The following is a 96,191-nucleotide window of genomic DNA, read 5'->3' on the forward strand; positions in this document are numbered from 1 at the left end:
CCTAGCAGCAATGCTGATACCATCAATTCATGCCCGAGGAAGAGTGAGATATCTCCAGCGCCGTTTGGATTTCGATTAGCCAACTGGCCCCGCAAACTCAAACTCCACCAGCGCATCATCCGGCCAGCTCTCATCGTGCAGCGGCACCACATACGTCCTCCCGCCGCCTCCCACGGCCGTGGCCGGCGCAGTCTCGCTGCGCTCCCCCGCAACCATGCGATACCCGGCAATCGCCCTTGGCGCCAGCTGCACCAGATACACCCGCTTGCTTGTGCACGGCCCGCCGAGCGCCATGAACAGCGTGCGCCTGGCGAACGACAGGTCCTTGCGCTCCACTGCCCAGCGTACTGCGCATTCGAGCCGTAAATCCCCGAGCCGGCGCGCATTGGCGGGCACGTCCGGCGTGCGTATGCTCGGGCGCCAGCGGAAGCTGCCTTTCTTGCGATTGAGGATGATTTCAGCATCCTCATCCAAGGCAGCCTGATCGCGCGGCATCGCGAAGGTGCCATCGGCCGCCAGCGGCACGCCGATGTTGGTGTCGTTGCCCGCAACCCGGATCGTCACGCCTTCGATGCTGATGTCTGGCGTACTCGGGCGCAGCAGGAAGCGCAACGCCGCTGCCGGAGCTAGCGATTGCTTAGCCTCGAACGCATCGAGCCCGGCAACAAACGCCCGGTAGGTCTTGAAATCAGGATCGCGCAACGCGTTGATCTGCACCGTCTCGACTTCCTTGACGGCCTCGGCTTCCTGGGCGGGAGCGTTGCCAGCCGCCAGCATCATGGCAATCAGTAATGTGAACTTCATCAAATTTATTCGTAACGCAAACAATCGACCGGCAGCAGCCTGGACGCGCGCCGTGCCGGGTAAAAACCGAAGAACACGCCTACCAGGCTGGAGAAGCCGCAGGCAACAATCACCGCGGACACGGTGATCACGACGTCGAACTTGCCGGTGGCGGTAATTGCCGCAGCCAATCCCATGGCGATGGCGATGCCCACCACGCCGCCAGCGAGGCAAATCACCACCGCTTCAGTCAAAAATTGCAACAGCACATCGCGCGGCTTGGCGCCGATAGCCATGCGGATACCGATCTCGCGCGTGCGCTCGGTCACCGACACCAGCATGATGTTCATGATGCCGATGCCGCCCACCACCAGCGAAATGGCGCCGATCACGCCCAGCATGGCGGCAATCCCGGCGCTGATCTTGCCGGCCGTCTCCGCGAACGAGGCCAGGTTGTCGATGCGGAAGTCGTCCGGTTCCTCGAACTTGATGTGATGGCGGTCGCGTAAGGTTTCGTTGATGTCTTCGATGGCGTCCTGCAAGTTGCCGTCCGATTTACCCTGCGCCACGACGTAATGCACATTGTCGGGGAAGGGATTGCGGATCAGGTGGGCGCGGGCGGCGGTGATCGGCACCAGCACCAGTTCGGATAAATCCGGCCCGTCGACCTGCTTGCCTTCGCCGTGCAGGACCCCAACGACCTGGAAGGCGACATTTTCGATGCGGATATATTTGCCGAGCGGGTCCATCTTGTAGAAAAACTGGTCGGCGACCTTGTGGCCGATGATCACGCTGCGCGAGGCGGCGCGCACGTCGGCCTCGCTGAACACGCTGCCCAGTTCGATCTTCCAGTTGCGGATCTTGAACATGGCGGGCGTCACCCCGTGCACGATGCTCGACGAGGTTTCGTTGCCGACTGCCAGCTTGAAGCCGCCTTGCAGCGCCGGCGCCGCGCCGGACAGGCTGGACAGGGAATTCAAGGCGGCCGCGTCGGCCAATGTCAGTGCCGGCGCGGCGCCTGCGCGCATGCGCTGGGCCGCGGCGCGGTTGCCGCCCGGCGAAATGAACAGCATATTCGTGCCCAGCGCTTCGAGTTCCTTGCCGATGAAGCGCTGCATGCTGTCGCCCAGGGCCAGCAGCAGCACCACCGAGGTGATGCCGATGATGATGCCGAGCATGGTCAATGCGGTGCGCAGGCGGTTCGCGCTCATCGAGCGGAATGCTTCGATCACAACCTGGAAGAAATTCATGGCGCGCCTCCGTGCGCCAGCGCCTGCTGTTCGTGGCTGAGCGCCAGTTCGCGCAAGCCGTCGGCGGCCGGGCCATCGTACAGCACGCGTCCGTCTTTCAGGCGCATCAGGCGCTTGCTGTAGGCGGCGATGTCGGGCTCGTGCGTGACCAGCAGGATCGTGATGCCGCGTTCCTCATTCAATTGCTGGAAGGAGCGCATGATGTCGACGCTGGTCTGGGTGTCGAGGTTGCCGGTCGGCTCGTCGGCCAGGATCAGCGGCGGATCGCCCACCAGCGCGCGGGCGATCGCTACCCGTTGCTGCTGTCCTCCGGACAATTGATTGGGCGTGCGCTTGGCGTACTCGGCCAGGCCGACCCGCTCCAGCTCGACCAGCGCCTTGGCGTGCGCCTTCGCGCGCGACACGCCGGCGTAGATCAGCGGCAAGGCCACGTTCTCGGCCACGCTCATGCGCTTGATCAGATTGAAGCTCTGGAACACGAAGCCGATGGTCCGGTTGCGCACGGTTGCCAGTTCGGCGCGCGAGAGCGTCAAGGTATCGATCCCGTTGAGCAGGTAAGTGCCGCCGGTGGCCTGGTCCAGGCAGCCGAAGATATTCATCAGGGTCGACTTGCCCGAGCCGGATTGCCCCATCACAGCCAGAAAGTCGCCGCGCGGCACCATCAGGTCGATGCCGAACAGCACTTGCGTCTCCATGCTGCCCGAAAAATAGCTTTTCGTGACCTGACGGATATCGATCAGCGGCGTGTCCTGCGCCGGCATCAGAACTCGCTCTTGGCGCTGGCGTTGGCGCGCGTGATGACTTTATCGCCCTTTTTCAGCTCGCCCGACAGCACTTCGGTGTAGCGGAAGTTGGACAGGCCAATTTTGATGTCGACCGGTTTGGCATCGTTCTTCTCGTCGAGCTTGTAGATCTTGAAGATGCGCGCCGTTTCGTTCTTGCTGCGGAAGGTGATGTCCTCATCCTCGGCCGGCGGCGGCACGGCCGGGGCGGCTTTGCCGTCGGCCGCATTTTCCTTTTGTCGTTTCTTCTGCTCCTTTTCCAGCTCTTCATCGCTGAGGCGGAAACGCAGGGCGGCCGTGGGAATGCGCAGCACGTTGGGGCGGTTGCCGACCACCAGGCGCACCTGGGCCGTCATGCCGGGTTTCAGCAACTCTTCCTTGTTTTCCACGTCGAGCACGACGTTGTAGGTGACCACATTTTGCACCACGTTCGCCGCCAGGCGGAACTGGCGCATGGTGGCCGCAAATTCGCGGTCGGGATAGGCGTCGACCACGAAGTGGGCCGGCTGGCCATCTTTCAGGGCGCCAACGTCGGCTTCCGAAACGCTGGTGTCGATCTGCATCTTGGTCAGATCCTTGGCGATCTGAAACAGGTTCGGCGTGGTGAAGGAGGCCGCCACCGTCTGGCCCAGGTCGATCGTGCGCTTGATGACGACGCCATCGATGGGGGCGCGGATGACGCTGTTGTCGAGGTCGGCCTGGGCGCGCGCCAGTTGCGCTTCGGACAGCTTGATATTGGCCTTGGCCACGTCCAGCTCGCGGCGCGCCTGGTCGAGGGTCAGACTGGAGACGTAGTTCTGGGCCACCAGCCGTTCATTGCGCTCGAAGTTCGCTTGCGCCAGGCGCATCGAAGCCTGGGCCGAGGCCAGTCCGGCTTCGACCTGGCGGATCTGGGCGTTGAAGATGGTCGGGTCGAGTTTGAGCAGCACCTGGCCCTTTTTCACGTGGTCGTTGAAGTCGGCCTTGAGCTCGACCACCGTGCCCGACACTTGCGAGCCGACATTGATCAGCGCCACCGGATTGATGGTGCCGGTGGCCGTGACGGTTTGGGTGATGGTGCCGGTGTCGACCTGCGCGGCGCGGTAGCGCGACTCGGGGATGACCGGCGGTTTTTTCGATTGCAGGTAGGCAGCGCCGGCGGCGCCGGCAGCGAGCACGGCGATCAGGATGGCTACGCGTTTCCGGGTGAATAATGTCATTGGCTTCAACAAGGCTGGCGCGGCAGCGCGACGTCGTAGTGTCCGCCATTTGTGCTAGTTAGGCAACATGCATACGTGAAACTTTTTGGTGCATGGGGCAAATGTCGGCGATGCCGATCACGTTGTGCAGGCGCGCCATGAACAGGTCGAGCAGGTCGGGGTCCGGGGCGCGCAGGTTCAGGAAAATGGTGTCCTTGCTGGTGCGGCTGTCGAGCTCCAGCGCGGCCAGTTGCAGGCCGCCGCGGCGCGCGATGGCTAGCACGGCTTCGAGGGTGTCCAGGGTGGCCGTCTTGGGCACGGAAAAACTCAGGGGGAGGTGGCTATCGTTCATGTCGAAAGGATATCTGGAGGGGTGCGGAATAGGCTTTTGAAGTGACGACTGGTTTGCAGATTGGTGGAAGATTCTTCTGCTATGGATGTAGTATTGTGATAATTCTTCTTTAGAGGTGCCAAAAGCCATGAATGCTGCCGAACTTGATGAAATTGACCGCAAGATCTTGCGCGAGCTGCGCCGTGACGGGCGGATTTCAAATACACAGCTTGCCGAGAAGATCGGCTTGTCGGCGTCGCCCTGCTGGAATCGGGTGCGGCAGATGGAGGAGGCGGGGGTGATCGAAGGCTATACCGTGCTGCTGAGCCAAAAGGCGCTGGGCGTACCCGATACGGTGATGATCGAGGTGACCCTGGACCGGCATGATGACGATACCTTCGAGCGCTTCGGACAGGCGCTGGCCGATATGCCGGAAGTGCTGGAGGCGTATTTGTTGACCGGGGAGTACGATTACCTGATCAAGGTGGCGGTGGCGGGGACGGCGGGGTACGAGGAGTTTTTGCGGCGCAGGTTGTACAAGCTGCCGGGACTGCGGCACAGCAGGTCGACGTTTGTGCTGAGGGTGATGAAGCGGAGTTATTCGCCGGAGCCTTAGTCCCGTCGTTCCCGCCTTCGCGGGAACGACGGGGGGAGCGGGAACGACGTGGGGGGAGCGGGAAGTCGTTTCTGGCAATGCCAGGAACGGCGGGTACGCTTACGACGAACTAAACCTCACCACCCGGTTCCGTCCCGCACCCTTGGCCATGTACAGCGCCCGGTCCGCTTCGCCCAGCAGCACGGCAATATCGCCCGAATTTTCCAGCGCGTGCGTCGCTAGGCCGATGCTCACGGTCACATACCCGGTCAGCTCGGTCTTGGCATGCGGAATCGCCAAAGCGGCAATGCGCTCGCGCATCTTCTCGGCCAGTACCTGGCTGTGTTCAGCCGTCATCTCCGGCAGAATCACGGCGAATTCCTCACCGCCATAACGCGCAATCAGGTCCGCCGGCCGCTGCAGCATGGCCGCCAGCGCGTGCGCCACCTTGATCAAAGTGTCATCCCCCTGCTGGTGCCCGTAATGGTCGTTGTACGGCTTGAAGAAATCGATATCGATCATCAGCAGCGACAGCGGCGTGCCGGAGCGCTTGGCGCGCCGCATTTCCTTTTCCATCGCCACATCGAAATGGCGCCGGTTGGCAATCCCGGTCAGGCCGTCCGAAAACGTCTGCGAGCGCAGTTCGAGTGCCTGGTCGCGCAGCAGCCGTTCGCGGTGGACGGCCACGCTCACGTCCGTAATCTGGATCAGGCAATGGCGCTCCAGATCCGGTACGTCGAGCGGCGTCACGGCCACCGCCTGCTGCATGCGTTCGCCCGCCTCGCGCGCCGCGGCGTTGACGAACAGCGCAAACGGCGCCTTGTGCAAGGTTTGCGATAACACCGATGGAAAATTGTCGCGCAGCGCCTGGCGCACGGCGCCGTCGATGCGCTTGCCGCCCAGCTCAGGGAACAGGACGAAAAAATCCTGCCCCACCACGCTCTCGGCCGGCAAGTCCGAATACTGGCTCATCCAGCGGTTCCATACCACCACGCGCCGTGCATGGTCGAGCACGATCGTGCCCAGATTGATCGCGCCGAGCACGCTTTCAAGCATGCCCTGGCCGGGTGCCGCGGCGTCTGCCATGTCAGGCCGGACCCATGATCTTGGCAAGGTAGCGGTCGACCTGGACTTGCAGGTCCTGGAGCGCGGTCAGGTCGAGGATGAAGGCCACATAGCCGTGGATCTGGTGTTTTTCGAGGATGAAGTCGATATGCAGCATCAGCACCACGGTATCGCCCAGGCCGCCGGTGGCACTGAGGATTTCTTCGCTGGTGCCCACGTGGTACTCGGGCAGGGACCCGCTCAGTTCTTGCGCGAAAATATTGGCCAGGGTGCCGACGCAGGAGTTGAGAATGATGTTGCCGATCTCGCTCAGCGCTTCCTGCTCCATCTCCGTCAATTCCTTGAGCGGCACCGACTCGCCCACCATCAGGCGCACGATGTCGAGGCTCTTGTCCTCGGGGAACATCAAAATGGCTTCGGTCTTGAACGCACCTTCGTAGTGCTGGCTGACGCCGCACACACGCGCACTGTCCTTGTTGCCCAGCATCTCAGCGGCTTCTGCACGGTTGAGGAAGCTGATCGACGGTACCGACATCGTCACTTCCTCATTGACGATCTCGCTCATCGACTTGGCCGCGTGGCCCACGCCGATGTTGAAGATCTCGACCAGCGCATCGTGCTGCAGTTCGCTGAGATTGAACATGGTCACTCCAGGGCGCCGATCAGGGCATGGATGCGCGTTTCGGTGATGGGTTTTTCCATGAAGCCGATGCCCAGTTCGGTGGCGCGGCTACGGGTGGCGTTCTGGACGTTGGCGGTGACGAGCGAAATGTGGGCGTCCGGGCAGGCGGCGCGCAGGTGCTCGGCAGCGGCCAGGCCGCCCATGCCAGGCATGTTGACGTCGATGAGAATGAGAACGGGGGACAGGGTTTTCACCTTCTCGATCGCTTCTTCGCCGGTGCCGGCTTCTTCCACCTTCCAGTCGGGTTGCCGGCTGAGGATGAATTGGCGCGCCATCAGCCGCGATACCCGGCTGTCATCGACGACAAGGACCGTTTTCGTTTCGTTCATGTCACTTTCCCAGAGAATCTATGCATCGAGGCATTTTCGCATAGATTCCCACCCCGTATAGGTAAAACGGGCCAGCCGTATCCGCGACTTGGTTACGTTCATGCGACATGGCAACAAAATTGGGCAGGAAAGGTGTATTGGCGAGGTGCGATCCGTTAAAATAAGAGCATTCCTCCTTTTTCTCCCCTTATTTTCTGACATGACTCAAGACGAATTGAAACAAGCCGTGGCCCGCGCCGCCATCGCCTACGTGGTTGACGGCGAGATCATCGGCGTTGGCACGGGCTCCACCGCCAATTTCTTCATCGATGAGCTGGCCACCATCAAGGACCGCATCAAGGGTACGGTGGCCTCGTCCGAAGCGACCGCGGCGCGCCTGCGCGGCCACGGCATTGCCGTGTACGACCTGAACGACGTAACCGAGATCGCCGTCTACATCGATGGCGCCGACGAAATTACCGCCAGCGGCGCCATGATCAAGGGCGGCGGGGCAGCCCTGACGCGCGAGAAAATCGTCGCTTCCGTGTCGCGCCAGTTCGTCTGCATCGCCGATGGCTCCAAGCTGGTGCAGACCATGGGCGCTTTTGCGCTGCCGGTCGAAGTGCTGCCGATGGCGCGCGCGGCCGTGATGCGGCGCCTTGCGGCCCTGGGCGGCCAGCCGCGCCTGCGTCTCAAACCCGGCACCGAACAAGCCTTCATTACCGATAACGGTGGCGAGATCATCGACGTGGCAGGCCTGTCGATCACCGATCCGGTCGGGCTGGAGCAACAGATCAACCAGATCGTCGGCGTCATCGCCGTCGGCCTGTTTGCCCAGCGCGGGGCCGATGTGTGCCTGCTGGGAACAAGCGAAGGCGTCAAGACGCTGACGTTTTAAGCCATCCAAGACATCGATTCGGCAAGAAATCGATCAAACATGAAGTTAAAGAAGTAGTTCAACGACGGGGATAACATGAAGCGATTGCTTTTGGCGGTGATGTGTGTGGCGGTGCTGGGCGGCTGTTCGTCGGCCAGGAAACAAAAAGTCGCGGCGCGGCAAGCGCCGGTGAAGGTGGCCGTCGCGCCAGTGCAAGCACCAGCGCTCGACGCCAAGGGCCAGCCGATCGCGCACGTGCCGTTCCGCCCCGGCATTTCGTCGGTGACGGTGGAAAACATGGCCAAGAAGCAGGGTTGTAAGGGCGGCGTGGGTGCCGGCCTGATGACGCCGCCGGGCCCGGTCGAGGTGTATCGCATGGTGTGCGATAACCGTACCATTTTCCAGGCCAAGTGCGAATTGCGTCAGTGCAAGGCGATTTGAAGCAGATCTGATGAAAGCTGGCGCGGCCCGGAGAGGGCGCGCGCCAGTTTGCTGAAGGCTTGCTCAGTCCGCTGGTGGGACGTAGCCTTGGGCAGCGTCGGCGCCATCGCCGAAGAAATGCTTTTCCATCTGCGTGGCCAGGTATTTGCGTGCGCGCTGGTCGGCCAGGTTCAGGCGGTTTTCATTGACCAGCATGGTCTGGTGCTTGAGCCATGCGGCCCAGGCTTCCTTCGACACCGATTCCCAGATTTTCTTGCCCAGCTCGCCCGGGTAAGGCGGGAAGTCGAGTCCTTCGGCTTCCTTGTTCAGTTTGATGCAATGTACGGTGCGAGCCATGTGTACTCCTCAAGCGGATAAGTGTAAAGGCGTGATTATAAAGACTTAATCAGCACTTGGGATTTGCGCTGCCAGTTATACATATGCTGGCGGTCCTTGGGCAAGGCGTCGACCGTGGCCGGCTTGAAGCCGCGCTTCTGGAACCAGTGCGAGGTGCGCGTGGTGAGCACGAACAGCTGCTTGAGGCCGGCCGCGCGGGCGCGGTTTTCCACGTGCTTGAGGATACGCTCGCCGTCGCCCTGGGCCTGCACTTCGGGGTTCACCGTCAGGCAGGCCATTTCGCCCATTTTCGATTCCGGGAACGGATACAGGGCGGCGCAGCCGAAGATCACGCCATCGTGCTCGATCACGGAGAACTGGTCGATCTCGCGTTCGATCAGTTCGCGCCCGCGCTTGACTAGGGTGCCGTCGGCTTCGAGCGGCTCGATCAGCTTGATGATGCCGCCCACGTCTTCAATGGTGGCGCGGCGCAGGCTTTCCAGGTTTTCGTGGCTGATCATGGTGCCCACGCCATCGTGGGTGAACAGTTCGAGCAGGGCCGAACCGTCCATCTCGAACGGCACGATGTGGGCGCGCGGCACGCCGCTGTTGCAGGCCTTGATGGCGTGCTGCAGGTAGAACGCGGCGTCGGGCGGCAAAAAGCCCGCCTGCAGCACGGCTTCGGCCTGGTGCGAGGACAGTTCGCGGATTTCGGCGCCGCCTTCGTCAACCATCATCGGCGTTTCGGTGATGAATACGAGTTTGTCGGCGTGCAGGGCAATCGCGGCCGACACGGCCACGTCTTCCATGGTCAGGTTGAACGCTTCGCCGGTCGGCGAGAAACCGAGCGGCGAGAGCAGCACCGGGCTGTCGGTGGCCAGGATCGCGTGGATGGTTTCGGCGGCGATCTTGCGCGGCATGCCGGTCAGTTCCAGGTCGACGCCATCGATCACGCCAAGCGGGCGCGCGGTGACGAAGTTACCTGAGATGATGCGGATGGCGGCGTGCGCCATCGGCGTGTTGGGCAAACCCTGGCTGAAGGCGGCCTCGATGTCGAGGCGCAGTTCGCCGGCCGCTTCTTTCGCGCATTCGAGGGCGGCGGTGTCGGTGATGCGGATGCCGTTGTGAAAACGGCCTTCGACGTTGCGCAGCGCGAGCTGCTCGGCGACCTGGGGCCGCGAGCCGTGCACGATCACCACCCGGATATCGAGGGCGACGAGCAGCGACAAATCCTGGGCCAGCACCGGCAGCGCGCCGGCGGTGACGAGTTCACCCGGAAAGGCGACCACGAAGGTCTTGCCACGGAACGCGTGGATGTACGGCGCGACTGAGCGCAGCCATTGGACGAATTGGTTAGGGGTTTCCATTTGGCGCATTATAATTCGCTGCGCGACTTGCGCGCTAAATTCATGTAAAAACAATGTCAGAACAGAGTAACAAGCCTTCCGCACCGCCGTCGCCACCCGTCGCCACGCCCCGCAATGCCAGCGAGGCGGGTCAACCCGCGCCGCGCGGGTCTCAATCCCGCCAGCCGGGGGAGGGCGAGCGCCAGGGGGCGGGAGCGCGTCCGCCAAGGGAAGGGCAGCCAGCCGGTGAAGGTCCGGCGCGCACTCCGCGCCCACCCCGCGAAGTCCAGCCGGCCGGTGAACGTGCGCCGCGTGAAGGGCAGCCAGCCGGTGAACGTCCGGCGCGCACGCCGCGCCCACCACGCGAAGGCCAGGCAGCCGGTGAGCGTGCGCCGCGTGCAGGGCAGCCAGCCGGCGAACGTCCGGCGCGCGCCCCGCGCCCACCACGCGAAGGCCAGGCGGCCGGTGAGCGTCCACCGCGCGAAGGTCAGGCAGCCGGTGAACGTGCGCCACGCGAAGGCCAGCCAGCGGGCGAACGTCCGGCGCGTGCGCCGCGCGAGTTGTTTCGCACGCCGCTGCCGCCGATTACCTTTCCCGAAGACCTGCCGGTCTCCGGGCGCCGCCAGGACATCGCCAAGGCGCTGCTGGAGAATCAGGTCATCATCGTGTCCGGCGAAACCGGTTCCGGCAAAACCACCCAGCTGCCCAAGATTTGCCTGGAGCTGGGACGCGGCCAGAAGGGTCTGATCGGCCACACCCAGCCGCGCCGGATCGCCGCGTCGTCCACCGCCAAGCGCATCGCGCAGGAACTGGGCACGCCGCTGGGCGTGCACGTGGGCTTCAAGGTGCGCTTTACCGACACCTTGCAGCCGGGCGCCTCGGTCAAGCTGATGACGGACGGGATCCTGCTGGCCGAAACCCAGACCGACCCGCTGCTCAAAAACTACGACACCATCATCATCGATGAAGCGCACGAGCGCAGCCTGAACATCGATTTCCTGCTTGGTTACCTCAAGCAGCTGCTGCCGCGCCGTCCCGACCTGAAAGTGATCATCACCTCGGCGACGATCGATGCCGACCGCTTCGCGCGCCACTTCGCCAACGGCGACAAGCTCGCGCCCGTGATCGAAGTGTCGGGCCGCCTGTACAAGGTGGAAGTGCGCTATCGCCCGGTGGACCGCGACCCGGTGGCGGTGGCGCCGCCAGTGGCGTCGGGCAAACCGATGCCGAAGGCGCAGGCCGCGCGCGACAAGCGCGACCTGATGGACGCCGTGGTCGATGGCGTCGACGAATTGTGCCGCCTCGGTTCGGGCGATGTGCTGGTGTTCCTGCCGGGCGAGCGCGAGATCCGCGATTGCGCCGAAGCCCTGCGCAAGCACCATCCGCCGCACGTCGAGATCCTGCCGCTGTTCGCCCGCCTGTCGGTGGAAGAGCAGGAGAAGGTCTTCAAGATCACCAATGCGCGCCGCATCGTGTTGGCCACCAACGTGGCCGAGACCTCGCTGACGGTGCCGGGCATCCGCTACGTGGTCGACGCCGGCCTTGCGCGCGTGAAGCGCTACAGCTTCCGCAACAAGGTCGAGCAATTGCAGGTGGAACCGATCGCGCAGTCGGCCGCCAACCAGCGTGCCGGCCGTTGCGGCCGGGTAGCCGACGGCGTCTGCATCCGCCTCTACGAAGAAAACGATTATCTGCAGCGCCCCAAATTTACCGAGCCGGAAATCCTGCGCTCGTCGCTGGCGGCGGTCATCCTGCGCATGAAGTCCCTGCACCTGACGGATGTGGAGACGTTCCCGTTCATCGAGCCGCCGCAGGGCCGCGCGATCGCCGACGGCTACCAGCTGCTGCAGGAAGTGGGCGCGGTCGACGAATCGAACGACCTGACCCCGCTCGGCCACAAGCTGGCCAAGCTGCCGCTCGATCCAAGGGTCGGGCGCATGATTCTGGCCGCGCTGGAAAACGCCTGCCTGACCGAGATGCTGATTATCGCCTCGGCGCTGTCGGTGCAGGACCCGCGCGACCGGCCGATGGAGCACCAGCAGGCTGCCGACGAGGCGCACAAGAAGTTCGCCGACGAGAAGTCCGAGTTCCTCACCTATATCAAGATCTGGAAGTGGTTCGAGGCGGCCATCGAGCACAAGAAAACCAACCGCCAGCTGATGGAAACCTGCCGCACCAACTTCCTCTCGCAGGTGCGCCTGCGCGAATGGCGCGACGTGCATTCGCAGCTGCTCACCATCGTCAAGGAGCAGGGCTGGCGCATGAACGAGCTGGCGGCCACGTACGAGAACCTGCATACGGCCCTGCTCACTGGCCTGCTGGGCAATATCGGCTTCAAGTCCGAGGATGAACCGGGCGCCGGCTACCTGGGCGCGCGCGGCATCAAGTACCACGTGTGGCCCGGTTCCTCGCTCATTAAAAAACCGGGCAAGTGGATCATGGCGGCCGAACTGGTGGAAACCACGCGCCTGTACGCGCGCTGCGTGGCCAACATCGCGCCCGAATGGATCGAGCGGGTGGGCAGCCACCTGCTGAAAAAATCGTGGGGCGAGCCGCGCTGGGAAAAGCGCGCCGCGCAGGTCACCGCGTCCGAACGCGCGACGTTGCACGGGCTGGTGATCTACAGCCAGCGCCGCATCAACTACGGCCAGTTCAATCCGGCCGAAGCGCGCGAGATCTTCATTCGCGATGCGCTGGTGGCGGGCGACTACGATACGCGCGCGCCGTTCTTCGCGCATAACCACAAGCTGATCAAAGAGATCGAAAACCTCGAGCACAAGTCGCGCCGTCTCGACGTGCTGGTCGACGACCATCTGATCGCCGCCTTCTACGACAAGCTCATTCCGACCGATGTGGTCAACGGTGCGGGCTTCGAGAAGTGGCACAAGGACGCCACTTTCAAGGAACCCAAGCTGCTGTTCCTGAACCGCGACGAATTGATGCGGCACGAGGCGGCCGGGGTGACCACCGAGCTGTTCCCGAAGGTGATGTCGGTGACCGGCATCGAAATGCAGCTCACCTACCACTTCGAGCCGGGCAGCCTGCGCGACGGCGTTACCCTGGCGGTGCCGCTGTTTGCGCTGAACCAGCTGCCACGCGAGCGCGCGGACTGGCTGGTGCCGGGCATGCTGAAGGAGAAGGTGCATCTGCTTTTAAAATCGCTGCCGCAGAAGCTGCGCCGCCATTGCGTGCCGCTGCCCGATTACGCGGCGCGCTTTTGCGAACGCGTGCACGAGTCGGGCAAGTTCGGGCGCGGTGACCTGGTCGATGCCATCATCGCCGACATCCGCTCGCAAACGAGCCTGATGGTGATGACGACCGACTTCAAGCCCGAAACGCTGCCGGCGCACCATTTCATGAACTTCAAGGTGATCGACGAACACGGACGCCAGCTCGACATGGGACGCAACCTGGCGACCTTGCAGGCCGAATTCGGCGGGCAGGCGCGCCAGAGTTTCCAGAAGCTGGCGGAGGTGTCGATTCCGGCGGCGCCGGGCAAGGTGCAAGCGACGGCCACGACCTCGGCCTCGGCCGCTGCGCCGGCGGCAGCATCGTCGGCGGCCACGGCGTCGCAGCCGAATGCGCCCAAGGTCAGCCAGCACACCGGCCTGACCTCGTGGACCTTCGGCGAATTGCCGGAGCTGCTGGAAATCGTGCAAGGCAAGCTGACCCTGATCGGCTTTCCGGCGCTGGTCGACAAGCAGACCCACTGCGACCTGGAAGTGTTCGACGATCCGACCGTCGCTGCCGCCACGCATCGCGTCGGCCTGCGCCGCCTGTTCGCGCTGCAGTTCAAGGAGCAGATCAAGTTTGTCGAGAAGAACATTCCGGGTCTGCAGCAGATGGGCATGCAGTTCATGGCGATGGGCTCGCAGGAAGAGTTGCGCGACCAGATCATCCAGAAAGCCATCGACATCGCCTGCCTGCAAGACCCGCTGCCGACCGATGCGGTCTCGTTCAACAAACGCAAGGAGGAAGGCAAGTCGCGCCTGACCTTGCTGGTGAACGAGATCGCGCGCCTGGTGTCGCAGGTGCTCACCGAGTTCCATGGCTTGCCCAAGAAGCTGCAGGGCGTGCAGGCGCAGGCCGCGGCCGACATGCAGTCGCAGTTGCAGGGACTGGTGCACAAGCGCTTCCTGATCGATAACGATTACGCGCAGCTGGCGCATTTCCCGCGCTATCTGAAGGCGATCAACGTGCGGCTGGAAAAGCTGCGTGCCGATCCCGCGCGCGACGCCAAGCTGATGGCCGAGTGGACCCAGTCCGCCAGCCATTTCATGCGCGCCGCGCGCGACCGCCTTGCGGGGAAGAACACCGATCCGAAGATGGTGGAATTTCGCTGGATGCTCGAAGAGCTGCGCGTGTCGCTGTATGCGCAGGAATTGCGCACGCCAATGCCGGTGTCGGCCAAGCGCCTGCAGAAGGTGTGGGAGTCGATGCAGCGCTGATCGAGTCGTCGGCATGCGGATAGCCACAAGGTGTCATCCGTAGGCCTTCGGCCTGTCCGCGTAGGCCTTCGGCCCGTCCGTGCACGCCTTCGGCACTCCGTGCGCGTCATACGGGCGCACGCGGGCACGCCGCACCAGCGCCCCCGCCAGTGCTATTCGTCAAGCACGCTTCATAGTCCGGCGCCCATGCCGCTCGTTCCGGAGCTGCCGCCCATGCTGCTGGTCCCCGGGCTGCCGCTCGTGGTGCCCGTGCCTGCGCCGCCCATGCCGGACTGCGTGCCCGCGCCCATGCCGCCGGTGGTGGCCTCGGTTCCGTAAAAGCCATGCACCTGGTTGGCCCAGCTGATGTCGCTCATGTCGGGCCAGGCGTGCGGGTCGAAGCCGGGCGCGTTTTTCAGGCGCTCTTTCTCCACATTGAGCACGAAGCGCTTGTTGACGGTGTCCAGGTGCAGCGCCTGCCACGGCACCGCAAACAGTTTTTCGCCCAGCCCCAGCATGCCGCCGAAGGCCAGCACCGCATAGGCGACTTGCCCGCTGCGCATGTCGAGCATGATTTCCTTGATCTCGCCCAGATCGTCTTCCTGGGCATTGACGACGTTGTCGCCAATCAGGGTGTCTGCGCCCATCAGGGCAGGGCCCGGACCGGCGCTGCCTCTGTACATGCCATATTTGTCGCGCTCTGTGTAATTCATCTCGTTCTCCTGGTGTTTTTGGGTGTGCGGACCTCGCCGCTCGCGGCCCTTATGCAAACAGACTAGGTTTTTGCGCAAGCGGTTCTTTGATGTGCCTCAATGGTGTCGGCGCGCACGCGTCGCCCGCCGATGTTGCTTTTTTATTCATCGGACCGGCTAAGCGGCGCAACGCACGGAGCGGCGCCGTGCGTGCACGCTATGCTGGCTGAAAGGAGGCCATCACCATGATCGTCAATGCACGCTGCACCCACGCCGGCCCGCTCGGCAAACCGATGTCGACCCGCTCGTTCGCGGCCATCCTGTGGGCGCGCCTGCACCAGCGCGTGATGGTGCGTTTGCGATGGTAAAGTCGAGCGCCCCCTTGCTGCGCAGCCTGATGCGCGTGGGTAAAAAGCAGCAACGCTCGGCGGCGCGCCTGCTCACGGCGCTGTTCGCGCCGCCCAAACCGGCACCCAAGGCACGCGCCAAACCGGCACCGAAACTGGCCTCAACAACCGCTCCCAGGCCGGTCCCGAAACCCAGAGCCGCCTCCACCGCTGCACCCACGCCGAAACCCAAACCAGCGCCGCGCGCCGCGCCGGCGGCATTGCTCAAAGACGCGCCAGCGCCGGGCAAGTGGCTCACCGCGCGCTACGCCGGCCAGAGCGGACAGGCGCTGCGCACGATGAGTTACTGGCTGTATCTGCCCGATGGCGCGGCGCCGCCCTCGGGCTGGCCGCTGATCGTCATGCTGCACGGCTGCGAGCAGAGCGCCACCCAGTTTGCCCAGGGCACGCGCATGAACCAGATGGCGCAAAAGGCCGGCTATGCCGTGCTGTATCCCCAGCAATCGCTCAGCGCCCATCCGCACCGCTGCTGGAAATGGTATGACCGCGCCACCCAGCAGGGCGGGGGCGACGTGCCGGTGATTGTCGGCATGATCGGCCAGGTGCTGGCCGCATACGGCCTGGACCGCTCGCGGGTGTTTATCTGCGGGATGTCGGCGGGAGCGGGCATGGCCAATATCGTCGCGCTCAACCATCCGGAGCTGTTCGCCGGGCTGGGGCTGCATTCGGGGCCCCTGTATGGCGCGGGGCACAGCACGGTCGGGGCGCTTGGGGTCATGCAACATGGCAACGGCGCGCGGGTCGACAGCGCCATCGCCGAGGTGCTCGAACGGCGCCCGGGGTTTCCGTCCATGCCGACCATCCTGATCCAGGGCGACGACGACCGGGTGGTGCGGCCGGTCAACCAGGTGCACTTGCGGCGCCAGGCGATGCTGATCAATGATCTGCCGGCGGCGACGCCGGTGCGGGTGGCGCACAAGGCGGGTGGGCGCAGCGGCTTGCCGCATCAGCTGCACGATGTGTATCGCGGGCGCAAGCTGATCTTGCGCGTGGCCCAGATCGCCCAGTTGCAGCACGCCTGGAGCGGGGGCGACGCGCGCCTGTCGTTCAATTCGGCGGCGGGGCCGGATGCCAGCAAGATGCTGGTCGATTTCTTTGGCAAGCACCGGCGTTGACCTTGGTTTGTTTCTGGGCAATGATGCGCACCTGTTCATCCCTGCCGGAATCCGACCATGCGCCACTGGTATGCAAATCTAGACAAGAAAAATGTTTTCGCGACCGGCGTCGGATTGGTGATGCTCTGCGGGCTGATTGTTGCCTTGATTTTTACGTTCCTGCCCGAGTCCTACCATACGGTGGGGATGTCGGTATTCTGTTGCGCCGTGACGGTGCCGATGGCGCTGTATTACTGGATTGGAAAAGGTGCCGTCGAGCTGGGTGGCGATAGCTGGATTGGCTGGTTGGGAGTGTTTTTTTTCGGCTCGCTGACGTCCATCCTGTTTATCGCGATTGATTGCGACTGGCGCAATCCTTTTGGAGAGGAAACAGTATCGTGCCAGCCCGGTCTCAGCGCAGTATTTACGCTCGGCGCATTGGCCCTGACCGTCATCGCCTTGCCCAGCGCCCTGCGGGCGTGGCTGCTGAATGGATGATCCCTCCCGAGAAAAATTTCTAATTAGAGCTCTGACCCCGGTTGTAGGAACTCTGACCCCGTTTGTAGGAAGGCGGGGCGCGCGCGATAGGCCTTGCCAAATTGGCAGCCACGGAGTACTGTATAAACATACAGTACTTTGTTGATCCGACCATGAGCTCCCCTGATTTCCTTGCCGCGCCCGAGACCTTGCATCCCGCCCTGTGGCGCGCTTCCCAGCTGGCTCACGCCGGCACGCGCTGTGTCGACAGCGGCCATCCCACCCTGTCGCCCCAGTTGCCCGGCGGCGGCTGGCCCAGCGGCTGCCTGGTCGAGCTGCTGCTGCAGCAGAGCGGCATCGGCGAATTGCGCCTGCTGCGCCCGGCCTTGGCCAAGGTCGCCGAGCGCCGCATCGTGCTGCTGCAGCCACCCCATCCACCCCAGGCGCTGGCGCTGGCCGCGCTCGGGCTGGCGCCCTCCCAGATGATCTGGGTGCGCAGCGCGCGCAATGCCGATGCGCTGTGGGCGGCCGAGCAGGTGTTGCGCAGCGGCAGTTGCGGCGCGCTGCTGTTCTGGGCCAGCCATGCGCGTCCCGATGCGCTGCGCCGCCTGCATCTGGCGGCCCAGTGCGGCGAGGCCCTGTTCTTCCTGCTGCGCCCGCTCGCGGCGGCCCAGGATGCCTCGCCCGCGCCGCTGCGCCTGAGCCTGCGACCGGCCCTTGGCGGGCTCGACATCGGTTTCGTCAAACGCCGGGGACCGCAGCGCGACGCGCCCCTGTTCCTGCCCCTGACTCCTTCTTTACTGCAGCGCCATGCGACTCTGGATCGGCCTCTACCTGCCCCGGCTCCCGCTCGACGTATTCAGCCCGCACTGGTCGGCTGAGGCCGCCAGCGTCGTGCTGGAACACGAGCGCGTGCTGGCCGCCTCGCCACTGGCACAGGCGGGCGGGGTGCGCGAGGGCATGCGCCGCGGCGGCGTGCTGATGCTGCTGCCCGCAGCGCGCCTGCACGAGCGCGAGCCCGCGCGCGAGGCCGCGGCCCTGCAGGCGGTGGCCATGGCGCTGCTGCAGTACACGCCCCAGGTCACCCTGGCCGAGGAAGCGACCTTGCTGATGGACGTGGGGGCCAGCCTGCGCCTGTTCGGCGGCGTGCGCGCGCTGTGCCGGCGCATCCGCGCCAGCGTGCGCGCGCTCGGCTTCAGCGCCCGCCTCAGTTGCGCGCCGACGGCGCGCGGGGCCTGGCTGCTGGCGCGCGGCGGCAGCGGCCACGCGCTCGGCATGGCTTCGCTCAAACGCCGCCTGGACCGGCTGCCGGCCGCCTTGCCGCTGCCGGCGCGCCCGTTTGCCGCCTGGCTCGATGGCATCGGCTGCCTGTCGCTGGGCCAGCTGCGGCGACTGCCGCGTCCGGGCTTGCAGCGCCGTTGCGGCGGCGCCTTGCTGGGCGTGCTCGACGCCGCCTACGGTATGACGGCCGAGCTGTTCGACTGGATCGCCGCGCCCACCACCTTCCAGGCCCGGCTCGAACTGTTCGACCGGGTCGAGCAGGCCGACGCCCTGCTGGCCGGCGCCCACAGCCTGCTGCTGCAAATGACGGGCTGGCTGTGCGCGCACCAGCTGGCGGTGGGGCGCATCGTGCTGCTGCTCGAACACGAACGCGGCCGGGTGGCGCGGCCGCCGACCGTGCTCGACATCATCCTGGCCGAGCCGACCTGGCGCGACGAGCATCTGGTGCGCCTGCTGCGCGAGCGCCTGGGCAGCCTGACCCTGGAAGCGCACGTGATCGGCCTGGTGCTCGAAGCGCCCGAGGTGCAGGCCATGGCGGTGCCGAGCGAGTCGCTGTTTCCCGAGCCCGGCGGCAGCGAGCAGGACCAGTGGCGCATGCTCGAACTGCTGGTGGCGCGCCTCGGCCCCGAGAATGTGCTGCAGGCGGCCCCGCGCGCCGATTACCGGCCCGAACTGGCCAACCGCTGGGTACCGGTGCAGCAGACGCGACGCACGGCGCAGCAGCCGCACTTGCCGCCGGACGTGCTCAGCCTGCCGCGCCCGGCCTGGCTGCTGGCCAAGCCGGTGGCGCTGCTGATGCGCGATCACCGGCCGTTTTACGGCTCGCCCCTGCGCATGGCCTCGACCCCCGAGCGGATCGAGGCGGGCTGGTGGAGCCAGTCGCAGACGCGCGATTATTTCATCGCGCAAGGGCAGGATCATGCCCATTACTGGGTCTACCGCGAACGCATCGCCGGCGCCGATGGCGATACCGCGCCGCGCTGGTTCCTGCATGGCTTGTTCGGCTGAGGGCGCCCATGCGCACGGGCGCTATCCGGTGCTGACGATCTTGCCGACTGATGACGCACAAGGAGCAGGCGGCAAGTCATCGGCGTTCATGGCAGCCGCCCGTCACGCGACGGCGCCGTTACATCGCTAACTCGCGGCCGCATGCCTTCAAGCCGCGACATGGCCGCTTGCCCTCGAGCGCCGCCCGATGCGCCAAGGGGCCCGGCAGCGCGCAACGCAAGCGCCCGGTATCCGGACGATTCGCCATTGACGCTGTCATGCCGTTGCCAGGCCGACGGCGCTACAGCGTGCCGTGCCGGCTGATTGCCGCCCCCCGGTGGCACAGGCGGTCCACGTTTACTTTGATCGGTATCAACACCGCGCATTTGCAAGCGACCCTCAGCTCACCCAGTGCCGCTGCGTTGGGCCGAAGGCACGCAAGCGCCCGCAGTCGTTGTGCACGGCCAGGCGTTCCTATGGCGCGCCGGGAATGCGTGGCAAGCGTTTCAGTACTAGCACAATCGATAGCATTGATGCGGCCCCGTTCCGGCGTAGGATCGATTCTGCTGTCTTCGAAACATCACTTCACCACAGGAGGACGTTATGGCAGAAGAGAACGAATCAGGGGAAGAGCGCGTTGTGCTGGACGCGCGCACCCTTCAAAATATCAGCCCCGAAACCCTGGCACGCCTTCGCAGCGAGTTCGGCATGTCGGTGGAGCTGAAATCGACGAAGCCGGGCTTGTCCGGACTGCTCGACAGCCTGACCAGGGGCGGCACCATTACGACGCCCCAGGGGATGGTGGCCGCCTATGACCGCGGCTTCGACCGCACCAGCCCCGGCTACGACAAGTACTACGACCGCGACCGGGCCCTGGCCAATCCTGCCCAGGATCTGCTCGACCCTGTGATCAACCCCGGCCCGCTCATCCCCGGCGTGGCCAACCCGGCCCAGCCCGGACTTGCCCCCGTGGTGAGCCCCGGCATCGACGCCGGGATGCTGAACCGTTTAACCCCTCGCCGATGACGCAAGGCGGGCTTGCCCGACGTAGAGGGTCATGGCGTTAAGTTAAGCCGTTTTGTGACCACCAATTTTAAAACTGTCATTTCTGCCAATGGCACAGATGACTTCCCGCGCAGGGCTAGGCGCTCCCACGGCAATCCAAGGGTCTGTCGCTTAGCAAAGATGCCTTGGATTCCCGCCTGCGCGGGAATGACGGAGCTTGATTTGGCGGCATTATTTAGCGGCATTCGCTATAGAGGGAGACATCGCTATGTTCGTGACCCACGCGCCCCAGCAGCGCTTCAAGGCATTCTACGACTGCCTGTCCAACAACGATACGGCGACATCGTCGGTCGTCTCAAGCTACATTCTCGTCAAGCTCGCCGCCAGGTGCAATCTGGCCTGCACTTACTGCTACTGGTTTCGCGATAAAAGCGTGCTCGACGCGCCAAAACGGCTGACCCTGGAAGCCGAGGATGCTTTTCTCATGCGGCTTGGCGAGCATATCCGCCAGCATCAGCTGAAGACATTCTTCATCCTGTTCCACGGCGGCGAGCCCTTGCTGTTCGGTGCGGCACGCTTCGAAGCGCTGTGCGCCAAGCTGCGCGAGCTGGAAGCGGCGCACGGTTGCCAGCTCAAGCTGGCGGTGACCACCAATGGCGTGCTGGTCGATGCGCACTGGGCGTCGCTCTTGCACCGCTGGAATGTCGGGGTCACCGTCAGCCTGGACGGGCCGCGCGCCGTCAACGACAGCCGCCGCATCGGCTTTCGTGGCCAGGGCAGCTTCGACGCCATTCTCGCGGGCGTGAGGCAACTGCGCGCGGCCGGCGTCGAACCCGGCTTTCTCAGCGTGTGCGAACCATCGTCCGACCCGCGCGAACTGGTCCGCTTCTTCGCCGAGGATCTCGGCGCTTGCGATTTCGATGTCCTGGTGCCGGATGCGACCCATGAAGACACGCCGGCATCGATCGCCGCCTTTTACATCGGCCTGTTCGATGCCTGGTGGGACACCTGGCTCGACCGCGGCGTGCGCATCCGGCTGCTGGACACCCTGGTGCGCGGCCTGCTGGGCGAAGAAAGCCGGATCGAGTCGATCGGCTTCGGGCCGAACACAACGAGCACGCTGGCGACCGACGGCGCCATCGAGCCGCTGGACGTGCTGCGCACGGCCGGCGACAGTTTCACGCGCACCCGCATCGATGTCTTTCACAACGGCTTGCAGGACATCCAGAGCGATCCGCTGTGGCGCGAGGTGTTGCAGGCGTCGCTGACGCTGCCGAAGACGTGCCAGAGTTGCCAGCATCGGATGACGTGCGGCGGCGGGCATGTGGGCCAGCGCTGGTCGGCCGCGCGGCGCTTCGACAACCCGACCGTCTATTGCGAGGATATCAAGGCGATTCTTGCGCACATGTCGGCGCGGCTGTTTGCCGACATGACGATCGTCGCGCCGGCCGGCGCGCTGGAAGCCGTCAGAGAAGCAGCATGAACCCGGCGCAACTTGCCGAACGGCTGGTCCCGGGCGAGACCGCGCGCGCTCCGTTCCCCCACTTTTTCCGCGACGGCACGCTGCCCGACCGGTTGGCGGAGAACCTGCTGGCATGGATGGAAACAGGCGCGCGCTGGCGCCTGCATACCGCCTCCTTTTTTGAGCAGTACGAGCTGGACTTGACGGCCACGTCGATGCCGGAAGAGTGCCGCATCCTGTTCGCTCCGGAAACGCTGGCGGCGATCACGACGCGCTACGCCAGCGCGTTCAAGCGCAAGATGAGCGGCCGGGCCAGCGTGACGGCGCATAAGCTGGTGAGCGGCCAAACCATCGGCATTCACACCGACGAGCCGCTCGGCGAGCGCGAAACCCATCGTTTGCTGGTCCAGCTCAACCGCGGCTGGACACCGGAGCGCGGCGGCGAATTGTTGCTTCTTGCGGGAAACGATATCGGGGCGCTGCATTCGGTGATCGAACCGGCCCACAACCGGGCCGTCGGCTTCGAGATGTCGGAGCGCTCGTTTCACGCCGTCGCCCGGGTCAATGACTGGGCACGCTACACCGTGATCTTCTCGTTCTGGGCCGACGACCGTGCGAGCCCGGCGATGACGCGGCACGTCGCCATGCCGCAACGCGAACAGGTGCTCGCCTTCCTGCGGCAGCAGGGCGCGGCGACGCTTCCCCACTCCGACGGCAGCTTTCTCGATCACCTCAAGGGCGTCGAGCGCATCCTCGACCGCTGGGGCGCGCCGCTCGAGGTGCGCCTGGCGGGCTTGCTGCACAGCGTGTATGGAACGGAAGGGTTTGCCGCCACGGCCACGATCGAACCCGCACAAGTGGAGGCCCTGGCGGGCCCGGCGGCGGCGCAGCTGGTGGCGCTGTTTTGCGGCATGACTCCGGCCTCGCTGGTGGACAGCGTGGTGGCACACCATCCCGCCCTGCGCAAGCGCGACGGCAGCGCGCTTGGCGCCGGGCAGGACCAGGTCGACGCGCTGCTGCTCATGTACCTGGCCAACATGGCCGAGCAGCTTCCGCGGCTGCGGCATCTGCAAGAGGTGGTCGACGACGACCGTGCCATCTATCGGCGCATCCGTGCGTATGTTCCGACGCCGGTACGCGCCGAGCTCGACGCCCTGTTCGAACGCCTGGGCGCCGATCGCCGCGAGGCGCATGCCGACAGTGCCATCGAGGCATTGCGGCTGTACATCGGCGACGGCGGGGGCGATGAGATGTTGCGCGGCCCCACGACCTTGCTCGGCCACTTGTCCGGCATGGATGGCTGGCTGGCGGCACAGGGTGCGCAAGCCGAGCTGCGGGTTGCCGCCTTCGCCCAGGGATTGTACGGTTGGAAAGCGGATCTTTCCGAGCAAAACCGGGCCATCGTCCGGGTCGTCGCCGGCGAGGAAGCCGAGAGGCTGGCGTGGCTGTTTGCCGCGTGCGACGATGCCGCCCTGGCCAACGCCGAGGGCGCCTGCGGCCTGGCGGACGATACGGACCAGGGCATCCTTGAACTTGCTGGCGTGAATGGACGGCGCGAGCCGGTCACGCGGCGCGAACTGGCTTGCCTTGCGCTGCTGGCGCGCGCCGACAGGGAGGCAATATGAACGCGTCCACACCGGTGATTGCCGTGCCGCGTGCGGCGGGCGCCGATGCCAGCGCGGTCATGGCCGATCTGGCGCGCATGTTTCACGACCGCGCACCGCAATTGCTTGGGGAAACGGCGCGCACGTTCTTCGTCGAGATGGTGTCGGTGCACGTGGCACGGGCCCCGGCCGACGCCGACCTGACGCGGGCGGCGCTCGACCAGCTCGGCATCGCAGCGGGCGAGATGGCGAACTGGCGCCAGATCGAGGATGACCCGGTCTGCGGCCGGCGCTTCGCCCTCATGCTCGAGCATACGCATGCGCTCGAAGCCTGGTGCTGCGCTCCCTTGCTCAAGGATGACGGGCGGCCAACGCTGCTGCTCCACATCGATGCGCACGACGACTTGAACGGCCCGAGTCTCTTGCCGGATCCGGATCGAAGGAAGTACCTGGCACCGCTCGGATCGGATGTCATGACACTGGACGACCCGAAAACCGTGCGCCGTTTCGCCACGCGCGGCTATATCGGCATCGGCGGCTTCATCGCGCCCATGATCGGCAGCGCCGCCATCGACGCGATGCTGCACGTTCCGGGGCCAGCCCAGGCGGGCGGGCGCGGCGCGGCATCGCTGGCGATCGGCCTCGCACCCGACAGCGGCTTCATCCGCGTCGAGAAACAGAACTGCGCCAGGCCGGGCATCCCCTACCATCGCATGAACCTGGCGGCGGCGCTCGAGGTGGCGCACGCCTTCGACGGCCATATCTTGCTGGACATTGATCTCGACGCATTTTGCAATCGCTACGATACACATGGCGATTCCGAGGTCGCGGACGCCGATGCACTCATCGCCATGGCGGAGGCGGCGCAGCTGCTGACGGGGAGCGGCTTGCCCAGGCGCGCCGCCGTGACAACAGTGGCCTTGTCGCCCGGATTTTTTCCGGGCAGCCTGTGGCCGGAAGCGCTGCGCTTCGCCAATGCCATGCGTGCCCAATCTATCGGATGAGCGCTCTCTGACCTACAGCCGCTCCCCCTGCGCTTGCATGCGCCCTTGTCGTACAGGCCTGCATCACGCCCGGTCGTGGTCCCAGCCTCGCGCGCCTGCCATCCGCGGAGTAAGATGCTCGCTGGATTAATTACAAGGAGCATGGATGCACAGCGAACGACAGGAGTTTCCCGGGGCCGATGGCCAGAAGCTGGCGGCCAGACTCGACGCGCCCGACGGCCCGGCGCGCGCGTACGCGCTGTTTGCCCACTGTTTTACCTGCGGCAAGGACGTGTTTGCGGCCAGCCGCATCGCCCAGGCCCTGACCGAGCATGGCATCGCCGTGCTGCGCTTCGATTTCACGGGGTTGGGCGCGAGCGAAGGCGATTTTGCGAATACCAATTTTTCATCGAATGTGCAGGATCTGGTGGCTGCCGCCGCTTTCATGCGCGGCGCGCTCAAGGCGCCCGAGATCCTCATCGGACACAGCCTCGGTGGCGCCGCCGTGCTGGCGGCCGCCGCCAGCATTGACGAAGTGCGCGCCGTGGTGACCGTGGGCGCACCCAGCGATCCGGCGCATGTCAGCGGCTTGTTCGGGGAACAGCTCGGGGTGATCGAAGCCGAGGGCGAGGCGCAGGTACAGCTGGCCGGGCGGCCGTTTACCATCAAGCGCCAGTTCTTGCTCGATGCCGCCGAGCAGAATCTGAACGTCAGCACGGGCCAGCTCAAGCGTCCCCTGATGGTCATGCATTCGCCGCACGACCGTACCGTGGGGATCGATAATGCGCTGCATATTTTCCAGGCGGCCAAGCATCCGAAGAGTTTCGTGTCGCTCGACGATGCCGATCATTTGCTCACGCGCAGGGAAGATGCGGTATGGGTCGCCGGCATGATTGCGGCGTGGAGTGCGCGCTATGTGAGCGCTTGAAAAGGCCTTAAAAGGCCTTAAAGGGCAGGTGGGCTGCCGCTGTTAACAGTTAACAGTCAGCAGTTAACAGCGAGCGGCAGCAAAGCATTGACGTGTCAGGAACGACGGCGTTTATTCGTCGTCGAATTCTTCGGCCAGGTTCTTCCAGCCCTTGAGCTTGGCGAAGGCGCTGAATTCTTCGGGGGCTTCGAGCACGATCAGCTTGCGGTCCTGCAGGCCCGGGTCGCTGTGCGAAAAGTTCGGTCCCACGTAGCCCAGCGCGCGCAGGCGGTCGATGATGTTGCCGACGAGGACCTTGTCCTTGTACAGCCCACCGTCAATCGGCGCCGCGAAGTCAACGTACACGTCAATAATCCCGTAGCCTTCGTCGAAAATGCGGATCGCCTTGACGTCGTGGGAACGGCTGGTGCTGTCACTGGCCTTGAACGGGCCGCTCAGCTGGATGTCGGTATCGGTAGTCATAGGGCGCAGCATAGCACCATCAGCGCGAAACGGTATTGCGTCCCTTGTGCTTGGCCCGGTACAGCGCCTGGTCGCCCCGTTCGTACGCCGCACCTTGCGCAAGCGCATCCTCGGCATCGTGTGGATACAGGAAGGCCAGCCCGATCGACAAGGTCACCGTGCCATACGGATCGTTGGCCAGGTGGGGGATGGCCTCGGCGGCCAGCGCCGCGCGGATGCGCTCGGCCATCTCCACGCTTTCCTCTTCGCTGTGGGCGGTAAACAGGCAGGCGAATTCATCGCCGCCGAGGCGGAAACCCAGGTCGCCGGGCCGGTTCAGGGTGCGCCGGATCGCCTGCGCCACGGAGCCCAGCACCACGTCGCCCTGCGGATGGCCGTGCGTGTCGTTGTAACCCTTGAAACGGTCGACGTCGGCCAGCAGCAAGGTCAGCAGGCGTTGGTCGCGCTGTGCGCGCCGCTGCTCTTCCACAAAACGCATATTGAAATAACGCCGGTTCTTGAGCCCTGTCAATTCGTCGGTCAGGCTGTCGGCCTGGGCCGTCCGCACATCCGTGATGTCGGTCGACACCGCGCAGGTGGCAATCACGGCGCCGTCGTCGTCGAACAAGGGAAACTTGACCGTGGCGTAGGTGTGCAGGGTCTGGTCGCGGTGGTACACGGTTTCTTCTTCGTGGATGGCGCGCCGTTCGGCGGCGGCGCGCTGGTCGTTGCGCCACAGCTGCTCGGCAATGTCGGGCGGGAACAGGTCGAATACCTTGCGGCCCACGAAGGCGGCCGCATCGTAGCCGTCCAGGATCTCGAAGTGGCGGCTGGCCATGAGAACCGTGCCGTCGAGCCCCTTGGCCGAGATCAGCACCGGCGCATTGTCGAGCAGCGCGCCCAAGGTGCGCTCCGCTTCGCGCACGCGCCGCAGCTCCTCGCGCAGCAAGGCGTTTTCCTCCGACAGCTGCGCGATTGCCTGCGCCTAGCCCTGCGCTACCTCGATGCTCGTGCTCATTGGGACGGCTTCAGGAAGCCGTGCTCGACGGCAATGCTTCAGAATATACCAGTGTCGGCCGGCATTGACAGCAATGCCGCAAACAATCTCGCGCCGGCCCGCCGGAGTGTGGTTTTCGCGTGCTCCGGCGCCAGCTCAGCGCCGCGGCTGCAGGATGGCATCGAGCCGGTCCTTGCTGCCAGGAATGCGTTCCAGGCGCGGATAGCGCAAACCGCCCTGATAATCGAGCGCCACGGTGCGGAAATTGCTGCCTTTCCTGACAAGCAAGTTGAGCGCAGACTTGCCGTCGCGCGCGGCCTTCACGGCCGCTTTCAGCACTTCCGGCTTGTAGGCGCGGTTGTTGACGGCCACGATGGTGCTGTTGCCCGACAGCCCGGCGCGGAAACCGACCCCATCCCATTCGATCCCATCGATCGCGCCATCGTGTTTGACGGAAAAGCCAAGCGAATAGCTGAAGTCAGTCATCTTGTTGCGCTCTTCCTGGCCCTTGATGATCTCGGTGGGGGTGTCGGTGTAGACCAGCTTCCAGCCGGCGCGGGCCAGGCCGTCGAGCGGGGCGCCAGCGGCATTGCTGTCGAGCTTGGCGCGCAGGAAGGGCGCCCAGTCGAACGCCTGCACCGATGCCAGGGTGCGCACCACGTCGTCGAACTGGTAATAGGCGGGGCCGACGCTGCCATTGTCGACGCCGTAAAAGACGCGCGCGAAATCGTCCAGCGAACGCTGCTCGCCGGACAGTTCGCGGATGCGGGTATCGACGTCGAGCCAGATCAGCATGCCTTCGACGTAATAATCTTCGCTGCGCTGCCAGTTGCTCCAGCCCAGCGCGCGGCGCGCCTGCACGATCGGGTCGTTGACGGTGTCCTGCAAGGTGCGCCAGGCGCGTCCCTGCACGCGGTCGTAGCGCGCGGCGTAGGCGGCGATGGTATCGCGGATGCCGGCCGCCGACACCAGTCCCGAGCGCGCCGCGAGCACATTGCCCCAGTACTGGGTCTGGCCTTCGTACACCCACAGCAGGCTGTTCTGCAATGGCACGTTGAAGTTGGGCACATCTTGATCGGCCGGACGGCGGAACTTGCCGTTCCAGGAGTGGGTGTACTCGTGCGGCAGCAGGTCGCGTCCCGCTTCGCTCTTGGCCCAGTCGGTGAAGTAGCCGGGCTTGACCCCGTTTTCGCTGGACTGGTGGTGCTCGCGTCCGATGCCGCCGAATTCGTCCGACAGCGCAAACAGGAAATCGTAATGCTTGTAATGGTGGGAAGCGAACAGCTTGGCGGCCTCCTTCACCAGCGCGCGGTGCGCGGCGATCTGTTCCGGCTTGGCCTCCAGGCTCTCCGGATTGTCGGCCACGATGTTCAGGTGCACCGGCACGGCCGCGCCGGGATCGAGGTCGATGCGGCGGAAATGGCGGCCCGCGAACACGGGCGAATCGATCAGCGTTTCCAGGTCCAGCGGCTTGAAGCTGATGTCGTTGCCGCGGCGCGCGGCGGTGTCGAGCGCGGTGCCGTACTGCCAGCCATCGGGCAGCTTGAGCGAGGCTTGCACGGGAATGCGGCGGCTGAAGTAGCCGGCCGGATACAGGGTCATGGCTTGCCATTGCACGCCGAGAATCTCGCTGGTCATCGTGATGCGGCCCTGCGCCGGCTCGACCGGCGACAGGAACTGGTATTCAGCCTCGACCGCGGTGGCGCCTTCCGGTACGGTCAGATGGAAGGCATGCACCTGGACCGGATCGCGCGTCCATGCCAGTGGCTTGCCGCCGGCCGACAGGCGCAGGCCCGCAAGCTGGTTCAGCGGTCCGCTGGGGCCGTGATTGCCCGGGACCCATTGCGGATACAGCAGGGTCAGCGGACCCGGCGCCGCCGGAATGGTGGCGCGGATGCGGAAAATCTGCTGTCCGACATTGGTGGCGTCGACCTTGAGCACGATGGTGCCGGGGTAGGGCAGGTCGCGCGGGGCGGGCACGGCGGCGTGCGCAGCCATGGCCAGCGTGGCCAGCGTGGCCAGCAGGGTCAGCGCGCAGGCGGCAGGAATGGCGGACGGCAGAAAGCGGCGAAACGGAAGAGGCATGGGAGCGTCAATACGATAAAGATCAGCAATTTCTGCGGGTATTCGCAGGCGAACCTGATTTTACCGAAAGCATTGCATCGACGGTACTTGCCGCGTTCGCCGGTAAAACAAATGACATTCCCACCGCGGCATTCCGGTGCCGCGCGGGGGCGCTGCGAGTTGCAAATCGTTATGAATACGGCGGGGAGTTGCCCCTATTCATGGCGCTCCCCCTGCGGCAAACCGTCTCGTTTCGCTGTCTGGTTTTGTCTTATTTTGTCTTATTTTGTCTGGTTTGAACGAACACACCCCGGCGCTGTCCAAATAAGACAAAATAAGACAAAACGAGACAGAAATAGACAGTCAAACGAGAACATTTGCCGCAGGGGGCGCGCCGGTAAAAGACACAACGCTGGCACGTTTGGTTGCCTATTTGCATGCCACCGGCAGCAACGTTTCCGTCGATGAGGCCCTGGGCATGGCCATCGATGCCTGGCTGGCGGCCGAGACGGCGCGCGCGTCGCGCGCCATGGCCGACGGTACCGCAAAAGGGTATCAGTGGAAGTGCTTGTTCCTGCCGGATACAACCAAGATCCGCATGAGTTTTGAAGGGCGGACCGAATACGCCGAGGTGGTTGGTGACACCATCATGCACCGCGGCCGCAGCGTCTCGCCGCGCGGCTTGACGCTTGCCATTGCCGGGGATGGGCGCAATGCGTGGCGCGAACTGGTCGTGCGCCGCCCGGGCGATGCGGGCTGGCTGCGCGCGTCGATGTTGCGGGCCCGCATCGAGCGCGCAGCGCGCCAGGGACAGCCGCAACCGGCCACGCCCGCCGACAGCATGGCCGCCGCAGCGCGCTGCATGTCGGACGCATTGCGCAGCGCGCTGGCGGTGGTGGAGCACGTGAACGTCCAGGCGGCGCAGCAGTACGAACGGCGCGCCGAGCGCCACCGCCGCGCGGCCGACAAGATGGGCGAAGACTGCGCCTTCGACTGACGCGGCCTGGTGCCCACTGCCGCGCTGCCTGATGCGCCGGACCATCCTCGCACGGGCGATGGCGATTCCGGTGCGCTTCCTCTTGCCGTAACCTTGCCGCATCCGCATCCGCATCCGCATCCGCAGCCGCAGCCGCCACATTCCATCCGCCCCATCCGCCGCATTCCATCCGCCCCATCCGCCGCACCGTTTGCACCATCAAGCGCTGTCGCCGTGGCGCTTGCCGCTTCCTGCCAGCGTTGCCCACGGTCAGCGCCTGGACACTGAATCGTTTTTGCCGCAAGCCCACATTTTCAAAATATTTTTTGGTGCATTGGGCAAAAAATCGTATTTTTCAAGGCCTTGAAAACCCTTGCCGGCGCCATTAGATTGGATTCAACGGATGCTCCACGGAGGTCCGTCAACTTATCGCTTAACTTCTAAAAGGATATTTATCATGCGTACATTCGACCTGACTCCTCTCTATCGTTCCGCTATCGGCTTCGACCGTCTGGCCAACATGCTGGAATCGCAGCGCGCCGACGCGCAGCCCAGCTATCCGCCATACAACATCGAACTGGTGAGCGAAGACAAGTACCGGATTGTGATGGCACTGGCTGGCTTCGACCGCTCGGAAGTCGAGATCATCACCGAGCGCGAAAGCCTGCAGATCACCGGCCGCAAGCAGAAAGAGGACACGCAGCGCACCTACCTGCACCGCGGCATCGCGGCACGTGATTTCGAGCAGCGCTTCCAGCTGGCAAATCACGTCAAGGTCACCACCGCATCGTTCGACAACGGCATGCTGACGATCGAGCTGGTGCGCGAAGTGCCCGAGGCCCTCAAGCCGCGCAAGATCGTCATCGACGGTGGCGACAATGTGCAGGTGCTGGAGCAGCGCCAGGCGGCCTGACCAGGCTCAGCCCGGCTTGTAGCGAGCTGAGCTAAGTGACACCGGGGCGCCCGCAGCAAGGGGCGCCCCGTTCCACGTGCGGTCCGGCCATCCCCACTATCTGAAACGACGTGCCGCACGGGAGGTGAAATTAAGACAACCCTAAGTCTGCTGCCGCATCATTACATCATCGGCCAGGCATCAGGTGGTCACAAAAAGAGTATTTGGTACGAAGCAGCAAACGAAGCAGAAAACGAATCAGTAAACAACAACAAGCCTCATTGACCACACAGTCACTGAGCATATCCTTTCAAACCAGGAGTACGTCCATGCATAACGAAGGTGCCATCACTGTCATCACCGCTAAGCGTCTCACGCTTGCCCTTGCCGCCGCCGGCGCGATTGGGGGAGCGGTTGGTGCGATCGCGGTCAACCATAACAATGCAGTCGCCTCGGCCGCCGCCGCCGCGCCTGCCGCGCCCGTCAATGCAGGCGCTCCCGCGCCGGTCGCGGCCGGCGTCGTGCTGCCCGATTTCACCGCGCTGGTCTCGCGCAACGGCCCGGCCGTTGTCAACATCCGCGTGATGGGCAGCACCAAGACGGCCATGGGCCAGCAGCGCGGCCGCGTTCCTCCGCAGTTTGACGAGAACGACCCGTTTTTCGAATTTTTCCGTCGCTTCCAGGGGCCGCAGATGCCTCGTGGACAACAACGCGACACGCCCGTTTTTGGCGCCGGTTCCGGGTTCATTATCAGCCCGGACGGTGTCATCCTGACCAACGCGCACGTGGTGCGCGACGCCAAGGAAGTCACGGTCAAGCTGCAGGACCGGCGCGAATACCGCGCCAAGGTGCTCGGCTCGGACCCCAAGACCGATGTGGCGGTGCTCAAGATTGACGCCAAGAACCTGCCGGTCGTGCCAATCGGTAAATCAAGCGATCTCAAGGTTGGTGAGTGGGTGCTGGCGATCGGTTCGCCGTTCGGCCTGGACAGCTCGGTCACGGCCGGCGTGGTCAGCGCCAAGGGCCGCTCGTTGCCCGACGACAGCTATGTGCCTTTCATCCAGACCGACGTGGCGGTCAACCCCGGCAACTCGGGCGGCCCCCTGTTCAACACCAAGGGTGAAGTGGTCGGCATCAATTCGCAGATCTACAGCCAGACCGGCGGCTACATGGGCTTGTCGTTCGCCATCCCGATCGATGTGGCGTACCGTATCAAGGACCAGATTGTTTCCACCGGCAAGGTGCAGCATGCCAAGCTCGGCATAGCAATCCAGGAAGTGAACCAGGGCTTCGCCGATTCCTTCAAGCTCGACTCGCCCGAAGGCGCGCTGGTGTCGAACGTGGAAAAAGGCGGCGCGGCCGACAAGGCGGGCCTCAAGTCGGGCGATATCATCCGCAAGCTGAACGGCCAGCCGATCATTGCTTCTGGCGACTTGCCGGCCATGCTCAGCGTGGCCCAGCCGGGCGACAAGGTCAGCCTCGACGTCTGGCGCGACGGCAAGATCGTGCGCATCGATGCGCGCCTGGCCAATGCCAGCGACAAGATTGCGCAGGACGAGCGCGAACCGGCCGCCGGCGCCGACCAGAGCGCGAAACTGGGCCTGGCCCTGCGTCCGCTCGACCCCAACGAGAAGCGCCAGTCCGGCATCGCCTCGGGCCTGGTGATCGAGGATGCGGGCGGCGCCGCCTCCAATGCCGGGGTGCAGCCGGGCGATGTTTTACTGTCCGTCAATGGCCGTACCGTCAATTCGGTCGAACAGGTGCGCGATGTGGTGGGCAAGGCCAGCAAGTCGGTGGCCTTGCTGATTCAGCGCGGTAATGACAGAATCTTCATTCCGGTGCGGATCGGGTAATCGTGCCCTGTTCCGCCCGCCGGTTCGAGAAAGAAGGAAGTGATGCGGCTGCTGCTGGTGGAAGACGATACGATGATCGGCGAAGTGGTGCTCGACCTGCTCAGGGCCGAGCACTACGCGGTGGACTGGGTCAAGGATGGCGAAATGGCCGACACGGCCTTGCGCCAGTCGCAAAGCTACGACCTGGTCCTGCTCGATCTGGGACTGCCGCGCAAGGATGGCCTGGAAGTGCTGCGCTCCATGCGCTCGCGCAAGGACCGCACCCCGGTGCTGGTGGCGACCGCGCGCGACGCGGTTGAACAGCGCATTGCCGGCCTCGACGCCGGGGCCGACGACTACGTGCTCAAACCCTACGACCTCGACGAGCTGCTGGCGCGCATCCGCGCCTTGCTGCGGCGTGCCGCCGGGCGCGGCGAACCGATCTTTGAATACAATGCCATCAGCATCAACCCCGCCACCCGCGAAGTGATGGTCGACGGCGCCGCCGTAACCCTGTCAGCGCGTGAATGGGCGGTGCTCGAAGCGCTGATCGCCCGTCCCGGGGTGGTGCTCTCGCGCGCCCAGCTGGAAGAAAAGCTGTACAGCTGGCGCGATGAAGTGAGCAGCAATGCCGTGGAAGTGTACATCCACGGCTTGCGCAAGAAGCTCGGCAGCGAACTGATCCAGAACGTGCGCGGGGTCGGCTACATGGTGCCCAAGCTATGACCCTGGCGCACTCGCTGCGCGGCCGCCTGTTGTGGTTTTTGCTTGCGGCCATCAGTATTGCCGCCGTTGCCCAAGCCTCGATCGCGTACCGCACGGCCCTGTCCGACGCCGACCAGATTTTCGATTACCACATGCAGCAGATGGCGCTATCGCTGCGTTCCAGCACGCCGCTGGCCAATACCGAAGCGGCCGCCAATGTCGAAGCGGATGCCGAAAACAATGATCTGATGGTGCAGGTCTGGACGCCGGACGGGGTGCAGGTGTTCCGCACGGTATCGCGCGCGCGCCTGCCGCAGCACGCCGTGCTGGGCTTTTCCAACATCAAGGCCAACAACACCACCTACCGCGTGTTTTCGGTGCAAACCAGTACCCAGACCCTGCAGATCGCCCAGGACATGGCGGTGCGGCGCAACATGGCCGGCAACCTGGCGCTGCGCACGGTCGGGCCGATCGCGGTGATGATGCCGATCCTGATGCTGGTCGTGTGGTGGGTGGTGAGCGGCTCGCTGCAACCGGTGGCGCGCGTGCGCGCCCAGGTGGCGGCGCGCCAGGCCGACGATCTCTCGCCCGTGTCGGAAGCCGATCTGCCGGACGAAGTGTTGCCGCTGGTGCAGGAATTGAACCTCTTGTTCGGGCGCGTGAAAACCGCGTTCGACGCCCAGCAGCATTTCGTGGCCGACGCCGCCCACGAACTGCGCACGCCGCTGCAGGCGCTGAAACTGCAGGCGCTGAGCCTGGAGCGGGCCGACAGCCCGGAAGCGCGCGGGGTGGCCATCGGACGCCTGACGGCCGGCATCGAGCGCGCCACCCGGCTGGTCGAGCAATTGCTGGTGCTGGCGCGCCAGGAAGCGAGCGCGGCCAGCGGGGTCAAGACGCAGCCGGTCGACCTGGCCGAGCTGGCCCGGCGCGCGCTGTCGGACCTGGCGGGCGCGGCGCAGACGCGCGGCATCGACCTGGGACTCACGCGTGCCGATGCGGTGCAGGTGGCGGGCCAGCCGGACGCGCTCATGATCATGCTGCGCAACCTGGTCGATAACGCCTTGAAATATACGCCGGCCGGCGGCACGGTCGATATCAGCGTGAGCGGCGAGGGCAAGCTCGCCAGCCTGGTGGTGGAGGACAGCGGACCGGGCATTCCGGCCGAGGAAAGGGAGCGGGTGTTCAACCGTTTCTACCGCATCGCCGGCAGCGAGGCCAGCGGCAGCGGGCTGGGGCTGGCGATCATCAAGGCGATTGCCGAGCGTCACGGGGCCAGGCTGAGCCTGGGCGAATCGGCCAAACTGGGCGGCCTGAGCGTGCGCATCGACTTCCCCGCGGGGAGCAAGGCCGACGCCGGCTAACCGGGACAAACCGGGGGCAGACCTCCAACCTTGAAACCGTCGTTCCCGCGCAGGCGGGAACCCAATTTTGCCGAGCCGCCTGCTACTGAACGAACTTGGGGGGAACGCATGCGTTCCCGCCTGCGCGGGAACGACGGGGTTAAGGCAACGCTAGAGTTAAGCAACGCCGGAGCGAAGGTAGCCGTCCAACCAAGAAACGAGGACCCTGCGCGCCAGCTTACTTTTTAATAATCGCCTGCAACAACACAAACGCCTCATGCCGGATGGTCGCATCGGCACCGGCCAGCTCCTTGCGTGCCTGCACCAGCGCGGGCCGCTTGAGCATTTTCTTCTCGGCCGCATTCGGCACCGGAGGTTCCGGCGGGAACATGCTGGCCCGGCTGTTATAGGTCTGCTGCAACAAGCGCTTGCCGTAATCCGACGCATAAAATGCCGTCAATTCATTGGCCGTCTCCACCCCGATCACGCGCGCCACGGGCGTCGCCAGACGCTGATAAATCTGCTGCGGCGGCACCTTGTCGAGCTTGGCGAACACGCTGGCGCGCTGCTCTTCATTCGCATAGCGGCTCGCACCGGCCACCGAGCGCATCATCTTTTCCGACTGCATGGCAGCGAGCATGGCTTGCACGGCCTGCACCCGGGCCGCATCGGGCGCCGTCACCGGTACCGAGGCGGCCGGAGCGGCAGGAGCGGCGGGAGCGGCTGCGCCTGCACGCGTCAGCGGCACGCAGGCGAGCAGCGTGGCCAATGCCAGCGCGTAAGTTGGTTTCATTCTTCATCCTTTTCAACAATCACAGGGCTGCCCACCAAGGGGCCAGCCGACACAATAATGCAAAAGGGCAGACCATGTCTGCCCCTTGCCACGCAGCTACCTGAGTAGCTGCCTGCCTAGATGCCGCTTCGCTTAAAACTTATGCCACAGGCGGGCAAAGTACGAGGCGCCATTCATGCCGAACTGGACCGACTCATACTTGAAGCCATTGTCGGTCTCGTCCGGATTCTGCTCGGTCGGCTTGACACTGAAAATGTTCGCGCCGCCCAGGGTCAGCTTGGTCTTGTCGCTGAAATTATACGTAAAACTCAGGTCGGCCGAGGTCTTGGCCTTGTACACCTGGTTCGGGGTCGGAGGGCCGGACCAGGTACCGAGGGTTTGCTTGCCGAAGTGGATCACCTTGAAATCGGTGCCGACCTTGCCCAGCAAATACTCGAAGCCCAAAGTCGCCTTGCGCCGCGGTCCGCCCTGTTCCAGGAACAGGCGCTCGCGCTCGGACAGCAGCACCTCTTCATAGCCCTTGAACGCGGCCGGCGCATTCACGCCCGTCACTTCGGTCTTGCTGATGTTCATGGCCAGGAAGGTATTGAGCTTGCCGCCCGCCACTTCGCTGCGGTTCGACACGGTCAGGTCCAGGCCTTGCGTCTTGGTATCGATCGAATTGACGAAGAACTGGGCCGCGCCCACGCCCAGGGTGCTCAGCAGCGGCACGATCGGGGCGTAGTTATCGGCGTCGAAGCGGCCCGAAAACACGATGCGGTCATCGATGGCGATGCGGTACAGGTCGGCCGTGACCGAGGTGGTCGGGGTTGGGGTCCAGGTGCCGCCCAGGGTGAAGCTGACCGATTTTTCTTCCTTCAGCTTCGGAATTCCGATCGCATTGGCCACGTTGCCGCCATTCGGCGCGAACACCGAATCGACCGGATTGCCGTTGACGAACTCGGTAAACGTCGACGAGAAGTAGCCTTGCTGCAGCGATGGCGCACGGAAACCCGTGCTGGCCGAACCGCGCACCAGCACGCCGTCGCTGACCTTGAAGGCGGCGGCCAGCTTGCCGGTCACGCTGTTGCCGAAGTCGCTGAACTTTTCGTAGCGCACGGCCGACAGCACTTTCAGGCGCTCGGTGATATCGGTCTCGACATCGACGTAGGCGGCCACGCTGTGGCGGCTGCGGTCGGTCGCGTCGGCCGGACGGAAGCCCGGGAAGCCCTGGCTGCCCGGATCGCCCCCGAAGCCGGCACCGTCGACATCGTTGTAGGAACCGGCTTCGCCGGCGAAGATTTCGTAGTTTTCCTTGCGGAACTCGGCGCCGAACGCCAGGTTCATGCCGCTCAGGATGTTCGGATAGAAGCGGCTGGCATCGGCATTGGTGGTCAGCTGCGTGGCCGCGAAACCGCCGGCGTCGAACTGCGAGGCCGACACGCCCTTGCCGCCCTTGATCAGGTCGAGGTTGGCGATCGAGGCATTGAGCGTATTGCTGATGTTGTAATGCATCTTGTTGTAGCCGTAGGTCTGCGAAAAGTCCGCATTCCACTCGCCCAGCTTGGCGCGATAGCCGATGGTGCCGTAATGGTCGTCGATGTCGGCATTGATGAATGGCGCGAAGCCGTTTGGGTACATGGCTTGCGCATTGCGGGTCGGAATCTGGTCCGCACCGCGGCCGAAGGCGGCCGAGGAAGCGTCGCGCTTCTGGGTGCCGGCCGTGAAGTACAGCTTGCCGTCGACCAGGGGAATGTCGCCGTTCAGGTACAGGGTCTGGTTCTGGACCTTGCTGTCGCCGATGGTGCGCAGGCTGCCTGCTTCGGCCCGGTTCGAGCGGTCGCGGTCGAGATACTCGCCCGTGATGCCGACCACGCCGCCAGCCACGGCCACGCCGCAGTAGGCCGACGCCAGGATATTCTCGCCATCGCCAGCCGAATACTGGCCCGCGCCGAACACGGTTTCGCAGCCGAGCGAGCGTTTCAGTTCGATATTGATGACCCCGGCGATCGCGTCGGAGCCGTACTGGGCGGCGGCGCCATCGCGCAGCACCTGGATGTTTTTCACCGCCAAGAGCGGAATCGCATTCATGTCGGTGCCGGTATTGCCGCGGTTGCGGGCGCCGAAGATGTTCACCAGCGAGGTGCTGTGCCGGCGTTTGCCGTTCATCAACACCAACGTCTGGTCGGAACCCAAGCCGCGCAGGGCGGCCGAATCGACCAGATCGGCGCCGTCGGCTCCGCTCTGGCGCGTGGAATTGAACGATGGCGAGATATAGGTCAGGGTCTGGGCCAGGTCGAACTGGCCGCCTTGCTCGGCCATGCGGGTCATCGGAATCAGATCGACCGGCACCGCCGTATCGGTGGCGGAGGTGGCCGAGACGCGGCGCGAACCGACCACGCTGACGCTGGGGATGACTTCTTCCTTGGTGGCTTGCTGGCCCGACTGGGCGAAGCTGGCGGGGGCGTACACGGCAAGAGCAGCACTGCCGTACAAAGCGAGCAAGACGGACCTACGTAAAGTGGTGGGGGTGAACACGCGACAGTCTCCGGGTTTTATTATCGAAAGGTGAATGATTCTAATGCAATTTTCGCCGCACCAGTCCAGCGCGGTGTGGTGCAATGACAACGTTGTCAATTGGCGGGCACGGCCTCGGCCCGTCCGCCCACCAGAATCGCGCCATCCTCCACCTGGGTGCGGATCAGGCAGGGCGCACCCAGTGCACCACCCTGGTGCAGCGTGATGGCGCGGCCGAGGTGGGCCGTCAGGGCGCCGGCCGCCACCCCGGTGGCGCGGTCTTCCATGGCAGGATCGAGGTGGTTGAAGTTGCGTCCTTCATAGGTGTCGTCCCCGCTGCGGCACACCACGTAACAGCCGCTCACGCCATGCGCGCGGCCCCAGTCCAGGATGCGATCGAGCGGGGGGCGGAGCGCGTGCAGGGTGGCGCGGTCCAGCACTTCGAGCAGCAGCTTGGGACTGCCGACCGAGGCCAGCACGGGCGCTGCCGCCAGCCTCAATGCAGGCTGGTCCAGCAGCCAGGCGGCCAGCGCGCCATCGACAGCGACCTCGGGCACGCCCTGGGGCTGCAGCGCGACAAAAAAATCGTCCCCCTGCCGGCACAGGCGCAAGGGTTGCCCGCGCATTGCCGTGGCCAGCACGATGTCCTGCTCCGCCTGCCCGGCGCGTGCGAACAGCACCTGCGCCGCGCCCAGGGTGGCGTGCAGGCACAGGGGACTCCTGGCGTGCGGATAGTAATAATCGGCGAACCAGTATCGCTGTAATCCAGGGTCGAGAAACACGCAGGCCGGATGCGGCTGGGCCCGCGCAAACGCCTGGCGCGCCTCGGGCGTGGCCGGACCGTCTTCAATCACCAGCGCCACATTGCCGTGGCCCGCCGCCGCACCAAAACAGCGCACCGTATGCACCTGCATAGTTATTCCCAATTGGTAAGAAAATGGTCAAAGGTGATACTGTGTTTCCATACAGTAGTTTCCTCAATACATTTGATTGTAATCTTTTCACATGAGTACCGCCGCCCCCGCCCCCAGCCTGCCCGACTACGCCGAGTTGTATTGTTTGAGCAACTTTACCTTCCTGCACGGCGCCTCGCACGCCGAGGAACTGGTGGCCCGCGCTGTCCAGCTCGGCTACGCGGCGCTGGCCCTCACCGACGAATGCTCGCTGGCGGGGGTGGTGCGGGCCCATGCCGAAGCCAAAAAAGCGGCGCTGCCCCTGATCATCGGCGCCCACTTCCACCTGCGCCATGAGGACGGCAGCGCGGCCCTGTCGCTGATCTTACTGGCCAGCAACCGCAATGGCTACGGCAACCTGGCCGAACTGATCACCCTGGCGCGCACGCGCACGGCCAAAGGCACCTATCTGCTCACGCCCGCCGACCTGGCATCGCCCGCCGCGGCGCAAGCCCACCTGGCCGGCATGCCCGACTGCCTGGCGATTTTGCTGCCCGCCTATCCCGGCCACGACGCGGCCGACCTCGACCGCCTGCACACCCAGGCCGCCTGGATGGCCGCCACCTTTCCCGGACGCGCCTGGCTGGGATTGACCTTGCTGCACCGCGCCTTCGACGAAGCGCACCGCGCCACGGTCGAGGAAGTCGCCTGGCAGCACGGCCTGGCCGTGGTGGCGCTGGGCCATGTCTGCATGCACGTGCGCTCGCGCAAACCCCTGCACGACACCCTGTGCGCGATCCGTCTCAACACTCCCGTGGCCGAGTGCGGCTACGCGCTGGCCCAAAATGCCGAACAGCACCTGCGCGCGCGCCTGCGCCTGGCTAATCTGTACAGCCCCGACGCCCTGGCCGAAACGCTGCGCATCGCCCGCCTGTGCACCTTTTCGCTCGACCAGCTGCGCTACGAATACCCGGACGAACTGGTGCCGCCCGGGCAGACGGCGTCCGGCTACCTGCGCGCCGAAACCTATATCGGCGCGCACCATCGCTTTGCGCTCGGCATACCGGCGAAAGTGCAGGAACAGCTCGAAATCGAACTCCAGCTGATCGGCGAACTGCGCTACGAACCCTACTTTCTGACCGTGTACGACATCGTGCGCCATGCGCGCTCGATCGGCATCTTGTGCCAGGGGCGCGGCTCGGCCGCCAATTCGGCCGTGTGCTACTGCCTCGGCATCACCGAAGTCGACCCCGCGCGCGGCAACCTGCTGTTCGGGCGCTTCATTTCCAAGGAGCGCGACGAACCGCCCGACATCGATGTCGACTTCGAGCACCAGCGGCGCGAAGAAGTCATCCAGTACATCTACAACAAATACGGACGCGCGCGCGCCGCCCTGGCCGCCGTGGTGATCAGCTACCGGCCCAAGAGCGCCCTGCGCGACAGCGGCAAGGCGCTCGGGGTCGACCTGGCCATCGTCGAAAAGGTCGCCAAGACCCACCACTGGTTCGACAGCAAGGACGACCTGGTCAAGCGCCTGGCCGAATGCGGGCTCGACCCCGATTCCCCGCTGGCCCAGCAATGGGCTACCCTGGCCCAGCGCCTGCTTGGCTTTCCGCGCCATTTGTCGCAGCACCCGGGTGGCTTCGTGATCGCCGCCGGCAAGCTCTCGCGCCTGGTGCCGATCGAAAACGCCACCATGCTTGAGCGCAGCGTGATCCAGTGGGACAAGGACGACCTCGAAGAACTGGGCTTGCTGAAGGTCGATGTGCTGGCGCTCGGCATGCTCTCGGTGCTGCGGCGCGCGTTCGACCTGGTGGGCGAGCTGCGCGGCACGGTGTTTTCGATGCAGGACATCCCGGCCGAAGACAGCGCCACCTACGACATGATTTGCGCGGCCGACACGGTGGGCGTCTTCCAGATCGAATCGCGCGCGCAGATGAGCATGCTCCCGCGCATGCTGCCGCGCACCTTTTACGATTTGGTGGTCGAAGTGGCGGTGGTGCGGCCGGGGCCGATCCAGGGCGGCATGGTCCATCCCTACCTGCGCCGGCGCCAGGGGCTCGAACAAGCCGTGTACCCGAAGGAAGAACTGAAGCAAGCGCTGGAACGCACCCTGGGCGTGCCGATCTTCCAGGAACAGGTGATGCAGGTGGCGATGATCGGCGCCGGCTTTAGCGCCGGCGAGGCCGACCAGCTGCGGCGCGCCATGGCTGCCTGGAAGCGCAAGGGCGGGCTGGAAAAATACTACGACAAAATCATCAACGGCATGCTGGGGCGCGGCTACAGCCGCGATTTTGCCGAATCGATCTTCAACCAGATCAAGGGCTTTGGCGAATACGGCTTTCCCGAATCGCACGCCGCCAGTTTTGCCTTGCTGGCCTACGCCAGTTCCTGGCTCAAGTGCCACGAACCGGCCGCCTTCCTGTGCGCCTTGCTCAACAGCCAGCCGATGGGTTTCTACAGCCCCTCGCAACTGGTGCAGGACGCGCGCCGCCACGGCATCGAGGTGCGCGCGGTGGACGTGGCCATCAGCGGCTGGGATTGCAGCCTGGAAGCGGGGGAGGGCGCGCAGCCGGCGGTGCGGCTGGGGCTGTCGCTGCAGCGCGGCATGCGACCCGAGTCGGCGGCGCGCATCGAAGAAGCGCGCGCCGTACGCGCTTTCGAGAGCGTGGCCGACCTCGCGCGCCGGGCCGCTCTGGACCGGCACGACCTGCAGGTGCTGGCCGGCGCCAACGCCTTGCATGGGCTGGCCGGCAACCGGCGCCAGGCGCTGTGGCAAGCGGTGGGTGCGGTGCCCGACAAGGACTTGCTGCGTCCGACGACGCCCGAGGAAGACGTGCCGCTGCTGCATGCCCCGAGCGAAGGCGAAGAGATTGTGGGCGACTACCGCGCGCAGGGATTGACCCTGGGCCGGCACCCGCTGGCGCTGCTGCGCGCGCGCCTGCTCGACCAGCGTTTTTTACCGGCAGCGCAACTCAACGAGTTCAAGCAAGGGCAACTGGCGCGGGCCTGCGGCATCGTCACGGTACGGCAGCGACCGGCGACGGCCAAGGGCGTGCTGTTCGTCACCATCGAAGACGAGACCGGGAATGTGAACGTGATCGTCTGGCCGACCCTGGTGGAACAACAGCGGCGCGAAGTGCTGGGAGCGAGCTTGCTGGGGGTGTACGGCGTGTGGCAGCGGGAAGGGGAAGTGCGGCATCTGGTGGCCAAGCGCCTGGTCGACATGAGCCACTTGATGGGCCGGCTCGACACCAGCAGCCGCGATTTCTGCTAGTCCTACAACTAAAGCAGCAAAGTCCCACAACCGGGGTCAGAGCTCTAATTCGAAATGTTTCGTAACCGGGGTCAGCACCTCCGATTCGAAAGATTTCCTAACCAGGGTCAGAGCTCTGACTCGCAAGACCTTTAGCGCCCGTGGCGGATCACTGCAAACCGACCGCCGCCACCCGTCCGCTCCTGTTCACGATATACAGCATGCCCCGATCCGAGATCGACAGCTTGCCCCCCAGCGCATAGCGCCACACTGTCTTGCCGCTGGCCAGGTCGATCGCCAGGGTGCTGGCCTCGGAACTGATGAAGGCCAGGTTATCGGTCACGACAAGCTGGTCGAACCAGGTGGCGTCGGCCGGGTCGCTCAGCTTCGCCGCCGTCCACAGCAGCTTGCCGGAGTCCGGCGCATACGCTTCCAGCGCATTGCCGGTATTGTTGAACAGGTACAGCACGCCCTTGGCATAGGCCGGCGTGGACACCCGTTTCCCGTGGAGCGTCCAGGCATGCGTGCGCCTGGCCAGGTTGAACGCGACCAGACGGCCGCTATCCGAGATAAACCCGAATTGATTATCCGACAGTACCGGCGTGCCGCCGCTATAGCTGGGCCACAGGTGATCCGGATCGTCCACCTGGTAGGCGAGCCGGCCGTCAGCCACGCCCATGGCGTACAGGCGCCCGTCCAGATAGACATACGCATGGCTGGCATCGACGGCCGGGGTCCAGTCGGCAAAAGCGGGCAGGGCGCTGCTCCAGGCGGGCTGCTGGCCGCCGGCGCGGAACTGGCTCAAGCCACCGGCGCTGCCGTTCGGCGCATACAGCGTGTCGCCGACCACGGTCGGCGCCAGCGCATAGCGGCCCTGCGTGTCCATTTTCTGGCGGCTCAGCAGCTTGCCGGTTTTCTGCTCGAAGACCCACAGCGAGGCCTCGTCGCTGCTGGTCGAGGTCAGGTAGACCTTGCCGTTGGCGGCGGCCGGCGGATTCAGGTGGCTTGTCAGGACCGGGCTGGGCAGGCCCAGGCTGGTGCGCCAGACTTCGGTGCCGCTCTCCTCGCTGATGGCGACCAGCGCGGCGCGATCGCCGCGATACGTGACCACGCCCTGGAATACCAGGCCGTTATCGTGGGCCGGCGCGGTCGCCCAGCCATCCTCCTTCGCCAACAGGCGCTGCCAGCGCAGCGCAAAGCTGGCCGGATCGAAGCTGGCCGGCACATAGCCGGTGTGCGCCGGATTGCCCCGGTACGTGCTCCATGGCCCCAGTTGCGGCAGCACCGGCAAGGGTTTCACGCTGTCGGCGGGCAGGACGGTCACCTTGAGCGCCAGCGTCCAGGGCGAACCGGCGTAGGGCAGATGGCACACGGCCGCATCGTCGGCGCAGGCGCGCATTTCCAGCTTGCTGGTGTAGACGCCGGGCGCCAGGCCCTTGGCGGGCACCAGGGTTGCCGCGAACTGCCTGTCGGACAGCGTGCGCACGGCGAGCGGCGTGGCGAGGATGCCGGCCGGGTCGATCAGCGCCACATGGACCTTCTCGCCCAGCACGGTACTGGTGCTGGCCTCGACCGTCAGGCTGGCCGCCTGGCCAGCCTGCATGGTGATCTCGGCCATGGCCGGCGCGAAGCTCATGCGCCCGCTGGTATCGGTCTTCGGCTTGACGTTGATGGTCAGCGGCAAGCGCCAGGGCGAACCCTCGAGCGGCTTGGCGCAGACCCGGGGATCATCTTCGCAGGCGCGCAGTTCCAGCGTGCTGCGGTGGGTGCCGGGCTGGAGGTCGCTCGAACTGCGCATGGTGGCCGAGTACTGGCGCGCCGTGCCGGCCAGCACCTCGGACGAGGCGATCAGCCCGCCGCCATCGACGAGGCCCAGATTGAATGGCTTGGACGGGGTGCGGGAAAGCGAGATATCCATCCCGAAAGCGCTCGTCTGGCCTTCGGCCATGCCGATCTCCAGCGCCGCGCTATGGATGGTCAGCCAGTCGCCACCGGGGGCGACAGTGACGGGTGGTTTGTCGCCAGGCACGACGGTGACCGGCGGCTTGTCGCTGGCGCCGCCATTGCCACCGCCGCCGCAGGCGGCCAGCACGGCCGGTGCCAGCAGGCAGGTGAGTAAACGTGTGAATCGATGCATCGTATTCCTTGTTTTGCCAGGTTGGCAAAGTTGATAAATGGAAATTATATATCGCAGGCAAGCGCGCGGGGTGCTTCGACGAGGGAAAAGGTGCGGAAAACAGTGCGGGAAGGCAGGCGGCAAGCGCGGCAAGCGAGCTCGGAAAGGGGCGCGACGGGGGGAGGCGGCACGCGCGGCAAACGAGGTCGGAAAGGGGCGGCGACGGGGGCGGAGCGGCAAGCGCTACCGCACCCCGCGCGCAACGCCCCCGCTCCTGGCAGGAAGGCGGGCGCGCGCGATGGAAGCGGAGGCGCTTAGTGCGCGCTGGTGCCGTAATAGCTGTGAATCTGGCTCGACCATTGCTGGTTGGCCATATCGGGCCAGTGATCGGTATCGAAACCTGGCGCGTTGTCGATGCGCTCTTTCTCGATGTTGAGCGTAAAGCGCTTGTTGGCGGTGTCGAGGGTCAATGCTTCCCAAGGCACGGCGAACAGTTTTTCGCCAATGGTCAGCACGCCGCCACTCGACATGACTGCATACGCAATCTTACCGGTGCGCATGTCGAGCATGATTTCCTTGATTTCACCCAGATGCTCATTCTTGAGATTGTGCACGTGGTCACCGATCAGGGTATCCGCACCCATCAGTTCTGGACCCGGGCCTTTCGAACCCTTGTCGACATACATGCCATAAGCATCGCGTTCTTCGTAGGACATTTTGACCTCCTGTGGTAAAAGTTCAATCCTGAGGCTTGAGCAAGATCATGTCTGTTCGCTGGCGCACACGGAATAGACAATTTGCAATCTTTCAAATTGGTCAATACACCATCCCCGACGTAGCCGCCCGGTCCGCCGTTGTTGCTGTTTTTTACCTTGTTTTGCGGAAGCATTGGCCGGTTTAAGGTATAATTTCAATTTCCCGCACGTGCCGTTCGGCACCATCTGCAATGACCAAATTTGTCTTCGTCACCGGTGGCGTTGTGTCTTCCCTTGGAAAAGGGATTGCCGCCGCCTCTCTCGCCGCGATCCTCGAATCGCGCGGCCTTAAAGTCACCATGCTCAAGCTCGACCCGTACATCAACGTCGATCCCGGTACGATGAGCCCGATGCAGCATGGCGAAGTCTTCGTCACCGACGACGGCGCCGAAACCGATCTCGATCTGGGTCACTACGAGCGCTTCATCAGCACCCGCATGCGCAAGGTGAACAACTTCACCACCGGCCAGATCTACGAATCGGTGATCCGCAAGGAACGGCGCGGCGAATACCTCGGCAAGACCGTGCAGGTGATCCCGCACATCACCAACGAGATCCAGGATTACATCTATCGCGGCGCCGAAGGCGTGGACGTGGCGCTGGTGGAAATCGGCGGCACCGTGGGCGACATCGAATCGCTGCCGTTCCTGGAAGCGGCGCGCCAGCTGTCGCTGCGCGCCGGCCGCAAATCGGCCGCTTTCGTGCACCTGACCCTGGTGCCGTACATCGCCTCGGCGGGCGAACTGAAAACCAAACCGACCCAGCACAGCGTGCAAAAGCTGCGTGAAATCGGCATCACCCCGACCGCGCTGCTGTGCCGCGCCGACCGCCCGATTCCGGACGACGAACGCGCCAAGATCTCGCTGTTCTCGAACGTCGAAGAGCAGGCCGTGATCTCGGTGTGGGACGCCGACACCATCTACAAGGTGCCGCAGATGCTGCACGACCAGGGCCTCGACGCCATCATCCTCGAAGCGCTCGGCCTGGAAGCGCCGCCGGCCGACCTGTCGATGTGGACCAAGCTGATCTACGCGCTGGAAAACCCGAAAGCGTCGGTCACCATCGGCATGGTCGGCAAATACGTCGACCTGACCGAATCGTACAAGTCGCTCACCGAAGCGTTGCGCCACGCCGGCATCCACACCGAAAGCCGGGTCAACATCGAATACCTGGACTCGGAAGACATCGAAACCAAGGGTTGCGAACACCTGGCCAAGTACGATGCGATCCTGGTGCCGGGCGGCTTCGGCAAGCGCGGCGTGGAAGGCAAGATCATGGCGGCGCGCTACGCCCGCGAAAAGCAGATCCCTTACCTCGGCATTTGCCTGGGCATGCAAGTGGCCCTGATCGAATACGCGCGCCACATGGCGGGCCTGACCAACGCCAACTCGACCGAATTCGACACCGACACCGACCAGCCGGTCGTGGCCCTCATCAACGAGTGGCAAAACCATGACGGCAAGGTCGAAAAGCGCGACGAAAAATCCGACCTGGGCGGCACCATGCGCCTGGGCGCGCAAACCTGCGCGGTCAATCCGGGCACCCTGGCCTTTGACATCTACGGCAGCGTGGTCACCGAACGCCATCGTCACCGCTACGAAGCGAACAATCACTACCTGGCGCGGGTCGAAGCGGCCGGCATGATCGTGTCGGCGCGCACCCCGACCGAAGACTTGTGCGAGATCATGGAACTGCCGCGCACCGGAGCGAACGCGCACCCGTGGTACATGGGCGTGCAGTACCATCCCGAGTTCAAGTCGACCCCGCGCACCGGTCATCCGTTGTTTACGTCGTTCATCAAGGCCGCGCTGGCGCACAAGGCGGCCAACGGCCAGGCCGCGGCGGACGCACCCACAGGAGATGCAGCATGAAGCTTTGCGGTTTTGACGTCGGCCTCGAGCACCCGATCTTTCTCATCGCCGGCACCTGCGTGATCGAATCGCGCCAGATGGCGATGGACACTGCCGGCACGCTCAAGGAAATCACCTCGGCGCTGGGTATCCCGTTCATCTACAAGTCGTCCTTCGACAAGGCCAACCGCTCCTCGGGCACCTCGTTTCGCGGTCCCGGCATGGACAAGGGCCTCGAGATCCTGGCCGACGTGCGCCGCGAAATCGGCGTGCCGGTCCTGACCGACATCCACACGATCGAAGAAATCGCCGCCGTCTCGAGCGTGGTCGACGTGCTGCAAACGCCCGCCTTCCTGTGCCGCCAGACCGACTTCATCATCGCCTGCGCCCAGTCGGGCAAACCGGTCAACATCAAGAAGGGCCAGTTCCTCGCGCCCGGCGACATGAAGAACGTGATCGACAAGGCGCGCCAGGCCGCGCGCGACGCCGGCCTCGATGAAGACAATTTCATGGCCTGCGAGCGCGGTGCCTCGTTTGGCTACAACAACCTCGTTTCCGACATGCGCTCGCTGGCGATCATGCGCGAATCGAACTGCCCGGTCGTGTTCGACGCGACCCACTCGGTACAACTGCCGGGCGGACAGGGCACCTCATCCGGTGGCCAGCGCGAGCACATTCCCGTGCTCTCGCGCGCAGCCGTGGCAGCCGGTATCGCCGGCCTGTTCATGGAAACGCACCCGAACCCCGCCCAGGCGCTCTCGGACGGCCCGAACGCCGTGCCGCTCGGACGCATGAAGGAACTGCTCACGACCCTCGTCGAACTCGACCGCGTGGTCAAGAAAGCGGGCTTTCTCGAATCGAGCTTTGCGTAAGTTTGTGTAGTGCGGCACTTGCCGCCGTCCCGATCGCCCTGACAGATGCAGGCGGACCGCCAGCGGTCCGCCCACCTTTTTCTTACCCTTTGGAGATTGAAATATGAGTGCTATCGTTGACATTATCGGCCGCGAAATTATCGATTCGCGCGGCAATCCGACCGTCGAATGCGACGTGCTTCTGGAGTCGGGCGTGATGGGCCGCGCTGCGGTACCGTCGGGCGCCTCGACCGGTTCGCGCGAAGCGATCGAACTGCGCGACGGCGACAAGAACCGTTACTTCGGCAAGGGCGTGCTGCAAGCCTGCGAAAACATCAATACCGAAATCTCCGAAGCCATCATGGGCCTGGACGCGAACGAGCAAGCGTTCCTCGACCGTACCCTGATCGACCTCGACGGCACCGAAAACAAGAGCCGCCTGGGCGCCAACGCCATGCTGGCCGTCTCGATGGCCGTGGCCAAGGCTGCCGCTGAAGAAGCCGGCCTGCCGCTGTACCGTTATTTTGGCGGTTCGGGCGCGATGCAAATGCCGGTGCCGATGATGAACGTCATCAACGGCGGCGCGCACGCCGACAACAACCTGGACATCCAGGAATTCATGATCATCCCGGTCGGCGCACCGAGCTTCAAGGAAGCGATCCGCTACGGCGCCGAGATCTTCCACACGCTGAAAAAGATCCTGCACGAGAAAAAGCTGGCCACCTCGGTCGGCGACGAAGGCGGTTTCGCGCCGAACGTGGCCAACCACGAAGAAGCCATCAAGCTGATCATGCAAGCGATCGAGCAGGCTGGCTACGAGCCGGGCACGCAGATCTGCCTGGGCCTCGATTGCGCCGCGTCCGAATTCTACAAGGATGGCAAATACCACCTTGAAGGCGAAGGCATGCAGCTGACCGCGACCGAATTCACCAACATGCTCGCGACCTGGTGCGACAAGTACCCGATCATCTCGATCGAAGACGCGATGGCGGAAAACGACTGGGATGGCTGGAAGATCCTGACCGAAGCGCTGGGCAAGAAGGTGCAGCTGGTGGGCGACGACCTGTACGTCACCAACACCAAGATCCTGAAAGAGGGCATCGAGAAAGGCATCGCCAACTCGATCCTGATCAAGATCAACCAGATCGGCACTCTGACCGAAACGTTCGCCGCCATCGAAATGGCCAAGCGCGCAGGTTATACTGCCGTCATCTCGCACCGTTCCGGCGAGACCGAAGACTCGACGATCGCCGACATCGCCGTTGGTACCAATGCCCTGCAGATCAAGACCGGCTCGATGTCGCGTTCGGACCGCATGGCCAAGTACAACCAGCTGCTGCGCATCGAAGAAGACCTGGGCGACATCGCCAGCTACCCTGGCCGTAGCGCCTTCTACAACCTGAAGTAAGCCGAACCGCACCGGCTGGCCGCGTGGCGGCCGGTGCCATCGTCCCAGTCATGCGCCTCATTACGCTCGTTCTCGCGACCCTCCTGCTCCTGATCCAACTGCCGCTCTGGCTGGGCAAGGGTGGGTGGCTGCGCGTGGGCGAACTTGAAAACCAGGTGCTCCTGGCGCAGCGCAAGACAGTGGAACTGAAGGCGCGCAACGCCAAGCTCGACTCCGAAGTCCACGACCTGACCAACGGCACGGGCGCGGTGGAAGAGCGCGCGCGTTTCGAGCTGGGCATGATCAAGAAAAACGAGATCTTCATCCAGATCCTCGACGCCAACGGCCACCCCAAGGAATCGGCCACCCCGCTGCCGCCTCCCAAGCCCGACGCCAAGACTACCCCCTGAAGCACCTTCCTAACACCGGGGTCAGACCTCTGATTCGAAATTAGTTGTCTTCTGGCATCGTTACGCCACACCGGGGTCAGAGCTCTGACTTGAAACAGTTTGTTCCGGGATAAATCCGCCGATCAAATTTTCGCCTCACCAAGCGACAAATGCCGCGCTGTTGACCGACCAGCCGTCGCTCCCGCTATGGGAAACGGATTGCGCGTCCGCCGACGGCACCCTGGCTCGCCCAGTAAGCGGCAAATCGCGTTGCTGCCTGTACAAAAATTGCTAATCAGAGGTCTGACCCCGGTTGTAGGGAGGTCACTCGTCAGCTTATAGGGAATTTCGCTCGATTCTGTCCAAATTCCTAGGCAGTAGTTTCGTGTATTTTCTCTGATTAACGTTGACAAGCGGCGCCAATCGGTATTTAATTTCTGTAACGACAGAAATGAATGAAATTGGAGAAATGATGGCACTGGGACCGACCGAACAGAAATTCGTCCTGCACTGGGGCGAGATGGGCACGCGCTGGGGCGTCAACCGCACCGTTGCGCAGATTCATGCGCTGCTGTTCCTGGCCAACCGTCCGCTGGCGGCCGAGGAGATCGCCGAGGCGCTGACGGTGGCGCGCTCGAACGTGAGCAACAGCCTCAAGGAGCTGCAAAGCTGGAACCTGATCCGCGTCACCCATCTGATGGGCGACCGGCGCGATCACTTCGTCGCCCTTCAGGATGTGTGGGAGATCTTCCGCGTCATCGTCGAGGAGCGCAAACGGCGCGAGATCGATCCGACCCTGACCGTGCTGCGCGAATGCGCCATCGAGGGCGATACCGATAGCGCGCTCGAACCAGCGTCGCTGGCGCGCATGAACGAAGTGCTGACCTTCCTCGACATGCTCGGCACGACCTACGACGATTACAAGCACCTGCCGCCCGCGACCCTGCAGCGTTTCCTGAAAATGGGCGGCAAGGTGGCGCGCTTTCTCGGCCCCGACGACAAGGACGCATCATGAGCAGCGCCGAACTGACCCTCTACTTCGACGGCAAATGCCCGTTCTGCCGGGCCGGCATGGCCAGGCTGGCGCAATGGGACAAAGCCGGGCATCTGGCCTTTGTCGATATCGCCGCTCCCGGCTTCGATCCGGCCCATCTCGGCGTCGACATGGCCGCCCTGAACCGCGAACTGCACAGCCGGACGCGCGACGGCCGCGTGCTGGCGGGGATCGACAGCATGCTGCGCGCCTACACCCTGGCCGGCCAGGCCTGGCGCGTGCTGCCGCTGCGCGTGCCCGGTTTGCGCACCTTGTGCAGCTGGTCGTACCGGCTGTTCGCGCGTCACCGCTACCTGATGTCGCGCGTGCTCGGTTATCGCGCTCCGGCTTGCACAGAGGGTGTGTGCGAGCGTCCCAATCCCTTCTTCAAACGATGAAAGCACCTATGCACTCTCCATTTCTGCGCCGCTGGGCCATCCGCTGGATGTACGCGGCCATCGCCACCCACCTGGTGGTCGGCATGCTGCTGCCATGGTTCGCCGACGCCGCCATCTTCAGCGGCTACCACCGCGGCATCGAAACGGCGTTCTGGGGCGCGACCGTGCCGGCGCCGGCCCATGCGCAGCAAATCTGGTGGATCTCGCTGTTCGGCCCCACCGTGCAAAGCGCGGCCCTCTGGATGGGCGCCCTGGCGTGGATCGGCGACCGCCAGCGCAGCGCATTCGCCTGGGGCGCGCTGATCGCCGGCATGCTGCTGTGGGCGCCGCAGGACATGATGGTGTCGCTGCGCGCGGGCTGCTGGGATAACATCTGGATCGATACCTTCGCGCTGGCCACCATGCTGCCGCCGCTGGTGTACCTTTACTGCGTCGACCGCACGCAAGCGGTGCGCACATGATCGCGTCCGAAGGCGAGTTATTCAAGAAGATCCTCGGTCCCGCATGGCGCGGCCTTCATCCCGACATCCAGGCGCGTTTCGACCATAACCCCATGCCCGGCAAACCCTTGCACTACACGGGCCGGATGACGGAACTGACCTGCTCAGGCGTCGGCCGCGTGCTGGGCTACCTGACCATGCCGCTGATCCAGGGCGCGCTGATGCCGTTTAACGATGCCGACTTCCCGGTCGATATCGAGGTGTACTCGAAACAGGGCAGCGCGGCCATTTTCAAGCAGCGTATCTATCGCCTCAACGGGCGCAAGCCGGTGCAGTTCACGTCCTACATGATGGAGAGCGCGCGCGGCGAGGTGCTCGAATACGTCGGCATGGGCATGGGCATGAAGCTGGTGCTGGCGGTGCGCGACGGGAACCTGCACTTCGAGAGCGATGGCTACTTCTGGCAGGTGCTGGGCGTGCGCATTCCCATCCCGGCCTGGTTCACGCCGGGTAAAACCTATCTGTGTCACCGCAATAACGACAGCGCGCAGTTCGATATCCGTATCGAGATCCGCCACGCGCTGTTTGGTACAACCTTCACGCAGGCGGGCGTGTTTCGCGAGGTGCGTGTATGAATACCCATTTGCTGGCGCTGCAGTTGATGGCCGTCCAGGGCTGTCTGGGTGCCTTCGACACCCTGTATCACCATGAACTGACCGAGGCCCTGCCCGGCCGCGCGAGCGCGCGCCTGGAACTGCGGATCCATGCGCTGCGCTCCCTGATTTACTGCGCCATGTATATCGGCCTGGCGTGCTGGCGCTTCAATGGTTTGTGGGCGGTGGCACTGCTGCTGGTGTTCGCGGTCGAGATCGCTCTGACCTTGTGGGATTTCGTGGTCGAGGACCAGACCCGCCTGCTGCCGGCCACCGAACGGGTCACGCATACCGTGCTGACGCTCAATGGCGGCGCTTTCATCGCGCTACTGGCCCTGAACGCTGGCGAGAGCATGACGCTGCCGACCGCGCTGGTATGGGAGCCGCATGGCGTCCTGAGCGCGTTCCTGCTGCTGTGCGGCGCCGGGGTCGGGCTGTCCGGCGTGCGCGATGCGTTCGCGGCGCGCGCCATCGCCCGCCAGGAGGCCCGGCCGCAGCGGCCCGCACTGCGCTTCGGCGCGACCGAATGCGCGGTGCTGGTGACCGGCGCCACGGGCTTCATCGGCCAGAAGCTGGTGCGCGCATTGGTGGCCGATGGCCATCGCGTCACGGTGCTGTCACGCCAGCCGCGCACGGCGGCCTGGCTGTTCGACGGCCGGGTGGAGTGCGTCAGCGACCTGGCGCAGCTGCCGCCGGCGCGCCGCATCGATGTGGTCATCAATCTGGCGGGCGCGCGCATTCTCGGCTGGCGCTGGAGCGAAGCACGTCAGGCGGCTTTGCGCGTCAGCCGCATCGGCCTCACGCGCAAGGTGGTGTCCTGGATCGCGGCCGCCGACCACAAGCCGGCGCTGATGCTGTCGGCGTCCGCCATCGGTTACTACGGCATCCAGGCGCGCGGTGACGATACCGTACTGACAGAAAGCGATGCGCCGCAGCCGATGTTCATGTCGGACCTGTGCCGCGAGTGGGAAGAAGCGGCCGGCACCGCCGCGGCCTATGGCGTGCGCGTGGCATGCATGCGTTTCGGCCTGGTGCTCGGTACCCAGGGCGCGCTGCCGATGATGCTGCTGCCGGTCAAACTGGGCATGGGCGGCCCGCTCGGCGACGGGCGCCAGTGGCTGTCGTGGATTCATGTGGACGATGTCATCGCCGGCATCGCCCATCTGTGGACCAGCGGGGAGGGCGGAGCCTACAACTTCACCGCGCCCGAGAGCCTGCCGCAGGCGGGCTTCAACCGGGCGGCGGCCAAGGTATTGAAGCGCCCTTACTGGCTGCCTACGCCCGGCTGGCCGATGCGCCTGGCGCTGGGCGAACAGGCCGACCTGCTGCTCGAAGGCCAGCGCGTGGCGCCCGCCAGGCTGCAGGCGAGCGGTTTCGCCTTCAACCATCCGACCCTGGCCGGTGCGCTGGCGAGTCTGTCGTGACGCTTAGTCGATCAGGGTCTTGACCAGGACCTTGCCCTCGCCGGCGGGGCTGTCCTGGCGCACCATCAGCTGGCTGCCTTTGGCGAACCAGAAGGTCGCTACGTAGCCAGGGCGGTTGTAGTCGGTCGTGACGACCCAGCATTCGATCATCCCGCCCGGGCCCGGGATGCTGGCCGATCCGGTGACCTTGAAGAGGTAGCGCGCCGGCCCCTGCTGACCGCCCGGGTGGTAAAAGTTGATGCTCGCTTCGTAGCCTTCGGCCAGCGGCAACGCCCGCAGCGTTTCGATATCGGTCTCGAAGTTGAAGCTTGGCTCGGGCGAGTTGAGCACCAGGTCCTTGTGGATGCTGTCGGCGAGTTCTTTCATGCCGGTGATTTTATCGGGTGCGAAAATGAACCCCCGACCACGCGCTTGCCGTCCTTTTCCACAATGCGCTCGTGCGTGCGCGGCCGCAGCGAGCCCGCATCGAACCAGGAGCTGACGGTCTTGAGCGACGCCGCCGATGGCGCCGTGTCGTAGCGCTGCCGGATCTGCATGCGCTTCTGGCCATCTTCGGTGGTAAAGCGGATTTCGCGTGTGATGATGTCGGCCGGTATCCGGCTCTCGCCGCTGCGCAGGTAGCGCAGGTAGTGGTGCACGCCTTCCTTGAGCAGCGCGGCGCGCGGCAGGACGGCGCCGACGTCGACCTTGGAGACGGCGGCGTGGCTGGAAGGGGCAAGGACAGCCGCCACGATCACGGCAGGCGATGCCAGTCGGGGTATGCGCATATCGCACATCTCCTGTACGTTAAAAACTCAAAAGGTCCTTCAATTCCTGGGCATTGCGGCGCGAGATTTCGAGCACTTTGCCGTCGCTCATCGTCACTTCGTAGCCGAGCGAGATCGATTCTTCGATGGCGCGGATTTCCTGCAGGTTGATGATGCACTGGCGGTTGGCGCGGAAGAAAAATTTGACCGGCAACCGCTCCTCGATGCTGTTCAGCGATTTTTTGACGTAGGCTTTTTCGCCGCCGAAGAAGATGCGCACGTAGTTCTTGCAGCTTTCGATATACCGGATCGTCTCCAGGCTCACCAGGTGGCAGCGTTCGCCGTCCTTCACGAAAATCTTGCTGTTGATGTCCAGCGGCGGCCGTGGCGCCGCTGCCGGCGCGGCGTCGGCGGCGGCCAGCTTGGCAATCGCGGTGGCCAGCCGTTCGTGGCTGACTGGCTTGAGCAGGTAGTCGACGGTGTTGTAGTCGAACGAGCGGATGGCGTATTCGGAATAGGCGGTCGTGAAGACAATGCGCGGCAGGTAGTCGAGCATTTCGAGCAGGTCGAATCCGCTGGCGCCGGGCATGTGGATGTCGAGGAACAGCACGTCCGGCCGCAGTTCGGCGATCAGCGGTGCCGCCGTCGCCGGATGGTCGGCCTGGCCGATGACCTCGACCCCGTCGAACTGGCCGAGCATGCGCACCAGCCCTTCGCGCGCCAGGCGCGAGTCTTCAATCACCATCACCCTCATGCCGCACGCTCCAGCGGCACCGTGATGCCGACCTTGAAGACGCCATCCGCGTGGGTGGTGTTCAGCGCGGCCAGGTCGCCGTACAGGAGATGCAGGCGCTGCCCGATATTGAGCAGGCCGATGCCGGTACCGCCGGCAGCCGGCACCGGCTTGTCGGGAGCGTCGTTGTGCACTTCCAGCAGCAGGCACTGGCCTTGCCGGGATGCGCTCACGGTCAACGTGCCGCCGCCCTGAAGCTGGTCGAGGCCATGCTTGACCGCGTTCTCGACCAGCATCTGCAAGACCATCGGCGGCATCAGCGCGTCGTCCAGGCCGGGCGCGATGTGAAGGGAAAAAGCCAGGCGTTCTTCCAGCTGCGTCTTGACGATGGCGAGGTACTTGGTGATGATGCCCACTTCATGGTGCAGGCTGACTTTTTCGTGCTGGCTGCTTTCGAGCGAATAGCGCAGGATGTCGGAGAACGAGGTAATCATCGCGTCGGCGCGCTGCGCATCTTCGTGGATCATGAAGCGAATGTTATTGAGTGAGTTGAACAGGAAGTGCGGGTTGAGCTGGTTCGACAGGCTGCTCAACTGCGCTTCCTTCAGATTGTTTTGCAGGCGCAGGTTGAACACTTCGGCCGTCTTGATGCGGCGGCTGCTGCTCACGCTGATGTAGATGAAGCCCCACACCGCCACGAACAGCTGGCTCTTGGGCGCTTCGTCGATGAATTTGTTCAGTAGGAGTTCGGACGGAATGATCGGGATGTTGAGTTTTTTATATTTGGCGCTGATGGTTTTCAAGAACATCGGCGCGACCGCGGCTGTGACGCAGGCGCCGATCACCATGCCGGCCACCGCGCTGTACAGCACCACGATGGCAATGAGCCTGGCGATCGGCACGGCGTCGCCGCCGCGCCGCTTGTACAGCCAGCGCAATACCAGTACCGCCAGCGTGTAGAACGGAATCCACGCCAGGCTGGAGTAGAACTGCATCCGGACCATGAAACCCCACGCGACGGCGATGGCGGTACTGGCCATGACACCCACCGCGACGGCGCTGCAGTGGTAAATCCAGAAGTCGCGGTCGCGCGGGAAGAAGTGCAGCTGCATGCGGTCGGGTTATCCAGTGAATGATCGGAGAGCGCATTCTAGCAAGGCGGCGCGCCCGGCTTTATTTGGCTGTCTTGCGCCGCTCCCGTTCGGCGGCGCGGGCTGTGGCCAACTCCGCTTCGAAACGCGCCACCGCAGGCACCTGCGGCCGCACCGGCCCACCCAGCGCAAGGCGGAAGCCTTCGCCGATGCTGCTTGGGTTTTCATCTCCCGCATGCCCGCGCACCACCGTGCGGGCGTCGCGCGCCCCGTAGCTACCGCCCCGGTGCATCTTCATGGGCGAATCACGCTTGTGGCAGTTGGTGGTCCATGCGGAACCGTCCGCCGGTGCGCCTTCGTAGTTCAGGTGCTCGCAATCGGCCACGAACTCGCCCACGTTGCCGATCATGTCGTACAGGCCGAAGGCGTTGGGCTCGTACATGCCGACCACCGTGGTGAATGCGGCGCCGTCTTCGCAGATGGCGCTCTTTCCGGTGCGGCCGATGAGCGCGGCGATCGCCTTGTTGCCCGAGAAATCGCGGATGTTCGCATGGCGGCACACCTGGCTGGCGTCGTCGCCGAACGGGTAGTCGGTCTTGCTGCCGGCGCGCGCGGCGTATTCCCATTCCGCTTCCGACGGCAGGCGGTACGGCTTGCCGGTTTGGGCCGACAGCCATTCGGCGTAGGCGGTGGCGTCCTTCCAGGTGACGCACATGACCGGATGGTAGTCGCTCGGTGCGTAGGCCGGCGTATTCCAGGCGCCCGGTGCCATTTCGATGCCCCATTCGGTGCTGCCGAACTTCCAGCATTCTTTCGGGGTCTTGTGGCCGGTCGCTTCGACGAACTGGCGGAACTGGCCGACGGTGACTTCGTACTTCGCCATCTGGAAGCTGGCCACGCGCACGTCGTGGACCGGCTGATCGGTCGGATAGTCCTTGCTCGTACCCGGGATGGTGCCGCCCATCGCAAACGTGCCGCCCTTGATGGCGACCATCGGGGGTTCGGTCACGCTGCCGGCGGCTGCCGCCGCGCTGGTGGATGCCATCAGGGCCAGTGAGAACAGGAGGGTGCTTTGCATGTCGTGCCTTCGTCAGGTGGGGTGGTGAGAATGACCACATTCTGTGCGAAACGGCCGCCATTGTCGGGAAAAGGTGCCGACCGGCGCTATGCGGGGATGAGCGGCGCGATCGGCCCAATCGGCACCCGCAGACACGTCCGGTAACACTTCTTACCGGACCATGCTGGTTGTAGGAGCCAAAGCGGGGTGTAATGGGTACATGGACGACACGCAGTAGTCGCCCTGGTCCCCGGAGAGGCGGCATTTCTCGCACGGTCCATATTGCTGCAGGCAGTATTTACGACAGGAGTTCATATGCACAAGAAAGCCCTCATCATCGCCCTCATGGCTGTTTGCATGGGCACCGGCAGCGCAGCCTTCGCTCAATCGCGCGACTACCGCGGCGAGCATGGCCAGCGCAGCGAGCACAATGAACGCAATGACCGTTATGAACGCAGCGACCGCCATGACCGCCATGACCGCCATGACCGCGACCGTCACCATGACCGCCGCGGCGACCGTTACGACAGCCCGCGCGGCGGCTACCAGGCTTACGATCATGGCCCATCGCGGCGTCACCACTTCCGCCGCGGCGCGTATCTGGATCACCAGTATCGCGGCAGCAGTTACGTGGTCAGCGACTGGCGCAGCCGCCGCCTGAGCGCGCCGCCGCGTGGCGCCCACTGGGTACATGCCAATGGCGACTATGCGCTGGTGGCCATCGCCACGGGCCTGATCACGCAGGTGCTGTTGAACCAGTGATCGTGGCGCCAGGCGCGCAGCCCGGGTGGGCGGCTACAATGCCGCTTTCTCCACGGCTGCGCCGCCTGATCCCATGACAATAAAAGAAAACCCCTTCCATCCCGACCTGCACGTGCTCCAGCGCGCGTACGACACGCACGGCATGGCCTGGACCGCGCCGCTGCACGAGGCGGAAAGCGCCGAGTATGCGGCCAGCAGTTTCGCGGTCGAGGGCATGCAGGTGCGCTTTCGCGTCGCCAAAATCACCCCGACCAAGGTTGGCCAGTTCGTCACGCTGTGGAAGCGCATCGGCACCTGCCCGATCCAGCCGTTCGACGAGACCGACCCGGTGGACCTGTTCGTGGTCAGTACCCGCGACGGGGACCAGTTCGGGCAATTTGTCTTTCCCAAGGCGGTGCTGGCGAGACGCGATATCGTGGCGCGCGCGGGGCAGGGTGGCAAGCGCGCGATCCGCGTGTATCCGCCATGGGTGCTCACGACCAGCAAACAGGCGCAGGCCACGCAGCGCTGGCAACTGCAGTATTTTCTCCCCGACGGTGCCGATGCGGCTGCCGTGCGCAGGCTTTATGGACCGCTCTGACGCTGCTGCTGTCACGACTTCTGCTGCGACTTCCAGTATTCCAGCGGCGACGTGCCCACCAGCTTGGTGAAGTCGCGCGTGAAATGGGCCTGGTCGAAAAAGCCGAGGTCACTGGCCAGTGCCGCCAGGTCCACCGGCGCCGGCCTGGCCAGGCGCCAGCTCGCTTCCTGCAGCCGGTAGCGCTGGATCACCCACTTGGGCGACACGCCCACATAATTACTGAACAGCCTTTGCAGCGCGCGTTCTTCGATTCCCACGTGTGCGCACAGGGCGGCCACGCTGGCCGGTCCGTCGATGGCTGCTGCGGCGTTGACGGCTTGTTCGGCGAGCAGCGCGCGCGCATCGGGCGCCGGCAGCACGGCGAGCAGCATCGCTTCGGCCGCGCCGACCATGTCGGCATCGCTGCCGCCATCGAGCACGCGCTGTTCGGCAGCGGCGGTGGGCACGCGCAGGACCTCGTCGAACGGCATGGTGCGGTCGGCCAGGCGCGAAACGGGATGCGCGATGAATGGACGCAGCCCGCCCGGCTTGAAGCGCACGCCGAGCACGCGGCCGGCACCCGCGACGGTGCGCTCGAACGCGCCGCGCACCACGCCGTGAATGGCGCTCTGGCCGCGGTCGAACACCAGGTGCGCATTCGGATATGGCAGCACGCGCTGGATTTCGGGCGCGCGTTCGCCCATGTGCCATTCGACGACCCAGAAGTAGTCGACAAAGTGCGCCAGCGCCGCCGATGGCGGGTAGGTGGCCAGGCGGATGCGGCGCGCCATGCCGAGCGGATCGACGACGCCTTTCGGCGTGGCTGGCGTGGTGTCGGGTTTATCCAAGATGTTTTTCGTCCTTGCGCTTAGTGTGGAGCTTCCCGTCAGCGAGCGCCATTGTGCCGTCGCCGCCCACTCTTGAATCGAAAGCCTGCCATGTCCTTGTTCCGCTTTAGCGCCGTCGCGCTCTCCCTGCTCGCCTTCCTGCAACCGGCTGCCGCTCAAACGTCGCCGGCCGCGCCGCCGATGCTGCGCGCCAGCGGGCCGTTCGAGATAGCGATCATACCCGCTGGCGCTCCCGAGAAGGAAGGCCGTACCGCCATCGCCCGCATGGCGCTCGACAAGCAGTATGGCGGCGCGCTGGCGGCCACCGGCAAGGGCACCATGCTCACGGCGGTGAGCGACACCAAAGGTTCGGCCGCCTACGTCGCCATTGAACGGGTCAGCGGCACGCTGGCGGGCAGGAAGGGCAGCTTCGTGCTCCAGCATGCGGGCACGATGCAGGGCGGAACGAGCCGGGCGCTCATCACGATCGTTCCCGATTCGGGCACGGAGGAGTTAAGCGGGATCACCGGCAGCCTCGCGCTCACGGTGGTCGACGGCAAGCACTTTTATGCGCTCGATTACGCGTTGGGGCACTAAGACGGCGGGTGCGCGAAGGCCGCTCATGATTTGATGAATTTTGCTCAGTAGTGCGTGCAGAGTAAGGCATCTTATCCACTCAATCGAAACCGCCCATACTGGCCGCTCGATTGAATACAGGAGGAATTTGCTGTGATGAAAACGCGTACGTTGGGATCGGCCGGCTTGTCGGTGTCCGCCATTGGGCTGGGCTGCATGGGGATGAGCTTTGCCTACGGCGGCGCCGACGACGCCGAATCGATCCGCACGCTGCACCGCGCCGTCGAGCTGGGCGTGACGATGTTCGATACGGCCGAGGTCTACGGCCCCTACGCCAACGAGGAGTTGCTGGCGCGGGCCTTGCGTGGCCTGCGCGGCAAGGTGTGCATCGCCACCAAGTTTGGTTTTCGCATCGGCGCGCAGGGGCGGGGCATGCAGCGGGTGACCGGAGTGGACAGCCGCCCCGCGCAGTTGCGTGCGGCGGTCGAGGGCTCGCTGGCCCGGCTGGGCGTGGAGGCGATCGGTCTGCTGTACCAGCGCCGGGTCGATCCGGCGGTGCCGATCGAGGAAGTGGTTGGCGTCATGGCCGATCTGGTCCGCGAGGGCAAGGTGCTGCATCTGGGCTTGTCGGAGGCGTCGGCCGGCACGCTGCGGCGCGCCTGCGCGGTGCACCCGATCGCCGCGCTGCAGTCGGAGTATTCGCTGTGGAGCCGCGAGGTGGAGGACGAGGTGCTGCCGGCGTGCCGCGAGTTGGGCGTGGGCTTCGTGCCTTACAGCCCGCTGGGCCGGGGTTTCCTCACCGGGCAGCTGGGTTCAACCGATGGGTTGGCGGCGGACGACTATCGGCGCGGTCTGCCGCGCTTCCAGGACGAGGCGCTGCGCGCCAACGCGCCGCTGGTGGCGCGGCTGGAGCAGCTGGCCAGCGCACGCGGGGTCAGCGCGGCCCAGCTGGCGCTGGCCTGGCTGCTGGCGCAGGGTGAGCAGATCGTGCCGATTCCGGGCGTGCGCCGGCTGGCACACCTGGAGCAGAATGTGGCCGCTGCGCAGCTGGAGTTGAGCGCGGCCGAACTGGCGGCGATCGCCGCCGCCGTGCCACGCGGCGCGGTGCGCGGCGCGCGCTACAGCGAGCAGGAGATGCCGATGGTGGGGCTGTGAGGTGCGGCGGCGTGGTCGAAGCGTGGGCCTATGTGCAGGTGATAGCGAAGCGCAGCTTCAGGCCGGCGTCAGGTCCAGCAGGTACCGGGCGCCGTCGACCCAGGCATCCTCGATCATGGCCAGGCGCGGCAGGTCGCCCGCATGGACGAAGCCGCATTTGCGCAGCACCGCCGCCGAACCCTGATTGGCGAGGGTGATCTCGGCCCGCAGCTCGCGCAGTTGCCAGGTCGAGCGGGCCAGAGCGATCAGGTGTTGCAGGGCGAACGTGGCCAGGCCCTTGCCTGTCTGGTCTTGCGCGATGCGGTAGCCCACTTCGGCGGAACCTTTGACGCGGTCGATATCCTTCAGATTGGCGCGTCCGACGATCCGGCCTTCCCCGTCGAGAAGCACGCACGGATGCCAGGTGCCGGCCGCATGGCCTTCCAGGTATTGCGCGATGTGGCGCGCCACGCCGTGCGGCGAATAGAACGCCGGGTCGCGCGCTTCGACGTGGCGCTCGAACCAGGCGCGGTTGGCCAGTTCGAATGCCAGCAAGGCGCCGGCGTCGTCATGGGCCAGCGTGCGCATGGTGTGGGTGGATGCCGCCCGCATGCCAGCTTATGCCGGCGGCGCGCTGGCGATGGTGGCCAGCACGGCGCGCACGGCGTCGGGTACGGGTACCGAACGGTTGCTCGCGCGCTCGACGTACACGTGAACGAAATGCCCGGCCGCCGCAGGCAGCGCTTCATCGTTGCGATACAGCGCCAGCTCGTAGCGCACGCTGGAGTTGCCCAGTTTGGCCACGCGCACGCCCACGTGCACCGTGTCCGGAAAGGCGATCGAGCTAAAGTACGAGCAGCCCGTGTCGACCACCAGCCCGACCACGGTGTCGGCGTGGATATCGAGCACGCCGCGCGCGATCAGGAACTGATTCACGGCGGTGTCGAAAAAGCTGTAGTAGACGACGTTGTTGACGTGCTGGTAGGCGTCGTTGTCCATCCAGCGCGTCGGAATCGCCAGAAAATGCGGGAAGGCGCAGCGTGGCGTGTCGCGCATGTCAGTGCTTTACGTCGCTGGCGGGAAGCAGCACTTCGACCGGCGTGTCGCCGCCCACGAACAGCTGCGCGCAGTCGACCTTGTCGAACGAATAGTGCTTGCCGCAGAAGTCGCAGTCGATCGCCAGCTGGCCCAGTTCATCGAGGGCGCCGTCGACTTCCTCGCGGCCCAGCATCTTGAGCATGTTGCCGACTTTTTCGCGCGTGCAGCTGCAGTGGAACTGGGGATGGGCCGGCTCGAACACGCGGATCGTCTCTTCCCAGAACAGGCGGTTCATCAGGGTCTGGATATCGGTCGAGAGCAGCTCTTCCTGCTTCAGGGTCGAGGCCAGCATCACGGCGCGGTTCCAGGTTTCCAGTTCGTCGGCTTCGCTGCTTTGCTTGATCTGGTCATCCTTGCCGCTGTGGCGCGGCAGCTTTTGCAGCAGCAGGCCGCGCGCGACGCTGTCGTCGGCCGCCAGCCACAGGCGCGTGTCGAGCTGCTCGGAACGCAGCATGTAGTTTTCGATGACGGTTGCCATGTCGTCGCCGTCGAGCGGCACGATGCCCTGGTAGGGCTGCTGGCCGGGCATCTTGTCGGTCGGGTCGAGCGTGATGACGAAGCGCCCCTTGCCGCCGGCGTTGAGCAGCTCGGTCAGGCTGGCGTCGTCGGCCACGCTCGCACCCTCGGCCAGCTTGGCGGTGGCGCGCATGCGCAGGTCGGAATCGCATTCGACCACCAGCAGGCGCACCGGCCCGTCGCCATGGATCTGCATGATGATGGCGCCGTTGAACTTGAGGTTGGCCGACAGCAGGGCCGCCGCCGCCACCATTTCGCCGAGCACCGTCTTGACGGCCGGCGGGTAGCTGTGGCGCTGCTGGATCTCGCGCCAGGTGCTGGAGATTTCGACGAACTCGCCGCGCACGGCGGCATTGTCGAAGATGAATTTTTGCAGGGTGTCGTTGGTATTGTCTGTAGTCATTGTTTATCCGATCTTTTTCAGTTGCGTCTTGAATAGCTGGCCGCGTGCAACATAGCTGGCGGCGCTGCCTTCGAGACGCGCGATGTCTTCCGCGCTCAGCGTGCGCACGGCCTTGGCCGGGGCGCCGATGATGAGCGAGTGGTCAGGGAATTCTTTTCCTTCGGTCACCAGCGCACCGGCGCCGACCAAGCAACCCTTGCCGATTTTTGCGCCATTGAGGATCACGGCCTGGATGCCGATCAGCGAGCCATCGCCCACCGTGCAGCCGTGCAGCATGGCTTGGTGGCCGACCGTCACATTGCTGCCGATGGTGAGCGGATAGCCCATGTCGGTGTGCATGACCGTGCCTTCCTGTACGTTACTGTTGGCGCCAATCGTGATGCGCTCGTTGTCGCCGCGAATGGTCACGCCGGACCAGACCGAGGTATTGGCCTCCAGCGTCACTTTGCCGATCAGGCTGGCCGAATCGGCGACGTAGGCGGACGCGTGAATCTCGGGCGCATGCTCGCCCAGTTGGTAGATAGCCATTTTGAATGTCGGGAAGCGTTGGAATGGCGCTATTTTACGCCGCCCCGGCGCTTTCGACGCGGCATGGCGGTTTACCACCGCGTCAAGGGAAGGTTGGGGGTTTTCTTCTAATCACAAGGCGGGGCGGCGCAAGACTATTTGTTTCGCGTAGGATAGCTTTCTTTTATGACACATTTATAGCGGAGGCTTCATGCGACTTTCCCCTGTTTCGCGCCTGGCCGGTGCGCTGGCCCTGGCCACCGCCCTGGCGGCTCCGGCGGCGCGCGCTGCCGATTTCACCACCACCGACGGCTACCACGCCGCCTGCCGCGAGGTGGCCAAGGGCGCCGTGCCCAAGGATGACGATGCGCGCATTGCCGCCGTCATCTGCCGCGATACGGCCCTGGTGCGCCAGATCGTCACCTGGGGCACGCGTGGCTTCGAGCGGATACATAAAGACCGTACGTCGAATGACGCCATCGTGGTCGAGGTGACCAAGGAAATCGACTACGTGATCGCCGAACTGGGCGCCACGCGCAAGCTGTTGGCCCAAATCAAGCTCGGCAAACGCAAGTCGCTGCGCCTGGCACCGGCGCAGTGGGAGCTCGATCTCGACAGCGATGGCCAGGTCAAGCTGTGGGAAAAATACCTGTTCGCCCTGCCCAAGCGCGGGCACCAGGAGTTCCGCATGAGCGGCCCGAGTAACGATCAGGAATATTACGACCGCGAATACAATCTCGGCGCCGTGATCCGGGTCGACCAGAGCGATATTTTATGGTCGCTGGCATACCATCATTTCATCGAGGGCTTGCTGACCAATGTGCGCGCGTTCGACCTGGCCAAGGACCATAACGGTGTGATCCTGGCGCGGCCGGCCTTGCTCAAGGCGGCGCACCAGTTGATCGGCAACGGCTTCCTGGTCTCGGGCAAGATGCGCCAGGAAGTGCTGGCCGAGACCGATGACGACGAAGAGTGGATCGGCAACCCCAAGCAGGCCAACACCGTCTTCCCGGTGCCGCTCGACACGGCCGATTTCGCCAGTTGGAACATGATGATCAAGGAAATGTCGGCGCTGTGGCAAGGCCGCAGCTTGTTGCCCGCCGCGCAGGGCGGAAACGGGATGCTGGCGGCGATGGCGCCCTTGTGTCCGGAGGGGACCGGCTTGAATGTGGCCAGGGTGTATCTGCAGCCGGCGGCGGCCGGTACCCTGTACGCTTTCCGCCACACCAAGCTGCCGACCAACCATTGCCAGCGCATCGACAAGACCCATCCGGTCTCGCCGCTGCCCGAGATGGCCGAACAGGCCAGCAAAACGAATACCGGCATGGGATTCCTGCGGTATTTGTACTGGACCAATTAAGCGGGTCGCCCTTTTTCCGCTGCGACTCAACCTGGAGGAATATCGGCCATGAAAGCACAGTTGATCAGCGTCGAAGACGACGAAACGGGCACTGCGGTGATGCTGATCGACGGCGTTGACATAGCGGCCATGAACTGCTTGGGGTACGGGAACGCTGGCGCCGCCTGTCCTGCGGTTCCTGGCCGGGTCCGGTTGATTTCCGCGTGACACGTGACATACTTTGAAATGACATGTGTCGTGGGAAAGGGAGGCAACAATGAAGGCAGCATCAGCGCGAGACACGCCGGCGCGCGCCGTCGCTGAATCATCGATCGCTACCGGCGAGCTGGCGAAGTTCCCAAAAACCGTCATGTTTCTGGGCGGCGAAGCGGCGATGAAGCGGAAAATCGAAACCAAGCTCGACGTTCATGTACTCATCATGGAGGGGTTTCCCAACGCTGTCATGACCTTTCTGATCGAAAGTCTTCCTGAATTGAAGAATCCCGAGTTTCTTCAAAAAACTGTCGGCATGAGCAAAAGGACGTCGCAGCGCAAGCACGCTGCGGACAAGCTCCTTACCAGCGAACAAAGCAGTAAAGCGTGGAACTTTGCCGAGGTGATGACCCAGGCTAGCGCGGTGTTCGGATCGAAGGAAGAGGGTGTTCGGTGGCTTGGTGAACCTGCGCTGGCGCTTGAAGGGCGGCGTCCACTTGATTTGCTGTCGACGAGTGCGGGTTAATCTGGTGAAGGACCTGCTCACCAGACTGGAATACGGCGTTTACGCGTGACACCTTTACCGGACATCTCGGGTCATGCAAGCCTGGTTGCCTGGCGCCTGGATCAAGCCGTGCACGCGCCCGCATGGGACAGCGGCGAAGGTGCCTTCCGCGTCGGCGGCCGCTGGAATGTCACGGGTTCCAAATACGTTGTTTACTGCTCGCTCGACCCCGCGACAGCGATACTCGAGGTGGCGGTTCACAAAGGATTTAAAACCTTGGACACGGTTGCGCACGTACTGACGTCGCTGCGGATCGATCCGACCGTCGGTCCGCGTGTACACGTTGTCAATCCATTGGATCTGCCAAACGCGAACTGGCTTACCCCAGGCGTGCCGAGTATTGGTCAGCAGCAGTTTGGGGACGCGTTGCTGGACAAACATGAGTTTGTACTCTTGCCGAGTGTCGTTTCAAAACATAGCTGGAACCTCATCTTCGATAGCAAACGAGGCCGCAAGATGGTCGCCAAGGCGTTCCAAGAGGCGTTTGCAGTTGACACCCGCTTGCATCCACCCGCTACCTGAACCTGCTCGTGCTAGTTGGCCGCAGCCCCGGCCGAGGCCAGCGGCAACGCGAAAAAGGTTCTCCGGTATAATTCGAACGGTCGTTCTTTTTTATTGCCGAGTGTCCCATGAAACCATCCCGTTCCGAATTTCTGACCGTACGCGGCTTGCGTACCCACGTGCGCCACTGGGGCAGGGAGGGTGCGCCCAAGCTGTTCATGGTGCATGGCTGGATGGATGTGTCCGCCTCGTTCCAGTTCGTGGTCGATTGCCTCAAGAATGATTGGCACGTCATTTCGCCCGACTGGCGCGGCTTCGGGCTGACCGAGCGCAGCCATTCGGACACCTACTGGTTCCCCGACTACGTGGCCGATCTCGATGCCATCGTCGACCATTACGCGCCGGGCGAGGCAATCAACCTGCTCGGCCACAGCATGGGCGGCAACGTGGTCGGCATTTACGCCGGGGCGCGCCCGGCCCGGGTGCGCCGCCTGATCAATCTGGAAGGCTTCGGCATGCCCGCGTCGAACCCGGAAAAGGCGCCGCGGCGCTATGCCAAGTGGCTCGATGAAATGCGCGAGCCGCCTTCGCTGCGCACCTATCCGAGCCAGGCGGCGGTGGCGGCAAGGCTGCAAAAGACCAATCCGCGCCTGTCGGACGCACGCGCGCAGTTTTTGTCGCAGCACTGGTCGGCCCGGAACAATGCCGGCGAGTGGGAAATCCTGGGCGACCCGAATCACAAGAAGCCGACGCCGCTCGGCTACCAAGTGGAAGAAGTGATGGCGTGCTGGTCGGCCATCACCGCGCCGGTGCTGTGGGTCGAGGCGGAGGATACCAATATGTGGCAATGGATGGGGCCGCGCGAGGAAGCACGCATCGAGGTCGACCGTCGCCTGGGACACTTGAAAACGGTGACCACGCGCATGATGGCCGATGCCGGCCATATGCTGCACCACGACCAGCCGGAGGCGCTGGCCGCGATGGTGGAGGCATTCCTGGCGTAAGGCATGGAGCCTGGGGGGCGCAATCCGCCACACTCCGCCACACTCCGCGCCAATCGCTCAGTCAGCGTACAATAAAGCCTGTCCCCACTCTGTTGCCGATCCGAGCGTTGCCTGCGTATGCTGAATGTAGATCTCCATTGTCACTCGACCGTGTCCGACGGCGTCCTGGCGCCGGCCGCCGTCGCCAAATACGCGCATAAAGCGGGGGTGAACGTGTGGGCCCTGACCGACCACGATGAAGTCGGCGGCGTGGCCGCGGCGCGCGCGGCGGCCGGCGAACTGGGCATGCACTTCGTCTCGGGCGTCGAAATTTCGATCACCTGGGCCAACCACACCGTGCACATCGTCGGCCTGCAGATCGATGCCGACAATCCCGGCCTGGTGCAGGGCCTGGCGGACACCCGCAGCGGACGCGATGCGCGCGGGCGCGAAATGGCCGACCAGCTGGCGCGGGCGGGCATTCCCGGCGCCTACGAGGGCGCGCTCAAGTTCGTCGACAATCCCGACCTGATGTCGCGCACCCATTTCGCGCGCTACCTGGTCGAGTCCGGCGTGTGCGCGAATATTCCGGAAGTGTTCCGTAAATACCTGGTCGAAGGCAAGCCCGGCTACGTGCCGCACCGCTGGGCCAGCCTGACGCAGGCGGTCGGCTGGATTCGCGGCGCCGGCGGCATCCCGGTGATCGCCCATCCGGGCCGCTACAAGCTGGGCATGGTGGGGCAGGGCGCGTTGTTCGATGAATTCAAGCAACTGGGCGGCACGGCGATCGAGGTTGTCACGGGCAGCCACACGCCCGATCAATATCACCTGTACGCCGAGGAAGCGCGGCGTTATGGCTTCCTGGCCTCGCGCGGCACCGATTTTCATGCGCCGGGCGAGTCGCGCGTGGATTTCGCGGCCTTACCGCCGCTGCCGTCCAGCGTCAAGCCGGTCTGGCACGACTGGTTCTAATGCAGGGTGCAAGGCTCGCCGTAAGGCTCGCCGTAAGGCTTGGCGGCATTGCTTACACCACGCTTAAAACGCGCCCTTGCTGCCCTGGCGGCAACGGCGCGGCTCTTGTATTTGCCCTGGTCAGCCCTATCTTATTTTCCTGTTCATTAATGTCGAAGCCGGGAGGCTTGCCATGAAGCGTGTTTTGCTGTTCCTTGCCACCAACCTTGCCGTGATCCTCGTCCTGACGCTGGTACTGAACGTGTTCGGCATCGCGCGCGGGGTCAGTGCGTCCGGCATCAATATCGGCCAGCTGCTGGTATTTTCGGCCGTGGTCGGATTCACCGGGTCGTTCATTTCCTTGCTGATGAGCAAAACGATGGCAAAATGGTCGACTGGCGCGCGCGTCATCGACAATCCGGTCAACGCCAACGAGGTGTGGCTGGTCAATACCGTGCGCAAGCTGGCCGAACGGGCCGGCATCAGCATGCCCGAGGTCGCCGTCTACGAAGGCGCGCCGAATGCCTTTGCCACCGGCGCGTTTAAAAATTCCGCCCTGGTCGCCGTTTCCACGGGCTTGTTGGAAAGCATGGACCGCGACGAAGTCGAAGCCGTGCTCGGGCACGAAGTGGCCCACGTCGCCAATGGCGACATGGTGACGCTGACCCTGATCCAGGGCGTGGTCAATACCTTCGTGGTGTTCCTGGCGCGCGTCGTCGGCTTTTTCGTCGACAAGGTTTTGCTGCGCGGTAACAGCGACCGGGGTCCCGGCATCGGCTATATGGTCACCGTGTTCGTGTGCGAACTGGTATTCGGCCTGGTCGCCTCGATCATCGTCGCCTGGTTTTCGCGCCAGCGCGAATTCCGCGCCGACGCCGGCTCGGCCAAGCTGCTGGGCAGCCCGCGTCCCATGCAGCAAGCCCTGATGCGTCTGGGCGGCCTGGCGCCCGGCGCCTTGCCGTCGCAAATGTCGGCGTTCGGCATTTCCGGCCACGGCAATGGCTGGGGTGCGCTGTTCTCGACCCACCCGCCCATGGAAGAGCGTATCGCCGCCCTCAACAACCTGCCGCCCGCATGAGCCAATTCTTTCAAATCCATCCCGACAACCCGCAGGCGCGGCTGATCAAGCAGGCCGCCCAGATCATCCACGGCGGCGGCATTGTCGCGCTGCCGACCGACTCGTGCTACGCCCTGGTGTGCCACCTGGACGACAAGGGGGCGGTAGAAAAGTTGCGCCGCATCCGCGGCATCGATGAAAAACACCATCTGACCTTGCTGTGCCGCGACCTGTCCGAGATCGCGGTGTATGCGCGGGTCGACAACCGCCAGTTCCGCCTGTTGAAAGCCGCCACCCCGGGCCCGTACACGGTGATCCTGGAAGCGACCCGGATCGTGCCGCGCCGCCTGTCGCACCCGTCGCGCAAGACCATCGGCCTGCGCGTGCCCGAAAACGCCATCGCCCAGGCGCTGCTGGCCGAACTGGGCCAGCCGCTGCTGGGCACCACCCTGATCCTGCCCGACCCGGACGGCGAAGGCAGCGAACTGCTGACCGACGCCGACAGCATCCGCGAGCGCATCGACAAGCAGGTCGACCTGATCGTCGACGGCGGCGCCTGCTCGCTCGAACCGACCACCGTGATCGACCTGACCGGCGACGACGTCGTGCTGGTGCGCCAGGGCCGCGGCGACGCCGCCGTGTTCGGCCTTTGACCCGCCCCGCGGCCCCCGGGACAGCGCCAGGGCCGCGTGCCCGCTCTGCTAGAATCGTCCGATGAATAGCACTCACCAGACCGTCCAGGCACTGCTAGTGTTCGCGATTCCGGTCCTGTTCGCCATTTCGCTGCATGAAGTGGGGCACGGCTACGTGGCCCGGTATTTCGGCGATCCGACCGCGGCCAACGAAGGTCGCCTGAGCATCAATCCACTGCGTCACATCGACCCCTTCGGCACCGTGGTGTTGCCGCTGGTGCTGTACTGGCTGATCCAGTTGCCCTTCGGTTACGCCAAGCCGGTCCCGGTCGAGTTCGACAAGCTGCGCAATCCCAAAAAACACATGGCCTTCGTGGCCCTGGCCGGCCCGGCGGCCAATTTCGCCATGGGCGTGGCCTGGAGCATCATCGGCATCCTGCTGGCGGTGGCCGGCGTCAGCGAGCGCTTCTGGTACGACATGGTGCGCGCCGGGGTGAGCGTCAACGCGGTCATGATGGTATTTAACCTGCTGCCGATCCCGCCGCTCGACGGCAGCCACGTGCTGGCCAGCGTGCTGCCTGAGCGCGTGCTGCGCTGGCTGCCGGCCGTGCCGCCGGACGGCGGACGGACCCTGGCATCGCTGCTGCCGTCCGGCATGCTGGCAGCTTTGCCCAAACGCATGATTCGCCTCATGAACGATGTCGCCGTGATCGATGTGCTCATTTTCGCGGCCTTCATCCTGCTGATGCGCCTGCATGTGCTCGACAGCTTCCTGTCCAGGGCGATGACGATCGCGATTGCGGCATTTTCCAAGGTTGCCTCTCCCTTTTATTTTCTCCTGAGTTAATTCATGTACCCAGATCGTGTTGTTTCCGGTATGCGCCCGACAGGCACCATGCATCTTGGCCATTACCACGGCGCCCTGAAAAACTGGATCAGGATGCAGTCGCAACAGCCCTGCCTGTTTTTCGTGGCCGACTGGCACGCCCTGACCACGCATTACGACGACCCCACGATCATCGAGCGCAGCACCTGGGACATGCTGGTCGACTGGCTGGCGGCCGGGATCGACCCCTCGCAGGCGACCCTGTTCATCCAGTCGCGCGTGCCCGAGCATGCGGAACTGCACCTGCTGCTGTCGATGGCCACGCCGCTCGGCTGGCTCGAACGGGTGCCGACCTACAAGGACCAGATCGATAACCTCAGCAGTAAGGATCTGGCCACCTATGGCTTTCTGGGCTACCCGCTGTTGCAGGCGGCCGACGTGCTGATCTACCGCGCGACCCAGGTGCCGGTGGGCGACGACCAGGTGCCGCACATCGAAATGATGCGCGAGATCGCGCGCCGCTTCAATCATATGTATGGCAAGGAAAAAGGCTTCGAGGAAAAGGCCATGGAAGCGGTCAAGAAGCTCGGCAGCAAGCGCGCCCGGCTGTACCTGGAACTGCGCACCGCGTACCAGCAGGATGGCAAGGACGATGCGCTGGAGCAAGCCCATGCCATGCTGGGCGATGCCCAAAGCCTGTCGATGATCGACCGCGAGCGGCTGTTCGGCTACCTGGAAGGCAGCCGCAAGCTGATCCTGGTCGAGCCGCAGGCCAAGCTGACGGTGGCATCGCGCCTGCCCGGGCTGGACGGGCGTAAAATGTCTAAAAGTTACGGCAACGCTATTTCCCTGCGCGAAGACAAGGAGTCGGTGGTCAAGAAGGTGCGCACCATGCCGACCGATCCGGCGCGCGTGCGCCGTACCGACCCCGGCGATCCGCGCACATGCCCGGTGTGGCAATTGCACGAAGTTTATTCCGACGAAGCAACCCGCGACTCGGTGGTCAAGGGCTGCACCACGGCCGGCATCGGCTGCATCGAATGCAAGCAGCCGGTGATCGACGCCATCGTCAAGGAACAGGAACCGATGCACGAACGTGCCCAGCAATACCTGGACGACCCCTCGCTGGTGCGCGCCATCGTGGCCGATGGCTGCGAAACGGCGCGCAAGCTGGCGCAGGAAACGATGCGCGATGTGCGCGAAGCGATGGGCCTGGCTTACACTTGATAAAGGAATTCCTGATGACCGACACACTCCACTCCGACGCATCCGCCTGGATCGCCCGCTTCGCACCGCTGGCGCCGCGCGGCGAGGCGCTCGACCTGGCCTGCGGCACTGGCCGCCACGCGCGCCTGCTGGCCGCGCTCGGCCACCCGGTGCTCGCGCTCGACCGCGACCCCGATGCACTGGCCGCCGCGGCGGGCGAGGGCATCACCACGCTGCAGTTCGACCTCGAAGACGGCACCCTGGCCTGGCCTTTCGAGGAAGGGCGCTTTGCCGTGATCGTGGTGACCAATTACCTGCACCGGCCGCTCATTCCCGCGCTGGTGCGCAGCCTGGCCGCGGGCGGCTTGCTGATCTATGAAACGTTTGCATGCGGAAATGAAGAATTCGGCCGCCCGAGCAATCCCGCCTTTTTGCTGCACGAAGGCGAGCTGCTGCGCCAGGCGGCGGCCCATCAGCTGCGCGTGCTGGCGTTCGAAGACGGATTTACCAGCGTGCCCAAGGCGGCCATGGTGCAGCGCCTGTGCGCCGCCGGGGCCGATTTTGCGCGCGCCGATGCCCGTCTGGACGGCGGCGCGGCGCCGACCGAAGCGCGATTCTAGTCAACAATGAACCATTCCGGCGGACGATCCGCTACAATCAGGCTTTTACTTACCAGCATAGTTACCTACATATGATCAAGGGCAGCATAGTAGCAATCGTCACCCCGATGCATGCAGACGGCAGTCTGGACCATCCGGGCCTGCGCAAGCTGATCGACTGGCACATCGCCGAGGGTACCGATGGCATCGTCATCGTCGGCACCACGGGCGAATCGGCCACCGTCAGCGTCGAGGAACACTGCGAACTGGTCAAGCTGGCCGTCGAACATGCCAAGGGCCGCATTCCGATCATTGCCGGCACCGGTGGCAATTCGACCGCCGAAGCGATCAAGCTGACCGAATTTGCCAAGGATGTCGGGGCCGATGCCGCGCTGGTGGTGGTGCCTTACTACAACCGTCCGACCCAGGAAGGCATGTACCGCCACTTCAAGGCCATCGCCGAAGCGGTCGACCTGCCGCTCATTTTGTACAACGTGCCGGGCCGTACCGTGGCCGACATGAGCAACGACACCGTCGTGCGCCTGTCCGCCATCCCGAACATCGTCGGCCTCAAGGATGCGACCGGCAACATCGGGCGCGGCCTGGAATTGCTGCGCAATGTAGACAAATCGTTCGCCGTGTATTCGGGGGACGACCCGACCGCGATCGCACTGATGCTGTGCGGTGGCGCCGGCAACATTTCGGTCACGGCCAACGTGGCGCCGCGCGCGATGCACGAACTGTGCGTGGCCGCGATGGGTGGCGACATCGCCCGCGCCGTCGAGATCAACGACAAGGTCATGCCGCTGCACCAGAAACTGTTTATCGAGCCGAACCCGGTCCCGGTCAAATGGGCGATGGCGGAAATGGGCCTGATGCCTGACGGCATCCGCCTGCCCCTGGCGCCGCTGGGGCCAGACTGCCACGACGCGGTCCGCGCCGCCCTGCGCGAAGCCGGCGTCCTACCACAGCCCTGACCCGCAAGGGTCGGATCATCCCAGACACCAGCTGCCTTTCAGCTTCTCATCCAGTAACGACATGACTATTCGCAAGACAATTAACAAGGCCTCGGCCATGGCAGTCCCCCCGGCGGCAACGCGCACCCTGGTGCTTTCGGCGCTGATGGTCAGCCTGTCCGGCTGCGGCATGATCAGTTCCGTCATCGAACAGGACAAGCTCGATTACCGCGGCGCCAAGAAAGCGGCGTCGCTGGACGTGCCGCCCGACCTGACCCAGCTCGAGCGCGACAACCGCTACAGTATTCCCGAAACGCGCGGCGTGGCCAGCGCCTCGACCTACCAGCAGCCCAAGGGCACGACGGCGATGCCGGCGGCGGGCGGGCAGGCGGTGGCGGTCGCCGGCGGCGACGGCATCAAGGTCGAGCGCAGCGGCAACCAGCGCTGGCTGGTGGTGAACCAGACGCCGGAGCAGCTGTGGCCGCAGCTCAAGCAGTTCTGGGCCGATTCGGGCTTCACCGTCATCAGCGAGTCGGCCACCACCGGCACCATGGAGACCGACTGGGCCGAAAACCGCTCGAAGATCCCGCAAGACATCATCCGCCAGTCGATCGGCAAGGTATTCGATTCGCTGTACTCGACCGGCGAGCGCGACAAGTTCCGCACGCGCCTGGAGCGCACCCCGAACGGCACCGAAATCTACATCAGCCACCGCGGCGCGGAAGAAGTGCTGGTCGGTTCGCAAAAGGATTCGACCACCTGGACCGTGCGTCCGAACGATCCGGGCCTGGAAGCGCAATTCCTGAGCCGCCTGCTGGCCAAGCTGTCGGGCATCGCCGACGTCAAGCCGGCCGAAGCGGCCGTGGCGGCGGCGGTCGCCGTTCCCCAGAACGCCAAGCTGGTGGGCGATACGGTGGAAGTGGCCGAAGGTTTCGACCGCGCCTGGCGCCGGGTTGGCCTGGCGCTGGACCGGGTCGGCTTCACGGTGGAAGACCGCGACCGCGTGCAGGGCGTGTATTTCGTGCGCTACGTCGATCCCGACCTGGCCGACAAGGACGGTTTCCTGAGCAAGCTGTTCAGCTTTGGCGCATCCTCCGACAAAGCCAAGGAAGCGCAGCGCTTCCGCGTGACGGTCAAGTCCGAAGCGGGTGCGACGGTGAGCAAGGTGGCGGTACAGAGCAACGACGGCAAGGCGGAAACGTCGCCGACCGGTGCCAAGATCCTGAAACTGCTGAGCGACGAATTGAAGTAAGGTTCGACGCAGCAATAAAAAAACCGGCCGAGGCCGGTTTTTTTACGTCCATGCAACTTCTCGCGCGATGCCGGCTTGGTCGGGAACGACGGGCCGCAGGCACAGCCCCGGCATGCAAATCCGTAGGCGAAAAAAAACCGGCCCGCAGGCCGGTCTTTCAAATCGTGCTGATTACTTGGCAGCCGATGCAGCAGCCGAAGCTGCGGTCGATGCGGCAACCGATGCGGCAGCAGCAGCGTCAGCTGCTACGGAAGCGGCCGAAGCAGCGGTAGCTGCTGCGTTAGCGGCTTCGGTTGCTGCTGGAACTGGAGCGTCAACTGGAGCTGCTGGTGGGGTAACCGCTGCTGGGGTTTCCACAACTGGGGTTGGGGTAACAACTGCTTCTGGTTCTTTTTTGGTGCAAGCAGCCAGGGCAACAGCCAACAGGGAGACGATCAGCAAAGATTTTTTCATGGGTTTTCCTTAATTAATTCACTAAATTATGACTACGTATGTTGCGATGAATAATTACCGGTAATTATCGCTCGTTAGGGAATTCTCGTTAGCTTTCGAACCTGTAATGGTGCTTGACAGACAACGGAAACTTCCTAACCCGATATTATAGCTAAATTTGGTGCTCCGCAATAGCGGGAAGATGCTTTTATGGAAGCTTTTTGCGAACTGGCAACATTCATGTTGTGATAAAAGGCATCTTTGTGCTCATTTCATCGGCCAATTTGCTGCATCTCCGATTTATATTCTGACGCCGCCGTTTCGGGCCTTACAAACCCTTACAAACCAGTCGTGGTCGGATGTAACGTTGAAACCGCCTCCATCCAGATTCCCGAAAATCTTTCCTGGCTCAGTTCGGTCGCCTGCGGCGTATCGAAGGCGGCTTCACCGCGCATGTGGTCGCTGTGAAAGCGGCGCACGATATGCATGCCGTCCGCGATGCAGAAGGAATCGGTCAGGTGATGCAGCGAACGGGGCGTGGCGCGGGCCTCGATCTTGTGGTTGAACTCGCGCAGCAGGCGCAGGAAGCGCGGATAGTGGCGTTCGATATAGGCGCTCCGATGCATGGCGATCTGGATGGCGCCACCGCCGGCCAGGAAATGCCGCAGTGCGGCATCGGTCTCGGTGCCGCCAAGCGGAAAGACCGAAAAATCCGGATCGAACAATTGCAAGGTGGACCGCGCCCGCCCCAGGCAGTCGCGTAGCTGCGCCTCGAATTCGGCGTGCGAGTTGAACGGCAGTGCGGTGGCGTCGGTCATGGCAATTCCTTTAGGCGAGTTCAATCCATCCATCCTGGTACCAGGTGTACAGCGCTTCCATCACATCGTCGGACGCGCCAGCCAAGGCGGCGCCGGGCAGGGCGCGCTCGTTGGCCAGCACGTCGAGCACGGCCTTGTCGGCGCGGCCGACGGCGAACGATTCGCCGTTGATGAATACGTGCTTGCCACGATACAGCATCTGCGACTTGAGCGAGAGCACCACGCCGCGCTTGGCGGCAGTCTCGGCGAAGCGTCCCATCGTCAGCGGTTTGGCCGGGCCGGTGAAGAACACATTGTGCTTCGGTTCGGACATGTGCTCGCCGACGAAAATCGTCACGTCTTCTTCGGTGAAGCGCACCTTGTTCATTTCTTCATTGATCGCCGCCAGCATGTTGCGCGGGATTTCGGCCGGGTTCTTGGCCACTTCCAGGTCCGGATCGGCATAGCGGCCCGGCAGGTCGATCGAGTCGGCCATGAATTGCAGGAACGCTTCGCCCAGTTCCTGATAGGACGGCGAACGGAAACCGATCGAGTACGTCATGCACTCGCCCTCGGCCACGCCATCGTGCGCGTAGTGGGGCGGCAGGTACAGCATGTCGCCCGGTTCAAGCAGGAATTCTTCCTGCGGCTTGAAGTGCTTGAGGATCTTGAGCGGCTTGCCTTCGACCAGCGACAAGTCCTTTTGCGCGCCGATGCGCCAGCGCCGCTTGCCGTGCGCCTGCAACAGGAACACATCGTAGGAGTCGAAGTGCGGGCCGACCCCGCCGCCATCGGTGGCGTAGCTGATCATCAGGTCGTCCAGGCGCGCGTCCGGAATGAAACGGAACTGGCGCAGCAGCGCGTCGGCGCCCTTGTCGGCCAGGTTGGCGCCCTGCACCAGCATGGTCCATTCGCGCTGCGTGCGTGGCGGCAATTCAGTCAGCGGGCCGTGCTGCATGTCCCACTCGCCGTCGACCTGGGTGATCAGGCGCGATTCGACATGGTTCAGCTTGGCGAGCGCGGCCAGGGCATCGAGCTTGAGCAGCGGCTTGAAGCCGGGGATCGCCTGGCGGATCAAGAGCGGTTTCTTGTGCCAGTAATCGCGTAAAAACTGGGCGGGCGTGATATCGCCCAAGAGCGTTAATTTTTTCATGCGACATTATAACCAAGTCCGAAACAGGGCAAGGCGGCGGGGAGGTATAATCCGCCAGTACACACTGAAAGGAAGCACTATGAAGATTGCCAAAAACACGGTCGTAACGGTCAAATACAAATTGTCCGACGCGCAGAACAATCTGATCGAAGACGGCAGCAAGCCGATGGTCTATCTTCACGGCGGCTATGAGAATACCCTGCCGAAGATTGAAGAAGAACTCGATGGCAAGGAAACGGGCTATGCCTGCGTCCTGCAGATCGAGCCGGACGATGCGTTCGGCGACTACGACTCCTCGCTGGTCAAGGTCGAAGCGCGCGAGCGCCTGCCGGAGCCGCTCGAAGTCGGCATGCAGTTCGAAGGCATGCCCGACGGCCCGGACGGCTCCGAAGAAGCAATGATCTTCACCGTCACCGACATCGCCGACGACAAGGTTGTCCTCGACGGCAATCACCCGCTGGCCGGCATGGCGCTGCGCTTCGAACTGGAAGTGACCGACGTGCGCGACGCACTCGATGTCGAGATCGCGCACGGCCACGTGCACGGCGCGCATGGCCACGACCACGACGACGAGGATGATGACGGCGAAGAGGGCGACCACTTCCGCAGCCACCCCGTGCATTAAAACCTGGCATGCAGGGCGGCCGGCGGCCGCCTGACATCTGTATCTGCGCGGTGCCGCGGCCCAGGCCCGGCACCGCGTCCGTTTTACGGTTTCTGAAGCAGGAACATCTTCTCGCTGCCTGGCGCCACGCGCATGCGCAGCACGCTCGAACCCACGCTCACATGTCCCAGGTTGCCACGCCAGGCAATCGCCGGTGCCGGTCCCGCTGGCGCGGCGGTATCGACCAGCAGCACCTTCCCCGCGAATTTTTGCGCCAGCGTCACCACCTGCTGGCGCGCCGCCGCATAGCCGTCCTCGCGGCTGTCGTTTGACCCCAGCATGGACAGCAGGCCCGGTTTGTCGCTGTGCGCCTTCAGGTTCCCTTCGGTAAACAGCACCAGCGCGTCGAGCTTTTTGCGCTGGGCCGTGCCGAACAGGCGCTTGAGCCAGAAGCGGTTGGCCACGGCGCGGTCCTCGAACTCGCTGTTGCGACCCGCCTCGGGTCGGTAGTGATTGTTATCGGACGGCAGATTCATGGTCGCATACAGCACGTTCCCGACGATCCAGTGCGCGTTCTCGGCGTAGCTGCGGAACTGCGAACTGCTCGACAGGCGCAGCAAGGGCAAGGTGCGCTTGCCGAGCGACTCGGCGTCGGGATAGAACAACTCGCGCATGCGGTTCAGGCGGTCCACCGCCAGCTGGCTGCCGGCGGCATTCATGCAGCCGCTCCAGTCGCTGGCGGCCGGCGCCACGATCATCGGCCGGCGCGCCTGCGCGAACAGGTCGCGCCGCTGCGTGTACAACTCGTCGCTGCACGGCTCGCGCTCGCCCTTGATGCCGGTGGCGACCACGAAGGCGACCGCGCCATCGTCGCTGGCGGCGATGGCTTGCTCGAGCTGGGCGTCGCCGCCGCCGTCGGTGAAGCGGTGGCCGATGATGGCGAACTGGTAGGGTGCCGGTCCCTTCACGGCCGCCGCGCGGGCCTGCGCGGCGGCGGCATCGGCCTGCACCGCGAGCAGGGCGGCGCACAGGAGCGCGGCAAGTGGTGCGCTGCGCATCATGGCGTGGCCAGGCGCTTGAGCTGGTACAACTGCTCAAGCGCTTCGCGCGGGGTCAGGGCGTCGGGGTCGATGGCGGCCAGCGCGTCGTGCAGGGCATCGGCCGCCGTATCGTGCGCGCCGGCCGGCTCCGCGTCGTCCGGTTCCACGCACGGCAGCGCGAACAGGTCGAGCTGCGGCGTGGTGTCGAGTGCCTGCGATTCGAGCCGCGCCAGGTGCTTGCGCGCGGCCTTGATCACCGCCTGCGGCACGCCGGCCAGTTGCGCCACCTGCAAGCCGTAGCTCTGCGAGGCCGGTCCGGCCTGCACCGCGTGCAGGAAGACGATGCTGTCCTTGTGTTCGACCGCCGACAGGTGCACGTTGGCCGCGCTCGGGTGGCTTTCGGGCAGCTGGGTCAGTTCGAAATAATGGGTCGCGAACAGGGTGAAGCTGCGGCTCGTGTCGATCAGGTGGCGTGCGATGGCCCAGGCCAGCGCCAGGCCGTCGAAGGTCGAGGTGCCGCGTCCCACTTCATCCATCAGCACCAGCGACTGCGCGGTGGCGCCGTTGAGGATCGCCGCCGATTCCGTCATCTCCACCATGAAGGTCGAGCGCCCGCCGGCCAGGTCGTCGGTGGCGCCGATGCGGGTGAAGATGCGGTCGATCGGGCCGATGGTCGCGCTGGCGGCCGGCACGTAGCTGCCGATGTAGGCCAGCAGCGTGATCAAGGCCACCTGGCGCATGAAGGTCGATTTACCGCCCATGTTCGGGCCCGTGATCAGCAGCAGGCGGCGTTCGTCGTTGAACTTGCAGTCGTTGGCGATGAAGCGTTCGATCTGCTTTTCCACCACCGGGTGGCGGCCTTCGCAGATGACCAGGCAGGGCTCGCCCACCAGTTGCGGCGCGCACCAGTTGTGCTGCAGCGCGTGGGTGGCCAGCGCGGTCAGGGTGTCGAGCTGCGCCAGGCCCTGCGAAATGGTTTGCAGGGTGCCGATGTGCGGCGCCAGGTCGGCCAGCAGCTGGTCGTACAGGATTTTTTCGCGCACCAGCGCCTTGTCTTGCGCCGACAGGGCCTTGTCCTCGAAGACCTTCAGTTCCGGCGTGATGTAGCGCTCGGCGTTTTTCAGGGTCTGGCGGCGGCGGTAATCGTCCGGCACCTTGTCGGTCTGGCCGTGCGTGACCTCGATGTAGAAGCCGTGCACCTTGTTGTACTCGACACGCAGGTTGGCGATGCCGGTGCGGGCGCGCTCGCGCGTTTCAAGGTCGACCAGGAACTGGCCGGCGTTTTCGGACAGGCCGCGCAGTTCGTCGAGTTCCGCATCGAAGCCGCGTGCGAACACGCCGCCGTCGCGCACCATGGCCGCCGGTTCCGGAGCGACCGCGCGTTCGAGCAGGTCGAGGCAGATGGCGGGCGTGGCCAGCGCGTCGTGGATGGTCGAGAGCAGGCTTTCTTCCCCCGCGGTGAAGGCTTGCTGCACCGAGTGGCGCAAGGCCGGCAGCTGGCGCAGGCCGTCGCGCAGGCTGGCCAGGTCGCGCGGGCGGGCCGAGAGCAGCGCGATGCGCGTGGTGATGCGTTCGATGTCCGGCACGTCGGCCAGGGTGGCCGACAGCGCGCCGGCGGCGTCGCTCTGGGCCAGCGCGGCGATGGCCGCATGGCGTGCGCGTGCCACGTTCTGGTCGCGCCGCGCATGGTGCAGCCAGTGGCGCAGCAGGCGTGAACCCATCGCCGTGCGGCAGTGGTCGAGCAGCGAGAAGAGGGTGGGCGACTCCTGGCCGCGGATGGTTTCGGTCAGTTCCAGGTTGCGGCGGGTGGCGGCATCGAGCCCGATGAATTCGTTCTCGGTTTCGGTCGACAGGCTGCGCACATGCTGCAGGCCGCGGCCCTGGGTCGACTGGGCGTAGCGCAGCAGCGCGCCGGCCGCGCCGAACGCGGCGCCCAGGCCATCGGCGCCGAAACCGGTGAGGGTGGCCACGCCCAGCTGGTCGAGCAGGGCCTTGTGGCCGCCCACGACATCGAAATGCCAGTCCGGCACGCGCTGGGTGTGGGCGGTGCCGTCGTCTTCGAACAGCTCGGCGCCGCTACCGTCACTGCGCAGGATTTCGGCCGGGGCGATGCGTTCGAGTTCCTGCTGCAGGCGCAGGCCGACGGTGCGGCTGTCGCCCGAGAATTCCATCAGTTTCAGGCCGCCGCTGGCCAGCGACAGCCATGCCAGGCCCGTGGTGACGACCTTGCGCTGGCTGATCATGCACATGGCCAGCAGCGGGCGTTCGGCTTTTTCGGGCAGCAGGTCGGCGTCGGTCAGGGTGCCGGGGGTGACCACGCGCATGACCTTGCGCTCGACCGGGCCCTTGCTGGTGGCCGGGTCGCCAATCTGTTCGCAGATGGCGCATGACTCGCCGAGTTTGACCAGTTTGGCCAGGTACGGGTCCAGCGAGTGGAACGGGATGCCGCACATCTTGATCGGGTTGCCGTTCGAGGCGCCGCGCGCGGTCAGGGTGATGCCGAGGATGCGCGCCGCTTTTTCGGCGTCGTCGTGGAACAGCTCATAGAAGTCGCCCATGCGGTAGAAGACCAGCATGGTCGGGTACTCGGCCTTGATGCGCAGATATTGCTGCATCATCGGCGTGTGCTTTTCGGTCGCGCCGTTCTTGATGGCGGCGGCGTTGATTTCGGTCGGGGGTGTGGTCATGTGTTCTTTGTCGTTGAGGCCGGCAGGTCTTAAGTTGCCCGCCAGGGTGCGACGCGGCGCTGCGTTTATAGTAAGGGCGCCATTTTACCGCTTTCGTGCAGAGGTGCAGGGTAAGGCGCGACGATTCCGAACGAATCACGGCGTTGGAGCGACCATCGGAGAAAATCGGGGAGGGGCATTCGGTCAGGAGAACGCGGGATCAGGCGTCAACATGAATGATTGGCTTGTGAAAGGCGCCAATCACGATCACGTCATCGATGATCTGCGCCGCCAGTCTCACCCGGCCATTTAGTAAATTAAATCCGATGATGGTGTACGACCCGTCGAACGAGGTCTCGTAGAAATCGACAGCTGCGGCGCTGGCAAACTGGCTCCAGGGCGTTCCGGTATGACTTTGCAGCGCTTGCAACACGCGCCTGTAAACTGCCAGGTCGTCAAATTTCAGTTTGTTGAGCTGGTGCGAAAAACTGGGCCAGAAATGTCAAACTGAGCAATACTCGGATAAGCTATCAAGCGGCATCTTGCGCTTCATCCAGGAGCCGCGCGAAGTCTCCTTTCGACAAGGGGCGCGGTGGCGTGACGCGCGCCCGCTTTGCGTTTTCTTGAAGCGCGCAAACGGTCAGTTCGCTGAACCCGGCGCAAGCCAGCGGTGCAGGTGCCGCGTCGTTGAGCGCTTTTTCATTGTTTTCCTTAGCCAAGTTGATGTGTTTATGCGGCTTACGGGCCATGATAGCCTCCGTGTGTGATGACGTCCTTCCGACGCTATTATCAAACAGCCTCGTCAGTCTCTATATGCCAGCAGAGAGCGTGGCAGTCTTGCCAGACCCCGCTCGGGTGCGAGAGTCCGAACTTCTTCCTGGAAAGAACGAGGAATCGAGACGGTTTCATGGATAAATTCTATCACGGCGTGCGGGGCATGCGCTGAAGCGCGCCCTCAACGGCGGTGAAATCACGAATCCCAACATCGTTTGCGCTGGGCTCCTCACAAAATTCCCAATGACCCTCATTAATACAAACAATGAGGCGCTCAGCCCATCTTGTCGTATCATAGAAACCAATGAGAGCTTCTCATTCGATAGTTTTTCTTAACCCACAAATTCACGCACGAGGATACCCATGTCGCTGATCAATACGCAAATTCCGGATTTCAAAACCCAAGCTTTCCACAACGGCAAATTTGTAGAAGTGTCGAACGAGTCGATGAAGGGCAAGTGGTCGGTCGTGATTTTCATGCCTGCCGCGTTCACCTTCAACTGCCCGACCGAAGTCGAAGATGCGGCCCAGAACTACGCTGAATTCCAGAAAGCGAACTCGGAAGTGTACATCGTCACCACCGACACTCACTTCTCGCACAAGGTCTGGCACGAAACGTCGCCTGCCGTTGGCCAGGCCAAGTTCCCGCTGGTTGGCGATCCAACCCACAAACTGTCCCGCGCGTTCGGCGTGCATATCGAAGAAGAAGGCCTGGCACTGCGCGGCACCTTCATCATCAATCCGGAAGGCGTCATCAAGACCCTGGAAATCCATGACAACGCCATCGCCCGTGATGTCAAGGAAACCCTGCGCAAGCTCAAGGCTGCCCAGTTCGTTGCCGCCAACCCAGGCCAGGTATGCCCGGCCAAGTGGAACGAAGGCGCGAAAACCCTGACCCCATCGCTGGACCTGGTCGGCAAGATCTAAATTGTTGTAAACAGGGACGGAGCGGCGCCTTGCGCTTCCCTCCCTGCACCGGGAACCAGCCCGACGGTTCCCGGATTTAATTCAAGGCACTTTCTTACGGATATCAACATGCTTGACGCCACTCTCAAAACCCAGTTGCAAGGCTATTTGCAAAACCTGCGCGCGCCGATTCGTCTCATCGCAACGCTCGATCATAGCGAAAAAAGTGCCGAACTGCGTGAACTGCTGGCCGAGATCAGCAGCCTGTCCGATAAAGTCAGTGTTGACGAGTCGGGCACCGATAGCCGCAAGCCCTCGTTTGTGATCGCCCGCGAAGGCGAGACCCACGGCGTGCGCTTCGCCGCCATTCCGCTCGGCCATGAATTCACCTCGCTGGTGCTGGCCCTGCTGTGGACCGGCGGCCATCCGCCCAAAGTGGAACCCGAAGTGATCGAGGCCATCAAGGCGCTCGATGAAGCCATGGATTTCGACGTCTATATGTCCCTGTCCTGCCACAACTGCCCCGACGTGGTGCAGGCAGCGACCTTGATGGCGGTCTTCAATCCGAAGATCCGTACCGTGATCATCGATGGTGGTTTGTTCCCGTCGGAAGTCGAGACGCGCCAGGTCATGGCGGTCCCGATGGTCTTCAAGAATGACAGCATGTTTACTTCCGGTCATATGACTGTGGAAGAACTCGTCGCCAGGCTCGACGTGAATTCGGCTGAACGTGAAGCCAAAAAGCTCAATCAAAAGTCCGCCTTTGACATGCTGATCGTCGGCGGCGGCCCGGCCGGCGCGGCCGCTGCCGTGTACGCGGCGCGCAAAGGCATCCGTGTCGGCGTGGCGGCGGAGCGCTTCGGCGGCCAGGTCAACGATACCATGGCCATCGAAAACTATATCTCGGTGCTGGAAACGGACGGCCCCACATTCGCCGCCGCCCTCGAGGCGCAGGTCCGGCACTATGAAGTCGACATCATGAACCTGCAGCGGGCCGAGCGCATCGTTCCGGCCGCCACGCCGGGGGGGCTGGTCGAAGTGCATATGCAAAACGGCGGCGTGCTCAAGGCCCGCAGCGTGATCGTCTCGACCGGCGCGCGCTGGCGCAACGTCAACGTGCCCGGCGAAGCCGAGTACAAGAACAAGGGCGTGGCGTACTGCCCGCATTGCGACGGCCCCTTGTTCAAAGGCAAGCGCGTGGCGGTGATTGGCGGCGGCAATTCCGGCGTGGAAGCGGCGATCGACCTGGCCGGCATCGTCCAGCACGTGACGCTGGTCGAGTTTGCCGATGCGCTCAAGGCCGATGCGGTCCTGGTCAACAAGCTCAAGAGCCTTTCCAACGTCACGATCCACGTGAATGCCCAGACCACCGAGATTACCGGTGACGCCCAAAAGGTCAATGGCCTGGGCTACAAGGACCGTGCCACCGATACGGCGCATCACGTGGCGCTGGAAGGGGTGTTCGTGCAAATCGGCCTGGTGCCGAATACCGAATTCCTGAAAGGAACTTTGGAGCTGAGCAAGTACGGCGAGATCGTTGTCGATGCCAAATGCCACACCAGTGTGCCGGGCGTGTTTGCCGCCGGCGATGTGACCACGGTGCCGTACAAGCAGATCGTCGTCGCCGCGGGCGAAGGATCGAAAGCCGCGCTCAGTGCGTTCGACTACCTGATTCGCCAACCGGTGGTGAGCAGTGTTGCCAATGAAGAGGAAGTAGCGCTGGCTGCCTGATCGCAGTAGCGTTTCACTTCACATAGAAACCGCCCGGCTTGAAACCGGGCGGTTTTTTTGCGTCTGCGAACGGGGCGCCTGTCGCCAATGAACTTTTTCTCAGGAAATGCAACTGCCCGCCGTACCGGTTTTTCCGCAATCGGGACAGCATGTTCGTGCCGCCGCTGCGTGATGTGGCGCAGACGCGTGCGCACTCACCGGCCTATTCTTGAAAAGGGCCACGCCGCACCGGTCCGGGCCGGGTTCGTGTTCATCGAACCTATCCGATTTCCGTCAAGGAGTCTTTCATGTTCATCCCCTGGCATTGCTTCAGACTGGTCCTGATTGCCGCCATCACGCTGCCGCTGGCGGCCCCGGCGGCGACGCGCTACAGCGTCACCACGGTCGGCATCGCCGGCAGCAGCGCGCGCGACATCAACCTGAGCGGTCACGTGCTCGGCGCCTATACCGACGGCAGCGGCGCCATGCGTGGCTTCCTCAACACCGGCGGCGCGCCGCTCGACCTCGGTTCCCTCGGCGGCGACACCTTTGCCGGCGCCCTCAGCGACAGCGCCCTGGTAGTGGGGTCCTCGGCCAACCGCGCCGGCGACGATCGCGCGTTCAGCTACGCCAATGGCGCCATGCGCGATCTCGGTACGCTGGGCGGCATGTACAGCAGAGGCTACGGCGTCAATCATCAGGGCGATATCGTCGGCAGCTCCAGCACCGGCAATCCGGACGAATGGAACCTGGAGCGGGCATTCGTGATGTCCGGCGGCGTGATGCGCAACATCGGCACCTTACCCAACGGCGACATGAGCCGCGCGCGGGCCATCAACAATGCCGGCCAGGTCACCGGGCTGTCCTCGGTCAGCACCGATGGCGGTCCCGAACATCCTTACCACGCCTTTCTTTACAGCGGCGGCGTCATGACCGATCTGGGCACCTTGGGTGGGCTGTACAGCGAGGCTTATGCGATCAACGACCGCGGCGCAGTCGTGGGGAGCGCCGGCAGCATGGAGGAGTATCCATCCGGCCACGGGATCCGGCACGCCTTCCTGTATGTCAACGGTGTGATGACCGACCTCGGTACCCTGGGCGGCGAGGAAGCCGGCAGTACGGCCTTCGACATCAACAACCTTGGCCACATCGTTGGCGAAGGCAACAGCGGCAGCGTGCAGCGCGCTTTCCTGTACGAAAATGGCGCCCTGCGCGACCTGAACACGCTGATCGATCCCACCGCCGGCTGGATGCTGCAGGAGGCGCGCGCCATCAACGACCTGCAGCAGATCGCCGCCACCGGCTGCAAGGATGGCCAGTGCTACGCCTTGCGGCTCGATCCGACCAGCGCCGTGCCCGAGCCCGACACTTACGCGGTGCTGCTCCTGGGCCTGTGCATGGTTGGCTTTGCCGCGCATCGCGCCACTGGCGTGGGCGCCAACCGCACGGTGTCGAGCAGCGGGCGGCACGGCGCGGCCGCGCCGCCGTTCGCCCGGTGAGCAATGTCCTTGACGGCGGCTAGGCCGCGCGCAAGGGCAGCGGAGATGGTCGTTACACGCCGCAGTAGGCGGTCTTGACGGTGGTGAAGAACTCGGCCGCGTAAGTGCCCTGTTCGCGCGAACCGTAGCTCGACCCTTTGCGTCCGCCGAAAGGCACGTGGTAGTCGACGCCCGCGGTCGGCACGTTGACCATCACCATGCCCGCTTCGGCGTGGCGCTTGAAGTGGGTTGCGTACTTGAGCGAGGTGGTGACGATGCCGCTGGCCAGGCCGAACTCGGTATCGTTGGCCATCGCCAGCGCGTGCTCGTAGCTGTCGGCCGGAATCACCATGCCGACCGGGCCAAAGATTTCTTCGCGGCTGATGCGCATGTCGTTGCTGCAGTCCGTGAACAGGGCAGGGCGCAGGAAGAAGCCCGGCGTCGCGCATTCCACACGCTCGCCGCCGAAGGCCAGGGTCGCGCCTTCTTCGCGGCCGATGCCGATGTATTCCATGTCCTGGTCGAGCTGGCTCTGGTCGACCACCGGGCCGATGTCGACGCCGGCGCCGAGGGCGTCGCCCACCGTCAATGTGGCCAGTTTCTCGCGCATGGCGGCCACGAACGCCGGGTAGATGCCTTTTTCGACGATCAGGCGGCTCGACGCCGTGCAGCGCTGGCCGGTCGAAAAGAACGAGCCCTGCACCGCGCAGTTGACGGCGGTGGCGAGGTCGGCGTCGTTGAGGACGATCAGCGGATTCTTGCCGCCCATTTCGATCTGCACCTTGGCCATGCGGCCGATGGCGGCGGACGCCACCTTGGCGCCGGTCGCGGCCGAGCCGGTGAAGCTGATCGCGTTGACCCGGCGGTCATGCAGGAAAGCCTGGCCGACCACGCTGCCGCGGCCCATCACCAGGTTGAACACGCCCGGCGGCAGGCCGGCGCGGCTGATGATTTCGGTCAGGGCCCAGACGCTGGCGGGCACCAGTTCGGCCGGCTTGATCAGTACGCAGTTGCCGTAGGCCAGGGCCGGCGCAATTTTCCAGGATGGGATGGCAATCGGGAAGTTCCACGGCGCGATGATGCCGACCACGCCGACCGGCTCGCGCGTGACTTCCACGTCGAGGTTCGGGCGCACGGACGGCAGCTTGTCGCCGCGCAGGCGCAGGCATTCCTGGGCGAAGAATTTGAAGATGGCGCCGGCGCGGGCGACTTCGCCGATGCCTTCCGGACGGGTCTTGCCTTCTTCGCGCGAGAGCAGGGTGCCGAGCTCTTCTTTGCGGGCCAGGATTTCGCTGCCGATCTTGTCGAGCGCATCGGCGCGCATCTGGATGTTGGACAGCGCCCAGCCGGGCGCGGCGGCAGCGGCGGCGGCGATCGCCAGCTCGGTCTGCTGCGCGTCGGCCTGGGCGTAGTGGCCGATGATGTCGTTCGTGTTCGAGGGATTGATGTTGGCGGACGACGAAGCGCCGTCGACCCAGGCGCCGTTGATATAGTTCTGTTTCATGGAAGCTTTCTGCGTGGCTCGCAAGGGACCGCGATGCGTGTTTATCAAAAAACAAGAGCTTACCATTGCGGGAGGAATGCTGCCCGAGGGCGCCGCTGGATGATAGGGGATTGTGCCGATTGCGGCGTGGTTGGCGCGTTTCTGTGACCTATAAACGTTGCTCCCTCCTCCCCGTCGTTCCCGCCGAGTGCCGCCTTGGCGCGGGAAGTCGTTCCTGCCAATGGCAGGAACGACGGGGCAAAGCTTAGTACTTGTAATGCAAAGCCAACCCCACCGCCCGGTCGTAACGGCGCGTATCGCGCACCAGGCCCGGGTCCTTGTTGAAGTAATCGTGGTACGGCTGGTCCAGCAGATTATTCCCATCCAGGGTCACGGTCAGCTGCTTGCTGATCCGGTACGACAGCGACCCGTCCAAGGACCGCAGCGGCGCCACATACAAGTCCAGCTTGTCATTGCCCCGATAGCGTTCCTCGGCCGTGAACTTCGAGCGCCAGTTGTAGGCCAAACGCGCCGACCACGCCTCCTTCTCATACAGCCCCACCAGGTTATACGAGGTCTTCGACATCCCCAGGAACGACGACTCGCGCCCGTCCGGATTGGTCTGCTTGCCGGTGATGTAAGTAAAGTTCGCCTCCAGCCCCAGTCCGCCCAGCATCCCCGGCAGGAAGTCGTAAAACTGCCGGTAATTCATCTCGACGCCTTCCAGATTGGCTTGGGTCAAATTGTAGCGGCGCGTCACATCGTACTCGCGGCCGTTGATGATTTCGCGCGCCGCTTTCTCCACCGAACGGTCGGTGAACTTGTGCTGGAAAATCGTGCCGGTCAGGGAACCGGTGGGCGCGAAATACCACTCCAGCGCCACGTCGATATTATCCGACCTGGTCGGCCGCAGATTCGGATTGCCCGCCGCGCCGGTGCCGACAATGCCCGAGGTGGTTGGCGTCGCCGCCACCCCTTCGGTCAGCCGCAGCGCCGGATTGTAATCGGCAAACGCCGGCCGCTCGACCGCGCGGCCGCTGATCAGGCGCGCCACCAGGGTCGGCGCGAGTTCCGCGCGCAGTGCCAGGCTCGGCAGCACATCGGTGCGGCTGGTATCGACCGATACCGGCGCGACCACGCCGACGATGGACGAATTGCCCTTGAGCGTCTGCTCGGTGCGCACCACGCGCGCGCCCACCACGCCGCTGATCGGCACGCCCATATGGAAACCGAACTTGGCCTTCGCGTACAAGGCCGAGGTACGCTCCACGTCGCTGTAGTACGACAGCGGATTGTCTTCCAGCTGCGCGGGCGAACCGGTCAGGATGGTGCGCACGACGTCGGTATGGTCCAGGATGTAGTTATGGTCGGCCACCACGTAGCGGTTCACGCCATAGTTGCCCCCGGTCGGTGCCGACAAAGTCCACAAGCCCGGAAAGCGGCTCGCCGCGACGCCATTTTGCGGACTATTGGCGTACCACATGTCGCGGATGCCGCGCGACGACGCCTTGCGCTCGGCCAGGCGCACGCCGCCGGAAAGTTCCTTCACAAAACTGAGCAGGCCATTCTCGCTGGCGTCGTAGATCACATCGCCGCGCCAGTCGTTTGAGGTGCCCTGGCGCGCGTTGGCGATGTCGGTGCCGCCGCGCACACGGAATTTGGCGTCGTCCGGGTCTTCCATGTTCGTGCCCGGGAAGTCCAGGTAACCGCCGCCCGAGCGCACCGCGCCCAGGAAGCCGCGCGCCGTGTAATCGAAGTCGAAAATCACGCGCCGCTCCTTGAAGTAGCTGGCGGTGCGCGCCGCTTCCGTGGTCAAGCGCAGATTGGGCGTGGCGTCCCAGCGCGCACCGAGGGCCACCTGTTCGTTGGTCACATCGTGCTGGTAAGCCTGGGTCGACGAGAAGCCCGGCGCATCCTGGTTCAGGCGCGTGATGGTGTCGAGATTGTTCGTGCCCGGCTTGGTCGTGATGGTCGCGCCGGCGAAGTGCGGCGGGAACCCGATCATGAAATTGTTCTGGAAGCGGTGGTCGATATTCGTGCGAAAGCCTTCGGCAAACACTTCCACGGCCGGACTCGGACGCCATTGCAGCGCGAAGTTACCCGCCTCGCGCTTGCGGTCGCCGTTGCCCATGAAGCGGCCGAAGTTTTCGGCCCCGGTCACGCCATTGTCGATCGGGATCGGAAAGCCGGCGAATGCCACTTCATCGTGATAGCGCCCGCGCTGGTACGACAGGCCAACCAGCGCACCGATTTCGCCAATGCCGGTTTTCCAGCGGTCGCTGAGCATCGCGCTCACGTCGGGATTATTGGTCTTGGCCTTGTCGCGGTTCTCCACGCGCGCGTTCAGGTTGACCTGCCGGCCCTTGAAGTCGAACGGGCGGTTGGTGCGCACGTCGATCACGCCGGCGGTGCCGCCTTCGGGCAGGTCGCCGCCCTGGGTCTTGTAGACATCGATCCGCTGCAGCATGGAGGCCGGCACATCGGAAAGGTACAGGCTGCGGCCGGTGTCGGAGAAAAATTCGCGGCCGTTGAGGAGAGCGACCACGCCGCCCAGGCCGCGGATGATCACCGTGCCAGCTTCGCCGCCGCCCCGCGTGACCTGTACGCCTGGGACGCGCTGCAGGATTTCGGCCACATTCTTGTCGGGGAATTTGCCGATATCGTCGGCGACGATGGAGTCGACCACCTGGTCGGCGTTCTTCTTGATCGTTTGCGCGCTTTGCGCGGCTTTGCGCACGCCGCTGACGGTGACGACGGCGGTGTCAGCGGGGGCGGGGATCGCTTCCTGGGCGGCGACCGAGACGTGACTGAGCATGCCGGCGCCGAGCAGGGATGCGACCAGCGATTTGAGGGCGATCGGACGGGCCGTGCGGGCGCGGCCGCAGGCGGGGGCGGAATGTTTCATGGGTCTCCAATGATCGTTATTGAGCTAAATGCTCTTATTTGCCCGAATCATAGGGGACACGCAGAAATTGCTCCAATCATGTTTTTGCCGTGGCCGATACCGATCTTGGTATCGGCGGGGCTTTTCGGCGCATGTGTTTCCTAACCGGGGTCAGAGCTCCGATTCGAAACAAAAAACATTTCTAGTCGGAGGTCTGACCCCGGTTAGGCAACACTGCCAGCCGGCCTAGTCGTCGTTTTGCCAGAACGCCCCATTCTCCACAAACACCACCGTCGTGCGTGGCGGGATGCTGAAGGTGCCGCTGGCACGCTCGTACGTTGCCGTCCTGGCGAGCCGGTCGTTGTCGGACTTGCGCTGTACCTTGTGCACTGCCAGCTTGCGCCCCTTGAGTTCATCGATCGTGATGGTCTTCGCGACCTTGTCGACGTTGAAGAAGGTCGTCACGCTGCCGTACTTCGCGCCCGGATAACGGCGCCCGTCGATGCTCATCGCAATCAAGCCTTCCATCTGCCGCGGCCCCACGTTGTGGAACCTGAGCCGCTCGCTCACATCCCTGGCGCTGCGCAGGCGGAACAGGGTAGTGTCGTTGCGGATTTCGAGCAGGTCGAGGAAGTAGTCGCGCGCCGATACAATCGCCGCCGTATCGGGCTTGATCAGCGCATTGGCCAGGATCGGGGACATCAGTTCCCAATTGGCCTTGTTCACGCCCGCCATCGGCAAGCCGACGCCGAAGTTATTCGACTGGTATGAAAAGTCGAGGCGGTTGAACCAGTCGCCCGCGTTGTAGCTGTCGCGGTCGAGCGACTTCGACCTCAGGATTTCCTGCCCCGCGTGGAAGAACGGCACGCCCTGCGACAGCATGTTGATCGCCGCGCCCAGGTTTTGCACGCGCACGCGCTCGGCCAGGCTGGTCGCCTGCGGCAGCTTGAAGGCGTTCAGGTCGAACAGGGTCTGGTTGTCATGCGCTTCGACATAGTTGATGGTCTCGGCCGGACTGGCGGCGAATCCCGCCTTCTGCCCGGCATAATCGATGTCCGCATTCTTGCGCACGACGCCCGTGCGGTCGGTGAAGCTGTAGTCGCGCAGGGTGCCCGACAAGCCCACCTTGATCAAGTCGCCCAGGCGCAGCAGGTCGTCCTTGGTTTGCGTGCTGGTCGCATTCGGATCGAGAAAGGCGCCGTTGATGAAGCCCTGCTGGCTGATCAGATCGGCCCCGCCATCGCAGCAGCCGCCGCCACGCACGGCATCGCGCAGGCGGTCGTTGAATGAGCCGATGCTGCTGCCGAACATGTTGGCCTGGCGCGCCTGCACGAAGCGCGCGTCGTTGCCGACCACGCCGAAGTTCCAGGCTTCGCCGTACAGGTAGATGTCGCGCTGGGCGGCGCGGTCGACCGTCGCTTTCAGCCTGGTGAGGACCGACAGCGGCGCCATGCCCATGATATCGAAGCGGAAGCTGTCGACCTTGTAGTCGGTGGCCCAGGTGACGACCGAATCGATCATCAGCTTGGCCATCATGGCGTTTTCGGCGGCAGTGTCGGCGCAGCAGCTGTCGTTGATGATGCCGCCGCTCGGGTTGAGGCGGTAGTAGTACGCCGGCACGATCTTGTCGAGCACCGACAGCGGGCTTTGCTGCGAGCCGCTGGTGTGGTTGTAGACCACGTCCATCGTCACGCGCAAGCCTTGTTCATGGAGCGACTTGACCATCGCGCGAAATTCGCGCACGCGCACCGCGCCATCGTTGGCATCGGTCGCGAAGCTGCCATCGGGCGCGCTGTAATGGACCGGATCGTAGCCCCAGTTGAAGCAGTCGCTGTCGCCGGCGGCGGCCACCGCGGCTTGCTGCGCCTCGGCGTTGGCGGCGGCGTTCGGAATGGCCGGCGTGGCGCAGCCGGTTTCGTTGACGCTGGCGATGTCGAAACTTGGCAGCAGGTGGATGTGGCTCATGCCTGCGCGCTGCAATGCGCGCAGGTGGCGCATGCCGTTCGAATGCACATCGGTGAAGGCGAGGAATTTGCCGCGATGGTGTGCCGGCACCGTGGTGTCGCTGGCGCTGAAATCGCGCACCTGCAGTTCGTACAGGGAGATATCGGTCGGATGCTCCAGGCGCGGAATCGGATGATAATCCCAGCCGGACGGTTTGAGCGCGGCGCTGTCGAGGTTCGCGATGAAGCTGCGCTGGCCGTTGGCGTTCAGGCTCAGTGAGTACGGATCGGTGACCACGTTGCTCACCACCGTGTTATTGGCCCAGCGCGACAGCACATTGACGGTGTAGGTGTAGTAGGCGCGGTTGGTCCAGGCGGCGTTGGGGGCGGTGTAGTGCCACACGCCGCTGGAGGCGTCGCGCGCCATCGGCACGGTCGTTGCGCTGGCCGTGCCGGCGTTCGCGTACACATTGAGTGCGACCGATTTGGCGGTCGGCGCCCACACGCGGAAGGTCGGCACGCCGGCCCGGTTGAAGGTGGCGCCGAGCGCGCTGTTGGCGGCGGCCGGGGCGAACAGGGCGTCGAGCAGGCCGCTCGTTTGCAGGGACGTGACCTGTACCAGCTTGCCGGCGGCGTCGAATTGGGCGATGGCGAACTGGCCGCTGACCTTGGCGGGCAGGCCGGCCACGTCGGCGCCAGAGACCGTCAACGCGGTGGACGCGGCCAGGTGTGGATACTTCGCTTGCAGCGCCGGGCTCAATGCGCCGGAAACGCGTAGGTCGATGCTGCCATCGGCGCCGGTCACGCCACCGGGTGCGGAATCGAGGCCGCCGTTGGCCGCGTAAAACAGCTTGTAGCTGGCACCGGCGGGCGTGCCCGGCCACACCACGGTATCGGGCGAGAGCCAGTGCGCAGCGGCGTTGGCCAGGTTGCCGAAGCTGATTGCCGGAGCGCTGGTGTAGACCTTGCAATCGCCTTCGAGCAGCCAGACTTCCTGGCCGCGGGCGGCGATGTCCGGCGCAAAGTCGCCGGTCTGGTCGCTGGCGCAGTTCTTGTTGCCGCTGCCATCGGTGAGCAGGAAATCGATTTTCGTTTTGGTGGTGTCAACCGGAATGTCGACATAACCGCCGTAGCTATCGCTGGCGGCCAGCATGAAGCGGTCCTTGATCCATTCCACGCTGGGCTTGGCCGGACCCGACCAGGAATACACGCCCCACTGGGCTTCGTCGCGCTGGGCGCGCCGGTAATGCATGCGGATGGTGCCGGGCGCCACGGCCGCCACCGACACCCAGGCACGCTGGACCGACTCGGACATCATTGTTGGCGTTGCAGGGGCGCTGGTGGTGTCGGCACCGCCGCAGGCGGCCAGCAGGCTGGCGCAGAAACTGGCGCCGAGCAGGCGCTGGAAAGTAGGGTATGAAGTAATACTACCTAGAGAATGCATGTGCAACTCCTGAAGAGGGTGATGTGCGGCGGCGCCCTTGTCTTTAATACGTCGTTGTTGTGACGCCATTGTCGATAGGCTGAAAGCCTATGTAATATTACTACACATCGTTTCATGAGTTATAAGAAAATCAAGGCGAACGCCAGCCGCCGCCGGCGCGGGCGGCCATAGGAAAAGAAAGGCGGGGGCGTACTTGCGCTACGGGCGGATCAGGGCAGGGCCCACAGCCAGCGCACGATGTGGAAGAAGACGGGCGCGGCGAAGCCGAGCGAATCGAGGCGGTCCATGTAACCGCCGTGGCCGGCGATACCCGTGCCCCAATCCTTGGCGCCGAGCGAACGCTTCACGCCCGACATGACCAGGCCGCCCATGGCGCCGCCGACGACGATCAGCGCGGCCATGCCGGCCGCCTGCAGCGGCGTGAACGGCGTGACGAACGACAGCAGGGCGCCGATCAGCATGGTGGCCAGGCCGCCGCCGATCAAGCCTTCCCAGGTCTTGGCCGGGCTCAGTTTGGGCGCCAGCTTGTGCTTGCCGAGCAGCTTGCCGAACACATACTGCAGCACATCGCTGATCTGCACGGTGAAGATGAAGAAAAACAGCAACTGGGCGTTGTGGCCTTCGAAGTTCGGGATATTGAGCATCAGCAGCGCCGGCGCATGGCTGACGCCGTACACGCAGATCATTACCGCGAACAGGATGCGCGCATTGCGCGACAGGAAGTCGTCCGTATCCTGGCTGATCGCGCTGGCGGCCGAGATGAGGAAAAAGATATATACCGGGATCATGATCGCGAACAGGCCGTACCACTCGGTCCACAGCAGCCAGTACTGGGCCGGCAGGGCGATGAAGAAGGCGATGAACAGCGGCCAGTAATCGCTCTTGCGGGTGGGCGTGAGGGTGAGGAATTCGCGCAGCGCCATCAGCGAGGCAAAGCCGAACACCACGATCGTCACGTAACGGCCCAGGATCAGCGCCGAAAACAGCACGCCGGCCATGACCCACCACGCGTTGACGCGGGCGTTCAGGTTGACGATGGTCGCGCTGCCCGGATGCTTGAGCCGGAGCACGAAGCCGACCGCCGAGGCGACGATCAGGATCGCCAGCAGAATCTGGCCGGTAAGAATGAATTGGGGTGTCATAGGAACAGCCTCAGAAGGTATCCGCCAGGTCGCACACGGCCTGGTGCATGCGGGCGAGGAAGGTTTCCTTATCCTCGCCGCGGTCGTTGTACAGCGGCGCGCCGAAATGCGAGCGGCACAGCAGCGGCAACGGCAGCGGGGCGCCCTTGGGCAGCGCGCGGTGCAGGTTTTGCTGGTACACCGGGACCAGGGCCAGGGTCGGCCGGTCACGGCTCAGGTGATACAGCCCGGATTTGAATTCGCCCGGCAAGGTCGCATCCTTGCGCGTTCCCTCGGGAAACACGATCAGCGAATCCTGCTGGTCGAGCGCCTCTGTCAGCGGCACCAAAGCGTCGGCGCCGCCCTTGGCGCGGTCGACCAGCACCACGTTCAGCAAGCTGTGCGCGATGTAGCGGCGCAGTGCCGTCTTGTCCCAGTAGTCAGCGCCGGCAACCGGGCGCGTGCGGTCGCGCATGATGGGCGGAATGGCGGCCAGCAAGCCCGTCGTATCGAGATGGCTGGTGTGATTGGCGAAATACACGCAGGGATGGACGGGCGGCACGTCGTAAAAAGCGGCGCCGCCCACGATCAGACGCTGCAGGCCGAGCAAGGCGTCGCGCTGGATGCGGAAGAACGCGTTCACTGCCTGGCTTTCTGTTCGAGCTGGCGGCACAGGGCCAGCGTGCGTGTGACGCAGGTGACCAGGCTGAGTAGGGCGATGAGGGCCGTGGCCACGCCCATGGTGGGGTAGCCGAGCGGAAGCACCGGGACGACGGCGGCGACCAGGCAGGCCACGGTGAGGACGGCCATCCGGTGCTGCTTGGCCATGGGGCCGCGGAAATCGTGGCCGAGGCCGCAGGAAGCGCCATACACGCGCACGTAGGCGGTCAGCGCGGCGGCCAGGGCTGCGAGCCAGCCGAGCACGGGATCGGCGGCGGCATAGCCGGCGGCGACCAGCAGCAGCGAATCGGCGATACGGTCGGGGAATTCGTTGAACACGGGGCCGAGCGGCGTGGCCTTGTTGTACTCGACGGCCACCATGCCATCGAACAGATTGCACAAGAGGCGGCCCTGGATACACAGCGCGGCGGCGACCAGGTACGGGGCGGAATGCTGCATGAAGAGACCGCCGCGTATGAGCGCAGCGGCGCCGAGGGCGGCAAAGACGATGCTGAGAACGGAAATCTGATTGGGGCTGATGCCTCTGCCGGCCAGCCATCGTGCCATCCGCCGCGCCCAGCCGGCATCGCGGACGGTGATAGGCCGGCGGTCCGATTCATCTTGTTGCGTCATGACATCTTTTATTGATAGTAGAGGCGGCCCAGTGTAGTTGTTATTTAACTGTCTATCAACATTAATATTTTTACTCTGTGCAACTCATGCACA

The 96,191-nt window shown here is 64.3% G+C and carries 92 protein-coding genes; 50 read left to right on the forward strand and 42 right to left on the reverse strand.

The features are described from left to right. Positions 1–75 precede the first annotated feature (75 nt). The 5 genes from RBA40_RS25655 to RBA40_RS25675 are packed head-to-tail and all read right to left on the reverse strand — an operon-like array spanning position 76 to position 4,345. Complete coding sequence (locus tag RBA40_RS25655; protein ID WP_306651036.1) at positions 76–807, reverse strand: hypothetical protein; 732 nt, start codon at positions 805–807, stop codon at positions 76–78. 2 nt (positions 808–809) lie between these two features. Continuing rightward, complete coding sequence (locus RBA40_RS25660) at positions 810–2,033, reverse strand: ABC transporter permease (RefSeq protein WP_306651038.1); 1,224 nt, start codon at positions 2,031–2,033, stop codon at positions 810–812. Next, complete coding sequence (locus RBA40_RS25665; protein WP_306651040.1) at positions 2,030–2,794, reverse strand: ABC transporter ATP-binding protein; 765 nt, start codon at positions 2,792–2,794, stop codon at positions 2,030–2,032. Before RBA40_RS25665 ends, RBA40_RS25660 begins: the two co-directional genes overlap by 4 nt. After that, positions 2,794–4,014, reverse strand: coding sequence for an efflux RND transporter periplasmic adaptor subunit (locus RBA40_RS25670; RefSeq protein WP_306651042.1), 1,221 nt, complete (start codon positions 4,012–4,014; stop codon positions 2,794–2,796). Before RBA40_RS25670 ends, RBA40_RS25665 begins: the two co-directional genes overlap by 1 nt. Before the next feature lie 58 nt (positions 4,015–4,072). Then, entirely contained in the window at positions 4,073–4,345 is a 273-nt protein-coding gene (locus RBA40_RS25675; protein WP_306651043.1) for a hypothetical protein, read from the reverse strand. Positions 4,346–4,472: 127 nt separating this feature from the next. Here RBA40_RS25675 and RBA40_RS25680 point away from each other — a divergent pair, with 127 nt between their 5' ends. Then, on the forward strand, positions 4,473–4,940 hold the full coding sequence (locus RBA40_RS25680; RefSeq protein WP_167088837.1) for an Lrp/AsnC family transcriptional regulator: 468 nt from the start codon (positions 4,473–4,475) through the stop codon (positions 4,938–4,940). Positions 4,941–5,039: 99 nt separating this feature from the next. On the opposite strand, the gene RBA40_RS25685 is transcribed toward RBA40_RS25680, so the two are convergent. The 3 genes from RBA40_RS25685 to RBA40_RS25695 are packed head-to-tail and all read right to left on the reverse strand — an operon-like array spanning position 5,040 to position 6,995. After that, entirely contained in the window at positions 5,040–6,005 is a 966-nt protein-coding gene (locus RBA40_RS25685) for a sensor domain-containing diguanylate cyclase (RefSeq protein ID WP_306651045.1), read from the reverse strand. 1 nt (position 6,006) lies between these two features. After that, positions 6,007–6,627, reverse strand: a complete 621-nt coding sequence (locus tag RBA40_RS25690) for a chemotaxis protein CheC (protein WP_306651047.1) — start codon at positions 6,625–6,627, stop codon at positions 6,007–6,009. A gap of 2 nt (positions 6,628–6,629) precedes the next feature. Further along, positions 6,630–6,995 (reverse strand): response regulator, encoded by a 366-nt coding sequence (locus RBA40_RS25695; RefSeq protein ID WP_099875719.1) that lies wholly within the window; start codon positions 6,993–6,995, stop codon positions 6,630–6,632. A gap of 199 nt (positions 6,996–7,194) precedes the next feature. Between RBA40_RS25695 and rpiA the strand changes: the two genes are divergently transcribed. Together rpiA and RBA40_RS25705 are read left to right on the forward strand one after the other, a co-directional pair. Next, positions 7,195–7,872 carry a ribose-5-phosphate isomerase RpiA gene (rpiA, locus tag RBA40_RS25700; protein WP_306651049.1) on the forward strand — a complete coding sequence of 226 codons (678 nt, stop codon included), beginning with the start codon at positions 7,195–7,197 and terminating at the stop codon, positions 7,870–7,872. 75 nt (positions 7,873–7,947) lie between these two features. Further along, complete coding sequence (locus RBA40_RS25705; RefSeq protein WP_306651051.1) at positions 7,948–8,292, forward strand: putative periplasmic lipoprotein; 345 nt, start codon at positions 7,948–7,950, stop codon at positions 8,290–8,292. Positions 8,293–8,355: 63 nt separating this feature from the next. Here the strand turns inward: RBA40_RS25705 and RBA40_RS25710 are convergent, their stop codons facing one another. Next, positions 8,356–8,628, reverse strand: coding sequence for an oxidative damage protection protein (locus RBA40_RS25710; protein WP_099875725.1), 273 nt, complete (start codon positions 8,626–8,628; stop codon positions 8,356–8,358). Positions 8,629–8,663: 35 nt separating this feature from the next. Next, positions 8,664–9,974, reverse strand: a complete 1,311-nt coding sequence (argA, locus tag RBA40_RS25715; RefSeq protein ID WP_099882364.1) for an amino-acid N-acetyltransferase — start codon at positions 9,972–9,974, stop codon at positions 8,664–8,666. Positions 9,975–10,027: 53 nt separating this feature from the next. On the opposite strand from argA, the gene hrpA reads away from it, so the two are divergent. Continuing rightward, on the forward strand, positions 10,028–14,401 hold the full coding sequence (gene hrpA, locus RBA40_RS25720; protein WP_306651052.1) for an ATP-dependent RNA helicase HrpA: 4,374 nt from the start codon (positions 10,028–10,030) through the stop codon (positions 14,399–14,401). A gap of 170 nt (positions 14,402–14,571) precedes the next feature. Here hrpA and RBA40_RS25725 read toward each other — a convergent pair whose 3' ends face one another. Continuing rightward, positions 14,572–15,093: a PRC-barrel domain-containing protein gene (locus RBA40_RS25725; RefSeq protein ID WP_306651054.1), complete on the reverse strand. Its 522-nt coding sequence runs from the start codon at positions 15,091–15,093 to the stop codon at positions 14,572–14,574. Positions 15,094–15,317: 224 nt separating this feature from the next. On the opposite strand from RBA40_RS25725, the gene RBA40_RS25730 reads away from it, so the two are divergent. From RBA40_RS25730 to RBA40_RS25775, 10 genes are all read left to right on the forward strand, one after another. Beyond that, a complete protein-coding gene (locus tag RBA40_RS25730) occupies positions 15,318–15,440 on the forward strand; it encodes a hypothetical protein (protein WP_267876239.1) in 123 nt (40 codons plus the stop codon). After that, positions 15,434–16,594 carry an extracellular catalytic domain type 1 short-chain-length polyhydroxyalkanoate depolymerase gene (locus tag RBA40_RS25735; protein ID WP_306651056.1) on the forward strand — a complete coding sequence of 387 codons (1,161 nt, stop codon included), beginning with the start codon at positions 15,434–15,436 and terminating at the stop codon, positions 16,592–16,594. The genes RBA40_RS25730 and RBA40_RS25735 overlap by 7 nt, the downstream gene beginning before the upstream one ends. A gap of 57 nt (positions 16,595–16,651) precedes the next feature. Further along, positions 16,652–17,071 carry a hypothetical protein gene (locus tag RBA40_RS25740; RefSeq protein WP_306651057.1) on the forward strand — a complete coding sequence of 140 codons (420 nt, stop codon included), beginning with the start codon at positions 16,652–16,654 and terminating at the stop codon, positions 17,069–17,071. Positions 17,072–17,223: 152 nt separating this feature from the next. Beyond that, positions 17,224–17,931, forward strand: coding sequence for a translesion DNA synthesis-associated protein ImuA (imuA, locus tag RBA40_RS25745; protein WP_306651059.1), 708 nt, complete (start codon positions 17,224–17,226; stop codon positions 17,929–17,931). Continuing rightward, on the forward strand, positions 17,861–19,339 hold the full coding sequence (locus tag RBA40_RS25750) for a Y-family DNA polymerase (protein ID WP_306651061.1): 1,479 nt from the start codon (positions 17,861–17,863) through the stop codon (positions 19,337–19,339). Before imuA ends, RBA40_RS25750 begins: the two co-directional genes overlap by 71 nt. 582 nt (positions 19,340–19,921) lie before the next feature. After that, on the forward strand, positions 19,922–20,344 hold the full coding sequence (locus RBA40_RS25755) for a hypothetical protein (RefSeq protein WP_306651063.1): 423 nt from the start codon (positions 19,922–19,924) through the stop codon (positions 20,342–20,344). Positions 20,345–20,591: 247 nt separating this feature from the next. Continuing rightward, a complete protein-coding gene (locus RBA40_RS25760) occupies positions 20,592–21,806 on the forward strand; it encodes a radical SAM protein (RefSeq protein WP_306651065.1) in 1,215 nt (404 codons plus the stop codon). Then, complete coding sequence (gene yhhC / locus RBA40_RS25765) at positions 21,803–23,410, forward strand: cyclophane-containing peptide 2OG-Fe(II) oxygenase YhhC (RefSeq protein ID WP_306651067.1); 1,608 nt, start codon at positions 21,803–21,805, stop codon at positions 23,408–23,410. The genes RBA40_RS25760 and yhhC overlap by 4 nt, the downstream gene beginning before the upstream one ends. Then, positions 23,407–24,393, forward strand: coding sequence for a hypothetical protein (locus RBA40_RS25770; RefSeq protein ID WP_306651068.1), 987 nt, complete (start codon positions 23,407–23,409; stop codon positions 24,391–24,393). The genes yhhC and RBA40_RS25770 overlap by 4 nt, the downstream gene beginning before the upstream one ends. Before the next feature lie 145 nt (positions 24,394–24,538). Beyond that, the gene (locus tag RBA40_RS25775) at positions 24,539–25,300 is read left to right on the forward strand and encodes an alpha/beta hydrolase family protein (protein ID WP_306651070.1); all 762 of its coding nucleotides are present in this window, start codon (positions 24,539–24,541) and stop codon (positions 25,298–25,300) included. A gap of 111 nt (positions 25,301–25,411) precedes the next feature. Here the strand turns inward: RBA40_RS25775 and RBA40_RS25780 are convergent, their stop codons facing one another. From RBA40_RS25780 to RBA40_RS25790, 3 genes are all read right to left on the reverse strand, one after another. After that, positions 25,412–25,762, reverse strand: coding sequence for a hypothetical protein (locus RBA40_RS25780; protein ID WP_099875747.1), 351 nt, complete (start codon positions 25,760–25,762; stop codon positions 25,412–25,414). A 19-nt stretch (positions 25,763–25,781) separates the two neighbouring features. Further along, positions 25,782–26,690 carry a sensor domain-containing diguanylate cyclase gene (locus tag RBA40_RS25785; RefSeq protein WP_306651071.1) on the reverse strand — a complete coding sequence of 303 codons (909 nt, stop codon included), beginning with the start codon at positions 26,688–26,690 and terminating at the stop codon, positions 25,782–25,784. Positions 26,691–26,894: 204 nt separating this feature from the next. Beyond that, positions 26,895–28,823: a M61 family metallopeptidase gene (locus tag RBA40_RS25790; RefSeq protein ID WP_306651072.1), complete on the reverse strand. Its 1,929-nt coding sequence runs from the start codon at positions 28,821–28,823 to the stop codon at positions 26,895–26,897. Between the two features lie 400 nt (positions 28,824–29,223). On the opposite strand from RBA40_RS25790, the gene RBA40_RS25795 reads away from it, so the two are divergent. The 5 genes from RBA40_RS25795 (at position 29,224) to RBA40_RS25815 (ending at position 34,568) form a co-directional block, all read left to right on the forward strand. Further along, on the forward strand, positions 29,224–29,799 hold the full coding sequence (locus RBA40_RS25795; protein WP_306651073.1) for a hypothetical protein: 576 nt from the start codon (positions 29,224–29,226) through the stop codon (positions 29,797–29,799). Between the two features lie 436 nt (positions 29,800–30,235). Then, on the forward strand, positions 30,236–30,691 hold the full coding sequence (locus RBA40_RS25800) for an Hsp20 family protein (RefSeq protein WP_099875755.1): 456 nt from the start codon (positions 30,236–30,238) through the stop codon (positions 30,689–30,691). Positions 30,692–30,999: 308 nt separating this feature from the next. Further along, positions 31,000–32,523 carry a DegQ family serine endoprotease gene (locus RBA40_RS25805; RefSeq protein ID WP_306651075.1) on the forward strand — a complete coding sequence of 508 codons (1,524 nt, stop codon included), beginning with the start codon at positions 31,000–31,002 and terminating at the stop codon, positions 32,521–32,523. A gap of 42 nt (positions 32,524–32,565) precedes the next feature. Beyond that, on the forward strand, positions 32,566–33,228 hold the full coding sequence (locus RBA40_RS25810) for a response regulator (protein ID WP_306651076.1): 663 nt from the start codon (positions 32,566–32,568) through the stop codon (positions 33,226–33,228). Beyond that, positions 33,225–34,568 carry an ATP-binding protein gene (locus RBA40_RS25815; RefSeq protein WP_306651078.1) on the forward strand — a complete coding sequence of 448 codons (1,344 nt, stop codon included), beginning with the start codon at positions 33,225–33,227 and terminating at the stop codon, positions 34,566–34,568. Before RBA40_RS25810 ends, RBA40_RS25815 begins: the two co-directional genes overlap by 4 nt. A 217-nt stretch (positions 34,569–34,785) precedes the next feature. On the opposite strand, the gene RBA40_RS25820 is transcribed toward RBA40_RS25815, so the two are convergent. The 3 genes from RBA40_RS25820 to RBA40_RS25830 all read right to left on the reverse strand — a co-directional run bounded on the left by RBA40_RS25820 (position 34,786) and on the right by RBA40_RS25830 (position 38,750). Then, the gene (locus tag RBA40_RS25820; protein ID WP_306651079.1) at positions 34,786–35,340 is read right to left on the reverse strand and encodes a hypothetical protein; all 555 of its coding nucleotides are present in this window, start codon (positions 35,338–35,340) and stop codon (positions 34,786–34,788) included. 132 nt (positions 35,341–35,472) lie between these two features. Next, complete coding sequence (locus RBA40_RS25825) at positions 35,473–37,857, reverse strand: TonB-dependent receptor plug domain-containing protein (RefSeq protein WP_306651080.1); 2,385 nt, start codon at positions 37,855–37,857, stop codon at positions 35,473–35,475. Between the two features lie 95 nt (positions 37,858–37,952). Next, positions 37,953–38,750 (reverse strand): PhzF family protein, encoded by a 798-nt coding sequence (locus RBA40_RS25830; protein ID WP_306651081.1) that lies wholly within the window; start codon positions 38,748–38,750, stop codon positions 37,953–37,955. A gap of 91 nt (positions 38,751–38,841) precedes the next feature. On the opposite strand from RBA40_RS25830, the gene RBA40_RS25835 reads away from it, so the two are divergent. Then, the gene (locus RBA40_RS25835; protein WP_306651083.1) at positions 38,842–42,006 is read left to right on the forward strand and encodes an error-prone DNA polymerase; all 3,165 of its coding nucleotides are present in this window, start codon (positions 38,842–38,844) and stop codon (positions 42,004–42,006) included. A 148-nt stretch (positions 42,007–42,154) separates the two neighbouring features. On the opposite strand, the gene RBA40_RS25840 is transcribed toward RBA40_RS25835, so the two are convergent. Beyond that, positions 42,155–44,122, reverse strand: a complete 1,968-nt coding sequence (locus RBA40_RS25840) for a PQQ-binding-like beta-propeller repeat protein (protein ID WP_306651084.1) — start codon at positions 44,120–44,122, stop codon at positions 42,155–42,157. A 293-nt stretch (positions 44,123–44,415) separates the two neighbouring features. Next, positions 44,416–44,817, reverse strand: a complete 402-nt coding sequence (locus RBA40_RS25845) for a PRC-barrel domain-containing protein (protein WP_099875775.1) — start codon at positions 44,815–44,817, stop codon at positions 44,416–44,418. Between the two features lie 230 nt (positions 44,818–45,047). On the opposite strand from RBA40_RS25845, the gene pyrG reads away from it, so the two are divergent. From pyrG to RBA40_RS25890, 9 genes are all read left to right on the forward strand, one after another. After that, entirely contained in the window at positions 45,048–46,727 is a 1,680-nt protein-coding gene (pyrG, locus tag RBA40_RS25850; protein WP_306651085.1) for a CTP synthase, read from the forward strand. Further along, positions 46,724–47,578 carry a 3-deoxy-8-phosphooctulonate synthase gene (gene kdsA / locus RBA40_RS25855; protein ID WP_306651086.1) on the forward strand — a complete coding sequence of 285 codons (855 nt, stop codon included), beginning with the start codon at positions 46,724–46,726 and terminating at the stop codon, positions 47,576–47,578. Before pyrG ends, kdsA begins: the two co-directional genes overlap by 4 nt. A gap of 103 nt (positions 47,579–47,681) precedes the next feature. Next, entirely contained in the window at positions 47,682–48,965 is a 1,284-nt protein-coding gene (gene eno / locus RBA40_RS25860; protein ID WP_099875780.1) for a phosphopyruvate hydratase, read from the forward strand. A 50-nt stretch (positions 48,966–49,015) separates the two neighbouring features. After that, on the forward strand, positions 49,016–49,354 hold the full coding sequence (ftsB, locus tag RBA40_RS25865) for a cell division protein FtsB (protein WP_306651088.1): 339 nt from the start codon (positions 49,016–49,018) through the stop codon (positions 49,352–49,354). A 451-nt stretch (positions 49,355–49,805) separates the two neighbouring features. Beyond that, on the forward strand, positions 49,806–50,348 hold the full coding sequence (locus RBA40_RS25870; protein ID WP_306651154.1) for a GbsR/MarR family transcriptional regulator: 543 nt from the start codon (positions 49,806–49,808) through the stop codon (positions 50,346–50,348). Beyond that, a complete protein-coding gene (locus tag RBA40_RS25875; protein ID WP_306651090.1) occupies positions 50,345–50,764 on the forward strand; it encodes a thiol-disulfide oxidoreductase DCC family protein in 420 nt (139 codons plus the stop codon). The genes RBA40_RS25870 and RBA40_RS25875 overlap by 4 nt, the downstream gene beginning before the upstream one ends. 8 nt (positions 50,765–50,772) lie before the next feature. Then, positions 50,773–51,225 (forward strand): cell division protein, encoded by a 453-nt coding sequence (locus tag RBA40_RS25880; RefSeq protein ID WP_306651092.1) that lies wholly within the window; start codon positions 50,773–50,775, stop codon positions 51,223–51,225. Next, the gene (locus RBA40_RS25885) at positions 51,222–51,839 is read left to right on the forward strand and encodes a DUF4166 domain-containing protein (protein ID WP_306651093.1); all 618 of its coding nucleotides are present in this window, start codon (positions 51,222–51,224) and stop codon (positions 51,837–51,839) included. Before RBA40_RS25880 ends, RBA40_RS25885 begins: the two co-directional genes overlap by 4 nt. Then, positions 51,836–53,281: a TIGR01777 family oxidoreductase gene (locus RBA40_RS25890; protein WP_306651095.1), complete on the forward strand. Its 1,446-nt coding sequence runs from the start codon at positions 51,836–51,838 to the stop codon at positions 53,279–53,281. Before RBA40_RS25885 ends, RBA40_RS25890 begins: the two co-directional genes overlap by 4 nt. A 3-nt stretch (positions 53,282–53,284) precedes the next feature. Here RBA40_RS25890 and RBA40_RS25895 read toward each other — a convergent pair whose 3' ends face one another. From RBA40_RS25895 to RBA40_RS25915, 5 genes are all read right to left on the reverse strand, one after another. Beyond that, the gene (locus RBA40_RS25895; RefSeq protein WP_306651097.1) at positions 53,285–53,647 is read right to left on the reverse strand and encodes a DUF3108 domain-containing protein; all 363 of its coding nucleotides are present in this window, start codon (positions 53,645–53,647) and stop codon (positions 53,285–53,287) included. After that, positions 53,644–54,048, reverse strand: a complete 405-nt coding sequence (locus tag RBA40_RS25900; RefSeq protein WP_306651098.1) for a hypothetical protein — start codon at positions 54,046–54,048, stop codon at positions 53,644–53,646. The genes RBA40_RS25895 and RBA40_RS25900 overlap by 4 nt, the downstream gene beginning before the upstream one ends. A 19-nt stretch (positions 54,049–54,067) precedes the next feature. Further along, complete coding sequence (locus RBA40_RS25905) at positions 54,068–54,772, reverse strand: LytR/AlgR family response regulator transcription factor (protein ID WP_306651100.1); 705 nt, start codon at positions 54,770–54,772, stop codon at positions 54,068–54,070. Between the two features lie 5 nt (positions 54,773–54,777). Then, entirely contained in the window at positions 54,778–55,872 is a 1,095-nt protein-coding gene (locus tag RBA40_RS25910; RefSeq protein WP_306651101.1) for a sensor histidine kinase, read from the reverse strand. 61 nt (positions 55,873–55,933) lie between these two features. After that, entirely contained in the window at positions 55,934–56,929 is a 996-nt protein-coding gene (locus tag RBA40_RS25915) for a formylglycine-generating enzyme family protein (RefSeq protein WP_306651103.1), read from the reverse strand. 294 nt (positions 56,930–57,223) lie between these two features. Here RBA40_RS25915 and RBA40_RS25920 point away from each other — a divergent pair, with 294 nt between their 5' ends. Further along, positions 57,224–57,670, forward strand: a complete 447-nt coding sequence (locus tag RBA40_RS25920) for an RcnB family protein (protein ID WP_306651104.1) — start codon at positions 57,224–57,226, stop codon at positions 57,668–57,670. Positions 57,671–57,743: 73 nt separating this feature from the next. After that, positions 57,744–58,250 carry a MepB family protein gene (locus RBA40_RS25925; protein ID WP_306651105.1) on the forward strand — a complete coding sequence of 169 codons (507 nt, stop codon included), beginning with the start codon at positions 57,744–57,746 and terminating at the stop codon, positions 58,248–58,250. Positions 58,251–58,261: 11 nt separating this feature from the next. Here the strand turns inward: RBA40_RS25925 and RBA40_RS25930 are convergent, their stop codons facing one another. Then, positions 58,262–59,077: a helix-turn-helix domain-containing protein gene (locus RBA40_RS25930; RefSeq protein ID WP_306651106.1), complete on the reverse strand. Its 816-nt coding sequence runs from the start codon at positions 59,075–59,077 to the stop codon at positions 58,262–58,264. 90 nt (positions 59,078–59,167) lie between these two features. Between RBA40_RS25930 and RBA40_RS25935 the strand changes: the two genes are divergently transcribed. Together RBA40_RS25935 and RBA40_RS25940 are read left to right on the forward strand one after the other, a co-directional pair. Beyond that, a complete protein-coding gene (locus RBA40_RS25935; RefSeq protein ID WP_306651108.1) occupies positions 59,168–59,653 on the forward strand; it encodes a DUF3224 domain-containing protein in 486 nt (161 codons plus the stop codon). A 135-nt stretch (positions 59,654–59,788) separates the two neighbouring features. Next, complete coding sequence (locus RBA40_RS25940; protein ID WP_306651109.1) at positions 59,789–60,787, forward strand: aldo/keto reductase; 999 nt, start codon at positions 59,789–59,791, stop codon at positions 60,785–60,787. Positions 60,788–60,844: 57 nt separating this feature from the next. Here RBA40_RS25940 and RBA40_RS25945 read toward each other — a convergent pair whose 3' ends face one another. From RBA40_RS25945 to RBA40_RS25960, 4 genes are read right to left on the reverse strand one after another with little or no spacing between them, the layout of a single operon-like run. Beyond that, positions 60,845–61,378, reverse strand: a complete 534-nt coding sequence (locus RBA40_RS25945) for a GNAT family N-acetyltransferase (protein ID WP_306651110.1) — start codon at positions 61,376–61,378, stop codon at positions 60,845–60,847. Positions 61,379–61,384: 6 nt separating this feature from the next. Then, on the reverse strand, positions 61,385–61,822 hold the full coding sequence (locus RBA40_RS25950) for an acyl-CoA thioesterase (protein WP_306651111.1): 438 nt from the start codon (positions 61,820–61,822) through the stop codon (positions 61,385–61,387). Between the two features lies 1 nt (position 61,823). Beyond that, complete coding sequence (gene hslO, locus RBA40_RS25955; protein ID WP_306651112.1) at positions 61,824–62,783, reverse strand: Hsp33 family molecular chaperone HslO; 960 nt, start codon at positions 62,781–62,783, stop codon at positions 61,824–61,826. A gap of 3 nt (positions 62,784–62,786) precedes the next feature. Next, complete coding sequence (locus RBA40_RS25960) at positions 62,787–63,311, reverse strand: gamma carbonic anhydrase family protein (protein WP_099875800.1); 525 nt, start codon at positions 63,309–63,311, stop codon at positions 62,787–62,789. 190 nt (positions 63,312–63,501) lie between these two features. Here RBA40_RS25960 and RBA40_RS25965 point away from each other — a divergent pair, with 190 nt between their 5' ends. The 13 genes from RBA40_RS25965 (at position 63,502) to bamC (ending at position 74,370) form a co-directional block, all read left to right on the forward strand. Next, positions 63,502–64,650 (forward strand): hypothetical protein, encoded by a 1,149-nt coding sequence (locus RBA40_RS25965; RefSeq protein ID WP_306651114.1) that lies wholly within the window; start codon positions 63,502–63,504, stop codon positions 64,648–64,650. Between the two features lie 48 nt (positions 64,651–64,698). Further along, on the forward strand, positions 64,699–64,857 hold the full coding sequence (locus tag RBA40_RS25970; protein WP_306651116.1) for a hypothetical protein: 159 nt from the start codon (positions 64,699–64,701) through the stop codon (positions 64,855–64,857). Positions 64,858–64,906: 49 nt separating this feature from the next. Beyond that, positions 64,907–65,368 carry an Xre family toxin-antitoxin system antitoxin gene (locus RBA40_RS25975; RefSeq protein WP_306651117.1) on the forward strand — a complete coding sequence of 154 codons (462 nt, stop codon included), beginning with the start codon at positions 64,907–64,909 and terminating at the stop codon, positions 65,366–65,368. A 45-nt stretch (positions 65,369–65,413) separates the two neighbouring features. Continuing rightward, entirely contained in the window at positions 65,414–65,929 is a 516-nt protein-coding gene (locus tag RBA40_RS25980; RefSeq protein WP_306651118.1) for an RES family NAD+ phosphorylase, read from the forward strand. Between the two features lie 107 nt (positions 65,930–66,036). Beyond that, positions 66,037–66,912: an alpha/beta fold hydrolase gene (locus RBA40_RS25985; protein ID WP_306651119.1), complete on the forward strand. Its 876-nt coding sequence runs from the start codon at positions 66,037–66,039 to the stop codon at positions 66,910–66,912. Positions 66,913–67,029: 117 nt separating this feature from the next. Beyond that, a complete protein-coding gene (locus tag RBA40_RS25990) occupies positions 67,030–67,863 on the forward strand; it encodes a 3',5'-nucleoside bisphosphate phosphatase (RefSeq protein WP_306651121.1) in 834 nt (277 codons plus the stop codon). 172 nt (positions 67,864–68,035) lie between these two features. Continuing rightward, positions 68,036–68,920, forward strand: a complete 885-nt coding sequence (gene htpX, locus RBA40_RS25995) for a protease HtpX (protein WP_306651123.1) — start codon at positions 68,036–68,038, stop codon at positions 68,918–68,920. Next, complete coding sequence (locus RBA40_RS26000) at positions 68,917–69,552, forward strand: L-threonylcarbamoyladenylate synthase (protein WP_306651124.1); 636 nt, start codon at positions 68,917–68,919, stop codon at positions 69,550–69,552. Before htpX ends, RBA40_RS26000 begins: the two co-directional genes overlap by 4 nt. Positions 69,553–69,613: 61 nt before the next feature. Continuing rightward, complete coding sequence (locus RBA40_RS26005) at positions 69,614–70,378, forward strand: site-2 protease family protein (RefSeq protein WP_306651125.1); 765 nt, start codon at positions 69,614–69,616, stop codon at positions 70,376–70,378. Positions 70,379–70,381: 3 nt separating this feature from the next. Further along, positions 70,382–71,584 carry a tryptophan--tRNA ligase gene (locus RBA40_RS26010; protein ID WP_306651126.1) on the forward strand — a complete coding sequence of 401 codons (1,203 nt, stop codon included), beginning with the start codon at positions 70,382–70,384 and terminating at the stop codon, positions 71,582–71,584. Between the two features lie 14 nt (positions 71,585–71,598). After that, positions 71,599–72,183: a class I SAM-dependent methyltransferase gene (locus tag RBA40_RS26015; RefSeq protein WP_306651127.1), complete on the forward strand. Its 585-nt coding sequence runs from the start codon at positions 71,599–71,601 to the stop codon at positions 72,181–72,183. A gap of 71 nt (positions 72,184–72,254) precedes the next feature. Then, a complete protein-coding gene (dapA, locus tag RBA40_RS26020; RefSeq protein WP_306651129.1) occupies positions 72,255–73,139 on the forward strand; it encodes a 4-hydroxy-tetrahydrodipicolinate synthase in 885 nt (294 codons plus the stop codon). Between the two features lie 97 nt (positions 73,140–73,236). After that, positions 73,237–74,370 (forward strand): NlpB/DapX family lipoprotein, encoded by a 1,134-nt coding sequence (gene bamC, locus RBA40_RS26025; RefSeq protein ID WP_306651130.1) that lies wholly within the window; start codon positions 73,237–73,239, stop codon positions 74,368–74,370. Between the two features lie 171 nt (positions 74,371–74,541). Here the strand turns inward: bamC and RBA40_RS26030 are convergent, their stop codons facing one another. From RBA40_RS26030 to RBA40_RS26040, 3 genes are all read right to left on the reverse strand, one after another. Continuing rightward, positions 74,542–74,823 (reverse strand): hypothetical protein, encoded by a 282-nt coding sequence (locus RBA40_RS26030; RefSeq protein WP_099875822.1) that lies wholly within the window; start codon positions 74,821–74,823, stop codon positions 74,542–74,544. A 317-nt stretch (positions 74,824–75,140) separates the two neighbouring features. Continuing rightward, complete coding sequence (locus tag RBA40_RS26035) at positions 75,141–75,620, reverse strand: DUF7931 domain-containing protein (protein ID WP_306651131.1); 480 nt, start codon at positions 75,618–75,620, stop codon at positions 75,141–75,143. Between the two features lie 10 nt (positions 75,621–75,630). Beyond that, a complete protein-coding gene (locus RBA40_RS26040) occupies positions 75,631–76,752 on the reverse strand; it encodes a cupin domain-containing protein (protein ID WP_306651133.1) in 1,122 nt (373 codons plus the stop codon). A gap of 79 nt (positions 76,753–76,831) precedes the next feature. On the opposite strand from RBA40_RS26040, the gene RBA40_RS26045 reads away from it, so the two are divergent. Continuing rightward, the gene (locus tag RBA40_RS26045) at positions 76,832–77,377 is read left to right on the forward strand and encodes an FKBP-type peptidyl-prolyl cis-trans isomerase (RefSeq protein WP_206089651.1); all 546 of its coding nucleotides are present in this window, start codon (positions 76,832–76,834) and stop codon (positions 77,375–77,377) included. Between the two features lie 83 nt (positions 77,378–77,460). Here RBA40_RS26045 and RBA40_RS26050 read toward each other — a convergent pair whose 3' ends face one another. The 4 genes from RBA40_RS26050 to RBA40_RS26065 all read right to left on the reverse strand — a co-directional run bounded on the left by RBA40_RS26050 (position 77,461) and on the right by RBA40_RS26065 (position 81,811). After that, positions 77,461–78,417 carry a hypothetical protein gene (locus RBA40_RS26050; protein WP_306651135.1) on the reverse strand — a complete coding sequence of 319 codons (957 nt, stop codon included), beginning with the start codon at positions 78,415–78,417 and terminating at the stop codon, positions 77,461–77,463. Next, a complete protein-coding gene (mutS, locus tag RBA40_RS26055) occupies positions 78,414–81,083 on the reverse strand; it encodes a DNA mismatch repair protein MutS (protein ID WP_306651137.1) in 2,670 nt (889 codons plus the stop codon). The genes RBA40_RS26050 and mutS overlap by 4 nt, the downstream gene beginning before the upstream one ends. A 199-nt stretch (positions 81,084–81,282) precedes the next feature. Then, complete coding sequence (locus tag RBA40_RS26060) at positions 81,283–81,492, reverse strand: hypothetical protein (protein ID WP_306651139.1); 210 nt, start codon at positions 81,490–81,492, stop codon at positions 81,283–81,285. 100 nt (positions 81,493–81,592) lie between these two features. After that, a complete protein-coding gene (locus RBA40_RS26065) occupies positions 81,593–81,811 on the reverse strand; it encodes a hypothetical protein (RefSeq protein ID WP_306651140.1) in 219 nt (72 codons plus the stop codon). A 388-nt stretch (positions 81,812–82,199) separates the two neighbouring features. Here RBA40_RS26065 and ahpC point away from each other — a divergent pair, with 388 nt between their 5' ends. The 3 genes from ahpC to RBA40_RS26080 all read left to right on the forward strand — a co-directional run bounded on the left by ahpC (position 82,200) and on the right by RBA40_RS26080 (position 85,951). Continuing rightward, complete coding sequence (gene ahpC / locus RBA40_RS26070) at positions 82,200–82,763, forward strand: alkyl hydroperoxide reductase subunit C (RefSeq protein WP_306651142.1); 564 nt, start codon at positions 82,200–82,202, stop codon at positions 82,761–82,763. A gap of 108 nt (positions 82,764–82,871) precedes the next feature. Then, the gene (ahpF, locus tag RBA40_RS26075; protein ID WP_306651143.1) at positions 82,872–84,473 is read left to right on the forward strand and encodes an alkyl hydroperoxide reductase subunit F; all 1,602 of its coding nucleotides are present in this window, start codon (positions 82,872–82,874) and stop codon (positions 84,471–84,473) included. A gap of 287 nt (positions 84,474–84,760) precedes the next feature. After that, entirely contained in the window at positions 84,761–85,951 is a 1,191-nt protein-coding gene (locus RBA40_RS26080) for a DUF3466 family protein (protein WP_306651144.1), read from the forward strand. A 52-nt stretch (positions 85,952–86,003) separates the two neighbouring features. Here the strand turns inward: RBA40_RS26080 and RBA40_RS26085 are convergent, their stop codons facing one another. The 6 genes from RBA40_RS26085 to RBA40_RS26110 form a co-directional block, all read right to left on the reverse strand. Further along, positions 86,004–87,434 carry an aldehyde dehydrogenase family protein gene (locus RBA40_RS26085; protein ID WP_306651145.1) on the reverse strand — a complete coding sequence of 477 codons (1,431 nt, stop codon included), beginning with the start codon at positions 87,432–87,434 and terminating at the stop codon, positions 86,004–86,006. Positions 87,435–87,678: 244 nt separating this feature from the next. After that, entirely contained in the window at positions 87,679–90,318 is a 2,640-nt protein-coding gene (locus RBA40_RS26090) for a TonB-dependent receptor (protein WP_306651147.1), read from the reverse strand. Between the two features lie 225 nt (positions 90,319–90,543). Next, on the reverse strand, positions 90,544–93,684 hold the full coding sequence (locus RBA40_RS26095; protein WP_306651149.1) for an alpha-1,6-glucosidase domain-containing protein: 3,141 nt from the start codon (positions 93,682–93,684) through the stop codon (positions 90,544–90,546). A 209-nt stretch (positions 93,685–93,893) separates the two neighbouring features. Further along, positions 93,894–94,826, reverse strand: a complete 933-nt coding sequence (locus RBA40_RS26100) for a phosphatidate cytidylyltransferase (RefSeq protein ID WP_306651151.1) — start codon at positions 94,824–94,826, stop codon at positions 93,894–93,896. A gap of 10 nt (positions 94,827–94,836) precedes the next feature. Beyond that, complete coding sequence (locus RBA40_RS26105) at positions 94,837–95,448, reverse strand: lysophospholipid acyltransferase family protein (protein ID WP_306651152.1); 612 nt, start codon at positions 95,446–95,448, stop codon at positions 94,837–94,839. Next, positions 95,445–96,098, reverse strand: a complete 654-nt coding sequence (locus RBA40_RS26110) for a CDP-alcohol phosphatidyltransferase family protein (protein ID WP_306651153.1) — start codon at positions 96,096–96,098, stop codon at positions 95,445–95,447. Before RBA40_RS26110 ends, RBA40_RS26105 begins: the two co-directional genes overlap by 4 nt. Positions 96,099–96,191: the final 93 nt, after the last annotated feature.

It is taken from the genome of Massilia pseudoviolaceinigra, from assembly GCF_030846505.1.
GTDB classification, from domain to species: domain Bacteria; phylum Pseudomonadota; class Gammaproteobacteria; order Burkholderiales; family Burkholderiaceae_D; genus Telluria_A; species Telluria_A violaceinigra.

Excerpts from the sequence above, each read along its gene's own strand:
- kdsA (WP_306651086.1), top strand. The coding sequence starts at position 46,724 with ATGAAGCTTTGCGGTTTTGACGTCGGCCTCGAGCACCCGATCTTTCTC.
- RBA40_RS25870 (WP_306651154.1), top strand. The coding sequence starts at position 49,806 with ATGGCACTGGGACCGACCGAACAGAAATTCGTCCTGCACTGGGGCGAG.
- hslO (WP_306651112.1), bottom strand. The coding sequence starts at position 62,783 with ATGACTACAGACAATACCAACGACACCCTGCAAAAATTCATCTTCGAC.
- RBA40_RS26100 (WP_306651151.1), bottom strand. The coding sequence starts at position 94,826 with ATGACACCCCAATTCATTCTTACCGGCCAGATTCTGCTGGCGATCCTG.
- argA (WP_099882364.1), bottom strand. The coding sequence starts at position 9,974 with ATGGAAACCCCTAACCAATTCGTCCAATGGCTGCGCTCAGTCGCGCCG.
- RBA40_RS25675 (WP_306651043.1), bottom strand. The coding sequence starts at position 4,345 with ATGAACGATAGCCACCTCCCCCTGAGTTTTTCCGTGCCCAAGACGGCC.
- RBA40_RS25780 (WP_099875747.1), bottom strand. The coding sequence starts at position 25,762 with ATGACTACCGATACCGACATCCAGCTGAGCGGCCCGTTCAAGGCCAGT.
- RBA40_RS25880 (WP_306651092.1), top strand. The coding sequence starts at position 50,773 with ATGCACTCTCCATTTCTGCGCCGCTGGGCCATCCGCTGGATGTACGCG.
- RBA40_RS25935 (WP_306651108.1), top strand. The coding sequence starts at position 59,168 with ATGTCCTTGTTCCGCTTTAGCGCCGTCGCGCTCTCCCTGCTCGCCTTC.
- RBA40_RS25670 (WP_306651042.1), bottom strand. The coding sequence starts at position 4,014 with ATGACATTATTCACCCGGAAACGCGTAGCCATCCTGATCGCCGTGCTC.
- dapA (WP_306651129.1), top strand. The coding sequence starts at position 72,255 with ATGATCAAGGGCAGCATAGTAGCAATCGTCACCCCGATGCATGCAGAC.
- RBA40_RS26000 (WP_306651124.1), top strand. The coding sequence starts at position 68,917 with ATGAGCCAATTCTTTCAAATCCATCCCGACAACCCGCAGGCGCGGCTG.
- RBA40_RS25845 (WP_099875775.1), bottom strand. The coding sequence starts at position 44,817 with ATGTCCTACGAAGAACGCGATGCTTATGGCATGTATGTCGACAAGGGT.
- RBA40_RS25770 (WP_306651068.1), top strand. The coding sequence starts at position 23,407 with ATGAACGCGTCCACACCGGTGATTGCCGTGCCGCGTGCGGCGGGCGCC.
- RBA40_RS25690 (WP_306651047.1), bottom strand. The coding sequence starts at position 6,627 with ATGTTCAATCTCAGCGAACTGCAGCACGATGCGCTGGTCGAGATCTTC.
- RBA40_RS25695 (WP_099875719.1), bottom strand. The coding sequence starts at position 6,995 with ATGAACGAAACGAAAACGGTCCTTGTCGTCGATGACAGCCGGGTATCG.
- RBA40_RS25665 (WP_306651040.1), bottom strand. The coding sequence starts at position 2,794 with ATGCCGGCGCAGGACACGCCGCTGATCGATATCCGTCAGGTCACGAAA.
- RBA40_RS25840 (WP_306651084.1), bottom strand. The coding sequence starts at position 44,122 with ATGCATCGATTCACACGTTTACTCACCTGCCTGCTGGCACCGGCCGTG.
- RBA40_RS25820 (WP_306651079.1), bottom strand. The coding sequence starts at position 35,340 with ATGAAACCAACTTACGCGCTGGCATTGGCCACGCTGCTCGCCTGCGTG.
- RBA40_RS25775 (WP_306651070.1), top strand. The coding sequence starts at position 24,539 with ATGCACAGCGAACGACAGGAGTTTCCCGGGGCCGATGGCCAGAAGCTG.
- RBA40_RS25740 (WP_306651057.1), top strand. The coding sequence starts at position 16,652 with ATGCGCCACTGGTATGCAAATCTAGACAAGAAAAATGTTTTCGCGACC.
- RBA40_RS25905 (WP_306651100.1), bottom strand. The coding sequence starts at position 54,772 with ATGGTGATTGAAGACTCGCGCCTGGCGCGCGAAGGGCTGGTGCGCATG.
- hrpA (WP_306651052.1), top strand. The coding sequence starts at position 10,028 with ATGTCAGAACAGAGTAACAAGCCTTCCGCACCGCCGTCGCCACCCGTC.
- RBA40_RS25660 (WP_306651038.1), bottom strand. The coding sequence starts at position 2,033 with ATGAATTTCTTCCAGGTTGTGATCGAAGCATTCCGCTCGATGAGCGCG.
- RBA40_RS26080 (WP_306651144.1), top strand. The coding sequence starts at position 84,761 with ATGTTCATCCCCTGGCATTGCTTCAGACTGGTCCTGATTGCCGCCATC.
- RBA40_RS25800 (WP_099875755.1), top strand. The coding sequence starts at position 30,236 with ATGCGTACATTCGACCTGACTCCTCTCTATCGTTCCGCTATCGGCTTC.
- RBA40_RS26040 (WP_306651133.1), bottom strand. The coding sequence starts at position 76,752 with ATGAAAAAATTAACGCTCTTGGGCGATATCACGCCCGCCCAGTTTTTA.
- RBA40_RS25990 (WP_306651121.1), top strand. The coding sequence starts at position 67,030 with ATGCTGAATGTAGATCTCCATTGTCACTCGACCGTGTCCGACGGCGTC.
- bamC (WP_306651130.1), top strand. The coding sequence starts at position 73,237 with ATGGCAGTCCCCCCGGCGGCAACGCGCACCCTGGTGCTTTCGGCGCTG.
- RBA40_RS26110 (WP_306651153.1), bottom strand. The coding sequence starts at position 96,098 with ATGACGCAACAAGATGAATCGGACCGCCGGCCTATCACCGTCCGCGAT.
- RBA40_RS25895 (WP_306651097.1), bottom strand. The coding sequence starts at position 53,647 with ATGAAAGAACTCGCCGACAGCATCCACAAGGACCTGGTGCTCAACTCG.
- RBA40_RS26015 (WP_306651127.1), top strand. The coding sequence starts at position 71,599 with ATGACCGACACACTCCACTCCGACGCATCCGCCTGGATCGCCCGCTTC.
- RBA40_RS26085 (WP_306651145.1), bottom strand. The coding sequence starts at position 87,434 with ATGAAACAGAACTATATCAACGGCGCCTGGGTCGACGGCGCTTCGTCG.
- RBA40_RS25815 (WP_306651078.1), top strand. The coding sequence starts at position 33,225 with ATGACCCTGGCGCACTCGCTGCGCGGCCGCCTGTTGTGGTTTTTGCTT.
- RBA40_RS25790 (WP_306651072.1), bottom strand. The coding sequence starts at position 28,823 with ATGCCTCTTCCGTTTCGCCGCTTTCTGCCGTCCGCCATTCCTGCCGCC.
- RBA40_RS25885 (WP_306651093.1), top strand. The coding sequence starts at position 51,222 with ATGATCGCGTCCGAAGGCGAGTTATTCAAGAAGATCCTCGGTCCCGCA.
- RBA40_RS25965 (WP_306651114.1), top strand. The coding sequence starts at position 63,502 with ATGCGACTTTCCCCTGTTTCGCGCCTGGCCGGTGCGCTGGCCCTGGCC.
- eno (WP_099875780.1), top strand. The coding sequence starts at position 47,682 with ATGAGTGCTATCGTTGACATTATCGGCCGCGAAATTATCGATTCGCGC.
- RBA40_RS25910 (WP_306651101.1), bottom strand. The coding sequence starts at position 55,872 with ATGCAGCTGCACTTCTTCCCGCGCGACCGCGACTTCTGGATTTACCAC.
- RBA40_RS25760 (WP_306651065.1), top strand. The coding sequence starts at position 20,592 with ATGTTCGTGACCCACGCGCCCCAGCAGCGCTTCAAGGCATTCTACGAC.
- mutS (WP_306651137.1), bottom strand. The coding sequence starts at position 81,083 with ATGACCACACCCCCGACCGAAATCAACGCCGCCGCCATCAAGAACGGC.
- RBA40_RS25875 (WP_306651090.1), top strand. The coding sequence starts at position 50,345 with ATGAGCAGCGCCGAACTGACCCTCTACTTCGACGGCAAATGCCCGTTC.
- RBA40_RS25960 (WP_099875800.1), bottom strand. The coding sequence starts at position 63,311 with ATGGCTATCTACCAACTGGGCGAGCATGCGCCCGAGATTCACGCGTCC.
- RBA40_RS25805 (WP_306651075.1), top strand. The coding sequence starts at position 31,000 with ATGCATAACGAAGGTGCCATCACTGTCATCACCGCTAAGCGTCTCACG.
- RBA40_RS26050 (WP_306651135.1), bottom strand. The coding sequence starts at position 78,417 with ATGATGCGCAGCGCACCACTTGCCGCGCTCCTGTGCGCCGCCCTGCTC.
- RBA40_RS25725 (WP_306651054.1), bottom strand. The coding sequence starts at position 15,093 with ATGAATTACACAGAGCGCGACAAATATGGCATGTACAGAGGCAGCGCC.
- yhhC (WP_306651067.1), top strand. The coding sequence starts at position 21,803 with ATGAACCCGGCGCAACTTGCCGAACGGCTGGTCCCGGGCGAGACCGCG.
- pyrG (WP_306651085.1), top strand. The coding sequence starts at position 45,048 with ATGACCAAATTTGTCTTCGTCACCGGTGGCGTTGTGTCTTCCCTTGGA.
- imuA (WP_306651059.1), top strand. The coding sequence starts at position 17,224 with ATGAGCTCCCCTGATTTCCTTGCCGCGCCCGAGACCTTGCATCCCGCC.
- RBA40_RS25975 (WP_306651117.1), top strand. The coding sequence starts at position 64,907 with ATGAAGGCAGCATCAGCGCGAGACACGCCGGCGCGCGCCGTCGCTGAA.
- RBA40_RS25920 (WP_306651104.1), top strand. The coding sequence starts at position 57,224 with ATGCACAAGAAAGCCCTCATCATCGCCCTCATGGCTGTTTGCATGGGC.
- RBA40_RS25730 (WP_267876239.1), top strand. The coding sequence starts at position 15,318 with ATGATCGTCAATGCACGCTGCACCCACGCCGGCCCGCTCGGCAAACCG.
- htpX (WP_306651123.1), top strand. The coding sequence starts at position 68,036 with ATGAAGCGTGTTTTGCTGTTCCTTGCCACCAACCTTGCCGTGATCCTC.
- RBA40_RS25925 (WP_306651105.1), top strand. The coding sequence starts at position 57,744 with ATGACAATAAAAGAAAACCCCTTCCATCCCGACCTGCACGTGCTCCAG.
- ahpC (WP_306651142.1), top strand. The coding sequence starts at position 82,200 with ATGTCGCTGATCAATACGCAAATTCCGGATTTCAAAACCCAAGCTTTC.
- RBA40_RS25835 (WP_306651083.1), top strand. The coding sequence starts at position 38,842 with ATGAGTACCGCCGCCCCCGCCCCCAGCCTGCCCGACTACGCCGAGTTG.
- RBA40_RS25985 (WP_306651119.1), top strand. The coding sequence starts at position 66,037 with ATGAAACCATCCCGTTCCGAATTTCTGACCGTACGCGGCTTGCGTACC.
- RBA40_RS25950 (WP_306651111.1), bottom strand. The coding sequence starts at position 61,822 with ATGCGCGACACGCCACGCTGCGCCTTCCCGCATTTTCTGGCGATTCCG.
- RBA40_RS26095 (WP_306651149.1), bottom strand. The coding sequence starts at position 93,684 with ATGCATTCTCTAGGTAGTATTACTTCATACCCTACTTTCCAGCGCCTG.
- RBA40_RS25680 (WP_167088837.1), top strand. The coding sequence starts at position 4,473 with ATGAATGCTGCCGAACTTGATGAAATTGACCGCAAGATCTTGCGCGAG.
- RBA40_RS26045 (WP_206089651.1), top strand. The coding sequence starts at position 76,832 with ATGAAGATTGCCAAAAACACGGTCGTAACGGTCAAATACAAATTGTCC.
- RBA40_RS26090 (WP_306651147.1), bottom strand. The coding sequence starts at position 90,318 with ATGAAACATTCCGCCCCCGCCTGCGGCCGCGCCCGCACGGCCCGTCCG.
- ahpF (WP_306651143.1), top strand. The coding sequence starts at position 82,872 with ATGCTTGACGCCACTCTCAAAACCCAGTTGCAAGGCTATTTGCAAAAC.
- ftsB (WP_306651088.1), top strand. The coding sequence starts at position 49,016 with ATGCGCCTCATTACGCTCGTTCTCGCGACCCTCCTGCTCCTGATCCAA.
- RBA40_RS26010 (WP_306651126.1), top strand. The coding sequence starts at position 70,382 with ATGTACCCAGATCGTGTTGTTTCCGGTATGCGCCCGACAGGCACCATG.
- RBA40_RS25890 (WP_306651095.1), top strand. The coding sequence starts at position 51,836 with ATGAATACCCATTTGCTGGCGCTGCAGTTGATGGCCGTCCAGGGCTGT.
- RBA40_RS25685 (WP_306651045.1), bottom strand. The coding sequence starts at position 6,005 with ATGGCAGACGCCGCGGCACCCGGCCAGGGCATGCTTGAAAGCGTGCTC.
- RBA40_RS26035 (WP_306651131.1), bottom strand. The coding sequence starts at position 75,620 with ATGACCGACGCCACCGCACTGCCGTTCAACTCGCACGCCGAATTCGAG.
- RBA40_RS25915 (WP_306651103.1), bottom strand. The coding sequence starts at position 56,929 with ATGCAAAGCACCCTCCTGTTCTCACTGGCCCTGATGGCATCCACCAGC.
- RBA40_RS25705 (WP_306651051.1), top strand. The coding sequence starts at position 7,948 with ATGAAGCGATTGCTTTTGGCGGTGATGTGTGTGGCGGTGCTGGGCGGC.
- RBA40_RS25735 (WP_306651056.1), top strand. The coding sequence starts at position 15,434 with ATGGTAAAGTCGAGCGCCCCCTTGCTGCGCAGCCTGATGCGCGTGGGT.
- RBA40_RS25810 (WP_306651076.1), top strand. The coding sequence starts at position 32,566 with ATGCGGCTGCTGCTGGTGGAAGACGATACGATGATCGGCGAAGTGGTG.
- rpiA (WP_306651049.1), top strand. The coding sequence starts at position 7,195 with ATGACTCAAGACGAATTGAAACAAGCCGTGGCCCGCGCCGCCATCGCC.
- RBA40_RS25755 (WP_306651063.1), top strand. The coding sequence starts at position 19,922 with ATGGCAGAAGAGAACGAATCAGGGGAAGAGCGCGTTGTGCTGGACGCG.
- RBA40_RS25750 (WP_306651061.1), top strand. The coding sequence starts at position 17,861 with ATGCGACTCTGGATCGGCCTCTACCTGCCCCGGCTCCCGCTCGACGTA.
- RBA40_RS26005 (WP_306651125.1), top strand. The coding sequence starts at position 69,614 with ATGAATAGCACTCACCAGACCGTCCAGGCACTGCTAGTGTTCGCGATT.
- RBA40_RS25830 (WP_306651081.1), bottom strand. The coding sequence starts at position 38,750 with ATGCAGGTGCATACGGTGCGCTGTTTTGGTGCGGCGGCGGGCCACGGC.
- RBA40_RS25900 (WP_306651098.1), bottom strand. The coding sequence starts at position 54,048 with ATGCGCATACCCCGACTGGCATCGCCTGCCGTGATCGTGGCGGCTGTC.
- RBA40_RS25710 (WP_099875725.1), bottom strand. The coding sequence starts at position 8,628 with ATGGCTCGCACCGTACATTGCATCAAACTGAACAAGGAAGCCGAAGGA.
- RBA40_RS26030 (WP_099875822.1), bottom strand. The coding sequence starts at position 74,823 with ATGAAAAAATCTTTGCTGATCGTCTCCCTGTTGGCTGTTGCCCTGGCT.
- RBA40_RS26065 (WP_306651140.1), bottom strand. The coding sequence starts at position 81,811 with ATGGCCCGTAAGCCGCATAAACACATCAACTTGGCTAAGGAAAACAAT.
- RBA40_RS25940 (WP_306651109.1), top strand. The coding sequence starts at position 59,789 with ATGAAAACGCGTACGTTGGGATCGGCCGGCTTGTCGGTGTCCGCCATT.
- RBA40_RS25970 (WP_306651116.1), top strand. The coding sequence starts at position 64,699 with ATGAAAGCACAGTTGATCAGCGTCGAAGACGACGAAACGGGCACTGCG.
- RBA40_RS25945 (WP_306651110.1), bottom strand. The coding sequence starts at position 61,378 with ATGCGGGCGGCATCCACCCACACCATGCGCACGCTGGCCCATGACGAC.